This is a genomic window from Paenibacillus pectinilyticus, assembly GCF_001700435.1.
GTDB classification, from domain to species: Bacteria; Bacillota; Bacilli; order Paenibacillales; family NBRC-103111; genus Paenibacillus_E; species Paenibacillus_E pectinilyticus.
The window spans coordinates 1-115,343 of the sequence record NZ_LYPC01000026.1; the positions used below are offsets into that span (position 1 = coordinate 1).

The 115,343-nt window shown below is 45.7% G+C and carries 80 protein-coding genes, 2 tRNA genes and 1 riboswitch (1 of these 83 running past the window's edge); of the genes, 72 read left to right on the plus strand and 10 right to left on the minus strand.

The window, feature by feature from the left end; all coding sequences use genetic code 11:
* Positions 1–95: 95 nt before the first annotated feature.
* Together A8709_RS20700 and A8709_RS20705 are read left to right on the plus strand one after the other, a co-directional pair.
* A tRNA-Glu gene (locus A8709_RS20700) sits at positions 96–170 on the plus strand.
* 11 nt (positions 171–181) lie between these two features.
* Positions 182–256, plus strand: a tRNA-Gln gene (locus tag A8709_RS20705).
* Positions 257–618: 362 nt separating this feature from the next.
* Here the strand turns inward: A8709_RS20705 and A8709_RS20710 are convergent.
* The 4 genes from A8709_RS20710 to A8709_RS20725 form a co-directional block, all read right to left on the minus strand.
* A complete protein-coding gene (locus A8709_RS20710) occupies positions 619–1,548 on the minus strand; it encodes a dihydrodipicolinate synthase family protein (RefSeq protein ID WP_065854699.1) in 930 nt (309 codons plus the stop codon).
* Between the two features lie 62 nt (positions 1,549–1,610).
* Positions 1,611–2,462, minus strand: coding sequence for a carbohydrate ABC transporter permease (locus A8709_RS20715; protein WP_208607719.1), 852 nt, complete (start codon positions 2,460–2,462; stop codon positions 1,611–1,613).
* A gap of 14 nt (positions 2,463–2,476) precedes the next feature.
* Positions 2,477–3,418, minus strand: a complete 942-nt coding sequence (locus A8709_RS20720) for a carbohydrate ABC transporter permease (protein WP_084225226.1) — start codon at positions 3,416–3,418, stop codon at positions 2,477–2,479.
* A 67-nt stretch (positions 3,419–3,485) separates the two neighbouring features.
* Positions 3,486–4,919 carry an ABC transporter substrate-binding protein gene (locus A8709_RS20725; RefSeq protein ID WP_208607720.1) on the minus strand — a complete coding sequence of 478 codons (1,434 nt, stop codon included), beginning with the start codon at positions 4,917–4,919 and terminating at the stop codon, positions 3,486–3,488.
* 207 nt (positions 4,920–5,126) lie between these two features.
* Between A8709_RS20725 and A8709_RS20730 the strand changes: the two genes are divergently transcribed.
* The 3 genes from A8709_RS20730 to A8709_RS20740 are packed head-to-tail and all read left to right on the plus strand — an operon-like array spanning position 5,127 to position 8,941.
* Positions 5,127–6,911 carry a sensor histidine kinase gene (locus tag A8709_RS20730; protein WP_167357138.1) on the plus strand — a complete coding sequence of 595 codons (1,785 nt, stop codon included), beginning with the start codon at positions 5,127–5,129 and terminating at the stop codon, positions 6,909–6,911.
* On the plus strand, positions 6,886–8,523 hold the full coding sequence (locus A8709_RS20735; protein ID WP_065854702.1) for a response regulator: 1,638 nt from the start codon (positions 6,886–6,888) through the stop codon (positions 8,521–8,523). Before A8709_RS20730 ends, A8709_RS20735 begins: the two co-directional genes overlap by 26 nt.
* Before the next feature lie 16 nt (positions 8,524–8,539).
* Positions 8,540–8,941 carry a glycoside hydrolase family protein gene (locus A8709_RS20740; RefSeq protein WP_065854704.1) on the plus strand — a complete coding sequence of 134 codons (402 nt, stop codon included), beginning with the start codon at positions 8,540–8,542 and terminating at the stop codon, positions 8,939–8,941.
* A gap of 26 nt (positions 8,942–8,967) precedes the next feature.
* Here A8709_RS20740 and A8709_RS20745 read toward each other — a convergent pair whose 3' ends face one another.
* The gene (locus A8709_RS20745; RefSeq protein ID WP_065854706.1) at positions 8,968–9,543 is read right to left on the minus strand and encodes a cysteine hydrolase family protein; all 576 of its coding nucleotides are present in this window, start codon (positions 9,541–9,543) and stop codon (positions 8,968–8,970) included.
* 187 nt (positions 9,544–9,730) lie between these two features.
* A riboswitch (guanidine-I (ykkC/yxkD leader) is annotated at positions 9,731–9,831 on the plus strand.
* Between the two features lie 58 nt (positions 9,832–9,889).
* Between A8709_RS20745 and A8709_RS20750 the strand changes: the two genes are divergently transcribed.
* From A8709_RS20750 to A8709_RS20760, 3 genes are all read left to right on the plus strand, one after another.
* Entirely contained in the window at positions 9,890–10,870 is a 981-nt protein-coding gene (locus tag A8709_RS20750) for an ABC transporter substrate-binding protein (protein ID WP_065854708.1), read from the plus strand.
* A gap of 5 nt (positions 10,871–10,875) precedes the next feature.
* Positions 10,876–11,715 carry an MBL fold metallo-hydrolase gene (locus A8709_RS20755; protein WP_065854710.1) on the plus strand — a complete coding sequence of 280 codons (840 nt, stop codon included), beginning with the start codon at positions 10,876–10,878 and terminating at the stop codon, positions 11,713–11,715.
* Positions 11,716–12,378: 663 nt separating this feature from the next.
* Entirely contained in the window at positions 12,379–13,206 is an 828-nt protein-coding gene (locus A8709_RS20760) for a polysaccharide deacetylase family protein (RefSeq protein ID WP_167357140.1), read from the plus strand.
* A 49-nt stretch (positions 13,207–13,255) separates the two neighbouring features.
* Here A8709_RS20760 and A8709_RS20765 read toward each other — a convergent pair whose 3' ends face one another.
* The gene (locus tag A8709_RS20765; protein ID WP_065854714.1) at positions 13,256–15,550 is read right to left on the minus strand and encodes a discoidin domain-containing protein; all 2,295 of its coding nucleotides are present in this window, start codon (positions 15,548–15,550) and stop codon (positions 13,256–13,258) included.
* Positions 15,551–15,793: 243 nt separating this feature from the next.
* On the opposite strand from A8709_RS20765, the gene A8709_RS20770 reads away from it, so the two are divergent.
* The 31 genes from A8709_RS20770 (at position 15,794) to A8709_RS20915 (ending at position 64,517) form a co-directional block, all read left to right on the plus strand.
* Entirely contained in the window at positions 15,794–16,696 is a 903-nt protein-coding gene (locus A8709_RS20770; RefSeq protein ID WP_065854716.1) for a carbohydrate ABC transporter permease, read from the plus strand.
* Positions 16,697–16,702: 6 nt separating this feature from the next.
* The gene (locus tag A8709_RS20775; protein ID WP_065854718.1) at positions 16,703–17,518 is read left to right on the plus strand and encodes a carbohydrate ABC transporter permease; all 816 of its coding nucleotides are present in this window, start codon (positions 16,703–16,705) and stop codon (positions 17,516–17,518) included.
* Between the two features lie 150 nt (positions 17,519–17,668).
* On the plus strand, positions 17,669–19,435 hold the full coding sequence (locus tag A8709_RS20780) for a cache domain-containing sensor histidine kinase (RefSeq protein WP_065854720.1): 1,767 nt from the start codon (positions 17,669–17,671) through the stop codon (positions 19,433–19,435).
* Positions 19,432–21,036 (plus strand): response regulator transcription factor, encoded by a 1,605-nt coding sequence (locus A8709_RS20785; protein ID WP_065854723.1) that lies wholly within the window; start codon positions 19,432–19,434, stop codon positions 21,034–21,036. The genes A8709_RS20780 and A8709_RS20785 overlap by 4 nt, the downstream gene beginning before the upstream one ends.
* A 133-nt stretch (positions 21,037–21,169) precedes the next feature.
* A complete protein-coding gene (locus A8709_RS20790) occupies positions 21,170–22,525 on the plus strand; it encodes an ABC transporter substrate-binding protein (RefSeq protein WP_065854725.1) in 1,356 nt (451 codons plus the stop codon).
* A 75-nt stretch (positions 22,526–22,600) separates the two neighbouring features.
* Positions 22,601–25,756, plus strand: a complete 3,156-nt coding sequence (locus tag A8709_RS20795) for a glycosyl hydrolase (RefSeq protein WP_065854727.1) — start codon at positions 22,601–22,603, stop codon at positions 25,754–25,756.
* A 181-nt stretch (positions 25,757–25,937) separates the two neighbouring features.
* Complete coding sequence (locus A8709_RS20800; RefSeq protein WP_065854729.1) at positions 25,938–28,322, plus strand: hypothetical protein; 2,385 nt, start codon at positions 25,938–25,940, stop codon at positions 28,320–28,322.
* A 513-nt stretch (positions 28,323–28,835) separates the two neighbouring features.
* Positions 28,836–30,401 carry a hypothetical protein gene (locus A8709_RS20805; protein WP_065854731.1) on the plus strand — a complete coding sequence of 522 codons (1,566 nt, stop codon included), beginning with the start codon at positions 28,836–28,838 and terminating at the stop codon, positions 30,399–30,401.
* Positions 30,402–30,493: 92 nt separating this feature from the next.
* The gene (locus tag A8709_RS20810; protein ID WP_065854733.1) at positions 30,494–33,328 is read left to right on the plus strand and encodes an alpha-L-rhamnosidase; all 2,835 of its coding nucleotides are present in this window, start codon (positions 30,494–30,496) and stop codon (positions 33,326–33,328) included.
* 25 nt (positions 33,329–33,353) lie between these two features.
* A complete protein-coding gene (locus tag A8709_RS20815; protein ID WP_065854735.1) occupies positions 33,354–34,631 on the plus strand; it encodes a glycoside hydrolase family 1 protein in 1,278 nt (425 codons plus the stop codon).
* Positions 34,632–34,810: 179 nt separating this feature from the next.
* Complete coding sequence (locus A8709_RS20820; RefSeq protein WP_084225236.1) at positions 34,811–35,776, plus strand: ABC transporter permease; 966 nt, start codon at positions 34,811–34,813, stop codon at positions 35,774–35,776.
* Positions 35,777–35,789: 13 nt separating this feature from the next.
* Positions 35,790–36,677, plus strand: a complete 888-nt coding sequence (locus A8709_RS20825; RefSeq protein ID WP_244163271.1) for a carbohydrate ABC transporter permease — start codon at positions 35,790–35,792, stop codon at positions 36,675–36,677.
* Between the two features lie 119 nt (positions 36,678–36,796).
* Positions 36,797–38,554 carry a sensor histidine kinase gene (locus A8709_RS20830; protein ID WP_065854737.1) on the plus strand — a complete coding sequence of 586 codons (1,758 nt, stop codon included), beginning with the start codon at positions 36,797–36,799 and terminating at the stop codon, positions 38,552–38,554.
* Positions 38,551–40,161, plus strand: coding sequence for a response regulator (locus tag A8709_RS20835; RefSeq protein WP_065854739.1), 1,611 nt, complete (start codon positions 38,551–38,553; stop codon positions 40,159–40,161). Before A8709_RS20830 ends, A8709_RS20835 begins: the two co-directional genes overlap by 4 nt.
* Before the next feature lie 97 nt (positions 40,162–40,258).
* Positions 40,259–41,788: an ABC transporter substrate-binding protein gene (locus A8709_RS20840; RefSeq protein WP_065854741.1), complete on the plus strand. Its 1,530-nt coding sequence runs from the start codon at positions 40,259–40,261 to the stop codon at positions 41,786–41,788.
* Positions 41,789–41,960: 172 nt separating this feature from the next.
* Positions 41,961–44,420: a glycoside hydrolase family 2 TIM barrel-domain containing protein gene (locus A8709_RS20845; RefSeq protein ID WP_065854743.1), complete on the plus strand. Its 2,460-nt coding sequence runs from the start codon at positions 41,961–41,963 to the stop codon at positions 44,418–44,420.
* A 42-nt stretch (positions 44,421–44,462) separates the two neighbouring features.
* Entirely contained in the window at positions 44,463–46,268 is a 1,806-nt protein-coding gene (uidA, locus tag A8709_RS20850; RefSeq protein WP_065854745.1) for a beta-glucuronidase, read from the plus strand.
* Between the two features lie 234 nt (positions 46,269–46,502).
* Positions 46,503–48,320, plus strand: a complete 1,818-nt coding sequence (locus A8709_RS20855; protein ID WP_065854747.1) for a cache domain-containing sensor histidine kinase — start codon at positions 46,503–46,505, stop codon at positions 48,318–48,320.
* 39 nt (positions 48,321–48,359) lie between these two features.
* Complete coding sequence (locus A8709_RS20860; protein WP_065854749.1) at positions 48,360–49,943, plus strand: response regulator transcription factor; 1,584 nt, start codon at positions 48,360–48,362, stop codon at positions 49,941–49,943.
* Between the two features lie 220 nt (positions 49,944–50,163).
* The gene (locus A8709_RS20865) at positions 50,164–51,018 is read left to right on the plus strand and encodes an ABC transporter permease (RefSeq protein WP_141692612.1); all 855 of its coding nucleotides are present in this window, start codon (positions 50,164–50,166) and stop codon (positions 51,016–51,018) included.
* Positions 51,018–51,887 carry a carbohydrate ABC transporter permease gene (locus A8709_RS20870; protein WP_084225237.1) on the plus strand — a complete coding sequence of 290 codons (870 nt, stop codon included), beginning with the start codon at positions 51,018–51,020 and terminating at the stop codon, positions 51,885–51,887. The genes A8709_RS20865 and A8709_RS20870 overlap by 1 nt, the downstream gene beginning before the upstream one ends.
* A gap of 59 nt (positions 51,888–51,946) precedes the next feature.
* Positions 51,947–53,527, plus strand: a complete 1,581-nt coding sequence (locus A8709_RS20875) for a type 2 periplasmic-binding domain-containing protein (RefSeq protein WP_065854755.1) — start codon at positions 51,947–51,949, stop codon at positions 53,525–53,527.
* Positions 53,528–53,661: 134 nt separating this feature from the next.
* Positions 53,662–55,695: a beta-galactosidase gene (locus tag A8709_RS20880; RefSeq protein WP_084225238.1), complete on the plus strand. Its 2,034-nt coding sequence runs from the start codon at positions 53,662–53,664 to the stop codon at positions 55,693–55,695.
* On the plus strand, positions 55,685–57,745 hold the full coding sequence (locus A8709_RS20885; protein WP_065854757.1) for a beta-galactosidase: 2,061 nt from the start codon (positions 55,685–55,687) through the stop codon (positions 57,743–57,745). Before A8709_RS20880 ends, A8709_RS20885 begins: the two co-directional genes overlap by 11 nt.
* Positions 57,746–57,764: 19 nt before the next feature.
* Positions 57,765–59,042, plus strand: coding sequence for a hypothetical protein (locus tag A8709_RS35210; protein ID WP_244163272.1), 1,278 nt, complete (start codon positions 57,765–57,767; stop codon positions 59,040–59,042).
* Positions 59,043–59,102: 60 nt separating this feature from the next.
* Positions 59,103–59,840, plus strand: a complete 738-nt coding sequence (locus A8709_RS35215) for a hypothetical protein (protein WP_244163273.1) — start codon at positions 59,103–59,105, stop codon at positions 59,838–59,840.
* A 249-nt stretch (positions 59,841–60,089) separates the two neighbouring features.
* The gene (locus tag A8709_RS20895; protein WP_065855124.1) at positions 60,090–60,971 is read left to right on the plus strand and encodes an ABC transporter permease; all 882 of its coding nucleotides are present in this window, start codon (positions 60,090–60,092) and stop codon (positions 60,969–60,971) included.
* A 2-nt stretch (positions 60,972–60,973) separates the two neighbouring features.
* Positions 60,974–61,843: a carbohydrate ABC transporter permease gene (locus A8709_RS20900; RefSeq protein WP_065854759.1), complete on the plus strand. Its 870-nt coding sequence runs from the start codon at positions 60,974–60,976 to the stop codon at positions 61,841–61,843.
* Between the two features lie 69 nt (positions 61,844–61,912).
* Positions 61,913–63,514 (plus strand): type 2 periplasmic-binding domain-containing protein, encoded by a 1,602-nt coding sequence (locus A8709_RS20905; RefSeq protein ID WP_065854761.1) that lies wholly within the window; start codon positions 61,913–61,915, stop codon positions 63,512–63,514.
* 204 nt (positions 63,515–63,718) lie between these two features.
* Positions 63,719–64,096 carry a MarR family winged helix-turn-helix transcriptional regulator gene (locus tag A8709_RS20910; RefSeq protein WP_065854763.1) on the plus strand — a complete coding sequence of 126 codons (378 nt, stop codon included), beginning with the start codon at positions 63,719–63,721 and terminating at the stop codon, positions 64,094–64,096.
* 52 nt (positions 64,097–64,148) lie between these two features.
* Positions 64,149–64,517 (plus strand): VOC family protein, encoded by a 369-nt coding sequence (locus A8709_RS20915; protein ID WP_065854765.1) that lies wholly within the window; start codon positions 64,149–64,151, stop codon positions 64,515–64,517.
* A gap of 69 nt (positions 64,518–64,586) precedes the next feature.
* On the opposite strand, the gene A8709_RS35475 is transcribed toward A8709_RS20915, so the two are convergent.
* Entirely contained in the window at positions 64,587–65,297 is a 711-nt protein-coding gene (locus tag A8709_RS35475) for a GntR family transcriptional regulator (protein ID WP_084225241.1), read from the minus strand.
* Positions 65,298–65,644: 347 nt separating this feature from the next.
* Between A8709_RS35475 and A8709_RS20925 the strand changes: the two genes are divergently transcribed.
* The 7 genes from A8709_RS20925 to A8709_RS20955 all read left to right on the plus strand — a co-directional run bounded on the left by A8709_RS20925 (position 65,645) and on the right by A8709_RS20955 (position 73,294).
* Positions 65,645–66,979 carry a hypothetical protein gene (locus A8709_RS20925; protein WP_065854767.1) on the plus strand — a complete coding sequence of 445 codons (1,335 nt, stop codon included), beginning with the start codon at positions 65,645–65,647 and terminating at the stop codon, positions 66,977–66,979.
* A gap of 39 nt (positions 66,980–67,018) precedes the next feature.
* Positions 67,019–68,131, plus strand: coding sequence for an ABC transporter substrate-binding protein (locus A8709_RS20930; RefSeq protein ID WP_065854769.1), 1,113 nt, complete (start codon positions 67,019–67,021; stop codon positions 68,129–68,131).
* A 72-nt stretch (positions 68,132–68,203) separates the two neighbouring features.
* Entirely contained in the window at positions 68,204–69,862 is a 1,659-nt protein-coding gene (locus A8709_RS20935) for an ABC transporter permease (protein ID WP_084225245.1), read from the plus strand.
* Positions 69,863–70,957: an ABC transporter ATP-binding protein gene (locus A8709_RS20940; protein WP_141692604.1), complete on the plus strand. Its 1,095-nt coding sequence runs from the start codon at positions 69,863–69,865 to the stop codon at positions 70,955–70,957.
* A 33-nt stretch (positions 70,958–70,990) separates the two neighbouring features.
* The gene (locus A8709_RS20945; protein WP_065854771.1) at positions 70,991–71,944 is read left to right on the plus strand and encodes a ComEC/Rec2 family competence protein; all 954 of its coding nucleotides are present in this window, start codon (positions 70,991–70,993) and stop codon (positions 71,942–71,944) included.
* A gap of 54 nt (positions 71,945–71,998) precedes the next feature.
* Entirely contained in the window at positions 71,999–72,442 is a 444-nt protein-coding gene (locus tag A8709_RS20950) for a DMT family transporter (RefSeq protein ID WP_065854773.1), read from the plus strand.
* Positions 72,443–72,475: 33 nt separating this feature from the next.
* On the plus strand, positions 72,476–73,294 hold the full coding sequence (locus tag A8709_RS20955) for an inositol monophosphatase family protein (RefSeq protein ID WP_065854775.1): 819 nt from the start codon (positions 72,476–72,478) through the stop codon (positions 73,292–73,294).
* 73 nt (positions 73,295–73,367) lie between these two features.
* Here A8709_RS20955 and A8709_RS20960 read toward each other — a convergent pair whose 3' ends face one another.
* Entirely contained in the window at positions 73,368–74,645 is a 1,278-nt protein-coding gene (locus tag A8709_RS20960; RefSeq protein WP_065854777.1) for an ArsB/NhaD family transporter, read from the minus strand.
* A 987-nt stretch (positions 74,646–75,632) separates the two neighbouring features.
* Here A8709_RS20960 and A8709_RS20965 point away from each other — a divergent pair.
* The 10 genes from A8709_RS20965 to A8709_RS21010 all read left to right on the plus strand — a co-directional run bounded on the left by A8709_RS20965 (position 75,633) and on the right by A8709_RS21010 (position 93,279).
* Entirely contained in the window at positions 75,633–76,715 is a 1,083-nt protein-coding gene (locus A8709_RS20965; protein WP_065854779.1) for a HupE/UreJ family protein, read from the plus strand.
* A gap of 55 nt (positions 76,716–76,770) precedes the next feature.
* Positions 76,771–81,468, plus strand: coding sequence for a LamG-like jellyroll fold domain-containing protein (locus tag A8709_RS20970; protein WP_065854781.1), 4,698 nt, complete (start codon positions 76,771–76,773; stop codon positions 81,466–81,468).
* Between the two features lie 40 nt (positions 81,469–81,508).
* Complete coding sequence (locus tag A8709_RS20975) at positions 81,509–86,656, plus strand: DUF2341 domain-containing protein (protein WP_244163282.1); 5,148 nt, start codon at positions 81,509–81,511, stop codon at positions 86,654–86,656.
* A gap of 192 nt (positions 86,657–86,848) precedes the next feature.
* Positions 86,849–87,619: a DeoR/GlpR family DNA-binding transcription regulator gene (locus A8709_RS20980; protein WP_065854786.1), complete on the plus strand. Its 771-nt coding sequence runs from the start codon at positions 86,849–86,851 to the stop codon at positions 87,617–87,619.
* 160 nt (positions 87,620–87,779) lie between these two features.
* Positions 87,780–88,592, plus strand: a complete 813-nt coding sequence (gene phnX, locus A8709_RS20985) for a phosphonoacetaldehyde hydrolase (RefSeq protein WP_065854788.1) — start codon at positions 87,780–87,782, stop codon at positions 88,590–88,592.
* On the plus strand, positions 88,589–89,728 hold the full coding sequence (locus tag A8709_RS20990) for a phosphonoacetaldehyde reductase (RefSeq protein WP_065854790.1): 1,140 nt from the start codon (positions 88,589–88,591) through the stop codon (positions 89,726–89,728). Before phnX ends, A8709_RS20990 begins: the two co-directional genes overlap by 4 nt.
* Before the next feature lie 39 nt (positions 89,729–89,767).
* On the plus strand, positions 89,768–90,832 hold the full coding sequence (locus tag A8709_RS20995) for a phosphate/phosphite/phosphonate ABC transporter substrate-binding protein (RefSeq protein ID WP_065854792.1): 1,065 nt from the start codon (positions 89,768–89,770) through the stop codon (positions 90,830–90,832).
* A gap of 39 nt (positions 90,833–90,871) precedes the next feature.
* Entirely contained in the window at positions 90,872–91,687 is an 816-nt protein-coding gene (gene phnC / locus A8709_RS21000) for a phosphonate ABC transporter ATP-binding protein (RefSeq protein WP_065854794.1), read from the plus strand.
* Positions 91,677–92,462 carry a PhnE/PtxC family ABC transporter permease gene (locus A8709_RS21005; protein ID WP_065854796.1) on the plus strand — a complete coding sequence of 262 codons (786 nt, stop codon included), beginning with the start codon at positions 91,677–91,679 and terminating at the stop codon, positions 92,460–92,462. Before phnC ends, A8709_RS21005 begins: the two co-directional genes overlap by 11 nt.
* Before the next feature lies 1 nt (position 92,463).
* On the plus strand, positions 92,464–93,279 hold the full coding sequence (locus tag A8709_RS21010) for a PhnE/PtxC family ABC transporter permease (protein ID WP_065854798.1): 816 nt from the start codon (positions 92,464–92,466) through the stop codon (positions 93,277–93,279).
* A gap of 130 nt (positions 93,280–93,409) precedes the next feature.
* Here A8709_RS21010 and A8709_RS21015 read toward each other — a convergent pair whose 3' ends face one another.
* Positions 93,410–94,543, minus strand: coding sequence for a glycoside hydrolase family 88/105 protein (locus A8709_RS21015; protein WP_065854800.1), 1,134 nt, complete (start codon positions 94,541–94,543; stop codon positions 93,410–93,412).
* A 149-nt stretch (positions 94,544–94,692) separates the two neighbouring features.
* Between A8709_RS21015 and A8709_RS21020 the strand changes: the two genes are divergently transcribed.
* Positions 94,693–95,529 (plus strand): AraC family transcriptional regulator, encoded by an 837-nt coding sequence (locus A8709_RS21020; protein ID WP_065854803.1) that lies wholly within the window; start codon positions 94,693–94,695, stop codon positions 95,527–95,529.
* 174 nt (positions 95,530–95,703) lie between these two features.
* Here the strand turns inward: A8709_RS21020 and A8709_RS21025 are convergent, their stop codons facing one another.
* Positions 95,704–96,162, minus strand: coding sequence for an anthrone oxygenase family protein (locus A8709_RS21025; protein WP_167357142.1), 459 nt, complete (start codon positions 96,160–96,162; stop codon positions 95,704–95,706).
* Between the two features lie 110 nt (positions 96,163–96,272).
* Between A8709_RS21025 and A8709_RS21030 the strand changes: the two genes are divergently transcribed.
* The 15 genes from A8709_RS21030 to A8709_RS21095 all read left to right on the plus strand — a co-directional run.
* On the plus strand, positions 96,273–96,857 hold the full coding sequence (locus A8709_RS21030) for a TetR/AcrR family transcriptional regulator (protein ID WP_065854805.1): 585 nt from the start codon (positions 96,273–96,275) through the stop codon (positions 96,855–96,857).
* 114 nt (positions 96,858–96,971) lie between these two features.
* On the plus strand, positions 96,972–98,774 hold the full coding sequence (locus tag A8709_RS21035) for a sensor histidine kinase (RefSeq protein ID WP_065854806.1): 1,803 nt from the start codon (positions 96,972–96,974) through the stop codon (positions 98,772–98,774).
* Between the two features lie 18 nt (positions 98,775–98,792).
* Positions 98,793–100,280 carry a response regulator transcription factor gene (locus A8709_RS21040; RefSeq protein WP_065854808.1) on the plus strand — a complete coding sequence of 496 codons (1,488 nt, stop codon included), beginning with the start codon at positions 98,793–98,795 and terminating at the stop codon, positions 100,278–100,280.
* Positions 100,281–100,375: 95 nt separating this feature from the next.
* Positions 100,376–101,701 carry an ABC transporter substrate-binding protein gene (locus A8709_RS21045; RefSeq protein ID WP_065854810.1) on the plus strand — a complete coding sequence of 442 codons (1,326 nt, stop codon included), beginning with the start codon at positions 100,376–100,378 and terminating at the stop codon, positions 101,699–101,701.
* A 71-nt stretch (positions 101,702–101,772) separates the two neighbouring features.
* A complete protein-coding gene (locus A8709_RS21050; protein ID WP_065854812.1) occupies positions 101,773–102,645 on the plus strand; it encodes a carbohydrate ABC transporter permease in 873 nt (290 codons plus the stop codon).
* A complete protein-coding gene (locus A8709_RS21055; protein WP_065854814.1) occupies positions 102,645–103,472 on the plus strand; it encodes a carbohydrate ABC transporter permease in 828 nt (275 codons plus the stop codon). The genes A8709_RS21050 and A8709_RS21055 overlap by 1 nt, the downstream gene beginning before the upstream one ends.
* Before the next feature lie 237 nt (positions 103,473–103,709).
* Complete coding sequence (locus A8709_RS21060) at positions 103,710–106,193, plus strand: family 43 glycosylhydrolase (RefSeq protein ID WP_065854816.1); 2,484 nt, start codon at positions 103,710–103,712, stop codon at positions 106,191–106,193.
* A 121-nt stretch (positions 106,194–106,314) separates the two neighbouring features.
* Complete coding sequence (locus tag A8709_RS21065; protein WP_065854818.1) at positions 106,315–109,257, plus strand: family 78 glycoside hydrolase catalytic domain; 2,943 nt, start codon at positions 106,315–106,317, stop codon at positions 109,255–109,257.
* Positions 109,258–109,399: 142 nt separating this feature from the next.
* The gene (locus A8709_RS21070; RefSeq protein WP_065854820.1) at positions 109,400–109,675 is read left to right on the plus strand and encodes a hypothetical protein; all 276 of its coding nucleotides are present in this window, start codon (positions 109,400–109,402) and stop codon (positions 109,673–109,675) included.
* A 38-nt stretch (positions 109,676–109,713) separates the two neighbouring features.
* Positions 109,714–109,884 (plus strand): hypothetical protein, encoded by a 171-nt coding sequence (locus A8709_RS34700; protein ID WP_167357143.1) that lies wholly within the window; start codon positions 109,714–109,716, stop codon positions 109,882–109,884.
* A 614-nt stretch (positions 109,885–110,498) separates the two neighbouring features.
* On the plus strand, positions 110,499–111,866 hold the full coding sequence (locus tag A8709_RS21075) for an ABC transporter substrate-binding protein (protein WP_065854822.1): 1,368 nt from the start codon (positions 110,499–110,501) through the stop codon (positions 111,864–111,866).
* A gap of 117 nt (positions 111,867–111,983) precedes the next feature.
* The gene (locus A8709_RS21080) at positions 111,984–112,862 is read left to right on the plus strand and encodes a carbohydrate ABC transporter permease (protein ID WP_065854824.1); all 879 of its coding nucleotides are present in this window, start codon (positions 111,984–111,986) and stop codon (positions 112,860–112,862) included.
* Complete coding sequence (locus A8709_RS21085) at positions 112,859–113,701, plus strand: carbohydrate ABC transporter permease (protein WP_065854826.1); 843 nt, start codon at positions 112,859–112,861, stop codon at positions 113,699–113,701. The genes A8709_RS21080 and A8709_RS21085 overlap by 4 nt, the downstream gene beginning before the upstream one ends.
* 44 nt (positions 113,702–113,745) lie before the next feature.
* Entirely contained in the window at positions 113,746–114,909 is a 1,164-nt protein-coding gene (locus A8709_RS21090; RefSeq protein ID WP_065854828.1) for a glycosyltransferase WbsX family protein, read from the plus strand.
* Positions 114,910–114,998: 89 nt separating this feature from the next.
* Positions 114,999–115,343, plus strand: partial view of an AraC family transcriptional regulator gene (locus A8709_RS21095; protein WP_065854830.1) — the 5' end (the start) only. The gene runs 591 nt beyond the window's last position; the window shows 345 of its 936 coding nt (coding positions 1–345); the start codon lies at positions 114,999–115,001; its stop codon lies beyond the right edge, outside the window.

Genomic DNA, 115,343 nt, shown 5'->3' on the forward strand with positions numbered 1-115,343 from the left:
AGTGGCTATAAGGGGACCCTCTGCTAAGGGGTTAGACTGCGTAAGTGGTGCGAGGGTTCGAATCCCTCTCTCTCCGCCAGTATTTTTTGAAGTTTGGCCCGTTGGTCAAGTGGTTAAGACACCTCCCTTTCACGGAGGTAACAGGGGGTCGAGTCCCCTACGGGTCACCATTTTACATTAATGGGGATTAGCCAAGCGGTAAGGCAACGGACTTTGACTCCGTCATGCCAAGGTTCAAATCCTTGATCCCCAGCCATCTATACCTACGAACAGTTTATATACACTAAATATGGGCCATTAGCTCAGCATGGTGGAGCGCCCAGCTACTTACAACATCGAAAGCCTTGATATAAGGCTTTTTTTTATGCACCCAAATTCTTTTCTTTGTTAAGGGGAATAATTTGTTATCGGTTTCCTTGCAGGATGCTGAGGCACAGAAGCACTCAATGAAGCTAATTTACTTGTGTTAAATGCATAACTGACGAAAAGTATAAAAACATTCGATAAACAAGTTATCGATCATGATTATGTTTGTTTCTACCGCAAATAAACTAGACCGCGTACCAGGAAGGTATGCGGTCTAGTTTGTATATAATTAATTTTATGAAGAATACCTAATTAATCCCTAAACAGAACATTTGCCCTGAAAGTCTCAATAAGATCTTTCGCCGTATCACTTGAGTGATAGACCCCTGCGAATGGACCTGTAGGTGAGCAGTAGCCAACAGGAATGTGGAATATTTGCTCGATCAACAATTTGATACCTGGTAAATTTCCGATTTCAGCCTTGGCATAAGCTTCGGAGACTTCATTGGCGCGATATTGAAGAGCACGTGCTTCTTCATAAAGGCCAGCGCTCATTTTTTCCATCATGACTTTATGGTGATAGCAAGTCACGGCTTGCAATGCTCCGATATTTCCATCGGCTCCCATGAGCTGTGAACAAATAGCCAGTTCGTCAGCCCCTGTAAGAATGTTAAGATCAGGACGATGCTTTTTGAATCTTTCTAAATAATAAAAGTTATTGTCGGTGAATTTAATGCCGCGGAAAGTAGGCACTTCTTTCATAGCCTCGAGAAGCAGCACAGGATCAATGTTCTGTCCGCCTGTTAATGTTTTACCGTTAGCTACCCAGTAAATATAAAAGGGCACGTTCGGAGCGGCAGCGGAAATGCGCTTGAAGTAATCGACATTGTCTTGCAGGGTTGCTTGTTCAGATATACCAACAGACGCTACGGCATACGCGCCATGCTCAGCCGCATGGGCAGCAAGGTCAATAGAATCTTGTAAATTCTCATTGTACCCAACGTGAACGAAAATGGGCAATTTGTTCTGGGCAGCCTTTAGAACCGCTTCGGCCCATTGCTTTCTTTTTTCCACACTTAGATACTGGCCTTCACCTGTCCAACCTAGCATGTACAAGCCATCTGCCTGTTGGTTGACGTACATGTCTATTAAAGCTGGGGCCAGCTCCGTTCTAATATTCCCTTCATGGTCCATCGGTGTAACGAGTGCAGGAAGAACACCTGTCATTAGTTTGTTTTGCATTGTGATCTCTCCAATCTTATATTTGGTTTATATGTTAAAAATTAACATAACAAAGTCAGCACTTACCCTTTAATGGCACCGCTTGTGAGTCCAGTGACAAAATACTTGTTGAGTGCTATGAACACAACTAACATCGGCACGACCGACATAACGGTTCCTGCCATCATCAGATCCCAGGAAGTTACGGATTCTCCGGAGGTCTTCATGGACACAATCCCAACAACGAGAGGCTGTTTGTCGGGGTTTCCCAAGGTAAAGACCATCGGCAACAGGTAATCGTTCCACGAATTCATAAAGGCCAACAAGCCAACTGTCGCAACTAGAGGTTTCGTTAGTGGGAAAATGATGTTGTAAAAGATTCTGAAAAAACTACAGCCATCTACTTTAGCTGCTTCGTCAATCTCTTTCGGAATGCCATCAATGAAACCTTTGGCAAGATAGAGATTCGTCACATTGATGCCAAAAATGTAGATAATGATAACTCCCCATAGCGAGTTGTTTAAATGCAGGATTTTCGCAATATTCAGTTGTGGATAGAGATATAAGCTGCCTGCCGAAATAAACATAGAGAAGGTAATGAGCGCAAGTAAAGGGCGTTTGCCTATAAATCGTCCTCGTGAGAATACATAGCCTGCCGATATGGAAGTGATAATAGTTCCGATAACGATGAACGTACACATATAAATGCTGTTCCACACGTAAACCTTGAAATTGGATAAATTCCAAGCTCTTACATAATTTTTGAGTGTAATCGTCTCGGGAAAAAAGGAGGTGGAAGTTAGTATACTCGCTGTGTTCTTCAATGAACTAATGATGACATAGAAGATCGGGAATATAACTAAAATGGCGAGCAGCACCAGAAAAAAATATAGTGGAATGGCCTCAATGGCTTTTCTAGTTTTCATACTTTTCATACTTCGGTTTCCCCTTAATAATGATCTCCGACATTTTTGGTTAGTCTCATATACAAACCAACCACAAGAGATAGAATAATGGCTGTAATAACGGCCAGAGCTGAAGAATACCCATACTGGCTAACCGTATCTGCCGCACCATATGAGAAGAAAAATTTAAACGTATAAGACATCACAACCTCTGTTGAGCCGCCTGGCTGACCATTGGTTAATACTAGAATCAGATCGGACATCTTGATACTGTTTACGATGAAGAGCATCATGACGACTTTCCCTGTAGAAGAGAGCATAGGTAAGGTAACTTTGGTGAATTTTTGCCATTTGGTTACCCCGTCAATATCCGCACATTCGTAAATGTCCTGAGGAATGTTTTGAAGGCCCATGAGAAAGAAGATCATGTTTACGCCAAAACCTTTCCAGACACTAGCGATAACAATGACAATATCAGCAAGCCATTTGTCTCCAAACCAATTGATGGGGGAAGAGATGATGTTAGCCGATTTAAGCATCTGATTAACAGCCCCTTGAAAAGGCTCAAACATTAAGAAAAAGACGATACCGACAATCGCTGTACTGACGATGGTTGGCGAGAAGAATAGGGTTCGGAAAAAGGAATTCACTTTTTTATTACTGTTCAGCACAACAGCCAGGAACAAGGCTAAGGGAATTTCGAGTACAAATTTAGCGATAACAATAATCCAGGTATTCAATAAGGATTGCCAGTACAGGCTATCCCGCATAAACGCGCGAATATAATTGTCGAACCCAATGAACTTGGCAGATGAAATGCCGTTGTAGTCAAACCAAGACCATTGAATGAGCCATAACATCGGATAAATCGTGAACAACCCAAATCCAATGAGCATCGGCGTCAGCATGAGATAGGCTTGAAAGGTATCTTTGCGATAGGGGTTAAGATACGTTCTGGTTGTATGCTTACGTTGAGAATGATCCATACGTTCGATGCCTTCTTTCTTGAAATTGAAAGTATGGCCTCACCATACTTTCAATTTTTTTACGCTTTTATTTGGACGACTTGATGTTCCAATTTTTGTTGATATACAAATTAAGGTCTAATCCACCTGCAACTGCCTTATCCAGGGCCGTGTTATAACGATTGGTTAAATCGGTAAGCACTTTCGACACATCCGCATTTGCGGGTCCGGCAATTAGGTTAATGATGGTATTTTGATATGGCTGGCCTTCAATTGTAATGACACCGTCAGGCGGGGTTGGAGCGAAATAGGAATTGGACGTATTCCCAAATTCCGCAGTTCCCGCTTTCTTAAAGCTCGAAGGCGCTTGTGCTTGAATATCTTGTCTGGCGATAAAATCGATCTCGTTATTTTGAATCGCTTTCAACACTTCATCGCTGTGGAATAATGCATAGACTTTCATTGCTTTTTCAGGCATATTCTTCGCGCTAGGTCCAATACATAGCACATCTGCAATTTGAGCATAATTTTTATACTTATTCGCTGGATCAAGAACAGGGGTATCGGTTACACCAAGTTCAAATTTGGATCCCGTTTCTTTCCAGAACTTATCAAGTGAGGTGACGTCCCAATTCACGCCGGGCAGCATCCCGATTCGTCCTGCAGCAAATTGAGCCATCAGTGAATCGTTATCCATGCCTTCTCCGCCAGGGAATATACTGCCATCTGCCTTCATTTGAAGTATTTTTTGAATATTATCTTTTAATCCCGTGAAGGCAAACTTACCGTTTGCAAAGTCAAAGCCCATATTACCAACCGAGCTTGCAAATTGGGAAGCAAAATACCATTTACCTGATGAAGCCGAATCTTTCAAGTGTACGCCGTAACCGTAAGCGCTGCCTTTATTGTCTTCTGTAATTTTCTTCGCATAGGCAACGACTTCATCCCAAGTAGCAGGAGGTTTAGTAAATCCGGATTTTTTTAATAAATCTTTGTTGTACATAAACTTCGTCGTCAATACTTTATAAGGAACACTATAGGATTTATCATTGAACGTCGTATATCCTTTAATCAAAATATCCTTATAAGTACTCAGGAATTCTTTACCGCCAGGCAGATCATCTATCGGAAGCATCCAGCCTGATTTGATAAATGGCTCCTTAACGGTGCCGACAAATTTATACAGCTCAGGCGCTTGATTCGCTGCTAAGGCTACTTTCAATACATCATCATAGTTGCTTCCATACACTTTGTACTCGATATTGATCCCATCTTTTAAACCCTGTCCTTTGTTGTAAGTATCAACAATGGGGTCCATAATGGGTTTGTACGACGCATCGTTGGTCCATACACGTACGGTTTCCATTTTTGTATTGGATGCCGTTCCCGAACTGCTGCTTGGGGAGTTGCTGGTGCCACTGCTTGAACTGTTGCTGCAGCCAGCTAAGACGGTCGTCAATATGACGCCACACAAGCCTGCAAGTCTGAGACGGTATTGCGATTTTGAAATGGTTGTTCTCAATTAAAATCCCCCTTTGAATTTTTGTGAAGCGCTTTCGTTATTTATGTTAGCAAGTTTATAAACACAATAAAATATAAAAACTTGAGGGAAAAAGTTAAAAATGTTATGCAGTTGGTCGTGCTGTCTTGTGGCGATTTTAGTATTGTTGGTATACTGAAAGTGGTTAACGATGACTCGGAAAGGGGCTTGCGACAGTGGCAAATACTTATGAATATACGTAATCGATTAGTGTTGTATTTCCTTGCATCGATCCTAGTTCCCTCTGTCATTATTACGGTAATTGTTTACCTGGGTTCAACTGGCATCATTAATAAAAAGATGAGTGAACTGATTGAGAAAAACTTAGATTCTGCTCGGTTAATTGTTCAAGAAAGATTAGCATTTATTAATGAGATGACAACGTTAATTTCTTTAAACCCTATGATTCAAGAAGTATTGGGTGAGAGTCCAACCCAAGATTTGTCGGATAACATCAGACAGATTATTAAGCTGGATCGCGCATTAGACAGTTATTATTTATCAAACTACTATGCTTCCCCCATTTCAGCTATTGTTCCCACAATTTATTTAGTAAATAGGCCGGAATATCAGAAGTATGATATTTCATCCAAAGTTCAAGATATTTCAAAGATAGAAAATGAACCATGGTATGTGAATAGCAAAAGCGGCAATTTTGTCATCGATGCTCGTCCTGATCAAGATCATATCACGGTGGCCAGACGGATATTCAGCTTGAAGAATGCAGATAAATATGAATATGCGGCTCTAGTTAAGATTGAATTGGAAAATAAATCCATTAATAGTGTGCTGGCCAACTACAAACCTTCAGCGGAAAGCAAACTCTGTATTTTAGATCACAATAATCAAGTCATTTTGAGCAGCGACGCTATGACCAAAAGTGAAGAAAGTTTTATCCAGACGTTAAATTTGAACTCCAGTGCTTCACAAATCCTGGACTCAGAGGGAGGGAAAGTCATTGTCTCCTCAAAAATTATGGATAATATCGATTGGCGAATCGTGAACATAACAAACTTGCGTGAAGTGAATTCTGATCAAATTCGTTTGACGCGCATTGTTGTACTTATCCTTATCATTTGTATGACTACGGCGCTTTTAGCTGCTTTCTTTCTCTCCCGTTATATCTCCAGTCCCATTACGAAGCTGGTTGCCTCGATGCGTACAGTCAAAGGGAATAATTTTGATATTAACATTAAATATAATAAAAAAGATGAATTTGGGTATTTAATCAGGCAATACAAGCAAATGATCGGTCAGATCAAAGCGTTAATTGAGAAACTGTACATTAGCGATCTGAAAAAGCAGAATGCTGAACTGCTTGCCAAAGATGCGCAGCTCCGATTCCTGCAAGCTCAAATCAACCCGCACTTTCTGTATAATACCTTAGATTCGATTAATATGTATGCCATCAAATATAACACGCCGGCTATTAGCAATATGATTAAATCACTGGCTAATTTCTATCGCTACTCTCTTAGTAAAGGGCGCGCCATTATTACGCTCGAAGAGGAAATCAATCATACCCATAGCTATCTAGAGATTCAATCGATGCGGTTTGGTTCGAAATTACGCTATGTCATCGATTTGCCAAGTGAATTCAGGAGAAGTAGAATCGTTAAACTCGTAATTCAGCCGTTGGTTGAAAATGCTATCGTTCACGGTTTTCATCATGAGAAGGGTGAACTGGAGATTACGATCTCCGCTAAACAAGTAGATGACCAAATAATTGTTTATATTACAGATAATGGTATAGGTGCCAATGTTGAAGAACTTAACCAGTTACTGCGAGCCGCTGAACAGAAAGATCACTCCTTTGCCATCAGGAATGTCCATCTGCGGCTCCAAAGCATTTTTGGAGAATCGTATGGGATTAGATATTCGCGTAATTGGCCTGAAGGCACTACGGTTGAGGTTATTATTCCTAAGAATTACACTCCGGAGGACAACGATGCTAACAGTAGTTCTGGCAGATGATGATTATATAGTTACGGAAATTTTGAATGACTCCATCCCTTGGCATGATCTGGGGATGCAAGTGGTGGGCATAGCTGATCATGGCCGGAAGGCATTGGAGCTATGTCTAGAACATCAACCGGATATTTTGGTAACGGATATACAAATGCCTTTTTACAACGGTTTAGAAGTGGCCATGCAACTGATGGAGCAAGAAATTCAAACCAAAATCATTCTAATAAGCGGTGTGCAGGATTTTAACTATGCCCGAATTGCATTAAATGTTAAAGCGGCCGGTTACATCCTTAAGCCCATTCAGCTAAAAGAAGTGATATCGGTTCTCAAAAAAGCCCGAGATACGATAGAAATGGAGTTTGGCCGTGAACAGGTTATTCAGCGCCTCACCGCCCAGCTTTCAGCTAACATGTCCTTGATGCGAGACAAGTTTCTAAACAATCTGGTCCTGGATGGGATGCACAGCAGCGATGAGCTCCAAGAGCGGTTAGCGTATTTCAATTTGCCATTTAAAATGACAGAAGATATTACGGTTGCTGTGGCCAAAATTGATGAGTATGAACAGCGGGTGAAAAGCAAAGGCGTTGAGCGTGTACAGTTTTTTAATTTTTCCATTAAAAATATCATTGAACAGACCTTAAATAACTTTCATGCAGGAACATGCTTCACTACGAAAGATAATGAGTTTGTCATTATTTTTAGCGCAGAGTACTGCTATGAAGACAAAATGAATGAAATCTTTGAGGGCATGGAACAACTGCTCATTGATTTCGAGGGAATTTCACTTTCGATTGGTGTTGGCAATTGTGTAAATATCAGAACTGCGAACCTGTCTTATCATTGCGCTTGCAATGCGGTTACCTACAAATTTTATACAGGTAATAATTCGATTATTCATATCAATGATATTATCGACTCCAACACAATTGATAAAATCAGCGATATGAATAGCAATGCCAGGTTGAATGAGCTGCAGAAGCTTTTGTTAGGTGAGATTAAAATGGGTGAAAGTCAAAAAGTCATCAAAATCTTTGAGGAATTTTACGCCCTGCTCTCTAAAGCCAATCAATTCTCCCAAGAATATATACGAGGGCGCTTCCTTGAATTAATTATTGATGCGTACCGTGAAATTTGTGAAACGGAAGGTGAAGTCGAAGAGGTTAACGCCTGCTACATGGTTTCCTTGCAGTCCATCATGAGGTGCGAGTCCATCTCAGAAATTAAACCGCATGTCAGCCATATGCTGCTCTTCATTGCCGACTATTATAGTGTGAAATACAACAAAAAGCATAATACCATCGTGGATCGGATCAAACGGTATGTGAATCAGTATTATAAAGAAAATATTGCACTCGCCGAGATTGCCAGCGAAGTGTTCATGTCTCCCACCTATATTTGTGCTGTATTCAAGCGAGAGACGGGGCAGACAATTAACGAATATATCATAGAAACCAAGATGAATTATGCCAAAAAAATGTTAGAAAACACGAAAATGAAGATCATGGATATTTCCGAAGATTTAGGCTATGAAAACTCGCAGTATTTTAGTTATTCCTTCAAAAAGTATTTGGGCGAAACGCCGCAGCAATATAGGAGCAAGGTGCTTTTGAAATCATAAAATATGCGGTGGAATTATGCGGGAAGGGCAAACGGTTGATTGCTCCTTTCAGTTTGGGTTGAATTTCAGGGGCAGGCTAACCGCTTGGGTGGCATATGAATGGGATATGACGGGCTATGTAATGATCGCTAAAGATATGATTGGCAACATCTGCGGTGAATATCATGGCGGGATCCTCGCAAGGTCGAAGGACGGAGGGAATTGGGAGGCCTCGGAGGGGGAAAAGTCCTATACACGGCGTATCAAATGGGATGATGGTACGGAACAGGTCATGGGGAGTCTGGAGAGGCCGTTTATTTTATTTGAAAATAACGAACCCACGCATATGTTTTTTGCGACAGCTGACGGCCCTGGTGAATTTACCAAGGCTGCGAATACATGGAATATGGTCATTCCCTTGAAGCGGAATGAATCGTAAGCTAATAAAAAAAAGAGCCAGCAAACCTACGCGTTTGCTGGTTTCTTGAGCATTTCGACAATTTCGCCAGCATACACGAGTGATTCTGCCTGAAGGTATTGAATTGCGCTCAGAGAAGCCTCATGAGCTTCGCGCGAAGATCCGCTGACGGCGTCTTGCACGAGCTTCACGTAATAGTCGTGCTGATGCGCGTCCGCACATGTGTAATGGACACAAACGTCGGTCAGAAAACCGCATACGATTAGTGTTTGAACATTCAGCCCTCTAAGCAGCAGATCGAGATCGGTCGCGAAGAAGCAGCTGTATCGGCGTTTGATGATGGAGAACTCACCCTCGATCGGCTGCAGCTCCTCCACGATCTCGACGTCGGAGGTTCCTTCAAGACAATGAATGTCTTCAGAGCCGTCGAGTTCCCGGCCGAAGTCTACGCGTTCTTTACGATGCATCTCTTGGGATTGGATGACTGGAATCCCAGCTTCGCGTGCGGCGGCAAGCAGTGTGCGGATGCGAGAGACGGTGTCTTTGGCGTCAAAAACGGCGGGCATAAAGCCCTTCTGCGCATCAATAATGAGCAGTGCGACGTTCCCATGAATCGAAGTCATAAGCGATCTCCTTTATAAGTAAATTTTAGCAGTATCTTATCACTGTCAAAATTATTATGTCAATAAATATTACATTTAAGATGGTTGTTTTAGTGTTAAAGGCGATATCAACCATGAAATATCTATAAACCTCACATTAAAATAAAATTATATTGATATATCTGATTTTTCATGTAATAATAAGTGACACAATGTTCTCTAGGGTTCCGCTCGCTTCGCGAGGACTGGACCGAGAGAGAACGGTCGATGCGAACATCGGCTACACGGAGGGATAAAAACCCGGGAGAAGGAAGGTCACCCTTCCTCTCCCGGGTTTTTTCTATTTACATTTAAGGAGGCGGATTGAATGAAATGGAGAAAAGGAATGTGGCTTACGGCAATGTCTCTCGTGTTGATTACTGTTACGGCTTGTTCATCTTCGGGGAAGAAAGAGGTTTCGCTTCGCGTCGGGTATAATTTATGGGTGGGTTCGGCTGGCATGTATATCGCAGATAAGAAGGGGTATTTCAAGGATGCCGGTCTTGATGTGAAACTCACCGAGTTTGCCAGCCCGACGGAATCTGCACAAGCGCTGTTAACCGGCAATGTCGATATCTCCAGTACGACGTTTGATACGGCTGTGATGATCAAAAGCAACGAGCAATCCGGGCAAGACCTAAAGTTCTTCCGTATTTCCGACCAATCGAACGGTGCCGATGGCATTGTTACCAAGAGCGGAATCAATTCAATTGCCGATCTGAAAGGAAAAACGGTGGCAGCTACAATCGGTTCGGTTAATCATTTTCTACTGAGCCATGCTCTTCAGCAGGCGGGTCTTACCGATGACGATGTCAAAATAACGAATACATCGCCTGAGCAAACCGGGCCCTTGTTCCTCACAGGTAAAGTGGATGTTGCGGTGACCTGGGAACCTTATCTGTCAGAAGCGAAGGCCAAAGGGGGCAACATTATATATTCCACCAAAGATGCGCCCGATTTGATTATTGACGGAGATATGACTTCCTCCAAGCTGATTGGTGCGCAGCCGGATGCGCTTCGCAAATATGCGGAAGCGATCGAGAGAGGAACGCAGTTTTATTTCAGTAATCCCGACGAAGGCGCGCAAATTGTAGCCGACAAGCTGTCGACATCCAAAGAAGACGTAAAGTCGATGATGGAGGGCGTCAAGCTAGTTACATCAAAAGATGGAAAAGCGTGGTTGACGGATAATCATGACGCTTTAGTGAAGCGTGCGGGAGAGTACTCTACCTTTTTCAAAGCACGCGATTTGATTAAGACGGATGTTGACGGCGCCTCACTGCTCAGCAATTTCCTATATAAGGGGTGATGAAGATGATCAAAGAACTCTATCCAGGCGTCTATGTGCATTCGAGTCATATTCAGAAAATGCAGAGCGTCATCCTTGCAGATGAACGGGCACTGTATGTTTTCGACCCGTGCTACTTCACCAGCGAGATCGAAGAAATCCGCGAATATTCGCGGGGGTTGGAAACGCAGGAGCGGGAGCGCTGGCTCATTCTGACACACTCGGATTGGGATCATATTGCCGGTGTGCATGATTTTGCGGGCTACAAGATTGTAGTCTCGAATTCGTGGGATGAGGCGAATGAGAGCAAGATGATCGACAAAGTCGAAATGTTCGATAGCGAGTTCTACGTGGATCGACCTTGGATTGGCAAAATGCGTCGCGTACCCATTGATTACAGGGTGACCGATGGGGATTCAATCGCAGGGCTAGCCTTCTTCGAGGCAAAGGGTCATACAGGGGATGGACTGGTGTCCATCTATGGCGATATTGCTATTGTTGGGGATTATTTATCTGATGTGGAGTTTCCGTTCATCTTTACCTCATCTCGCGACTATGAACGAACGTTGACCAAATTTCAAGAAATGATAGAAGCCTTCGGAATTCAAACGGTCATTACGCAACATGGGCCCGCCGCTGTCGGCCCGGCTGAAATCCAGAGACGCATCAAGGTGTCCGAAGATTATATCGTTCGGGCAAGGGCGTTTGTGGAGGAAGGCATCCGCAAAGAATGGTCCATCGAACAAATCGTGGAGGCCGGGCGGGACTTTCCTTACGAAGGCAGTCCGGTCGCGATGGGCATACGCCACTTCCACGACGGAAACTTGAGATTGATCTGGAAAGAATTAATGCAAGCGGAGGAGTAAAGTTTTACTTGGTCGAGGTAGCGGTCTATTTCGCAGTTTCGTGGGCAACTTAAGCATTTCCTAATGGGAAGAGGGTGTCCCATGGGTAGAGTTAACTGCTTCTAGAGCAGTTAACTTTTCTTGCGAGCAATACGCACCCGCAGTGGTCTTATCGCATTAATAATCGTGAGAGCTGAAGCAATAGGCACGCTAGGACTGCTTATCAGGCAAGTATCGGCTCAAAATGACACCTCATGCGAGCAATACGCACTTGCTGTGGTCTTATCGCACGAATAACCACGATTACTGAAGCAATAAGCACACTAGGATTCCCTATTCGACTAGCGGCTAGTACTCTCTCAAACGAGGCTGTCTCTAAAGGTCTAACAAGACCTAAGAGATAGCTTTGTTTTTGTTTTACTCTTGTTTCTGCCCTCATTCCGAATTAAAAATTAATGTAACTTTTATGAGCGCTTAATTTTACTATGTTATAGTTGTCATCGACATCCCGAAGTTGATAGGCGGCTGACTAGACGAATGGGACGAGTTGCAACAGATCAAAGGTTATGTGAACGAAGTAATGGCGGATAACGCTAATTTGCATTATATTTATTGATAGTATGTTATAGTCCATAGATAAATAGTATGGGTAGGTAGGAAATGAAACTCTCTCGCAGCTTAGTAATGAGTACGATGATCATGATGTTATTAACAGGGTGTGAGCAGGATTCAACGTTGGAAGTTCCCCACACCTTTGTTACAGAAAGTCCTTCTGTATCCCCTGAACCAACAGCAACAGCTAGTCCAGTTCCATCCCAAAGTGTTCAACCCTCCAGTACGCCTGCCGCTAGCCCAATGAAGGAACCGGCCGGTTTCGAGACAGGGTTGCCGAAGGAAGAGGCAGTGGTTGCAGAATCGAAGAAACAGACGAAGAAGTCAGAGTTAAAGCCTATTTATTCAGTTGGCAAAGGTAAGGTAGCGATAACGATCGATGATGGACCAACGAAATACACTGCAGAGCTTCTCAAAGTTCTGAGGGAGCAGAACACGCACGTTACTTTTTTCTTCCTTGGACAAAACGCTGCCGCTTTCCCACAGTCTGTAACAGAGGCTGTGTATGACGGTCATGAAATCGGTTATCATTCGGATACGCATCCTCAGATGACGCAAATGACCTACGATGCACAGAACCTTGAATTTAACAGCGGTTTAAGTAAACTAGTCAAATTGGATAAGCAGCCAGTCACGTTATTTCGACCGCCTTATGGTGCTTATAACAATGATACTAAGCTAGTAACGGAAGAACATCATATGCAAATGGTGCTGTGGAATGAAGATCCGCAAGATTGGGCGACAAACGATCCTTCCCAAGTCGTGAAGAGTGTGTTAGCTCAAGTGGAATCGGGGAGCATCATCGTGATGCACGATCATCCCTCTACCATCGCGGCTTTACCAGGTATTATTAAAGGGATTCGAAGCAAAGGGTATACCTTAGTCACGGTTACACACTAAAGAAAGGACAGGTCGAATGCTAGCATTCGCCTGTCCTCTTTGCCTAAAATTAATTGAAAATTTGCATTTCCGTCAATTGAAAACGGTATCCAGATTCCTGGGCGACACCATTTAGTTTGGTTGCGTTCACGCGGATATAGCGATAGGTTTGTGGAATAAAGGTGAAGATTTGAGCTTTCCCGGCAACCGCATCCGGATAATTCGTTTCACTTACGATATTCGTGAAGGTGCTGCCATCATTAGAGCCTTGAATTTGAAAATCAATCGGGAATCCCGTACTGGCTGCGTTGCTGATATCGCTTCTCGGAAATAAAACCACTTTGCCAACGGATTGTTGGCTTCCGAGATCTACCGTAGCCCATTGGTTCGTCGCATTGGATGGACTGGAGGTTGAGGACCAACCGTTTCTACCGTTTGTTCCGCCTTGCACATTACCGTCAACCAAATAAGTTGCATCCCAGCCCGCGCCGACGCCATCTGTCGAACTGACGGCAACCGTATGGCCTGCCGCTAAATTGTTCGTAGTGGATGTTGTTTGATAAATCGCAGGCGCTCCCCAATAAGCCCATCCCCAGGCTGCAGGTCCTCCTGTTTGGAAGGAAACCGTTACGGTGCTTCCTGCCCAAGGCGTTACGTCTACCATAACCTCTTGCCATCGATGCCACACATAATCAGTCTCATGCATCTGAATACTGTCGCCGAATAAGGTTGAGCCATTCACGGCTACTTGAAACGTCGGTCCAGGAGAAGCGAATCCCCCAGTACCGTCTTTAATCCCGATGTCTGTTCGGAAATTCAAGCGCTCTCCAGCAGGTACGGAAGGGAGGGCAACGGTATAAGTAATCATTCCCGGAACTTGCGACTGAATCGACTTCTCTTGTGCATTCCCCACGGAGCCATTTGGTTCCAAATGGTTATCCACACCGCTTTTCGTGGCTGCCGCAAAGTTGGCATAGAAATCATAGATCTTGTTGCCCGGATTCCATGGTACAGGCTGCTTATTACGTTGTGTATTGCCGTAGTTCGTCAGGAAACTACTAATGGCGTTACCAAAGGTATCCCCATAATTCGGAGAACCGAAGATCGCGTATTGGTCTTTGGTTGCCAAGTCTTCCCAAGAATTTGGGCAGATGATTTTGTAGCCATCGTTAAACATGGTTACCATCGTATTATAGGCAGTTGTGGCATTCGACGATAGCGGATTTACTTCGAAATTGCCAACGTTATTGCTCCCAGCCCCTCTTAAGCGGTTACTTACTTTCCCCATCGTGGCAGGCACCCAGCCATAGAAAGTGATGCCGCTTCCTCCATTGGCTGCAGTAGCCGTACGAATATCATCTGCAAAGTTATAATAATCAAGCTCTGGTGTTTGATGCCCATAAATGAGGTTGCGATCGATCCCCGAGGCGGTAATCCAGCTCGTCACATCAGCGACATGATGCTCGACCATAACAACTCTCCAGCGTGACCATTCTTCGGAAAAAGCATTTCCTACGGTAACGGAGGTAGGAGGGGTTACCGCTGCCCACGACGCAAAGCTGGTTCCCATAGCCGTATTAAAGGAACCAATGGTCGTGAAAGCAGGTACGCGTCCTTGCCCAAAATAACTGCCGCCTGGCCCATAGATGCCCGTATTTTGCAGCCAATCTTTCCATTCGGCAACGGAATAGGTGCTATAATCCGCATCCCAACCGGTTGTCACCACTGTCTCTGAATCCAAGCTTACCCCGGCAAACAGCGTTGGATGTGCATTCGCCCAGGCGGCTATTGTGCTTGCAGACGACTGGATATTGCGCTTTTTGTAATTGATATAGACGGAATTATACCGTGAGAGTGAGAAATAATTACTACCATAATTGTGTGCATACAAGCTGCCGCCCGTATGATTCGTCATGACGGTATTCGGTGATGCGGCAATATGATCGAGTAAGGCATCGCCCCATCCACCGCTGGAGTTAGGCGTACAGCAATCAGCCCATCGCCCGTCGTTCATATGTACTAAGATGGGTAAGTTGGCGCTAACCGCTAGCCCCAGATTGTAATTTAGTTTAGTAGGATCAAATGTGTAATCACTAGAGGAGCTATTCGTTTCGCGACTTAGCGCCCATGAAGAGAAGGACCACCCTAACTTGGTGTAAGTGCCGCCAGTGCCCAGTCGGGTCTTCATGTTAGTTAGTACCGCGAGATCTGCGGTTGAGCCGTGCGAAGGATCGGAACCCTCCCAAATAGGCAGCACATACGTCGTATTCTCCGAGTTAGTTCCCGCTGCAAGTGCTGAATAATGAATGAATTGCGTAGGCAGGATGAGCAACAAAGCCAGCAAAAGGATTCGAAACCTTTTCATAACTACTTCCTCCTTCAATAATTTTGGTATGAACATGAAACAAAAATGGTAATCGCTTACATACCAATTATAACCAGTTCTACATGCGGCAAGGAGTACACAACTTTCGGAATTCTAGCGTAATATTTGGCAGGCATCCCACAATCCGAAAAGAACGCAAGGAACCCGAAGTTATATCGTTGTTCACCTACTTTAGCGAGGGTACACTGAGGATAACTGAATGAGGAAAATGGAGGTACTTCTATGCAGGGTTCTTTGTCGAAGCGGGTCATGACGAATATGGTTGCTTATCTGATGATATTTCCGGCCATGTTTTTTTTCATCTTATATTTGGTGTATCCGCTGTTTAAATCATTTCATATGAGTTTGTACAATTATTCAGGTGTCGGTCCATTGACGAAATTCGTGGGTATGGACAATTACGCGCAGGTATTCAAAGATGATCATTTTTACCAAGCCATGCAGAACAACTTTGTTTTGATGGCTAGCGAGATTATTGTGTCGATGACCGTTGCCTTTTTACTTGCCTATTTGCTGTATAAGGGCGTATATGGCTGGAAAATATTCAATGTGATCTTATTTCTACCTTATATTATCCCGCTTACGGTTTCTGCGGTGATTTGGTCGTTGATTTATGAGCCGACGATTGGGCTGCTGAATCAGGCATTAGGTGCTGTTGGTCTGCAATCCCTGCAGCGCATTTGGCTGGGTAAACCGGATACAGCTCTATTCTCTATCATCATCGTGTGGATATGGCGTACGATTCCATTTAATATGTTAATTCTTCTAGGCACGATGCTCAAAATCCCAAAGGATTTAATTGAAGCGGCGCGAATTGATGGGGCGCACGGATGGCGCATCGTCTGGCACTTAATTTTGCCACTCGTTATGCCAACGATCTTGCTCTTATGCGTGATTTCCATTGCTAATGATTTCCGCGCTTTTGATATCGTGTGGGTCATGACGCAAGGCGGACCTGCGGATGCGACCGAAATTGCCTCTACACTCGTCTATAAAGTTGGTTTTCAGCAAAATAAGTATGGTTACGCGAATGCGATTGCTTTTGTCGTATTCATTGTTGTGACAGTCTTCGTCGCGATTATTTCTTTGCTGCGCAGTCAATTGATGAAACAGAAAGGAGACTAGCAGGTGATGAAAAGAATTGTACTCACACTCGTAGTTTGTCTATTTGCGCTCACCTCTTTGTACCCGTTGTTTTGGGTCATCCTTCAGTCGCTTAAATCGGATGCGGAGTTCTTCGGAAGCCAGTTTGCACTGCCAAAGGTTATTCATTGGGGGAACTATGTGACGGCTTGGGAAAAAGCCAATTTCGCGCTTTACTATAAAAACACGCTGATTATTACAAGCTTCAGCCTCTTGTTTGGCGTTATTGTTTGTATTTTGGCAGGTTACGCTTTTGCGAAGCTTCGATTTGTCGGGCGCAAGGTCTACATGGCTGCATTTGTAATCGTGTTGTTCGTGCCTTCTCCGGTACTGCTTCTGCCCGTCTTTTTTATCAACCGAGACCTTCATCTGCTTAATACCTATATTGGTATGATAGGGCCTTACATTTGCGGTGCGGTGCCGCTTGGGGTTCTGCTGATGCAGTCCTCGTTCGCCTCACTGCCTAATGAGCTAAGTGAGTCTGCCAGGATAGATGGATGCGGAGAATGGAAAATTTTTTCCAGAATTCTACTGCCCCTGACGATGCCGACGGTAGCGACTCTTTGCATTTTACAGTTCATCAATGTATGGACGGATTATATGTGGCCGCTTATTGCCAATACCGACCCTGCGATGTATACCATTGCTATCGGGATGGCGCAAATGTCAGCGAAGAAGTTCGTATTCGGACTAGGCCCCGTATTCGCCGGCATGATGATTACGACGTCAATCGTTGTCATTACGTACATTTTGCTGCAAAAATATTTCGTGCAAGCGCTATCTGATGGGGCTGTGAAAGGTTGAGAAAACTTTGATCGAAGTCATTCAATGATGAGCGACCGCGTTCAGATGTAAGTTTTATCGCCAATAGGAAAGTAGTTTTCGGTTGCCGAAAATTTAAACTTTCCTATGTGGTAAAATAGAATTAAAAACAACGGGAGTTGGCGTACCGGTATGCTTCGTAGACTTCTGCTAACGTATGTGATCTTGATTGTATTGCCTTTGACGGTGGCGTCGGCATTTGCTTATATCGTGTTTAAGAAGAACATGGAATATCAGGTATCCCAATCCGTTCAACGAACGGTTGAGCTCTTGCATCGTGAGACGCAGTCGTACTTCGATGATATGGTCAATTTAACAACGTCCGTTATGAACGATGATAAAATCACCGGCGGCGACGAAAGTGTCTTTTCTATTTTGCGCAAGCGTGAAAAGGGGAATGGGGATCAACTGGAGGATTATGTTCAGAGGCAGAAGATTGATCTGTATTTGAACAATAACTTCCTGAATCGGTATCGCCAACTGAATGAAGCGGATCTGCTCCTCCAAACGGGGGAGCGCTTTTCAGCTAAACGAACCGCAACCATAGCTTCTATGGAGCAATTGCAACGCTTGCAGCAACAGCTTTTAGCTTCAGGCAAGGAGTGGATTGTAGCCAGCGGTGCGGCACTGAACGCGAATGCAGGGAATGGCGATCGATCCGTATATATTTTACGCCGAATTAATGAGCCGCTTACGCTGCGTTATATCGGCTGTGTAGTGCTTAACCTGAACGTGGAAGAGCTCAACCGGTCTCTCTACAATGCGCTATTGCCAGAACAAGATGTTGTGCTCCTCTGGGATCGTGGGCTGGTCGTACTGGATACGTCCAACCAATGGGAACAAGAGCCGATTGTATTTAAGGACACAGACCGTAAATCGGTTAATAAAATGACGCCGCATGGTGAGGTGCTGGTAAGCTTTTCCTCGCCAGAAGACTCAGAGTGGTCAATCGTGACCTATTTACCCTATTCGGCCCTAAGCAGAGGAATGGATAAGGTGCGAGACTGGATAATTGGCATCTCTTTGGCCTGTATTAGCTTGTCTATGATCGTGGCATTTGCCTGGGTTAAAGGCATCGTCAAGCCGCTGCAATCACTTCGTAATGCCCTGAAACGGATGGAGAAGGGACTTATTAATACCAAAGTGATCGTTCAGGGGAAAGATGAAGTGGCCGATTTGGCGATTGTGTTTAATGGCATGACGGATAAGCTAAGTGAATCCATTGACCAAATGTATCGCGTAGAAATTGCGCATAAGGAAGCGGAGCTCCGTGCACTGCAGGCGCAGATCGATCCGCATTTCCTTTATAACGCCTTAGAATCCATTCGAATGATGGCCGTGATGCAAGGTGCATCTGATGCGGGGGAAATGGCAAGGGCTCTTGGTGTGCTCTTTCGAGCTGCAACTGATTTCCATACTGAAATCCCTTTACAGCAGGAATTACTCTTATTGCGACAGTATGTGCTTATTCAGGAAATGAGGTTTGATGGACACCTCTTCGTTGATTATCATATCTCCCCTGATGCCGAAGATATCTATGTTCCGAAGCTGCTGTTGCAGCCACTGGTGGAAAACTGCTTTAAACACGCTTTCCCACAGGCCTTGATGGAAACACAGAATTGCAGGATCGACATTACGGTATCTGTAAAGGGGAATCAGGCACACATTGTCGTAGCTGATAATGGCATCGGCATGGATGATCATCATATCCAAATGCTTCAAACCAAACTCAGAAGCAGCTACACACAATCTGTTCAAGTCGGCATCATGAATGTGAATGATCGTATTCGCTTAAAATGGGGCGAAGATTACGGCCTTGATCTGCTGAGCGGACAGGATGCTGGGATGACTGTGACTCTCAAGCTGCCAATTAAACTAGGAAAGGAGGAAGCCATGTGAACATCATTATTGTCGATGATGAGAAGCTGATCCGCCAAGGTCTGACTTTCTTAATTGGGCAGATGGGCTCAGGCGACGCTGTGATTGGTCAATGTAAAAATGGCCGAGAAGCGCTGGAGCTTTGCCTACGTGAAGAACTAGCCGTTGATGTAGTGATTACAGACGTAAGAATGCCAGAAATGAATGGATTAGAGCTCATAGCGGAGTTGAAAAAGCGACGCCCTCACATCCAGACACTGGTTATGAGCGGGTATGATGAGTTTGATTACGTGCGAACTGCGTTGCGTGAAGGTGCCCATGATTACTTGCTCAAACCAGTGGATAAGACGGAAGTGCAAACCGTACTTGACCGTATCCAGAAACAGAAATTAGCAACCTTACCTGCTCTTCCTGTTCATACCCAAATCGTTGTACAGGACAGTCTGTTAAATAGTTTAATCGCCAAAGAACCTGGAAAAGTGAATGATGCCAAACGGTATTTCTCTGACAAGTTCGGTGTATCTGATGAGGAAAATGCTTATATTATGGCGGGTATTCAGATTGACGAAACACCGGAGCACCCACTTAAGAACACAGACCGTCAGTTATTTCAGTATTTTATTCGTAAAATGTCCGAAGAACTTCTCTTCGTGGATGCTCCGCAAAGCGGCACGGTTTTCCAAGGAGGAGATGGCACGGTTCATATCCTCTTTTTTCTCGATAAGGGCAGCAAAGGGGCTGCTGCTGTTGGGCAGAGCATGAAAGATTTGCTGACTCTGATTCAGCAGCATATTCACTATCCGGTCACAGTCGGCATATCGCTTGTTCATGAGCAAATATCCGAGATGGCTGAGATGTCCTCGCAGCTGGAGGAAGTGTTCCGAGCTCGTCTTGCGATGGGGACTGGCCAAATCTTAGGCTTTACCCAATTGCAGCAGCTTCATGGGGAAGAGCAGTTGCCCAAAGATCTGATGAAACCCGTCATTCTTGCGGTAGAAGCAGCGGACGAAGAGGCGATGTTAACGGCGATATCCGGCTTTTTTGGCCGTTTGCGTGCCCTTGATTTAAGGCCGGAGCTTACGATGGATATTATTATGCGCATGTTAATGAGGCTCGTTGCGATTCTGCAGGAGCGGGGCATCGATATTGTCAAAGCGGGTTTAACAGACGGGATCAAGATGAGCAGACAGCTTGAGAAGTGCTGCACATGGGAGCTGCTGGTTCGTTATGTGACAGAGACGCTTATGGGACATTTGCAGCAGTTGCAACGGCATGCCATGGAGGCGAAGCCAGCCTATATTTTACATGCCATCGAATATATTCGTATTCACTTCGCCAGTGATATTACGCTGAATGAAGTGGCGGATACCGTTGGTCTCTATCCGACGTATTTAAGCGAGCAGTTTAAACAGCATACGGGTGGTACGTTTATTGACTTTATCACGCAGGTTCGCGTAGAACGAGCGAAGGATCTTCTTCGTAAATCAGCGCTGCCGGCTTTTACAATATGCGAGGAGGTTGGGTATGCAACGCCAGCGCATTTCAGTAAGGTTTTTAAGAAATGGGTGGGCTGCACACCTACGGAATATCGTGAACGATTTCAGCACCAACTGATGCCGTGATGAACGCATGGACAATTGCTCCGATAGATTCCGAAGTTTGAACTAGAAGTCCGAAGGTTGCTACGTGTTCAGGTTGCGGAATCTCTTTTACAATGAGTTCAAGTTAGTCAATCGCATTCAGGAGGGGTTACAAATGACAAAGAAATGGTTGCAAGCATCTCTCGCACTAACACTCGTTACAACATCATTACTTACGGGTTGTTCCAAAAGTACCGATTCAAGTTCAGCAACGTCCAGCTCGTCCAGCAGTCCGCAGGCGACTGCGAAAGAAAGCAGCAGCTCAGATAAAGAGGTTAAATTGAAATTCATCTCTTGGTGGGCTTACATTAAACCGGAACAAATTAAAAAGTTCGAAGATGCGAACCCGGGCATCAAGGTTGACTACGAATATGTGGCGCCAGGTGATCCGTATTTTAATAAACTGAAATCGCTTTCGGCAGCCAATCAGCTTCCAGACGTGTTCGGTATGCAGAATCCACAGCTCAGCCCGTATGTTTCGGCGAATCAAATTATGGATTTGAAAGATGCGTTTAAAACACCAGCGTTTGATAAAAGTACCCCTTGGGGCGAAACAATCAATCCAGTGCTAATCGAGAATATGAATGCAGGGCTGGCGAAGGAAACAGATCCTTCGAATCATGTGTGGGGCGTGCCGTTTGGCGCGATTAGCGTAGCCGTAGTGTACAACAAAACACTCTTTGACAAGGTGGGGATCAAACCGCCAACGACGTGGGAAGAGTTTGAAAGCAATAGTGCGAAGTTGAAGCAGGCTGGCTTGATTCCGATGTCCTATGTGAATAAAGTTGGCTGGGGCGATTGGTGGTTCCGTCTCTTGCTCGATCAAACGGTACGTGATGTGAAGCCGGATGATTTCAATACAGGCAAAGCGAAGATGACAGATCCTGGATTTGTTGATGCTTTGAAAAAAGTGAAGGAAATGTGGGATAACGGCACGTTTGACCCAGCGGGTATGAATAACGGCATCGATGAAACACAGGCGTTGTTTGTACAGCAAAAGCTTGCGCAGTATATGGTTGTTCCTGAGAATTTCGTGAAATATTTGCAAGACAACAAGCCGCAAGGCGCGGAATTGGGCGCGTACCTATTGCCGGCTTGGAAGGGAATTAACCCTAGCCGTACGCTCGGCGGAGCAGCTAATATTGCCGTCGTATCTGCAACTAGCAAGCATAAAGAAGAATCGATTAAGCTGATTAAATTCCTGACATCCGAGACGATGTTCCAAACGCTTTCATCAGAAGATGTGGTGCCTAGCACGAAGGGGTACACGCCGCCTGCTGGGGATCAAATTATGGGTGCCTATGCGAAAGCAGCAGAGAACGGCTTCATCGTGGATCATTTGCCAGCAGGCAACGATGAATTCAATGACAAATTGTTCAAAGATGTCATTCCAAAGGTACTTCTAACCAACAAGAAGCCAGAGGATGGGCTGAAGGAAGCGCAAGACATTTTGGATAAAGCCAAGAAATAACGAAATCTAGTTCAAGAGCTGGTGCCGGTGTTTAGCTGGTGCCAGCTTGTTTAATTAGGAGGGGGGGGAGCTCAAATGAAACCACAGATGGAAATGCCTTTTCACAATCCGCCATCGATGTACAGACCTGCTCCGCTGTGGGTGTGGAACGATGATATGGATAAGCCGCGTATCCGAGAACAACTACTGGCCTTAAAGTCGCAAGGCTTCGGCGGTGCGTTCGTTCATCCTCGTCCAGGTCTAGTAACGGAGTACCTCTCTACGGCCTGGTTCGAGTTATGGCGAGAGGCTTTATCCGTGGCCAAAGAGTTGGAAGTGAAGCTGTATATCTACGACGAAAACTCCTACCCTTCGGGGTTTGCAGGTGGTCATATCCCAGCGCAGCTCCCTGATTGTTTAGCTAATGCAGTCATGCTGCGGCAGTGGGGGATCGAAGAGTGGCGTAAGGCCAGTAATGATACGAGTGCTTTTCTGAATAGACCAGGTCATCCGATTCGCGCTTATACGTTTACAACAGCTCCTGATGGGAAAATTACGCTTACGAAGGATATTACGGATGAGCCCATCGCCCTTTGGGGGAATCACGGTGAGCACTTTATGGTACTCGAGATCGGTTCGCCTGAGACGAACAGTTGGCTTGGCGGGTTTGCCTATACGGACATCCTTCGTCCGGAAGTGACAGAATTGTTCCTGAAGACGACTTATGAGGCTTACTATGCGAGATTTGGCGACGATTTCGGAGGAGCCATTCCCGCTATTTTTACAGATGAGCCCGAGATTTCGCCAGGCAATTTATTTCAGAGCGGAGCCGACTTTTTACCCTTTAGTTATTGGTTGGCTGCTGAGTTTTATAAGCGTAATGGTTACAGTTTACTCGAAGGTTTACCTGCCCTTTTTATGGATGTAGATGGTCTAAACTTGCCTGTAGATCCATTAAAAATTCGGTATGACTATTACGATACGCTGCGTGAATTATGGGTAACTAATTCTGTTAAACCGATCTCCCAGTGGTGTGAAAGCCGCGGAATTGCATACACAGGACACTATCTTGAACATAGTTGGCCGTATCCATGGGGGAGAAGTTCACCTTCGGTCATGTCGCTATATGAATACATGCATTGGCCAGCCATCGATATGCTCATGACTCACTTATTAAAAAATGACGAACCAGAGTCACATCTCATGGTGACCATTCGGGAAGCGCATAGTGCGGCTAATCAAATGTCTCGAGAACGCGTCTTATGTGAAGCCTATGGTGCTGGGGGATGGGATTCGACATTCGAGGATTATAAAAGAATTGGCGATTGGCTCTATGTGCATGGCATCAATTTCATGAATCAGCATCTCACCTTTTCGACGATAACGGGTGCTCGTAAACGAGATCATCCGCAGTCGTTCGACTGGCGGCAGCCTTGGTGGGAGGAGTATCGGTCTCTGAACGATTACTTTGCACGGCTTTCTATGGTGCTGGCTCAGGGGGAAACCCATAATCGGGTGCTTGTCCTCAACCCAACGACTTCGGCCTACTTACAGACGCCCGAACAAGGCAGTCCAGGTCTGATTTCCGATCATAAAGGGGCGTTCCAAGCGGATCTTGCCTTATTTCAGTACTTGTGTGACGAACAATGGGATTATGATTTTGGTGACGAGTTTATCATTGAGAATCACGGCCGTATGCAGGGGAATGAGCTCGTGGTTGGCGCGAGAGCCTATAAAATCGTCATTCTGCCATCCGCGATGGTTCAGATTAGGCAAAGCACGTTGGATCTGTTGCTGCAATATCTACAGATGGGCGGCAAGGTTCTCGCTTTCAATTGCCAGTTGAGCAGAATAGACGGTGTCTACAAGGAAAAGTTGATGGATGAACTGCGATCACATGACAATTGGGTAGATATCAATGACTTGGCATCCTTAAATGTGGCCTTGCAAGCTAGTTTATCGCCAAGATTAGCATGGACGACGACTAGCAGCGAAGCGAATAGAGGCATTGTTCATTTACGCAGGGTGTATAAAGAGGATGACGTGGCGTATTATTTCATAACGAATAGCCGTGCGAGCGCGCAAGAAGGGGTGCTGAAGATTGCAGGCAGCTCAGTCCAACGATACGATTTATGGGAGGGCGAGATGAAGGCAATTCCCTCTACCCTTATGGGTACTCACATTCATATACCAATTAATCTTGCCGCGTCGGGCTCGCTTCTGTTAAAGGTAGATGAGGCGGTATCGTTGGGGTTGCATGGATCGCCTGAACAGGCGCTGCATACAGCATGGAACGAGGTTTCTTTGACCGATTCGAACGTGGAGGTGGAGAGCGCCAACATTTTCCCCATCGATTATTGTTCGCTGGTTGTGGATGGTACAACGTATACCGATATCAGCACGCTCTATGCGGCGGATAAACTGTTTGAACACCGCGGGTTTGCTGCTAATCCTTGGGATAACGGGATTCAATACAAACGAAGGCTACTTGATCGTGATCGTTTCTACGGAGAATCCAGTGGATTCACGGTGGTATATGAGTTCCAAATGGACGGCTCCGCTTGTGTGGGGCTTACATGGTTAGGTATTGAACATGCCGATTGGTATCACGTTTACGTGAATGAACAACTTGTCGATCAAATTGGAACGCCATCTACGTTGGATCACCATATCTTAGAGATGGAGATTACGTCGTTGCTGTTGAGCGGGAAAAACGTTGTTACCTTGATCGCCCATGTTTTTCAGGTCCGGATGGAAATTGAGCCAATGTATCTGCGCGGAGAATTTGGCGTATCGGCTCAGTGTGGTCGATGGCTGCTCGGAAATAAGCAGGAGATGGGTTGGGGATCTTGGTTGGATTACGGCTATCCTTTTTATAACGGAGCTGTTCTCTACTCGCATTCCTTTGAGATTACCCAGATGGCAGAGGAGTTGCTGATTACCTTGCAAAGGTGGGAGGGCACCGTAGTTTCCGTGTATATGGATGGGGCTTTTGTTGGTCTCATCGGAACGGATGCCAGCAACTCGTTGCACGTCGATCACTCCCTTAAGTCAGGCGTTCATTCCATGCAAGTAAGAGTCTGTGGAAGTCAGAAAAACTTGCTGGGCCCGCATCATGATCCTGACCATCCGCGAAATAAGGCATGGCCGGGCTGCTGGAAACAAGCACCTAAAGTAGGGCAGCCTAGGGCAGAGCAATATGACCTTATTTCCTATGGTTTATATGGACCTGTCCAGGTTAACTATCGTTGATTAACATAACGGACTGGAGTTGTACTGTAATCCGGCACCTCCAGTCCGTTTATCTTTGAAAGTGTAAGCGTTTCCGAATTATGGACAAGAGAACAGAAGATCATTGATAGGCAAGGCATAAGCCGTTTCTTATACTGAATTCATGGCGGCATGCCAAATCCCCCCAAAATGAGGTGCAATAATGAAACGCTATTTCCTTGCAGCACTCGCTTTATGCTTGATCGTAGGCAATTTTGTTCTTTCCAAGCCTGTTGCCGCATTTTCACAGCTCGACACCATCAAAAATGTCTTCTACATTACGCCGATCGATGAATATCCGAAGCCTGCGAGCTATGGGTCAACTACGCCGACCAGTTCGGACGCTACTCGAATGCAAGATTTGAAGACAAGGTTGATTCCTAACGGAGATGGACCCTATGTGAAAGTCGGCTGGTCAACGAGTATTTGGTACATGGGTGGTCTTGGTAATTATCCTGCGATGTCAATTGCGGAAACCAAAAATGCAGCAGCAGATTATGCTTGGGATGCCGATGCCCGAACAGCCTATAAGTTGAATTTAACGAAAACGTATAATCTTCCAATTCTTTTCCACATGAACGGTGGACATTGGGGCGGCAGCAGCCCGTTGGTCGATTACTTGAGTTCTGACAACAACCGAGTCGAATGGGATCAGAACAATACGCCCGTTTTTACGAAAGCGGTCGTGGGATCGGGTCCTATTGACGGACAATATTTTAGTTTATCCCGCTTAAATACCGCCTTGTATACATATAAGAAAAGAAATTTACAGCAAGCGATCGCTTATGTTGTCAATTTTGATCAAGCGAACCCAGGGCTCGTGGTCGGAGTCAGCCTCGATTCGGAGACAATTCATGCTTCGGGAAATGGTGATTATAACCCCTTCGTGATTGAAGAATGGCGCCAATGGCTGCAGGGTACTGGCATCTATGGTGCTTCGGGCGCTTATGCGGGACAAGGAAAGAATCCAAGCTACACATCGATTGCTCAATTCAACACGGCAATGGGCACATCCTTCAGTTCATTCGCTGCCATTGACCCTCCGCGCAGCAACAACGGAAGTGTCTTCTGGCAAGAATGGCAGCACTGGCAGAAGCTGCTTGTCGATCATCATACACAGGATATGGCGGACTGGATTCAAGCGGCTGGGATGCCAGCGGAGCGAATCTTCAGTCATGAAATCGCCCCTTCTGGGTTGATTGATTCCTTTCAAGATGATCCAAGTGTGGCCAATTTGACCCCGCAAGGGCTTGGAATCACGACGTATGGTTCCTACGCGACCAACAATTCGATATTTCAGTTAGCCAAGAATACGAATTCATCCTGGGGAATATTCGAAACGAATCCAACCACGCCGGGTAACGTTGCTTCGTACACCGATGATTACAATTCGCTTCAGTATCCATGGGATAACGGAGCGCAGGTCGTGTGCCCTAATGCCTGGGGATGGAGTGATACGGAAACAGGAGGATACAACATTAGAGGAACTAATTATGAGACGGCGATTAAGGATTTCGTTAATGCGAACAAGAACACCTTAAAGCCGTATTTCCCGATGGGCGGGTCTGGGGGATCCGGAGGAACGATCGATCAGAACAACGCCAGCGGCACATTTACGAATTATAACGATATTCGCAGCACGAACCAACGATTGCAGGCATTTACAGTTACCAGCACGACATTGCCCAAGATCGACATCTGGTCGTATAAGAATGGAAATCCTGCTGGCGATTTAGTCGTTAAAGTCTATGCGTTCGACAGTTCAAACAATCCGACCGGCAGCCCGCTGTACACAGGCAACATTGCACCATCTGCGGTATCGGCTACGCCGGGCTGGATTACCGTTAACACGAACCTGACTGGATTAACGCCGGGCGGGAAATATGGTTTCATTCTATCGTCTCCTGGTACGGGAGATGCGGGATTGACGAATACCTATGGCTTTGGCTACAGCGACAGCAATGTGTATCCACAAGGTGCTGAGCGATACTCAAGCAACAGCGGAACGTCGTGGGCGACGGAAGCAAACCGCAGCTTGAAATTTATCACTTACAGCAGTGCATCGGGAGGTACGATCGATCAGAATAACAGTAACGGGACGTTTACGAATTACAATGATTTACGCCAGTCGTACCAAAGATTACAGACGTTTACGATTACCGGCACAACCTTGCCCAAGATCGATATCTGGTCGTATAAGAACGGCAGTCCTGCGGGTAATTTAGTCATTAAGGTGTATGCGTTCGATGGCTCGAACAATCCAACTGGGAGCGCGCTATTCACAGTCAATATCGCTCCGTCTTCCGTATCGGCTACGCCGGGCTGGATAACCCTGAATACGAACCTGACCGGATTAACGGCGGGTGGGAAATATGGATTCATCCTATCGTCCCCAACTACGGGAGATGCAGGATTATCGAACACCTACGGTTTTGGCTATAACGATAGCAATCTATATCCGCAAGGTGTCGAACGTTTCTCGAACAACGGTGGGACATCGTGGTCCACGGAAGCGAGTCGCAGCTTGAAATTCATTTCTTACAAATAGTGTGTAAGTGCTAGAAGCGCAGAAGTGATAGTAAAGGAGCACCCCGAATGGCGCATTCGGGGTGTTTTTGCGTTTACTCTGAAAGATCTTCGATGTGAAGAATCATCAATTAGGGGGGAATACACGCTTCAATTGTTAAGGGAGCTTCGAGTTTTTCGAATGTTGGTTGAACGCGCCCTCTCTCTAAAAAGTCGTCAAAGTTCCATTGAAATAGTCGGCAAACTGTTAGTTGGCTCAGAAGGATTACTCTAAGATGAAAGTAACATAGTAGAAATGTTCAAGAAAAGAGAGATCGTGATGATCTGGATATGCCGCTTGAGTCTCATGACTGGATTCGGTATGTGCCTATATGGATACAAGATAAGGGTCATGTGCGATATGCCATGGTAGAGAATATCGGGGCGTCTGTGGATAAATTCAGAAGTCTCGCTGATGATCTTCATGTCGTAAAGCAATTTATATAAGATTTGGCTCTTGTATAGAACTACATTCAAATAATTAGGAGGCTAGACCATGATGCAAGATGGAATTGGAAGAGTAGATGTAAGCAGTATCGTACTACCAGACGAAGTTAAGAAACTAGATTGTGGGACGTACACGTACTCAGGCAAAGTACTGATTTCGTATAAGACGGAGAAGGATCTTGAAACGACTGATTTTTATAACTTGGCTGTTCTGAACGATGATGGAACGGATTTTCGGGTGATCTTCTCTGGCGTGATACCCAAATTGCCTAAGGCAAACGGTATTCGGTATATGCCTTTTCAGGATAATAACCGTGTGTTGTTAGGAGATTATGTGCTGGAGTGTTCACCCAATATTGATATCTGTACAGATGCCAAACTAATTCCAATCGAATATCCATTAAGCCTGGTCGATAGTCCAAGTATTTCCCATCATTGGTCCGAAATCATCATTGCACCTGACAATAAACATATGAGTTGGACGATCCTCGGTGCAAGCAGCGGTGCTGCAGCGATTGGTGTTCTGACTCGTCATACAGATACGTATGTTCTGGAAAACGTACAGCTGATTAGTACCATTTCGGGATTTGAAAATGACCCGAATAATCCGGGATTTATTAGTCCCAATCCTATGCGTGGAGGAGAAGTGAAACAGTTTGTCCGTGGTGGTAACGCCATATCCACGGTGGCGGGGAAATTGAACAGTACTACCGACTCAATTGTACAGAGTTTGTCGACGGAAGATCTGACACAAATCACACGTACGCCTGGCTATGATGAAACGACCATTTTCTCCCCAGATGAACGGCTAGGCATGGTTATGAGCTCTAGATTTTCACCAAAAACAGATCCGGCTATTTTCGGATTAATGCCTCGGCCCAATGGTCTCAATACGATGGCAGGTATGATGTGGTCCCTGTATATGTATGCGATCGCCGGGGTACGAAGCTTCAGAGAAGGCAATATCGGCCCTGCTTTGATTGACATTGATCGTTCGATGAACGAACCGGGCTATAAAGGCATCCAGCTGACTACAGATGCCAATTGGGTGTATTGCTCACCGATGTCCTGGCATCCGGATGGCAAGCGTGCCGTGTGGCCAGAGATGCTGCGAGGCAGCGGTGGCGCACAAATGCGGCTTCAGATAGTGAAGCTGCTGGATTATGAGCCTCAGGCACCGGTGCCTTATGTAACAACGACCGATGACATCCCGTACGGGATCAAAGATTTATCCGTTTTAGAAGCAGTCAAATCGGATGTAGAAGGCAAAATCGCGGGGAAACATACGGGTTACATCATCTTTACTAGAAATTCCTCCGGTAATGGAGGAACGAATGAATCGCAATATGTAAACTTTAGCGATGACGGCGAGAATTTCTATAACGGATTTGAGAAGACCTATTTTAGTTTTAGTGAGGAAAACCGTTATGAAGCTAACCTTCAATTGACTGGTTCTAAGCAGGGGGATATGAAAATGAAGGCGACATTCTCCGCTGTGTTTGGTGCAACGCCAGTTAAACTGTTGTTTGATAACGATACAGACGGTAAGCCCAAAAGTTATGGATATGCCTCCTATGAGGGGATCAAACTGAATATCGCAGATTTGTTAGAATAGCAGGTACTAGCACCCTGAAAGTATTTTGGGGTGCTTTCTTCTAATATGAAATACATGAGTCCCGCATCCGAATACGGAAAGGAAAGATAGCCATGAAGATTATTCGACTTAAAACAAACCGTATCACGAATCCGCTAGGATTTTCGCTGGATAAGCCGCGATTTTCATATGTTGTCACTGAAACAGAGGCACAACGTCAAAGTGCTGCGCGTTATGAAGTGGCATTAGATATAGCTTTCGAAAGCATCATATATGATAGCGGCAAAAGGGAGGATACCGATAGCCTCGCCTTCGAGCTCCCCATTGAGTTGCAGCCAAGAACACGCTACTACTGGCGGGTCTCGGTTTGGGCGGACAACGGCGATCATGCGGTTAGCGAGAATGCCTGGTTTGAGACAGCGAAATTAGACGAGCCTTGGAATGGTAAATGGATTGTTCCTGAACTGGATAAAGACACGCATCCTGTGCTCAGCCGTTCATTTGAGCTAACTGGAGCGGTTGCTTCGGCGCGTGCTTACGTTTGCGGATTAGGACTGTATGAAATGGAAGTAAACGGTGAAAAAGCCGGTGACGAATATTTTGCACCGTATTTTAATGCTTACCAGAAGTGGTTACAGTATCAAACCTATGATGTGACGGCACTGCTGCGCAATGGCGCGAACCAGGTATCGGTAAGCCTAGGAAACGGACTCTACAAAGGACGGTTTGGTTTTGAAGGTCACGCAGCCGAGTTATATGGGAAAGAATTTGCCCTGCTGTGCGATATTGTTGTGACTTATATCGATGGATCAACGGTTATCATTTCGTCTGACGATTCATGGACGGCTGCCAAAAGCAAAGTCATGAGTGGCAATTTGTATGACGGGGAAGTTTACGACGCTACCTTCGAGTCCACACAATCCTTTCCAGTTCGTGAAGGGGATCTCGGCTATGAGCGGCTGAAAGCGCGTCTTAGCCTGCCAGTTGTTATCAAACAAGAGCTCAAACCTGTAGAGGTTATTCATACCCCGGCAGGAGAGACTGTGCTTGATATGGGGCAGAACATGGTGGGCTGGCTCCAATTTCATACCCATGCGCCTAATGGCACAGTTATCCGACTGCAATATGGCGAAGTGCTGCAAGACGGCAATTTTTATCGTGACAACTATCGTACAGCAAAAGCGGAATATCAATATACGTCTGATGGAACTGGAGCAGTCATACGTCCTTATTTTACCTACTACGGTTTCAGATACGTCAAGGTTGAAGGATGGCCAGGCGAACTGAATTCGGATGACTTTACTGGTTGTGTCCTCTACTCCGATTTGGAGGAAATCGGGCAAATCGAAACGAGCAATCCCCTTGTGAACCGGCTGTTCCAGAATGCGCTGTGGAGCCAGCGAGGCAACTTCCTTGATGTTCCAACGGACTGCCCTCAGCGAGATGAGAAAATGGGATGGACGGGGGATGCACAGGTGTTCTCTGGAACAGCTTGCTTTAATATGGATGCCTATGCCTTCTTCCGTAAATATGGCTATGATATGGGCCAAGAACAAGAGGAGCGGGGAGGTGCAGTTCCGAAGGTCGTACCCGCGATCAATTTGCGGGAAGGCAGTTCCAGCGCATGGGCAGATGCGGCTACGATCATTCCCTGGAACGTTTATCTGCACAGTGGAGATAAGACTATCTTGGATCAACAGTTCGAGAGCATGAAGGGATGGGTCAATTATATCATCCGCGCTGACGAGGAATCTGGCGGTCGTAGATTATGGTCAGTGGGATTCCACTTCGGCGATTGGCTTGCGCTAGACAGCAGCGATCCCGACTCTTCGATGGGCGGAACTGACATTGACTTCATCGCGTCGGCCTATTATCGACATTCCTCACAATTAGTTGCGAAGGCGGCGCGAGTGCTCGGGAATATAGAGCTTGCGGCCTACTATGAGCGGATTTCAGATGAAGTGAAGGCAACGATTGAAAATGAATTCTTTTCCAAAAATGGTCGAATGACCATTAATACGCAAACCGCTTTTACGCTCGCACTATATATGGATCTCGTTCCGGACGCTTTCAAAACTAGAATCGTAGAAGGATTAGGCAATCGGCTTCATATGGACCGTAAACTGATTAAGACCGGCTTTGTAGGTACGCCTTACTTGAGTCGCGTTCTGTCAGATCATGGGTACAGTGACCTTGCTTATACGCTGTTGCTTAACGAGGATTATCCAAGTTGGCTCTATGCGGTGAAGCTTGGCGCTACAACAATCTGGGAGCGTTGGAATTCAATTCTGCCCGACGGCAAAATGAACCCTAAGGGCATGAACTCACTAAACCATTATGCGTATGGTTCGATTGCCGAATGGATGTATCGTTCCATTGCAGGTATTAATCCCACAGAAGATGCGCCAGGTTTCCGTCGGGTAGTTTTGGCACCTCAACCTGATTTGCGTATGAAATGGGCCAAAGCTCACGTTCAATCTGCCGCAGGACTCTACGAGAGCGAATGGCGTATTAGTGATGAAGGTCATCTTATCTTCCGATTCGTAGTTCCGTTCAATACTACTGCAGATGTACGGCTTCCTGATTCGGATATCTCGACTATTGTGATTAATAGTCAGCCTTTGGGGAGTAGCGGAATCTTGGGTGTGCAAGAGGGGGACAAGACGCGCTTGGAGTTGTACAGCGGGACATACGAAATCCATTATTTGCCGACCAAAGACTACATCAAAAGATACAGCACTAGCAGCCCATTAGTTGAGCTTATGCGCAACGAATCGGCCAAGGCGATAATTCAGCCTGTACTTCCACGCCGTATGGATCATAATCCGCAGGACTTCTTGTCTGCTATTGGGGATACGTCACTACGTCAATTGTCTGCTTATTTTCCGATGGATGCGGCAGTGCTCGATCAATTGGATGAGCAGTTAAATGCTTTACCTGTAGCTTAATATTCGCGTTTAAGGAGGAGTAGGGATGACACAACAGTTTCCAGAGGGATTTTTATGGGGGGCGTCAACAGCAGCTCATCAGGTAGAAGGCAATAATACGAAGTCCGATTGCTGGTTGATGGAAAACGTGGAAGGCTCGATGTTTAAGGAGCCATCGGGCAGCGCTGTAGATCATTATCGTCTCTATAAGGAAGATATTGCGCAAATGGCTGCAATGGGACTCAACGGCTATCGCTTCTCCATTGAATGGGCGCGCATCGAGCCGGAAGAAGGTCATTTCGATGCGGCTGAGATTGAGCATTACCGCAACGTTCTGCTCGCTTGCAGACAATGGAAAATTACACCTATCGTGACTATGCATCATTTCAGTTCCCCGCAATGGCTCATTCGAGAAGGCGGTTGGGAGTCGGCGGGCACGCCTGCCCGATTTGCCCGTTATTGCGCGCATGTTATGCGCGAGCTCGGCGACTTAATTCCTTATGTTTGCACGATCAATGAAGCGAACATCTCTCTTGGCATTAAGAAAATTATGAAGCGCCACCAAGCTCAAGCAGCTGCTCCAGGTGCGCAGGTCGGCATGAATACGGACAAAATGGCTCAAATGCAAAAGAACTATGAGGCATTGAGCAAAGCTTTCGGTTCTCCTGCTGCTGGGGTTCAAGCATTTTTAGCTCCTCGCTCGGACAACGGATTGGAAATCATTTTTAAAGCGCATACGGAAGCGAGAGCGGCGATCCGAGAAATTAGCCCGCAAACGCAAGTCGGCGTAACACTATCGCTTTATGACTACCAGAGCGTTGCAGGCGGAGCGGAGCAAGCGGCTCAGGCCTTGCAGGATGAATTCCTTCAATTCCTACCTTATATGAAGGACGATGATTTCTTTGGGTTGCAGAATTATACTCGTGCGGTTTACGGCGCAGATGGCATTCTTCCCGTTCCAGAGAGCGCTGAGAAGACGCAAATGGGGAACGAATATTACCCTGAGGGGCTTGAGGCTGTTGTCCGTTATGCTTGGAAGCATTTAGGAATCCCCATCATGATCACGGAGAATGGCGTAGCCACGGATGATGATACCCGCCGTGTCGCCTTCATTGATCGAGCTTTACAGGGCGTACATGCCTGCATTTCGGACGGCATTCCGGTTAAGGGCTATATGCATTGGTCGTTGATGGATAATTTTGAATGGCAGCTCGGCTTCTCCAGAACTTTCGGACTTATTGAGGTGGACCGTACGACACAGGAGCGAACAGTAAAGCCTAGTGGTCATCATCTAGGGAGTATTGCAACAAAGAACACGATCTAAGCGAGCAAATATCAAAAAGATACAAGAAGGGCTGATCGGGGACATGCCCGATCAGCCCTATTTTCTCTCAAGAAAAGTCGTCAAAACGTTATTGAAAAAGTCGTCATACTGTTAGTTGACCATAGGCATATCTATTATGATGAACTTAAGAAGTATATTACTAAGAGGAAGTGAATTTGATGGAAAAATCCGTATCGGCGACTGTAACGCAGGTGGGTGTGAGAGTAAAGAAAAAAGAAAATCGGTATAGTAAATACGCGCCGCTCCTAATCATGATGGCACCGGGACTGATTTACCTATTGTTTAATAACTATCTCCCGATGGTCGGGATCGCAATCGCGTTCAAAAAAATCAATTTCGCGAAAGGCTTTTTTAACAGTGATTGGGTGGGTTTTAAAAATTTTGAATACTTGTTCAAGACCAGTGACGCTTATATCATTACGCGAAATACGATACTTTATAATCTTGTCTTCATTTTACTTGGCACCATTCTGGCCTTTGCGTGTGCGGTCATGCTCAACGAGATCAAAAATAAAGTATTAGTAAAGTTTTATCAAAGCATCATCACGCTGCCACATCTGATTTCTATGGTTATCGTTAGTTACTTAGTCTATGCCCTATTGAGTGCAGATACAGGCTTCATCAATCATACGGTACTTCCTTGGTTTGGCATGGAGGAAGGCATTTCCTGGTATAGCGAAGATAAGTACTGGCCATGGATACTGACAGTGGTTCATTTCTGGAAAAGTGTCGGTTACTCCAGCATTGTGTTTTTTGCGGCTTTGCTTGGCATTGACGAAGAATACTATGAAGCGGCGAGACTTGATGGAGCGAGTCGATTACAGCAGATCCGTCACATTACTTTACCAATTCTAACACCAGTTATTACGATGATGACATTACTCAGCATCGGACGTATCTTCTACTCCGACTTCGGACTATTCTATCAGGTTCCAATGAACTCGGGGGCACTATTTAACACAACGGCAACGATTGATACGTATGTATTTAAGGGCTTGATGGGCAGCGGCGATCTAGGCATGTCCACTGCAGCAGGCGTTTATCAATCAGTGGTTGGATTCCTGCTCGTTATACTAGCGAACTATACTGTGAGACGTTTCAGCAAAGACAACGCGTTGTTCTAGGGAGGGTATCATCTTGAAAAATGAAAGTAGAGGCTTAACTTGGTTCAGCCATATTATGATGTTGTTGTTCGCTGTCGTCAGTATTATTCCGTTTGTGCTGCTCATCTCGGCATCGTTTACAGATCAAAATGAGATCGTCGCCAATGGCTATTCATTCATCCCCCAAACATTCAGTTTGGCAGCGTATGAGTATCTATACGAAAGAGGGGCGGACATCGCGCGCGCTTACGGCGTAACGGTCTTCGTTACCATTGTGGGGACAGCAATTGGGGTAGCTATGACGGCACTGCTGTCATACCCGTTGTCAAGAAGTGTCACTCCACACCGTAATCTAATTATGTTTATCGTCTTCTTCACCATGTTGTTTAATGGTGGATTGGTTCCTTCTTACTTGGTGTACACACAGATCTTCCATATCAAGAATACCATATGGGCATTAGTTGTGCCTGGGCTCCTGATGAACGGATTTTACGTCATGATGATGCGAACATTCTTCCAAACCACGATACCAAGTGCATTAATTGAATCTGCACAAATAGACGGAGCAGGGGAATACAGAACCTTCTGGTCAATCGTGATTCCTCTGTCGGCTCCAATTCTAGCGACGATTGGCTTGTTTGAATGTATCATGTACTGGAACGACTGGCAGCTTGGAATGATCTATATTACGAACCCAAAACTATTCAGTATTCAGAATTTACTAAATCGTATTATGCAGGACATTCAGTTTATCACCACTAATATGAGTAGTACGAATACGAACGATGCCATGCAGCAAATGCCTACGGATTCGGTGAAAATGGCTATTGCCGTGATCGGCGTTCTGCCGATCCTCGTAGCGTACCCGTTCTTCCAAAAGTATTTTATCAAAGGTATTATGATCGGCGCTGTGAAAGGATAAGAAATAGTCTTCTATATGTGTAACGCCACAACTGTCGTATTATGGTTGTGGCGTTAGCACTTTCTGACAGAGTATGATACAACTAGGATGAAATCCGACCCAAAAGGAGACCAGATGGCATGAATACTCATAAATGGCACTGGCGGCGAACCTCATTGCGATACAAGCTGATCGCTAGCGTTCTACTTATGACTTTGCCGCTGATTGGTATGCTTTTATACAATAATTACTATGCAATTCATGTCGTCCGCGGGCAGGTTGCTGATTCTTACAAGAATATGCTAAAGCTCTATATGAACCAGACGGATGACAGCCTGAATGATATAGATTCTTATATGAGTACAGTGGCAAGTAACGGCTATGATTTGTTGTCACTTAGTCAGGCGGCAACCGATACGGATTATTACAGTGCGAAAATCTATCTGTTCAACAAGTTGAATCGGGATAGTTCGTTGTACAATTCGTTAAGCTCTTTTTTTGTATATACCGAGCACAGGCAAGATTATTTGGACGTTTCCAAAGGTGACCAATCTGCTCTGGAGGAAAAAGATGAAATTGCAACTTTCATCATCGAATGGATTCATTCCCGTCAATATTCGCAAGGGAGCTCAGTACAAAGATGGCAGCATGTCCGAATCGGTCAAGACGATTACCTTCTCGATATCGTTCATTCGGGTGATGCGTACTTGGGTGGTTTGATCAAAACAAGCCTATTATTGGAACCACTCGACGCCCTTCAGATCGGGGAGGGAGGAGAGGTTTTACTTGCGGATAAGCAGGGTAAACAAATAACGGATACAGAAGCAGTAAGCGATTACGGGGTTGAATTGCGAAAGAACATGAACGATTATTATATTTCAGGCACAACCAAAAAATTTCTAGTCGTCGGAGCGCAGTCCGTTAAAGGTGAATTCCAGCTGGTTACCCTAATTCCCGATCAGCATATCTTAGCCAATCTTCCCTATCTCCAATGGGTCGTTTGGTTAATTACAATTGGAGGATTCTTATTTATTCCACTAGGGCTCTATTCGATGAGAATGTCGATCTTAGTTCCCTTATATCGGGTGCTGCGAACCATGAAGAAGGTCCGTGAGGGAGATTGGAGCAGCAGGGTTGAGCTGAGTGATACTTCCGGCGAGTTTCATCTCATCGGGGGCGCATTTAACGCCATGATGACGGATGTCGAAAGGCTCCGCATCAACGTCTATGAGGAACAACTGAATAAGCAAAAGGAGGAATTGCAGCGGCTTCAGCTGCAAGTGAATCCCCATTTTTTCTTGAACACGCTCAATATCGTTTATAACCTCGCGAAGGTCAAGAACTACGAATTGATTCTGGAAATGTCGATGTCATTAATTCATTACTTCCGTTTTATGTTTCGCAGCAATACTTCGTTCGTACAATTGAAGGACGAGATTGAACATACCAAGAATTATTTGCGGATTCAAAGCTTACGGTTCCCAAACCAACTAACATGGAACATCGAGACGCCGGTTTACCTATCGGATGTACCTATTCCACCGTTAGTTATTCAATCGTTCGTCGAGAATTCAATCAAGCATGCCGTTACATTGGACGAGCCAATCCATATTTCCGTACACATTGAATTCATGGATGAGGAGAACGACTCCAGAGTGAAAATAAGTATTAAAGATACGGGATTTGGCTTTAATGATCAGGTCTTGGAAGAACTGCAAGCCGGGAGAAGCGTCGAGAATGAACGTGGTGAGCATACCGGAATCTGGAATGTGGAGCGAAGATTAAAGCTGCTGTATGGTGAAACTGTCTCTATTCAGTATGCTAACGTGAAGGAAAGCGGCGGCGCGGTTGTGGAGATAATTGTTCCCATACATCCAGGAATGGAGGAAAAGAGATGAATTATCAGTTGCTCCTTGTTGATGATGAAGTTCATGCCATTGAAGGCGTGAAGTCTGATCTGGATATGAACAAACTGGGAATAACGGCATTGTTTACTGCTTTCAATATCAGGCAAGCTAAAGACATATTTGAAAAGGAAACGATTGATATTCTACTGTGCGATATTGAAATGCCGCAAGGTAACGGCTTGGAACTACTGACTTGGGTTAGAGAGAATCATCCGAACACGGCGACGATCTTTTTGACAAGCCATGCGGATTTTAAATATGCCAAGGAAGCGTTGCAGCTAGGGAGTCTCGATTATTTATTGAAGCCTGTGCTTGGGACCGATTTGGAGAAAGCCATCCGTAAAGCGCAGCTCCACATTGACCGGAATAGTGAAATCAACCGGAATAGCAAGTCACATCAATTATGGTTGAAACATCATTCCTTTATCATCGAGCGGTTCTGGCTGGATCTCATCAACCATTCGACACCGAGTCTGCCAGCCGCAATCAGCGAGCAGGTAGAGCGTCATCATATCCCGATTACGGACGAATCTGTCTTCCTTCCTATTCTTATTTCTGTCCAAAGATGGAACAAAGGTTTGAACAGAAGAGATGAAAAGATTCTTGAGTATGCGCTTAAAAATACGGCTGAAGAAATCCTAATTACTAACCGTTCCAATGGTATTTGTTTTCAATTGGACCGGGGAATGCTAATGATTATCTTGGTTGCTAACAGGGGTAGAGAATGGGATTATGGTCATCTCACAGAAGCATGTCATCAATATATTGCCTCATGCAACGGTTATTTCTACTGTGACATGAGCTGTTATTTCGGACGTTCTGTCGAAAGCCGTGAGATGGCAGATATGGTAGCGGAGTTGCGGCTTAGGGATCGCAACAATGTTGCCTTTGTCAACCAAGTATTCCTTCATCAAGATAGTGGAAGTGCGCATCAGCCGATTAAGCTGCCAGCTATGAGTGTAGTTTCCTCGCTTTTGAAATCAGGTACTAGGGAAGCCGTCGTTCACGAAGTGGAAGCGATCTTAGATAATCTCGTACGAAATCAAGGAATGGATGCCGAGATTTTGCATCAATTTAATCAGAATTTTATGCAGGTGGTGTTCTCATTCCTGAATTTGAAAGGGATTGAGGCAAATCAATTATTCGGAGATGAAGAATCGAGGCGTATTTCGGAGATAGCTGTGCGATCCATTACGGATATGTTAGCTTGGGTCCATCATATCGTGAGCAAGGCGATGAACCAAGCAGAAGTGGTGAAAGAGACTGATAAAATCGTCCAAACTGTCCTAGCGTATATTGCGCTTAACATGGATCAAGATTTGGCACGGGAAACGCTCGCGGATCAGGTGTTTTTGAATCCAGATTATTTGTCGCGAATATTCAAAAAAGAAACTGGTTATTCCATATCCGACTATATATTGCTGGAAAAAATCAAGCATGCTAAGGAGTTATTATCACAAACAAATGTTCCTATTAGCTCCATTGCCTCCTCGTTGGGGTATACGAATTTCTCCTATTTTACAAAACTATTCAAAAAGTATGCGGGGTTAGGACCAACAGAGTATAGGAGTCAATTCGGAAACGTTATGAAGTCGTGAAAACGCTATTAAAGAAGTCGTCAAAGTGTTAGTCGGTCCTCACGTATAGCGATAAGATGAAGGTGTAAAGAACAACACCTATTGGGGGGATTACGATATGAAAAGAAAATTGAAGCTGACCGCTTTGTCGCTAGTCGCAGTCATGTTAACGGGGACGATGACCGCATGTTCATCATCCGAGAATACAGTAGATAAATCTTCTACTGCAACCCCAGCAGCTAGCGCAAGTACGAGCGCTACGAAAGATCCGTTTGAAATTGTGATGGCTATGCCGGTATTTGGAGCAATCCCAAAGGATATGCAAGCCGTTCAAGATGAAATCAGTAAAATCACGAAAGCAAAAATCAATGCAACGGTGAAAATCCTTCCGATTAGTATAGGCGCTTGGGCGCAACAAGTGAATCTGATGACGTCCAGCGGGGAAAAGCTTGATCTATTCTTTGAGTTCGGGCAAGGATATGGCCCTGATGTGGCTGCCGGCAAAATAATTGCGTTGGATAGCCTATTGGACAAGTACGGTCAAGATACAAAAAAACAATTTGAACCTGAATACTTGAATAGTACGAAGGTTAGTGGCAAAATCTACGGCATTCCTAACATCAAGGATTTCACTACGGCGGAATCTGGTGTTCTAATGAGGAAAGATTTGGTGGACAAGTATAAAATTGATGTCGCTTCTATCAAGAAAATTGATGATTTGGACGCCGTATACAAGACGATTAAAGATAACGAACCCAATCTAGCTGCGTTAGGATCAGGGTTATCTGTACCTTCTGATCAGTATCTTTGGTACGATAAACTAGGTGATAAGTATGGGGTATTGCCTGGATACGACAATGGTTTGAAGGTTGAGAATTTGTATGAAACAAAAGAGTATGAAGACTATCTGAAAAAAATGAGCAGTTGGTTCAAAGCTGGATTTATAAACAAAGACGCTGCTACGAGTCAGGTTCCCACGAATGATCTGATGAAAGCAGGTAAGATATTTTCTTACTTCATAACGAATAAACCAGGTGCACTAGTTGATGAAATCCGCACGTCGGGCAAAGAGTTAGTGTTTGTTCCGCTAATAACAAAAGCATATGCAACAACAAGTGATGTGCTTACGGGATTATGGACGATTTCCACCAATTCCAAGAATCCTGAAAGATCAATGATGTTCATGAATCTCATGTACTCAGATAAGGATATCGCGAATCTTTTATTGTGGGGCGTTGAAGGCAAGCATTATGTGAAAGCATCGGAGAATACGATCGATTATCCGACTGGCATCGATGCGAAGACGGTCGGATATGCCAATCAAGGTTGGTTAACTGGCAATTCACTCCTGGCTTATCTTTATAAAAGTTCACCTTCGGATAAGAATAAGATAATCATTGATAACAATAAAAATGCCATCAAATCGAAAGCGCTTGGCTTCTCCTTTAATTCGGAGCCAGTCAAAAACGAGATTACAGCGCTTAACAATGTGACGGATCAATATAAAAAAGGGTTGGAATCAGGAACGCTTGATCCTGCCGATAAGCTTCAGGAATTTAGAACGAAGCTGAAAGCTGCAGGTATTGATAAAGTTGTTGCTGAGAAACAGAAGCAGTTGGATGCATGGGCAGCTGAGAGTAAAAAATAAGAACGATGCCTGGTTCCATGTATATGGAACCAGGTTTTTTTTGTTCTACGCGACCCGCATAAGAAGTCGTTAAAATGTTATTGAACAAGTCGTGAGAGTGTTAGTGAGCGAAACGGATTGCCTTTATGATACAAATATAGACTTCTAGTTTGGTTATGAGAGGGGAACAACCATGTTTAAAGAAAATATTGACCGATCATGGGAATTTGTAAAGGGCAAACCATCTGTTATTCCGGGCATGAGCCAACCTGGCAAAATTGTTCATCTTCCACACGACTTTACCATCGAAACCGATACGTCTCCTGATGCACCTGGCGGCCAAGGAACGGGCTATTACGGAGGAGGAATCGGAACATATACGAAAGTACTGAATGTATCTGAAGAGCACGCCGGCAAAAGAGTTTTGGTAGAGTTCGACGGCTCTTATATGAACACGACCGTAGTGTTGAACGGACACACCGTGGCCAGACACCATTACGGCTACACACCATTCCATGCAGATCTCACGCCTTATGTAAAAATAGGGCATCCGAATCGGCTGTCAGTAACCGTTAACAACGCGGCGCAGCCGAATGCACGCTGGTACACGGGTTCGGGACTATATCGCCACGTTGATCTGCTTTGCGCCCCAAAGATGCATATAGCCCCTTGGGGAATTTTCGCTCATACATCGCATATTGTAGACGGGACGGCCTTTGTCATCGTGGAAACGACGGTGGAGAATCATACTGCGGATAACACAAATCTATGGGTGGACATCAAGTTTGAGAAGGAGTCCTGCGGTAGCTTAGCCGGTGTAGGAAGAGTCAAAGTTCATGTACCAGCAGGTGAAAAGTCCGTAGGACAAGTGAAGATCGCCGTTGAAAACGCCGACATTTGGGATATTGATTCGCCGAACCTTTACAAAATTACGGCTCAACTGAGCGATACAGAGACGGTTCTAGATAGAGAAAGCACCCAATTTGGTATTAGAACCATTTCCGTGGATACCAAAAACGGCTTTATGCTGAATGGCCGAACCGTAAAGCTCAAAGGCGGCTGCGTGCATCATGACAATGGCATCCTTGGTGCTGCGTCGTTTAAGGACAGCGAGTACCGCAAAATGAAAATACACAAAGACAATGGGTATAATGCCATCCGATTCGCTCACAATCCCATGTCAAGGGATTTGCTGGATGCTTGTGACCGTCTTGGGCTGCTTGTAATTAACGAAGCGTTCGATGTTTGGGTGATTGAGAAAAATACCCATGATTATAGTCAGTATTTTGAAGAGAACTGGAAGGAGGATATGAAAGCCTTCATTCTCCGTGACCGAAATCATCCCAGCGTCATCATGTGGTCTACCGGCAATGAGGTTCCAGAGCGCGGTGGGTTGTCGGATGGAAATAAGTGGTCTGCCAAACTCGCGGCTTACGTGCGTGAACTTGACCCAACCAGATTGATCACACACTCCTTATGCTCCTTTTTCGGCGGCCTTGACGATGATGATTCTGCGAAATTTTACGAGGGATTGTTTAAACAAGCGATGAACGGAGGAGGCTTACAAAATTTAGATACAGAATTTGGTAGGGGGATATGGGGAGATTATACGGAAACCTTTGCCGCTCCGCTAGATGTCGTTGGATATAATTATTTGAATTACCATTATGAAAATGCGCTTGATAATTACCCGAACCGTGTCATCTGTGGGACGGAAAGCAAACCGCTTGAAATGGATAAGTACTGGCATGATGTTGAGCGTCTTTCCCATGTTATCGGTGATTTCAACTGGACAAGTCACGATTACATAGGAGAAGCAGGTCTAGGGAAAGCAGAATATGTGGATCAAGATGAAGTTACCGCTACATCAAGGAGTATTCATATTGCTAATTATCCGTGGCGACTCGCAAGTGATTCTGATTTCGACCTTTGTGGCTTTGAACGACCACAACTTGCCTACCGTAGAATCGTGTGGGGCTCTAATGAAACCTTCATTGCATCGCGAAATCCTAAAAACTATGGTAAGTCAGAAGTTTTAGGCCGATGGGGTTGGCCAGAATGCGAAAATGAATGGAGCTGGGAAGGTCATAAGGGAAAACCAGTAGTTGTTGATGTTTATTCTGCTGCGGAGGAAGTAGAGCTGATCTTGAATGGAATGAGCCTTGGTCGCCAGCCTGCGGGAAGAGAGAACCGATTCACTGCAAAGTTTAATCTCACTTATGAGCCGGGAAAATTGGAAGCTGTAAGTTATACGGCTGGCAAGGAAATTTCGACTAATATCCTGACTTCTGCCGGGAAGCCTGTCGGGGTCCGTATAAAGCCTGATAAAAGAGAGCTTATAGCAGATGGTCAATCCTTATCTTTCGCGGTCGTGGAGGTCGTTGATGCAGAAGGGCGGCATGTTCCTACAGTCGAAATGAAAGCATCGGCCCAAGTAGAAGGGGCAGCTAAGCTCGCAGCTTTCGGAACGGGCAAACCGCAAACGACCGAAAACTATACAACAGGTGAATTTACTTCGTATCAAGGTAGATTGCTTGCGATCGTTCGTGCAGGTTACGAGCCAGGCCTGTCGGTTCTAACAGTTGACGTAGAAGGACTTGGCGCAGTCTCAATAGAGATTCCAGTAGGGAATATATTCAACTACACCACTTAAATAGTTTAACTATAACTTTTAAAATAAAGGAGCTCACCTACAATGTTATATCCTATCGTAACTGAATCACGTAGCGTAATTGATCTAAGCGGCATCTGGAGCTTTAAGCTTGACGCGGGCACAGGCTTTGAACAAGAGTGGCAGAATGCTCCTCTACAGGACACAATCGGGATGTCTGTGCCCTCTTCGTTTAATGATGCTGGAGTTACAGCGGAAATTAGAAATCATGTTGGCTGGGTTTGGTACGAGAGAGAATTCACTGTTCCGAGCTTGCTGTTTGCGGAGCGTAATGTTCTGCGATTCGGTTCGGCAACCCATTTGGCTAAAGTGTATGTCAATGGTAGCCTGGTTATGGAGCACAAAGGCGGTTTCACACCATTTGAAGCTGAGATCAATTCATTTCTACAAGCAGGTAAAAATCGTCTGACAGTCGCCGTCAATAACATCGTTGATGAAACGACGCTTCCGATGGGCAGCTATACAGAGACGGAATTGCCAGGAGGGGGCAAGGTTGTCAAAAACAACCCTTACTTTGACTTTTTCAACTATGCAGGGATTCATCGTCCAGTCAAAATTTATACGACACCAAGAACGTACATTAAGGATGTTGCCGTCGTTACAGCACTGAGTGCAACGACAGGGATCGTCGATTATGAAGTATCTATAGAGGGCAAAGCGGAATTAAAGGCTACTGTTTTCAATCAAGATGGTGAGACAATCGGAGTATCAATCGGTTCCTCAAGTTCCATCCACATCGAGAACGCCAAGCTATGGGAGCCTCTAGCTGCTTACCTGTACACGCTTAAGCTTGAATTGATTCAAGACGGACAAGTGATCGATGTGTATGAACAGCCGTTCGGCGTAAGGACGATTGAAGTGAAAGATGGCAAGTTTCTGATCAACAACAAGCCGTTTTATTTCAAAGGCTTCGGCAAGCATGAGGATACGCCAATTAATGGCCGAGGCATGAATGAAGCTGCTAATGTAATGGACTTCCAATTGATGAAATGGATTGGAGCCAACTCGTTCCGGACTGCGCATTACCCGTATTCGGAAGAAATCATGCGACTAGCGGACCGCGAAGGAATCGTCATCATTGACGAAACGCCAGCTTGCGGCTTGCACCTGAACTTTAACGTCGCCCCGTCAAGGGGGCCGCAGCGTAAAACGTGGGAAGTCCTCCAAACGCAGGAGCACCATGCAGATATCGTTCGTGAGCTGATTGCACGTGATAAGAATCACCCTAGCGTCGTTATGTGGTGTATAGCGAATGAACCGGCATCCGAAGAAGATGGAGCACTGGAGTACTTCCAGCCGCTTGTGGAATTAGCTAGAGAGATTGACCCGCAGAGAAGACCTGTCACTATCGTCAATATTATGATGGCTACGCCTGACAAGGATAAAGTTGCTGAGCTGGTTGATGTATTGTGCCTCAATCGTTATTATGGCTGGTACGCCTTTGGCGGAGAATTTGAAACGGCCAAGAGTATGCTGCGCAGAGAATTCAATGCTTGGACAGAGCGCTGCCCAGGTAAACCGATCATGATGACCGAGTATGGCGCTGATACGATTGCTGGGTTCCACGATGTCGATCCAGTCATGTTTACCGAAGAATATCAGGTGGAATATCTGCGTGCCAACCATGAGGTGTTTGATGAATTCGAGCATTTCATAGGGGAGCAAGTATGGAATTTTGCTGACTTCCAAACGAGCCAAGGTATAATTCGGGTTCAGGGGAATAAGAAAGGTGTCTTTACCCGTGATCGCAAACCGAAAATGGCAGCACACGAACTGCGGAGAAGATGGAAAGCGATACCCGATTTTGGGTATAAGGGGAAGGAGGGTTAGATTAAATAAATCGACGGAGGGGGTTCATCTTTTAGGACCTCCTCTTCAACTATTCATTAATAAAATCCCCAACTTTACCCCAGTAAAAACTTAAAAATGCCCCTTTGAGTTATGAACTTCCACCGCGTATAGTATCTTGTAATCGCATACATGTAGGGCTAAGATACTTCGGTAGCGCTGAGGTAACACGGCATGTACAATGAGAGGTAATGTCGTTAACCGAGGAAGGTTGTCATGGGACATAACAAATGGATCCAGAAAGCAAGTACACAACTTAAAAACATGAAGCTCCAAAGCAAATTTATGGCAGGCTACCTCATCGCGTGTGCGTTTCCTTTACTGGTGGTTAGCAGCATTATCTATAGTCAGTCGGCAGCCGGGTTGGAAGACTCCTCTCAGGAGTTCGCCGCGCTGTACACATCTCAGATCGAGAATTCGTTAAATGAACTGATGAAGGAGTATGATAAAGTAACCAAGTCCATACTCGTTGACAATGACCTTATTTCCAAGCTTGGGGAAGAACATAACATGTCTACGAATGAGTACATTGTACAGAAGTTTACAGTCCAGCGGGCACTGATGCGAGTAGCGTTGCTTAAATCTGAAATGAATAATGTCATGCTGATCAGTCGTGATAATAGCGTCTATCAGTATACGAATACAAGCAGCACGGTGAATGAGAGCGCTTTGTTGACCCAAGAATGGTACAAGAAAGCACGCAGCACTGGCGATACGTTGTTTATCACAGGTTTGCACGATCGATCATACTACGAGGATAAAGGCCAAGGGGCTTTAGTAACGGTAGGCCGGGTACTACTCAGTTCAGAAGGGGCATTTGCAGGCGTGCTTCTCATCGATTTGGATCCGTTTACACTGATGGAGTTAAATCATGAGTTCGTCTTAACGCGAGATAAGTATGGCATGAGTGTGATCATTTCTAAAGCTTCAGGCGAAACCGTCTACCATTCGGATGCCGCGAGCGGTCGAGTGCCCTGGATGCAGGTGCTGGAAGCAGGCAATGATTATACCAAAGACGTGAGCAGCAGTGATCGCATCGTGATTTCGGGAAGTACCCAATTGGGAAATCTGGTGATTAAGACCGAGATTCCCCGTGAGAAACTACTGCAGAAAATCAACAGGATTAAGCTGGTCACGATTATTTTGATCATCCTAGGATTTGTACTTACGGCATTGATTTCCTTTGCATTAAGCTTAAGGATCACCAAGCCAATTAAAGCGCTTCGCCGTAGCATGAAGCATGCGGAAACAGGGCAATATCTGCCCATTGAAAGTATTCAGGCCAATGATGAAATTGGAAGCTTAGTACACAGCTATAACAAGATGATTGTTGTTATTCGAACACTCATTGAAGACGTTTATATTGCGGAAATCAAACAGCGGAAAGCCAAATTCCTAGCCCTGCAGAATCAAATCAATCCGCATATGCTCTACAATACGCTGGAGTCGATCCGAATGAAGGCGCTGGTGAAAGAGGAAGAAGAGATCGCGGGCATGATCAAGATTTTGGCGAGAATGTTCCGATTGACTTTAGGCAAGGACGGCAAACAGCATTCGATCAAGCATGAAATTGATTATACGGTAAATTATTTGCAGCTTCAGAATATACGTTTTGCTGACAGCTTCCAGCTGGATGTTCGAATGCCCGAAGAGATGCAGCAGTGCAGTATCATTCCGCTTGTTTTCCAACCTATTGTGGAGAACAGTATTATTCATGGCTTTCAGGGCTATGAAGGAAGTATGCATATTGTGATTGAAGGTACGTGGACGGCAGATGGCGGAATTTGGATCCGCATTATAGATGACGGAATCGGTATGTCTAGAGAGAAACAGGATGAACTAAGTGCTATTCTAGAGGATGCGGTGTCGGACAAATATAAATTGGAAGAGACGGACAACGCCGAAGGTGGCGGATTAGGTCTGAAAAATATTGCAGAACGCATCACTTTACATTATGGGGACATGTATAAATTAACGGTTCGTTCGGGCGATGATCAAGGAACGACGGTCGAGATTCTCATTCCCAAATACTGAAGATGGCTATTAGACAGAATGGATGGGGAGGTACCTGAGTTGAAAATAGTCGTGGTGGATGACGAGAAGGGCATTGTTGACGGTCTCCAAAAAATGATAGGCCGCTACATTCCGGAATGTGAAATTGTGGGAGTGGCGTACAATGGCATGGAAGGCGCTAAACTCATACAAGAACGACAGCCAGACATTGTCATATCGGATATTCGGATGCCTCAAGCAGACGGTCTTTACATGATTCAGATGCTGAAAGAGCTAGGATGTCAGGCCAAATTTATTCTACTGAGCGGATATGCGGACTTCGAATACGCGAGGCGCGGCATGCAGTTGGGGGTTAAATTCTACCTTAACAAACCCGTGGAAGAAGAGGAACTTCGCGATTGTGTTTGTAAGGTCATGGACGTGATTCGGGAGGAACATGCCAAGCTCCAAGAAGTGGACGAGTTGAAACAAGAAGTGAATAGCCGTTTGATGGAAAGTGCCTTACGGGACATCATTGAAGGCGGCAGCGACCATACGGTACACGCGGAAGAACTGCTCCAAACCGCTCACATTCCAATGGATCGTACGCACTTTGTTTGCGCGCTGTTAGAGTTTGAAAGCAACATGGGTCCCATGATGGAGAGTGGACTAGATCCTGTGTTCCGCCACGTAGACCGCACGCTAGGACAGTATCAAGGCGTATTTCGCTTCCGGTATTTAGGTTCTCAGGTGGCGATGATTGTTACACATGATCGTGCGATTGCGTATGAGGAATTAGTCCGCGACATTCAACGACTCAAAGATGCGCTGTTTCGCGAGTTGAAATTATCCGTGACAATCGGGATCGGTACGGTGATAGAAAAGGCGGCGGGCATCCATATTTCTTTTGAAGAAGCACGTCACTCACTCAGTTACAAAATTGTTAAGGGCTCAGGTGCCGTTATTGCTTATCCGGATATTCTAACCCTGTCAGGCAAGCGGCAAGCCGTTCCGGAAGACATGATTAACAAGCTGGAAGCCTGCCTTGACAATATGGATGAAGAGGCTTGTGTGGGCGCAATCCGCGAGATCTTTCAGTGGTTGGAAGAGGAGCGTGAGCTGAGCCCCGTAGATCTCCAGCTTCAGTGTTTAAACATTCTTCTGTCCAGTGCACGTAAGCTATCCTTGGAGCAATTGCAGCAAAATGACTTTTTGGGGCGTAATCTCCTCATCCTAGATGGTCTTTCCCGGTACCTGACATTAGATCGGATGGAAGCATGGATGAATCAAATGATGAAAGGGATTATCGCATTTAAATTAGAGCATAATATCTCGAAGAAAAAGGATGTTATTGCCGAAATTAAGGACTACGTGTCCAAACATTACGCTGAATCGATCAGCTTGGCTGAATTGTCTGCCCGGTTTTATATCAATCCCTATTATTTGAGCCAGCTCTTTAAGCAAAAAACAGGCGATACCTATCTGACCTTTCTGGCTCAGACAAGGATCAATAAATCCAAAGAATTGCTGGAAAAGACGGATTTAAAGGTGTATGAAATCTGTCAAATGGTCGGCTATTCCGATTCGCAGCATTTTGCCAAGGTGTTCGAGAAACTGACAGGCTGCAAACCTAGTGAATACCGTAAGAATCCCCCCATTCCTTGAAAGTGAGAAGTCCTTTCGCCGTTCCTGAGGTGGAAGGACTTTATTCTTATCTATAAAATGACCTTGTCGAATCTTAAAAACGTCCCTTTGAGCGGCAGTCACGGTGCGTGTACACTTATGGAAGCGAATACAGTGTACACAACAACTAGACGCTGAAAGGAGAGTTAAATTGAGAAGTAGCTATGTTGAACGAATTAAGGTGTTCTGGCCGCTCTATGTGATGGCCATTCCAGGTATCATTTTTCTCGTTATTTTCAAGTACATCCCGTTAGTGGGCTCGGTGATCGCTTTTAAGGATTATTCCGTGTTCAAAGGGTTTATCGATAGTCCTTGGGTAGGCTTCAAGCATTTTGATAAACTGTTCCATTATCCGGATTTCGGTCGCGTGTTTGGAAACACATTAATTTTGGGCTTTTTGAAAATTGTGCTGGTCTTCCCGATTCCGATTCTACTGGCGCTGATGATGAACGAAGTTCGGAAAGCAGCGCTCAAGAAGGGAATTCAAACCGCACTCTATATTCCTCACTTTTTATCGTGGGTCATCGTGTCCGGTATCGTGTTTGATATCTTCTCCTTAAGCGGATTATTCAACATTGTCCTAGGTTGGTTCGGTCATGAGCCACTTTTGGCTATGCAAGACAGCGCTTACTTCCGCCCTGTTTATGTGCTGACTGCCATTTGGCGAGATGCTGGGTGGGGAACTGTCGTCTATATGGCCGCGATCAGCGGCATCGATCCTCAGTTATATGAATCAGCCATGATGGACGGCGCATCGCGCTTCAAACAGATTCGTCATATTACATTCCCGTTGCTTCTGCCAACAGTGCTTGTCCTCTTCCTTTTGGAAATCGGAAATTTCTTGGACTTAGGCTTCGATCAGGTCTTCAATCTCTTGACGCCAATGACTTACAGCGTAGGAGACATTCTCGATACGTATGTGTACCGTACAGGTATTCAGCAAGCGCAGTACAGTTTCGCAACAGCCGTTGGGTTATTCCAGTCGGTTATCGGATTTATTCTGGTATACATGTTTAATCGATTGTCGAAAAAAGTATCAGATGGGGGTCTGTGGTAATGTTTGAATCTAGGGGAGAAAAAGCATTCGTAGCAGGCATCACAGCCCTTCTTCTGCTATTATCGTTCATTGCACTCGTGCCGCTGCTATCCGTCCTCTCCATTTCGTTTAGCTCGAAGGGTGCGGTTGTGCAAAATCTGGTATCCATCTGGCCGAAACAGTTCACCTTGGATTCCTGGAGCTACATTATTGAGCGTCCTGACTTGTGGAAGTCATTCTTCCTCACGCTAGGTTCAACCGTGATTGGTACGGTGTTGGCCCTACTCATTACAGCTTTGCTTGCTTATCCGCTTTCGAAGAAGGAATTTCGCTGGGGTTCAGTGATCATGATTGGGGTGGTCATTGCGATGATTTTCAAAGCACCGATCATTCCTTATTTCCTTACTGTACGCGGTATTGGCTTATATAATAATCCATTGGTCCTAATTGTACCGCATATCTTGAATCCATTTAATCTGATTATTATGAGATCGTTCTTCAAAGAGTTTCCGAAAGAGCTCGAAGAAGCGGCCTTCTTGGAAGGCAGTGGTTACTTCCGGATGCTATTCCAATTCGTCCTTCCGCTGTCCAAAGCCGTCCTTGCAACACTAGCTTTGTTCTACGCGGTGGTTATTTGGAACCAGTTCCAGACGCCATTATTGTTTCTCCAGAACGTGGATTGGTTCCCGCTGCAAATGAAAATCCGCCAGTTCATCACGGATGACAACACAATTCTACCGGGTGCTGCTTCCATGGTTGATTTTAACTTTAACGAACGAACATTACGATCAGCGACGGTTATCTTCGCAATTATTCCGATCATTGCGGTGTATCCGTTCTTGCAAAAGTATTTCGTCAAAGGAGCCATGATCGGCTCTGTCAAAGGATAATTTCTATCGGAATTAAGGCATAATGAGCACAAACAAGACATCAAGGGGGAAACATTCGCATGGTTATCAAAAAAATAGGGGTACTCGCATTAACAGGAGCACTTGCAGCTACCGTTCTTGCGGGCTGCGGCAGCAATACGGATAAAAACGCTGCATCTTCTTCACCAGCTGCAGGACAAAGTGCAAATGCGGAGGGAATCGTTGATCTTGAGGTGTGGGATGGCAACACGGGCTTCAAACCGATTACCAAAGGCAGCAAGCTCTATGACTTTTATAAGGAAAAGCTGGGCGTTGGCGTTATTCAACCGTATGTGGAATGGAACGGCGGCACCAACTATTTGAACCAGCTGAATTTGAAGATTGCAGCGAACGAAATGCCGGACTTGTTCCAACCCGTACAGGGCATCGAAGACAGCTTGGCTAAGAACGGTGCGATCGCTGATTTGACAGATCTTTTGCCGAAGTATGCACCAAATGTCATGGCGGTTATTCCGAAGGAAGTGTGGGACGTGGTGAAAGCCAACGATCCTACGGGACAAGGAAGAATTTATTATATCCCGAGTATCGTGGACTATGGCAGAGAAACTGGCTTGATTCGCAAGGATTGGCTGGATAAGCTGAATCTGCCCATGCCGAAGACGCAAGATGATTATGTGAAGGCGCTTGAGGCATTCCGAGATAAGGATCCGAACGGTAATGGACTCAAGGATGAACTCCCAACTGGTGGCCGCGAACAAGCGGCTTGGATGGATCATTTATTCGCGATGTACGGTGTAGCGATGTTTGAAGGTAAGCCGGATTGGGATGTTTACGACGGCAAGCTGACCTACTCGGCGGTTACTCCGAATATGAAAGCTGCTCTAGAGTTTGTTGCTAAGCTATATAAAGACGGTCTAATGGATAAAGAATCGCTCTTGAACAATAAGGCGAAATGGGAAGGTAAGAATGATTCCAATCTGGTTGGGAATTACTTCCATTGGGAAGAGTCGGTCTTCGAGCGTTTGGAAAATATCAACAAAAACAAAGGGGTAAAAGGCGACTACTCCGTCCTTCCGATCCCAGAGGTACCGGGCTTCAAAGGCTTCTATACGTTAAAGAAGATGGGTCCTCCTGCTTGGGTTGTGAAAAATACCAAAGATCAGACGAAGCTCATGGCATCGTTGAAACTGTTGAACAATATGTATGACAAAAAGAATTGGAATACATTATTCCTCGGCGTTGAAGGTATGCATTACACCATGAAGGATGGCAAAGCGACCAAGCTGCCAGAAGACAAAAGCACACAAGAGAATCTGGCGATTAACCCGTATCTGTATTTCGCTACTGCAGACTTCTCAGCAGATCTATATAAAAGCACAACGTCGGAAGATCGCAAATGGGCCGTGGACCAAGGTATTCGAAATATTACGGAAGCTCAGAAATATGTCAAAACGATTGCTGGTGACGGTATGCCAGCTAGTGTCTACGAAGGCTTCGCTGACATCAACAACCGTACGCTGTATGTGGAATATGCAACCAAGATTATCCTTGGTCAATATCCGATTAGCAAATTTGATGAGTTCGTAGACAAGTGGAACAAATCAGGCGGTGAAGAAGTCACGAAGCGTGCTAATGAGTGGTATGCGAAGGTGAAGAAGTAATTCTATTGTGTGAATGTAGTAGTTAGGAGCAGCCATATTGATAGGGCGGCTCCTTCTCTATATCAGTATCAAACATGCAGAGACAGTTATAAGTAATGGGACGCCACCCAAATAAATATAGAGGTGAATAAATCATGATATACGTAGGAACGAATTACCACCCCCATGACTGGCCACGCGAACGTTGGCCGGAGGATATCCGCTTAATGAAGGAATCAGGATTTAACTTAGTACGTCTCGGACATCTGTGCTGGGACAGCTTCGAGCTTTCGGAAGGCAACTACAACTTCGGTTGGTTCGACGAGGTTATGGACTTGTTCGCAGAGGCAGGGTTCAAAGTCGTTCTCGACATTGCCACCCGTCCAGCCCCGACTTGGCTGCATAAGAAATATCCAGCTATCCAGCTAGCCGACCGGAATCGGAATCCGCTTCTAGCGGTGCACCGTTACATGGAGGATGTGGGTAACCCGACCTTTCAGGAATACGCGTACCGATTCGCTGAGACGCTGACCAAGCGGTATGCGGGGCATCCAGCGTTGCATGCATTTGGTTTGTGTAATGAGGTAGGCAGCGGAATCCCGACATTCTCGCATGAAGCACGTGATCGGTACGTGCAGTGGCTGAGAGCCAAATACGGCAGCGTGGAAGAATTGAATGTGGCCTGGGCCGCACAAAGGTGGTCCCGTAAACTCAATAGCTTCGAAGATGCGGAGTTCCCAGTTGCTGGGGAGATCAACGGAGCGCCAGAACGAATGCTGGATATGCGGAGGTTCTTCTCAGATGAGCAGCTTGGCTATCTATATGGTTTAAGCGAAATCGTACGGAAGAATGCCCCGCAAGCACGTGAAACGACGAATCACTGGGGGGAAAATCCCGTACTCGGCTTCGATTATTTGAAAGGCTATCATCAAATTTTTGATTTGCCAGGGATCGGATTTTACCCGGGTGTCAATCCAGAAGATCGGAATGCGTTGTTCGGCGCGTGCCTTCACATGAACCATCGCATCAGCGAAAAGGATGAGCCGATTTGGTGTCTGGAATTCCAGACGGGGTCCTTCGGTGCCTATGCACCTCCGAAAGGTGTTCTTCGCATGTATGCATATTTATCCTTATTATTCCGCTCGGAAGCGATATGCGCTTGGACATGGCGATCGATGCTAGGGGGAGAGGAGCAGTACCTGTTTGGACTCCTCGATCATGATGGTCTGCCTGGAAGAAAACTAGACGAATTCCGTCAATTCGCTCATGAGATGGAGAAGCTGAAAGCGATTGGCCTGCCGTATCTTCCTAAGCCGGAAGTTGCGCTAGCCTATTCTTTCGAATCGTTCAAAGTGTCCGAGAATCAAAAAGGCTATTATAAAACGACCTATATGAATCAAGTAATGCAGACGTTCCAAGCACTTGGTGAGGATAATGTGGACTGTAATGTGGTAAACCTTCGCCAGATCGAGAAGGATTACAAGCTGTTGTTAGTTCCTGGTCACTGTATCATGGATGAAGCTTCCGCGCAGACGATCAGGGATTTCGTCGCAGCAGGCGGAGCGGTCATTATGACAGCTTATTCAGCCAAAGTGGATGAGCACAATACAGTGTTTGGCACGACGATGCCGGGCAGACTTAGCGATGTTTTCGGAATCCGGGCGAATGCGTTCGAGCGCCCAGTCTACCATTATTCGGATTCGAATGAGGGTGGACTCCAGAAGCAAAAAATGAATATTCGACGTGAAACGCCTCAAGTTAAATTTAACGATAACATCATCGATTTTCCGATTGATTATTATGAAGTTTTGGAGCCATCTACGGCTGAGGTTTTGGCCACATTTACGAATCTAGACACAGAGTTGCCCGCTGTTAGTGTGAATGCCTACGGAAACGGGAAGGCCGTGTATGTGGCTGTTCCAGCTCATATAGAACTTATGCAAGCATTATTGAACCATTTCTACACAGAGCTTGATGTGCAAAAGGGACCAGAAACACCACGAGGTGTAACCGCGCGGCAGGTCGGTGACAGTGTGTTGTATGTAAATACAACGTCTTCTGAACAGCATATACCCCTTACCGTATCGGGACGTGGTAAGTTAACGGGCCGGGTGTACGAGACCATGCTACAGTTGGATCCCTATGGGGTGGAGGTCATTGTTGGGGAGGAAACGAACCATGGCGACTAAAGGGCAAGACTGGCGAACAGAGCAATTCCGACTTGGTGTCTGTTACTATCCAGAGCAGTGGCCAGAGAATTTGTGGGAAGACGATTATCGCCGCATGAAGGAGCTTGGCCTCTCGGTCGTCCGTGTGGCCGAATTCGCGTGGTCCATTTTCGAACCGGAGGAGGGACGCTTCGAGTTTGACTTGTTCGATCGGGCGATTGATCTCGCGCACCAATACGGCTTGCTCGTCATTATGAGCACACCGACCGCGACACCGCCAGCTTGGCTGACAGCCAAGTACCCGGAGGTGTTGAATGCCAAACAGGATGGGACGGTTTACCAACATGGACAACGTCGACATTTCAACTACAACGCGCCGATCTATCATGAGCTGTGTGCACGAGTTGTCACGCAGTTGGCGGAGCATTACAAAAACCATCCGGCCGTGGTAGGCTGGCAGATCGACAATGAGCTGAACTGTGAGGTCAATACCTTTTATTCAAAAGCAGATCATACGGCATTTCGAGTCTGGCTGCAGGAGAAGTACGGTAGTTTAGATGCCTTGAACCAAGCATGGGGCGCGGTGTTCTGGAATCAAACCTATAGCGATTGGTCGCAGGTTCATTTGACCAGACCTACTCCGACCAATTCGCCAAATCCGCATCAAGCGCTCGATGAGAAGCGATTCTTCTCGGATAGCGCGATCTTCTTTGCCAAGCTACAATCAGATATTTTGCGGGAAAAGGCACCGAACCACTGGGTCACGACGAACGGGATGTTCGGTCACTTGGATAGCCATCAGATGATGGATGAATCGTTGGATGTTTTTGCTTATGACTCTTATCCGAACTTCAGCACAATCCTGCCGGATAAAGGCGATCGACCGCTGCTGGACCGCAAGTGGAGTCTGAATCTCAGTGCGGCACGCGACGTTTCGCCGAATTTCATCATCATGGAACAGCAGGCTGGGCCAGGCGGTTGGGTGAATCGGATCGAAATGCCTTCGCCGAAGCCAGGCCAGATGCGGCTTTGGACGTATCAATCCATCGCGCACGGCGCGGATATGGTGCTCTATTTCCGTTGGCGAACGGCGACGAAGGGGACGGAGATTTATTGGCATGGTCTGAATGATTATCATAACCGGCCGAATCGCCGATTAGAAGAAGCGGCTCGCGTTGGCGAGGAGTTGAACCGGATTGGTGCGCAGCTGCTTGGCACAACATATCAAGCGGATGTCGCCATACTGAAAGACTATGACAATGAATGGGACGGAGAGCTGGATGTTTGGCACGGACCTCTGACGGGGAGGAGCATCAGCGGCTGGTTCAAAGCACTGCAGCGTCATCATATCCCGACGGATACTAAGTACATGCGTTCTTCAACAACCTTGGCGGAATTAGCCAAGTATCGCCTGCTCATTTATCCACATCCAGCGATTATGCCAACGTCGACAGCAGCGCTGCTGTCAAAGTACGTCGAAGGCGGCGGGACGCTCGTGCTCGGCTGCAGAAGCGGCTATAAGGATGCGACAGGCCAATGCTATATGCAGCCGTTCCCTGGACCGCTTGCCGAGTTGTGCGGTATCGAGGTGGAGGACTTCACGCTGGTTGGGCCGTTCCAACAGCTGCCTGATATCAGTTGGCAAACCGGGGCCGTCCTCCAAGGCGATGCTTTCGTAGATATTCTGCATGTTACTTCGGACAATGCTGAAATCTTAGCCTCCTATGCTTCTGACTACTATGCGGGGAAACCAGCGCTTGTACGGAATAAGTACGGCATGGGGAACGCCTATTACTACGGCAGTGCTTTTACGGAAGAGGCCGCAGGTGCACTCATCGCTGAGCTGGGACTTGTGTCCCCAGCTGCGAAATGGGCGGAGCTGCCGGAAGACGTAGAGTTGGCGATTCGTGTGCAAGAGGGTACGGATAAACGGTATGCCATTTTGATGAACTATGGGCATGAAGAACGGATGATCACCTTTCTAACACCGAAACGGGATATGCTCACAGACACTGATCTTCATGGCCTAGTGATGATGAAGGCTTTTGATGTGTATGTAATCGAGATTTAATAGAGAAGGGGTGTAATTCTTGCAAACCATTAATCGTGAAGCACTCGTGCGCCGCCACAACCCTGTTGTACGAAGCTTTGATAAGTTTTCCTCGCTAACGGTGGGGAATGGGAATTATGCCTTCACTGTTGATGCGACAGGTCTGCAGACTTTCCCTGAGCTCTATGAGAATGGCGGGGTTGGACTGGGGCACTTGTCGAATTGGGGCTGGCATACGTCTGCTAATCCAATGGGCTATGAGGTGGACAAATTTCCGAAAACCTCCTATCAAACGTTCAGTGGTAGAGAAGTTGAATTTCCATATATGCCACGCGGAGAAAGCAGCGAGGAATATCGTTGGCTGCGTATGAACCCTCATCGTCTGCATTTGGGGGCAGTCAAATTCCTCCTAACGCTTCCCTCTGGTGAGCCGGCCGTGCTAGAGAACTTACAGGAAATCGAACAAACCTTGGACCTCTGGACAGGTGTGATCTCCAGCCAATTCTCTTTATCCGGCGAAACGGCCTCGGTAGTGACCTGCTGTCATCCGGAAGAAGACATGCTTGCCATCCGTGTTAAATCTAATCTCTTGTCGTCAGGGCAGCCGAAATTGGCCGTGCACTTTCCATATGGGTCAGCATCCTTTGGCGGATCAGGCGCGGTATGGGACCGCCCAGAAGCACACCAGACGGAGATCATGGCAGCAACGGATCGCTCTGTACGCTTCAGTCGAACGCTGGATCAGGACAGTTATTTCGTCACAGCCGAATGGTCCAATGGCACACTTACATGCGATTCATCTGACCCTCATCTGTATGCACTTACTTCAGATAGCGATGAAGTAACGTTCGTGATTCGATATTCGAAAGAGGAACTAGCTGCTACGCTTCCTGACTTCGAACAGGTCCTATCACACTCAACGAATCATTGGCTTAACTTTTGGAACAGCGGCGCTGCCGTAGAACTGGCAGAAAGTCAGGACATGCGTGCCCATGAGCTGGAACGTCGCATTGTGCTCTCGCAATATTTGACGGCCGTGCAGTCGTCCGGATCGCTTCCGCCTCAAGAGACGGGACTAACGATGAATAGCTGGGCTGGTAAATTCCATCTGGAGATGCATTGGTGGCATTCCGTGCATTTTGCGTTATGGAATCGACCGGAGCTGCTCTCGAATAACTTGGGCTGGTATCAGGAGATACTCCCCAAGGCGCAGCAATTGGCACAGTCTCAAGGCTACGAAGGAGCCCGCTGGCCAAAGTGTGTCACGGATGAAGGCATCAATGCGCCTTGCTACATCGAGCCTTTTCTGATTTGGTAGCAGCCACATCCCATCTACTTCGCTGAACTGCTTTATTCGGTTGGCAAGGATCGTGAAACCTTGGAACGGTTTAGTGACATCGTCTTCCAGAGCGCAGCGTTCATGGCTTCCTTTGCAGAGTGGGATGACAACGGTAAGCGCTATGTTCTGGGGCCGCCTCTTGCACCCGCACAGGAACTCTTTGATCATGCTGTTACGATGAATCCGACCTTCGAGCTTGCATACTGGGCGTTCGGACTCTCCGTGGCAATCCAATGGCGAGAACGACTTGGATTAGCTCCTGTGGAGAAGTGGAATCACGTTCTAGAACACTTGTCTCCGCTGCCTGTATCGGAGGGTCTGTATGTGGCTGCCGAAACAGTTCTTGATACATTCAGCGGTCGAACAGGCATCGACGACCATCCGACAATGTTAGCGCCCCTAGGTATTTTGCCCGGCCTAATGACAGATACAGAGACGATGCAGCAAACACTTCACGAGGTCATGCGTGTCTGGGAGTGGAAGGACACATGGGGCTGGGATTACCCGATGATGGCCATGACAGCAGCCAGGCTGGGGGAAGGGCATCTTGCCGTTGATCTGCTCCTAATTGACCGGACGAAGAATACGTATTTGCCGAACGGTCATAATTTCCAGACGGACAGATTACCCATTTATCTGCCAGGCAATGGAGGCCTACTGACGGCCGTTGCCATGATGGCAGGCGGTTGGCTGGAAGGTCCTGAGACAGCCGCTCCGGGATTCCCACAGGATGGGACGTGGACAGTTCGTTGTGATGGAATGAATAAAATGCTGTAAGCCATTTCGAAAAACAGTACGATGCCGAGTATGGTCATTGTACTGTTTTTTTTCATTTTTAACTCGAATCTTATCTATAAAATGACCCTGTAGAAACTTAAAAATGCCCCTTTGAGAGGCAGGCCCCTTAGAGAGTACACTTTATGTAAGCGAATACAACAAGTGAATGACTTAGCGAATATACGAGATGTAAGCGAATACAGCAACTAGACATAGAGGGGGACTAACGTGTACAAAGGTAAACTTCAAATGAAAGTATTCTGGCCGCTCTATGTGATGGCCATTCCGGGTCTCATTTTTCTTCTTATTTTCAAGTACATCCCATTACTAGGCTCAGTGATCGCCTTCAAGGATTATTCCGTGTTCAAAGGGTTTATCGATAGTCCTTGGGTAGGCTTCAAGCATTTCGACAAGCTCTTCCATTATCCTGATTTTACCCGTGTGTTCAGTAACACATTAATTCTAGGATTTTTGAGAATTGTACTGGTCTTCCCGATTCCGATTTTACTGGCGCTGATGATGAACGAAGTTCGGAAAGCTGCGCTGAAGAAAGGGATTCAAACCGCGCTGTATATCCCACACTTTTTATCGTGGGTCATCGTGTCCGGTATCGTGTTTGACGTCTTCTCCTTAAGCGGATTGTTCAACATTGTCCTAAGTTGGTTCGGGCATGAGCCCATTTTGGCCATGCAAGACAGCGCTTACTTCCGACCGGTTTATGTTCTGACTTCCATTTGGCGAGATGCTGGTTGGGGAACTGTCGTCTATATGGCCGCCATCAGCGGCATCGATCCACAGTTATACGAATCGGCCATGATGGATGGGGCCTCACGCTTCAAGCAAATTCGTCATATTACGTTTCCACTGCTTCTGCCAACAGTGCTTGTCCTCTTTCTTTTGGAAATTGGAAACTTCTTAGACTTAGGCTTCGATCAAGTGTTCAATCTATTGACACCTATGACGTTCAGCGCAGGAGACATCCTCGATACGTACGTGTACCGAACTGGTATCCAGCAGGCACAATATAGCTTCGCAACAGCGGTTGGTTTGTTCCAATCGGTCATCGGTTTCATTCTGGTGTATATATTCAATCGGCTGTCCAAAAAAGTTTCGGATGGGGGGTTGTGGTAGTTATGTTTGAATCTAGGGGAGAAAAAGCATTCGTAGCAGGCATCACAGCCCTTCTTCTGCTATTATCGTTCATTGCACTCGTGCCGCTGCTATCCGTCCTTTCCATTTCGTTTAGCTCGAAGGGGGCGGTTGTGCAAAATCTGGTATCCATCTGGCCCAAGCAGTTCACATTGGATTCCTGGCGTTACATTATTGAGCGTCCTGACTTGTGGAAGTCTTTCTTCCTCACACTAGGTTCAACGGTGATTGGTACGGTGTTGGCCCTACTCATTACAGCTTTGCTTGCTTATCCGCTTTCGAAGAAGGAATTTCGCTGGGGTTCAGTGGTCATGATTGGCGTGGTCATTGCAATGATCTTCAAAGCACCGATCATTCCTTACTTCCTAACGGTGCGTGGTATTGGCTTATATAATAATCCGTTGGTTTTGATCGTACCGCACATCTTGAACCCATTTAATCTGATTATCATGAGATCCTTCTTCAAAGAGTTCCCGAAAGAGCTCGAAGAAGCGGCCTTCTTGGAAGGCAGCGGTTACTTTCGGATGCTGTTCCAATTCGTCCTTCCGCTCTCGAAAGCCGTACTTGCCACACTAGCTTTGTTCTACGCGGTGGTTATCTGGAACCAGTTCCAGACGCCTTTATTGTTTCTCCAAAACGTGGATTGGTTCCCGCTGCAAATGAAAATCCGCCAGTTCATCACGGATGATAACACGATTCTACCGGGTGCTGCTTCCATGGTTGACTTTAACTTTAACGAACGAACATTACGATCAGCAACGGTTATCTTCGCGATTATTCCGATCATTGCCGTATATCCGTTCTTGCAAAAGTATTTCGTCAAGGGAGCCATGATTGGCTCTGTCAAAGGATAATTCCTATCGGTTTTAAGGCATTCAGCCTAGAACATAGCATGTCGATTTCAAACAAGGGGGAAATAAAGCATGGATATCAAAAAAATTGGGGTATTAGCATTAACAGGAGCTCTTGCAGCTACCGTGATTAGCGGATGTAGTAGTAATAAGGATAATGCGGGTGCTACTGCCTCTCCTGCAGCGCAAAGCGCAGCACCAGGAGTGAGTGCTTCACCTAAAGCAGAGGAAATTGTTGATCTTGAAGTATGGAGTGGCAACACGGGTTTTAAACCTATTACCAAAGGCAGCAAGCTCTATGACTTTTATAAAGAAAAGCTTGGCGTTGGCGTTATCCAGCCGTATGTGGAATGGAATGGCGGCACCAACTATCTGAACCAGCTGAATTTGAAAATTGCGGCGAATGAAATGCCTGACTTGTTCCAACCCGTGCAGGGGATCGAAGACAGTTTGGCTAAAAACGGTGCGATCACTGATTTAACAGATCTACTGCCGAAGTATGCACCGAATGTGATGGCGGTGATTCCGAAAGAAATGTGGGACATTGTGAAAGCAAATGATCCTACCGGAAAAGGAAGAATTTATTATATCCCGGGTATCGTGGACTATGGTAGAGAAACGGGCTTAATTCGTAAGGACTGGCTGGATAAGCTGAGTCTACAAATGCCGAAGACGCAAGATGATTATGTGAAAGTACTTGAGGCTTTCCGAGATAAGGATCCGAACGGCAATGGACAGAAGGATGAGCTTCCAACGGGCGGCCGGGAGCAAGCGGCTTGGATGGATCATTTATTCGCGATGTACGGTATCGCCATGTTTGAAGGCAAGCCGGATTGGGATGTCTACGATGGTAAGTTGACTTACTCTGCAGTTACTCCGAATATGAAAGCTGCTTTGGAGTTCATCGCTAAGCTTTATAAAGACGGTCTAATGGATAAAGAATCCCTTCTGAATAATAAGGCGAAATGGGAAGGCAAGAATGATTCTAACCTTGTAGGAAATTACTTCCATTGGGAAGAGTCGGTCTTTGAGCGCTTAGAGAATATTAATAAAAACAAAGGCGTGAAAGGTGACTACTCCGTCCTGCCGATCCCAGAAGTTTCAGGCTACAAGGGCTTCTATACCATGAAGAAGATGGGTCCTCCTGCTTGGGTTGTGAAGAACACCAAAGATCAAGCGAAGCTGATGGCGTCACTGAAGCTCCTGAACAACATGTATGACAAGAAGAATTGGAGTTCGTTATTCCTTGGCGTTGAAGGTATGCACTACACGATGAAGGACGGCAAAGCTACGAAGCTTCCAGAGGATAAAAGCACACAAGAGAATCTGGCAATTAACCCTTACCTTTATTTTGCTACTGCAGACTTCTCAGCAGAACTATACAAAAGCACGACGTCGGAAGATCGCAAATGGGCTGTCGATCAAGGTATTCGTAACATTACAGAAGCTCAGAAATATGTTAGAGACATTGCAGGTGACGGTATGCCTGCTGGTGTCTATGATGGTTTTGCTGATATTAACAACCGTACGTTGTATGTGGAATATGCAACCAAGATTATTCTTGGTCAGTATCCAATCAGTAAATTCGATGAGTTCGTAGACAAGTGGAACAAATCAGGCGGAGACGAAGTTACGAAGCGTGCTAGAGATTGGTATGCCAAAGTAAAAAAATAAGATGTCGAAAGGGCTCCGATGCAGATCGGACCCTTTTTTATTATTATTAATAGTTGCAATAACACCCTATTTAGCATAAGGTAAAATTAGTTGCAATAACATCCTATCTAGGAGGGGATTTATCTGAGTCAACAATGGAGCCCGAATGACGAAGGTATACGAACAGAATCACATGGTCAATACATCTCAGCAATATACCGCCATATGCAGATCGCGATCACAGCAGAGTTGGCGCCATATCGAATTGGAAGCGGGCAATATATTTTTCTAATGGCAATTGCGTTTCAACAGCCTATTACTCAGAAAGCACTGAGCGAAAAGCTGCTCATTGATAAGACGACAACTGCGAAAGCTATTTCCAAGCTGGAAGCGGAAGGTTATGTGCGGAGGGAAGTGGATACCTCAGACAACCGCTATCAGTTGTTGTATTTGACGGAAGCGGGACATGAGGTGGTACCCAAGGTACAGGAAGCTCTGGCCCGCGTGAAAAATAAAACCAGAAAAGGCATGACCGATGAGGAGTATAACATGATGGTGAACCTCCTAAAGATCGTGCTTCACAATCTGACTGAGCAGGAATAGAAGCAGAATTGCCCGAAAAAACGAGTCCAAAATTTAGAGGAGGATGTTCATAATGAAAGCTATTCCCTTTATCGTAGTGGAAAACTGCAAGGATGAAATCAAGTACTATCAGCGTATTTTTGGTGGCGAGATTACCATTTTACGCAAGCAAGGGGAAGAAGTGCTTAACGCGGATCTACATGTAGAGGGGGCCATCCTTAAGTTTGCGGATACACTGGCGGCAAAGCCAATCATGAAAGGCGATTACGTGAGAGTGTTTGTGACAATTGAAAAGGAGGAAGCGTTCCGAACCATCTATGAAGAGCTTGCGGCGAGCGGGTCTATTAACGTGGAGATGTATGAAGCGCCGTTCAATGGACTGCTTGCGATTGTAACAGATCGAAACGGCGTTTGCTGGGTGATGTCCTATTATCGAACGTAACTAGTAGGGAAAGTATTCCAAAAGCCCGCGAATGAATCATTCGGGGGCTTTTGGCTTTACCTAAAATGTCTACTCACGCTTGATAAACAATTTAAAGACACTATTTTTCAAATAGTCGAGTGAATAGAAAATAGGCCGATCATCCTCGTCGAAATGAAGCTGTTTTAATAAGAGAATTTCCTCATTGCCCAGCACGTTCACAGCATTCTGATCCATTTCCTTGGTGCTGTTTAAGGCGCAGATTTCTGTGATTGCGTAAGCAATGTTGATGCCCATCTTGCCCTTCAGAAAATCGAAGATAGCCCCAGAAAATTCCCCCTCGAAATGACCGGCGACCAGACTTTGCGGGAAAATATTATAATAAAAGGCGACTTTTTTGCCGTCGGCTGTTCGCGAACGCTCCAAAATGACCACTTTTTCATCAATCTGCAGCTGCTTTTTCCAATCATCCTCAGGCTCTCGCGTATAGATTTTGATGTCTAATTCGCTTTCCGTGTAGCCCTCATTTTTGATCATTTGACCCACGCTTTGCAATCTGCTCAGCGGATTAATAATAAAATCGGACCGGTTGTTGACGTAGGTGCCAACCCCGTTTTTACTGATGAGCACTTTCTCACGTTGAAGCATCTTGAGTGCCTCGCGGAGCGTAGGCCGGCTCACCTCGAATTTCTTCGCGAGTTCAGGCTCGGAAGGAAGTTTTTCCCCAGGCTGCAATTCCCCTTTGGATATACTCTTTTCAATCTCTTCTTTGACTCTGAGATACAGCAATTTTTTCTCCAAAATTCAATGATTCCTCTCCGCTATTGATTTCAATTCTAATTTTTCCGATGCTGTCTGACAACAACAGTGTAACACATATCTGCTATTTTAAAAACAAGTAAACACATGTATGGAGGGGGTTTGCATCATTTCACCTACACAATTATTTAACATTGGAATCATTGACTTCAGCGAGTTATCTTCCCTATAATTTGAGATGTCAGACAGCATGATGAGCAGCGGAGAAGGAAGGAGGAAATGCCAAAATGAAGGCGGAATAATTGGCAGCGTGATCGACTGTCAGGATTCGTTTAGTTTACTCCATATTGAATTGAAAATAACTTAATTTCACGGAGGGGCCCTATCTGATGAGGAAAATAGTATTAAGTTTTATGACGGTACTAACTTTGATTATTCCTTTCTTCACAAAAGCGAACACGAGTCATGCTGCAAGTTATTCGGACCTAGCCGCTCACTGGGCACCTCAAATTTATCAAGACGTGAACGCTGATCTTGATGTAAGGGCTGACTTTATTACCAACTTCAACTATGACGGTGATTATCTGGCTTTGAATAACTGGGATAATCTTACGAAATACAATGAGAATGGTTATGTTTACTACAAAGTGGCCGAAACGACGACCCATTATTTCATTGAGTACGATCTATTTCATGCCAGAGACGATGCTTACACACGTCCATTGGATGCACATGAGAATGATCTTGAAGGTTTGTTCCTTGTCATTAAAAAGGATGGATCCACGTATGGAACATTCCAGTTGATGGAAACGATGGCGCATAACCAATGGTACGATTATACGAATGATCCTAGCATTACATCCGGTTCGGACGGCGTGGATGGAGGCGTTCTTTTCAACGGAAGCCATCCTATGGTGTTCTGCCAAGCGAATGGACAGAGTCCAAGCGGCGGGCATGGTGTTAAGGCATATGACGGATCAAGCGCTCCGGGCGGAGATGGTATCGTCTATGATTACACGGGTGTAGCCCAATTCCCAACGAATACTTCAGGCAGTTATACGAACCACTATGGCTACGCATTGATAGAGTGGGGAGATCTGTGGAGTCGCAGAAATGATCCGAATATTTTCGCTTCCTGGGGCACATTTGCAGGCGATAACAACACAGCCAATTCCGCAAATGCACCATGGGGTTGGGATGACAGCGATGACGGTCCAGCTTTGCAAGGGATGAACTGGTCGGATCCAGCTCACCAAGTCGATGTACATCTGAATGGTCTAGGTAATTTCTCGCATACGTATGTATTCAATCCTTATTACTCACATAAAATTGTTCTTCAAAATACTCAGAGTTTGGCAGATCGTGATCCGTTCGGCGGTAAAAGTGACCTGTACATCAAAGCCTATGTAAACGGTCAGGGTCAGACAGACGCAAGATTCTGGAAGAAAAATGATGCGCCTATCAATCAACTATATAATATTGCCTTCGGTGCTAACGATGCGGAGTTTGGAGCTAACTTCTCCGAGAACTACAATACGGTCTATGTAGCGAAACCATCCAATACCAATGTAGAAATCCATGTCTATGATTCAGATGGTACTTCTGGTGATGATGATATGGGTTACGTATCCGCAGTTGTAGCGCCTGGAACAACGCAAACATGGACCAATGCCCTTACAAGTAATGGTCAAGCCAAGGTAACCGCTATCGTTTCTGCGCAATAGGTTCCAAATACAAAAGAGAGATCATCTAGGAGGATGGATATGTTTCAGAAACCAAAAGCACGTACACTAAGTTTGTTATTGACGGCATCTTTTATGTTAACCACCGTGTTAACAGCGTGTGGGACTAGCACCAATACACAAGGTTCCTCATCGACACCTGCACCAACGAGTTCGGCAAGCAGCGAGCCAGTCAAAGCATCAACGGCTCCTGAGTCGAAGAAATTGGTCGTGTACGCGGCGTTAAATGAAGATGATATCGTGCAAATTCAAAAGAAATTTAAAGAAGATACGGGCATTGAGATTGAATACTTGCGTTTAAGCGGTGCGGGTGAAGCTAGTACACGTATTCAAGCCGAAAAGGCTAACCCTAAAGCGGATATTTTCGTGGGTGGATCGGTGGAGTTCTATGAGCCGCTTGCTCAGCAAGGCTTGCTTGAAAAATATACATCCCCTAACGCCAAAGATCTGGAATCACGTTTCAATGATCCGAAAGGCTTCTGGCAAGGATGGTATATGGGCGTACTTGGTATCGTTTTGAACAAAGACAGATTCCAAAAGGAACTTGCGCCGAAAGGCATTAAAGAGCCTACAACATGGGATGACTTGCTTGACCCTGCTTATAAAGGCCTATTTTTGACATCCAATCCTGCGACTGCGGGCGGTGGTTATATCTTCGTTGCTGATCAGTTGTTCCGTTTGGGAGATGAGAAGGGTTGGGACTATTTGAAAAAGCTGAATACGAATGTTCATCACTACACACCTGCTGCAGGCGATGGCATTACACTTACGGCTACAGGCGAGTTCGTAGCAGCTATGTCTTGGGCGCATGATATCGTGAAATCAGCTCAAAAAGGGTATCCAATTAAAGTCATCGTTCCTGACCAAACGGCATTCGAAATCGGCGGTGTTGGTATTGTGAAGGGCGGAGCCAATACGGAAAATGCTAAGAAATTCGAAGACTGGCTGTTAACCAAGCCGATCGGGGAAATGAATACGAAAATGTCCAATCGTTATTCCGTTAGAAAAGATGTAGCACCACCAGAAGGCATGATCAAGATTGAAGATGTCAAACTTGCGAATTACGACAGAGACAAGGCAGCTCAGATGAAAGCAGATGTTGTGAAGAAATTTACGGAAATGACAGGTAAATAAATGCTTTAAAGACTGTTCGATCACCTCCCTTGCTGCGTATTGGCTGGGGAGGTGCATGCATCTAACCGAAAGGTGTGGAAAGAATTGATTTCAACTACTGTCAAGGATACCTGGGCTGAAATGAAGAGGTTAAGGAATGAACCTGTCTTAGCTTTGGGTGTGGCAGCGATTATTCTCATTACGTGTTTGTTTGTCGTTTGGCCCATTATGAAAGTGATCAGCTTCACTCGGTTGGAAGACTATGTAAAGATTTTTACCTACTCGCGATGGTATCATGCCGCTTTGAATAGCTTGTTTATGACGGTGATATCAACCCTATCTTGTACGGTTATTGCTTTTATTTTTGCCTATACGATTGCAAGACTTAAGGTGCCTTTCAAAGGTCTCTTCAAATTTATTACGATTTTACCCATTGTTTCCCCGCCATTTATTGTTGCACTGTCTTATATCCTCCTCTTCGGAAGACAGGGCATCATTTCGAAATATGTGCTGCACGTGAATATCGATGTCTACGGCTGGCATGGCCTATGGTTGGTTCAGACGATGACTTTTTTTCCATATGCGTATGCGGTTATTTATGGCGTACTGAAGTCGATTTCGAACAATTTGGAGTATGCGGCTTATAATCTTGGAGCTACACATTGGCAGGTCTTTAAGAATGTCTTCCTTCCTTTGTGCAGGCCGGGTATTGCAGGCGGAGCGCTGATTACAGCGATGAATGTGTTGGCGGATTTCGGAAATCCCATGATCATAGCCGGGAACTTCACGGTGCTGCCGACAGAGGCTTATATGCAAATGTCAGGCTTGTTCGATTTGAATTCAGCTGCCGTGCTTTCAACAGCACTGTTGATTCCTGCCCTAGGTCTGTTCGTGTGGAACAGAGCTTGGGTTGGCAAGAAATCCTACGTGACCGTTACGGGCAAAGAAACATCCCTAGACCATTTTCCGCTGCCTTCCTTCATCAAATGGGGGTTGTTTACGTTCTGCTTGCTCATCACGCTTATTGTTCTTGCTGTCTATGGCGTGCTGTTTTATGGCGCTTTCACCAAGACGTGGGGGTTCGATTGGTCGTTCACCTTGCAGAACCTTCATTATGTAACGGCTAAGAGTCGAGAGATTTTTAATAGTTTGAAATTTGCTTTGCTCGCTTCGCTGGCTGCTGGATTCTTCTCTTTGCCTTTGGCTTTTATCGTCCAAAGAAGGCAGATAGGCATCAATCGGCTGTTGGATTTCTTGGCGATCTTACCAGGCGCTGTTCCGGGTGTGTTCCTAGGACTTGGTTTTGCGATGGCGTTTAATGAAGGGCCGCTTCTACTTTCGGGAACTTCTCTAATTATGGTTCTTGCTCTTATGTTTTGGAATTTACCAACCTGCTATAGCGCTAACCTTGCAGGCTTACAGCAGATCAGTGGAGCATTGGAAGAAGCTTCGCTTAATCTTGGGGCAGGCCATTTTACGACTTTTAGGAAAATCGTACTTCCACTGCTGAAAGGGCCGTTTATCTCGGGCATTGTCGTGTCTTTTCTGCGATCAGTGACATGTTTAAGCGTCATTATTTTCATTTACTCGGCGAAAACCTCCGTAGGCACGGTATCCATTCTTGGCTTGGTCCAAAACGGAGCATGGGGCAGTGCATCGGCCTTTACAGTTGTGCTCATTTCCATTGCATTCGTCGTACTGGCAGTGGCTGAGTTTTTCTTGAGGAAGCAAGGCAGATCAATAGAACTTTAAATGGAGGAAACGATGAACACGGAGAAACCGATGATTCAGATTTCAAATGTATCCAAAAGCTTCGGCGACTTCGAGGCAATCAAGCAGGTGTCCCTCGACATTCCGGAGGGCAGCTTCACGACACTTTTGGGACCAAGTGGATGCGGTAAAACGACATTGATGCGGCTGATCGCTGGATTCTATGAACCGGATGCGGGTAACATTTATATAGAAGGTAACCAGGTCAATGGACTGCCTGCGTTTAAGCGCAATACACCGCTTGTCTTTCAGGAGTACGCCCTTTTCCCGCATATGACCGTTCATGAGAATATTTCGTATGGATTAAAGCTGCAAAAGCCTTCCCGTCAAGAAGCCAAAGATAAAGTGGATGCGATGCTGAGTATGTTTGGGCTCCAAGGCTTACAGGGCAGGCTTCCTCGAGAGTTAAGCGGCGGACAGCAACAGCGTGTTGCCTTTGCCAGGGCACTCATCATGGGGCAAAAGGTTCTATTAATGGATGAACCCCTAAGTAATTTGGATGCCAAAATGAGAGTTGAAGTGCGAAATGAACTGCGGGAGCTGCAGCAGCGCTTGGGCATCACAGCGATTTTTGTTACCCATGATCAAGATGAGGCGCTGGCGATTTCAGATCGAATTGCTGTATTTAACAATGGGCGTATCGGTCAGGTTGGGACGCCGTGGGACATTTATTTTAAACCTCAAAGTAAATTTGTAGCTGATTTCGTTGGAACTGCTAATTTTATGGAAGGTGAAATTGTGGCTGAAGAGGGGGAGGATCACGTTGTTAAATGCGGCATTCTCACACTGCGGGTACATCGTGGGGACTATCTGTTTCGGTCAGGTGATCGAGTGACGCTTGTGATTAGACCAGAATGCATCACCATCCTGGATAAGTCGACTACTGGTGATAATGTATGGGCCGGTGTTATACAGAAGAGCAGCTTTCTGGGGAGAATGATTCGTTATTGGATCGATGCTTCCCCATTTGAGTGGATTGTTGATGATGCAAGTCCAAGTGTGCGCGGTTACTTACAGGGGATTGTGCATCTAGCTTTGGATAAGCACAAAATCCATCTGCTGCCGCTGGAGAAGTAAGGAAAGAAAGACGAACATAAAGGTGGTAGGCTTATGCCAAGTGCGAACGTTCAATTTCTAAATGTCGGGTGGGGGGATGCTCATCTGATTCAACTGCCTTCTGGCGGTATTTGTTTAATTGACGGGGGAGATGGAACATTCACCGAAGATCAGGATCATCCGCTATCTTGGATGAATCGGAATCGCGTAGATCAATTGGAATGGATGATTCTCACCCATATTCACGAAGATCATATCAATGGACTGTTGGATGTGGCGAAAGCAAAACCGGTTATCAAAGCGGTTCTTCCTTATGAGCCCTTCTTGCTTCCTCCGATAGCATGGACTGACAATCAAGGGGACAGCTTTGCTGAAAGAGTCTATCATATGTTGGCATCGTATGTTGAACTCATACAAGTTCTAAGCGAGCAGGGTACTGCAATCATATGGCGCAGTGCGTATGGATCAAGTGAGGATTCTGTCATTTGGACGGAGGAAGGCATGACCTTGACCCATTTGTATCCTTGGCAGGGTGATCCTCTTCCTGCGTATGAGGTTCTCCAAGACATTCTCTCGTATTCTATGGAATCTGAACATGAGGAAGTCGTGGAGAACTTGACGCGATTCTTTGAATTATCGAATCATGATAGTTCGGTCTATCGACTTCATGCAATGGAAGAAGCGAACACAAGCGTTCTATTCGGCGGGGATCAGTTGGAGCCGGGGTGGGAGCGATTAGCGCAGCGAACGGATATTCGGAGCCGCGTTTGGAAAGTTTCTCATCATGGGATGGAGGATGGCTTCAATGCTCGTATTTTATCGTGGATTGAGCCCGAACACTGTATCATACCGATTAGTTTGCAAAGTTCAGAAGTATTTCAAGAAAACTGGAGCAGGTTGCGATCTTGTACGAACGCTTCCTTCTATATAACTGGAAGTTATACGAGTGAGGAAACGGACCTTATCGTGAATGGCTCGCTTCCCATTCAGCTCGGTTTCGGCTTTTAGCAGACAGACGCCAAACATACGGATTGCGGCTTCATTTCGAAGGGGAACAAGTACATGCTCGGAAATAATATTAGTTTCATACTTGCTTTTTCTGCAGGCGTATTAGGCGTCATGCAAGGGATGATCAACGCGCATATCGGGAAAGATCAGGGGCAGTTGGGGATGATTATTGGCGTTTCCGCTGTGCAGATTACCGTGGCCCTGCTGCTATTATGGCGTGTTAGATCGGCTGCTCCTCTGGATCTGCAAGTCATTCCATGGATGGTGATTGCGGGGGCTATGGGGGTGGCTATTATGTTTGGTACTTCCTATGCCACAGGGAAAGTTGGGACCCTGTCGGTATTTGTCTTGATCATTGTTGGGCAAATGCTAGCATCATCGATTATCGATCACTTTGGCGTATTGGGATTGCCAAAGAATCCTGTGACCCTGCCTAAAATATGCAGCATGCTGCTTATTCTGATAGGCGTATGGTGTTTGATTAAATCATCCCGGTAGTAAAATAGGCTGTTAGATGAGAAGGAGAACATGATGAACGAACAGCTAGCTTACGAAGACGCAATTATGCAGGATGCCATCCGTTATGTGAAGGAAGCAGGCAAACTGATTATGGATCTCATAAATATGCCATTACACATTCAAGAAAAGAAAAATCAATCCGATCTAGTAACCGAAGTGGATGTCCGAAGCGAGCAACTGCTGCGCGGTCAAATCACGCGTGACTATCCGACGCATTGGATTCTTTCCGAAGAAACGGATGGGGGTCGGGAGGATTCCCATCACACTTTACTGGAGCCGCCAGCGGGCTATGGATGGATCATTGATCCCATCGACGGAACCATTAACTTTATTCATAGCTTAGCGCATTTTGCCATCTCTGTAGGGATTGTGAGAGATGGCCTGCCGATCTGCGGAGTCGTCTATAATCCGGTCACCGATGAACTCTACGCAGGCCGCAAGCAGGGTGGTGCCTATGTGAACGGGAAGCCCATTCAAGTAGGGAACGAGCAGGAACTTAGCCAGGCTTTGCTGGCAACCGGATTTCAAGCCATTGACTGGAAGCCGAACTCCGTTGTTGTGGAACAAATCGGCAGAATGACAGGCATTGTCCGAAGCGTACGCATCCTGGGAGCGGCCAGTCTTGATCTATGCCTGGTGGCCTCTGGGCGGTTGACGGGGTTCTGGCACGACGGACTGTACCCTTGGGATGTCGCCGCTGGTCTAGTCATTCTGCAAGAAGCGGGTGGGGCGATCACGAATGCTGCGGGAAGACCTTTTGTATTAAGTGATAATACGTTGATCGCCTCCAATGGGGTTCTTCATCAGTATTTGATTTCAATGTTAAAATGAAAAATGAGTTAAGGAACTCCCTGTTAAGGGGGTTCTTTTTCATTCCACTGTTCCACTCGTCTCTATCGTTGACTTAGTAAAATCGAACATAAATATAAATACTGGATAGCGAAATTGAAATTATCATTAGCGAAAAACCATATTTCATAAACGTCATGAAGGTAATTGGATGTCCTTCTTTGGCAGACATGCCAGCTACAATTAAGTTAGCGCTTGCGCCAATTAAAGTACCGTTACCACCCAGACATGCGCCTAATGCAAGGCTCCACCACAGTGGTTCTATATGCTCTACACCCAAAATTCCCATTTCTTGAATCATAGGAATCATAGTTGCTACAAAGGGGATATTGTCTAAGAACGCAGAGGCGATAGCGCTGAGCCATAGAATCAACATCGATGTTGCAACGGGATTTCCCCCTGTTAGTTCGATAGCCGCAACGGCCAACTTAGAAATTATTCCGGTTTCTACCAAGCCTGAGACCAAGACGAAGAGGCCGATGAAGAAGAAAATGGTGGTCCATTCCACCTTCGTGAAAGCTTTTTCCATGGCATGTTCACCCGTAAGTGACAGTAATACAAATGCCCCTGCTAAAGCGACAGTTGCTGATTCAAGATGCAGCAGTTGGTGAAGAAAGAAACCAACAATCGTAAGTCCTAGCACGCAAAGACTTTTCGTTAGTAATTTGCGATCTGTGATCACTTCTTTCTCATCAATTTGCATCATATTCCTCTTTAACTCAGGTGTTGTCTGTATGTGTTTACGGAATAGGAATACGAAAATGGGAATGGTAATCGCCATTATGATCGCCACGATGGGTGCAAGATTGTTGATGAAGGCCATAAAAGTCAAATATTTAACCGCACTTCCGATCATAATGTTCGGAGGATCACCAATTAATGTCGCAGTGCCGCCAATATTAGAAGCAATAATTTGAGTAATTAGAAAAGGTATTGGATTAACGCGCAGCTGCCGTGTGATGCTGAAGGTAACAGGTACCATAAGCAGTACGGTAGTCACGTTATCCAGAAACGCGGACCCCACCGCGGTGATCAACACGAGCGCTACAAGAATGCGGACGGGATCCCCCTTTGCCTTTTTTGCTGCTAAGAGTGCCATATAGGTGAATAACCCGGTTTCAGCTGTAATATTTACAATTATCATCATGCCTATGAGGAGTCCTAATGTATTGAAATCGATGTGGTGCAGGGCGGACTCCTGATCCACAATACCCAGAACAACCATCAGGATACCACCGATCGTAGCTACGATTGTGCGATGAATTTTTTCGGTGATGATCAAACCGTACGTAAGAAGAAAGATACCCATTGCTAAGATTGCTTGTTGTTCCATAGTTCTTTAGTTCCTCCTAAATATTAATTGTTTTTTATGTTAAAAATTGGAGAAAACTCCTTTCTAGGCATAAAAAAAGAGCCCTACCAAGGACTCCTTTTGCCTAAAATGAACAAAGGGAGCCCTTGGTGACAGGCTCCTCCATAACGCAACTCTATTTAGTTCATTGATAATTATGATCAAGTAAACGGTCGTATACCGTGGTGCTATAAATTTATACTGCTTTTTGATTTATGTCAACCTGAGTTAAATACCAAGAGGGTAGCTGCTATCCTGTTATATGGAATTATTGGAAAAATAAGATGTACGCCCTTTCTTGGCGTTACAAATCGAATGCAGGTCATGCTCTGTAAGGCCTGTTTTGGGCCTTACAGTAGCATCAGCTGCGATAAAAGAGCAGGAAACGCAAGAACCAAAGGATCTGAGCGACACAAAATGATTAGATCCTTTTTCATTCAATTCGACTCGGAAGGTAAAATGTCCAAAAAGCGCAATAGTGTTTTATTTTGCTGTTTTATACTGTTTTTGAGTTCCCCTTTGGCTACTTATAATGGCAGTTTTTCAATGAGAATATTGAGGATTTACGTCAGCAAGCGGGTCTTGTCCTGGGAACATATAGCGCTGATTGGACAAGTGCTAAGTAGCAGGTTCATCTTATTTTTGTTGATAATACGGTTATTTCCAACGTTTATCGAGCTTTTTCCCTATGTTTGACTATCTAGGATCTACATATTTGGAGTTCGTATTTCCGAAGAACTGGAGAAAAATTTATGAGTCATTGATCGGTATAAAAAGCAGGAAATATGTAATGTTATTGTAAACTATATACAGCATAATAAATAAATATATTGTAAAAAACAGCAATATACATTGCTTGATTATGCTTTTTATTTATATACTTGACTAGAAAGATCATGAAATTTATGGGAGGAGAAGACCATTTCTAGTTCAAATGTTATCTGGAACAAGAGGCTGGTAACATGGCTTTTGTTGCTATGGCTGCTAGTCGTCATTTGGCCTGTCAATTCAGCGAGTGCACATATGTCAACAACAGGCTATTCGGATGTTTCTATTGACAATTCCACCATTCGCTATCAGTTATATCTGGAACCAGAAGAGTATGATCAATGGCTTGATAGCAAATCCAACAAGACGACGTATGTGTTCGATCCTTCTGCGCCGCCGAAGTCTGCCTGGGAAACAGAGGATGTGCAGCGTCTCATCACGGAGGGGCTTTTTGTAAATAGTGCAAATGTGAGCGAACCAGCTACCTTGCTAGGTGTATCAATGAAGCAGCGGGAAAATCGTTCCTACATGATGATTGATTTGGAGTACGATTTCCCAGCTACAATCCACGATTATGCGATTAACTATGATTTGTTTTTTGATGGATTGGATCCTCAGCATCAAAATTTCGCAAAAATCAGATACAAGGGCAGCTCTGTAGACATGGTTTTTAACCAAGATCACCGACTCGTGGCAGAAGCAGCTGAGACATCGGGAAGCAGAAGCGTGAAGCTCCCCAGTTGGCTGGTGACGATATTTGAATATATCGGTATTGGCATCCACCACATTTGGACTGGAATTGATCATCTGCTCTTCGTCACCGCACTAATTATCCTTCCGCAACGCAAACGTGACTATTTGAAAACGTTGACTGCGTTTACGATTGGTCACAGCATAACGCTTATTCTAGCTTCTCTCAAAATTGTTAATATTCCGGTATCTGTGGTCGAGCCTTTAATTGCACTAAGCATCGTATATGTTGCTGTAGAAAATATATGGTTAAGGCAAATAAAATGGCGTTGGGCATTGTCTCTCGGTTTTGGACTTATTCATGGATTGGGATTCGCAGAAGTGCTGCGAGATGCTTTTTTGAATCATTTTATGTTATCTCTGTTCTCCTTCAATGTGGGAGTTGAGATCGGACAGATCGGTGTATTGCTCGTATTGCTGCCCATTGTCGTTTTTGCCTCAAAATGGCGCAACTATCGCTATGCTTTAGGTATTGCATCAGGGTTGATTGCGCTGATGGGAGCAATATGGGTCGTAGAGCGGACGCTGCTTTAACTTTATTAATCGCGTGGTAACAGAAGACGAACTATGAACAAGGGAGTGAATATGTATGTGGCATGATGACAATCGAACTATGGTCCGACTCAAGAAGGGAATAGCTCTGCTAAGCACGATGACGATGTTGTTAGCGAGTATCGGCGGGATGACACAGCCTGTTGCGGCAGCAGCTGATTACGAACTTCAACTGAACCTAAATTTTGATAACAGTACAATAGCTGACAGTTCAGGGAAGAACCTTGCTGGCACGTTAAGCGGTACACCTAGCTATGTGGACGGTGTATCTGGCAAAGCTATGTATTTCAAAGGCAATTCCTTTATTGACATGGGCAAACCGCCTGAGCTGCAATTCGGGACCAATACTAATTTCTCCATCGCTTTCTGGATTGACAATAAAGATACTTCGAATACCAACATTGTATCTAACAAAAATTGGTCGAGCGGAGCGAATACGGGGTTTGCGATCACACCATGGTGGAATACGGTCAACACCGATAAAGTGAATTTTACGGCAGCGGGCAAAACAAGGCTGGATTTATATGCAGCTCCTACCTTTGCCAACAAAGGCTGGACGTTCATGGCCTACACCTATGACAGAAACGGTATGCTGACGGTCTATCAGAACAACGTGAAAATCGGTGAACTTAACATCAGTTCCCATAAGGATGCAAGCATTGATTCTTTAAACTTCGTGATTGGTGCTGATGGCAATAAAAATCTAACTTTCTCCTTGAAAGATGCCAAACTTGACGAGTTCCGGGTGTATAAGGGGCTCATTGATCAGGCTGAGAGGGATAAACTGTACATGGATGGTGTCCCGAAATTAACGATTAGCAAAGTGGAAACGGCAATTAGCGATGCAAGAAATAGTGATTTGGTCTATCCGGAAAGTGCTTATGACAAGCTCGGGCAGGATCTTGCTGCTTTCAAAAACGGAATTGATGCAGCAGCATCCACCTCTGAGAAGGTCGCCATGGTAGCTGCGCTTGAGCGATCGTTGGCTGCTTTTCAGGCTACAGGACTTTCCAACGTCGTGTATTTGGATTTTGATGACGAGACAGCGACAGACCGTTCCGGAAAAGGAAATAACGGAGTGTTGAACGGGACTACGACTTTTACGGAAGGTGTCCTCGGGAAAGCCATTTATTTTAAAGGGAATAGTTATATTGATATGGGCAAGCCGGCTGCACTGCAATTTGGCGCTAATATGAACTTCTCCATAGCTTACTGGATCGACAATAAAGATACCTCGAATACGGCTGTTGTATCTAACAAAAATTGGTCAACTGGCGCGAATACCGGGTTTGCGGTCTCAACATGGTGGGAGCAAGCCAATAAGGATAAAGTGAATTTTACAGCAGCAGGCAAAACGAGGATTGATACCTGGGCAACAACCGTAGCCGGCAAAGGCTGGACGTTCATGGTGTATACCTATGACAGAAACGGCATGCTGACGGTGTACCAAGACAACGTTAAAGTTAGTGAGGTTGATATTTCCGGCACAAAGGGTGCATCAATCGACTCGTTAAATTTCGTCATTGGGACTGACGGAGCTAAAAATGTGAGTTTTAACTTGAAGGATGCCAAATTGGACGAGTTCCGTGTATACCGTGGCATTATTAACCAGAATGAGCGGGAAAGGCTGCAGAGAGATGTGTTTGCCAAGCAGCTAGCTGCAAAAGTAGAAAAGGCGATAGCTGATGCAAACGCAAGCGGTATCGTGTTTCCACAATCGGCTTATGATCAGATCGGGCAAGCGCTTGCTCGGTATAAATCTAATTTGGATACAACGTCCGCTGAGAGCACCAAGACGCTAATGGACGAGCTAACCGCTTCACTACAAGCATTCGAGGATTCACCGGGTGTTACCTCAGGTCCAGATTTACTCAATATGGATTTCACACAATCCGTTGGTGGAGATAGCAGTTCTGGTCAGCATTTAGGTAGCGCGGTAGGAATGCCTGTCATATACAATCATCCCCTTTTTGCCAAGCCTGTATTGGCGCTTGATGGAATTGATTCCTATGTCCGCATACCAAATAAGACGGAATTAAGCCCGAAACAAATATCGATGGCTGCCTCTTTCTCACTGGATAGACTCGATCGTGCACAAACGATTATTGGGAAAACGCATGAATCAGATTACTCGCTGACGTTTAATCCAATTTCCAAAAAGCTTGAAGCTATGTTTTATGTGAAAGAGGATGCTGGCACAGAAGGTTATGTTACTGTCGATAGCGGTAAACCGTTAGAGGCAAATAAAATTTATTATGCGTTGGCGACATATGATGGAGCTACCGCAAAACTTTATGTCGATGGCGAAGAAACGATGTCCAGATCCAGAGTAGGTGAGATCGGAGGCGCAACGAAAGTTGATTTGGCGATCGGAGCCAGCGCGAACTTGGTCGGTGCTCAAGAATACATGCAAGGGAAGATCGGTCTGGTGCAACTGTACAGCCAAGCTGTAAATCCGCTTAAAGCCAAATTTTTGTTTAAGCAGTATGTACGCGATTATGCCTCAACGGTCAGGTCCATTCGCTTGGATATTCCCACCAACTGGGTCGTTGGACAATCGGGACAAGCTGTCGTCCAACTGATTGACAATGCGGCCAACGAACTTGAAGCCAATCAGCAAGGTATTGTCTACCAAAGTCAGCATCCAGAAGTAGCGACCGTCAATGCTCAGGGCATCATCGTACCGGTAGCTCCAGGCAAATCTCTGATTACGGCGCAGTTGGGCACATTCAGTGCTTCAGTCGAGATAACAGTGAGAGCCAAAGTGCTGCAGTATCTTCTGCTTGATGGTCCGCAAACGATGCAACCAGGGGATGTTGCCAATCTACAAACTAAATTTATCAATAATGATGGCAGTATAGATTCCGTAACATCGGCAACCTATTCGTCGGATCATCCAAATGTCATCCAAGTAGATGCGAGTGGAACGGTTAGAGCCGTAGCTCCCGGCACGGCACTCGTGCATGTTGAAGCGAACGGATTAACAGCGGACTTGGTTATCGTCGTTGCATTCACGCCACCTGTCGGCGAACCAGGAAAGGCTCAAATGATCTCTCTTCAATTCGTCGGTCCGCACACGCTAAAAGTGGGGGATACAGCTTCAACAGTAATTCAAGCTGTATATGATGACAATTCACTGTCCCCTGTGAACCAGAATGTTAGTTATCGAAGCGACAACCCAAGCGTCGTCCGTATCGATCCTGTAACGGGTGAATTAACGGCTTTAATGGCAGGGGTAGCTCGACTATATGCCACCTACCAAGGATTTGCAGCCAATTATGCTATAGCTGTACTGCCAGAGCAACCGCCTCTTCTGCAGGGGGTCATACTTTATGCACCTGCGAGTATAAAGGTTGGTGAGCAAGTTTCTTTAAAAGCGCAAGCACTTTACGATCATGCAGTGCCAACTGACATTGCTTCTATGGCGAAGTGGAAGGTGGATGATTCTTCCATCATAAGCGTCGATTCGCAAGGCAAGTTGACAGGGTTGAAGCAAGGTGCGACGGTGGTAACTGTTGTTTATCAGCAACAAGCTGCGAAGTCATCTATTCGTGTACTTGAAGTAGATAGTGGAAGTGGCAGTGGTGGAGGAAATACTTCTCCGAATACAGGCAGCTCATCAGGTGTTTCCAATCCTACAGATAAAAAGCCTGGTACTACGCTTGTCAAAGAGGAACAACTCCAAGCGCAGATAGGGAATATCCGCGTTGATATCGCCCCAGATATTACACAAGTTGTGTTCCCGGCTGTGGCAAGCAAATTGTCAGACAACCAAGTGATTACAATTGGGCAAGATGACCTTTCCCTCGACTTGAGCGGAACGTTATTCCAATCGGCAGCTGTTAAAGGTGCGGGCGAAGGCAAGCTTGCCGTATCGTTCCCAGCTTTGTCCGAGCAAGACCAACAGAAAATGAAGGACACGTTGAAACAAGATGCAGGAACGATGTCGCTAGTCTCCCGGATATACGATTTCTCAGCTGGAGTGGAAATGGCTAATGGGAATAAGGTAGCAGCGGAATTGCCGCAAGGTTCTGTGCAAATTGAGTTCGTTGTGCCGAAAGATACGGACAAGGAATTACTTGGCGTATATCAACTATTCCAAGATGGAAGCACGAAATACGTTGGTGGTCATCTGACTGAACGAGGCATTCGTACAAATTTGGATAATAATGGTAAATATGCGGTAATGGCGTATAAAAAAACGTATACCGATGTCCCTGTCGACCATTGGGCATATCGGACCATTCAGGTCATGAGCGCCAATCATACGGTTAAAGGGGTAAGTGATCAATATTTTCAACCTGAACGGAGCATTACAAGAGCGGAATTCGTCGCCCTATTAGTTAACTCGCTAGAACTGAAACCGAGCCAAACTGCGAAGTTCACAGATGTGCCGAGCAGCGCTTGGTATGCGGGATATGTAGAGTCGGCGGCCGAAGCGGGCCTGATAGATGGCAAGGGAGATCGCTTGTTTAAGCCGGAAGTGGAGATCAGCCGAGAAGAAATGGCGGTTCTACTTGTTCGAGCTTATGAGCGTAAATACGGCAAAGTGGAGCTCAAGCAAGATGCAAATTTCCTAGACATGGATCAAACATCAACGTGGGCGCGCGATGCCGTTCAGATCGCAGCACAATTAGGCCTGTTGAATGGTCGAGGTAACGGTGCATTTGTTCCTTCGGATCCTTCCAAACGGGCAGAAGCCGTACAAGTCATGCTGAAATTGCAAGCGAAATAGGTATTCATATCAAAAGATAAAGGAGTGACCAGCTTTGAAAATGGGCTTATGGAAACATCGAATAATGGTCGTACTGCTGCTCGCGCTATTCCTCCAAATCCTACAGCCAGTAGGCGTCTTGCCTGATAACACTGCTACTGCATCGGTTACCGCTAATTGGGCGGATACGGATCGGAATTACCGAATCATGATTAGTTTTGACAATCAGGCAGGTGTGGAAGATTTGCTAGATTTCCCAGTGCCGGTGAAGCTTGATGCTTCCAAAATCAATTACACGGTCACCAATCAAGATGATTTGCATTTCTTCAACGACGATCAATCGATACAATTGCCGTACGAAGTTGAAAAATGGGATCCGCAAGGCGAAAGCATCATATGGGTGAAAGTACCGAAGATTCGCTCGGCTTCCAGTACTGATCATATGTGGCTCTACTACGGCGGAAGTTCGCTCAAGACAAACGATCAGCTACAGGTGTGGAACTCGGATTTCTTGTTAGTCTACCACTTTGGTCAACGGATTGTGGACAATTATGCCAATCCGAGTCAAGTGGAGCAGTTCAAGGATTCGACGGCAAATGCCAATATTGGCTTGCGTCAATCGAAAAGTGCTACAACGAGCGGAACCTCCTATACATTGGAGGGCGCAGACCCTAACTATCATATGGTGGGACGCTATTTTGAGAATAGTTTAGGGACGATTTATCCAGCCAATACAATGAATAACGGGGCAATAGGCAACGGAGAATCCCAAATTACGATCTCCGGTTGGGCCAGGTTAGCTAACGGCAAGGTAGCCGGTAATATGTTAGTACGGGAAAACGCATTCTGGATGAAAGCTGTTGCTGGTAAATGGATGGCGAATGTCTATACGGATTCAACAGATGCCAATCTGAATGGCCAAACAGCAAGCCTGCAATTAAACGGGGGAGCAACCAATTATAATTGGACATACCTTTCGATGACCTATGACAGTACACTTTCAGGAAATAACTTGGTCTTATATCGCGATGGTGTCAAGGTGGCCGAAGGACGACGCTCCGGGAACATCAAAGCGGGTGATCCCCTGACGATTGGAGGCAGTTCCTTCAAAGGGGGGATTGATGAAGCGAGAATTACTCGGATGGCAAGAAGCGCTTCATGGATAAAAGCTGAATATTTGAGTATGACTGACAAGTTTCTCATCTACGGAGAAGCAGAATCCCAGAATACCTCTTTACAAATGACGGTGTTTCAACCCAAAGAAGGCGCCACGTATTATTCGCCAGATCTTTCGTTTAGTGGATTTGTTAGTCAAGCCTCAGGTATTACTTACAAGTTAGACGGGGGGGCGCCAGTTAAGATCAGCTCCCAATCAACAGCATTCCAAACAACGCTATCATCATTAAAAAGCGGTCAGCATACGCTCGCAATTGACGCTGTCGCAACTGCCAACTCACAGTTGGCAGCCAGTAAGCGTATTACTTTTCAGATTGATGGAAGCAAGTTGAAGCCTATTGTCTCCCTGAAAGGTGCTGACGGAGAGATTGTCGATGCCAACGGAAAAGTGACATTGAAAGCTGATGTGACGGATCCTACAGACGATATGATGGATCTCGCATTTTATGAGAAAAATGTACAGTTTGTAAGCGATTTTCAAACCAATCCGTTGACGAATAAAGCTTATGAGTTAGCGAATACCATGGATCCGCCGGCAGCTGATACGATAACAGCGGAACAGCCGTTGCCAGCTAACGCTTTAAAGTCCATCCAGGCTTCGGATAGTTCCTACTATAGTACGCAATCTTTGAAAAATTATCCATATCAGCGGTTCGATATGACCGTTGACGGTGATCTATCTCAGATAGATGAATTGGAAGTAACTTGGGAAGGACATTCCAAGCAGCAAGTGATGATATACGCATGGGATTTCATTGCCAAGAAGTGGCAGCAAGTCGCGGTTAAAGTGGGAAATGCGAACAACAGCGATTTCGAACTGAAAGCCGTTTTAAATACAGCCACGATGGTAGATGCGAACAAGAAAGTGAAGCTGTACGTTGCAGCTACACAGCAGAATACCATGCTCCCAGGGCAGAAGCCGAGCCGCGACCAGTATGATTTCTCGTTCGCTTGGATGACGGATACACAAATTGAAGCGCAGGATTTTCCGGACGTTTACGATAAAATGACCCAGTGGGTCGCTGACAATAAAGATGATAAAAACATCCAATATGTCGTTCATACGGGGGATATAGTCAACGTAGCTACTTCTGAGCCGCAATGGGTGAATGCGGACCGCAGCATGAAAATATTGGATGACGCCAATGTGCGCTATGGGGTACTTGCCGGCAATCACGATGTGAATTCGCCTTATACGAATACAAGCTCAAGTCAGTTGTATTATAAATACTTCGGTGAGGATCGATTCAAGAACAAACCTTATTACGGAGGAGACGATCGTAATAATAAAAACCATTATGATCTCATTTCCGCTGGAGGCATGGATTTTATTATCGTCTATCTAAGCTGGGGCGTTGATCAAGCTTCCATCGACTGGGCGAATGACGTACTGAGCCGGTATAAAGACCGCAAAGCTATCGTTACTACGCATTCGTACTTGTTATATGATACAGGCAGCTACGATACGCAAGACTTTGGCGGGCAAAAAATTATGGAGAAAGTCATTGCACCGAACAGCAATGTATTCATGGTTTTATGCGGACATCGTCAAGCTGCTTTCTATAATGTAAAGCGAATTGACGGCAAAGTCGTCTATGAACTGCTACATGATTATCAGGATACTTCGTTAGGCGGAGCAGCCTATTTGCGAATGCTTTATTTTGATGTCAAAAAACAACTGGTTTATATGGTTCCATACTCGACGATAACGAATGACAACTATGGATTTTTTCAAGAGCAATATGAAACATATACGCTGCCGCTTAACACGGATGTTGGCGATATGGAGCTAGCGACAGGTTATATCGGTCTCAAAGGCAGCAAAATACAGCAGCTTGCAGCTGCCCAGCCTGTCGCGAGTGGCGGCCAATCTGAGTGGGAATGGTCAGGCTTGACTACGAATTCGACCTACTCATGGTTCGCTCAAGCGACGGACTCCTATGGGAATACGACGAAATCGGCGGAAAAGTCGTTTACTTTGAAGGATGCACCCGTGCAGTCGATCCGTTTGAAGGGACTTGCACCAATGAAAATTGGTGAACAGCGAAGCACGGTTGTCGAGGCAACCTATTCTAATGGAGAAGTGGCGGAGACAACAGAGGGTTACTCCTTTACCAGCAGTAATTCGGCGGTTGCTTCCATTACTGGACAAGGCGTGGTCACCGCACATGCCCAAGGTGAGACGATCATCACAGGTACGAATGGGAACGTATCGGGTTCGTATAAGCTGATCGTGCAAGGCGCTTCAGCAGGCAATGTTGTTATGCAATCACTGCAAATTGAAGGCTTGAAGCAGGCGGTGGTGGGGGATCATTTGCAAACCGTTGTGACGGCAGTTTACAGCGACAGCAGCAGCTCGGTGCTGCTCGATTCCAATGTCTCAGCGCCGGCGGGGTTAAATTTATTCATTTCGGATGATACGGTTGCGGCGCTAAATAGAAGCTCAGGAGAGATTACTGCGCTGAAAGCAGGCCAGACGGTAATCACGGCTACGTATCAGCAGTTGAGCACCAACTATACGATTAACGTTCGAGACGATTCAATCTCGACGCCACCAGAGCTGATAAAGCTGGAAATTACGGGGTCAAATCCGTTGCAAGTCGGAGAAAAAGCAAAAGTAAAGGTGCTGGGAACATATAGTGACCAGAAACTGGAGACGATTGCAGAGGATTTGCAGTTTGCCAGCAGTGATGAAGCCATCGCTTCAGTCGATGTCGATGGGCTTGTTACAGCGAAAAAGCAAGGTAGGGTGACGATCACAGTTTTTCATGGTGAGCTTAAGGCTACCTACGAGCTTACTGTAAAGACTGCTGATACTGGCGGCAATACGGGATCACCGAGTGGCAGCTCAGGCGGTCAAAGCAGCATCCCGCCGAGTGATACTCATCTCGTTTCCGAACCATTTGTACAGGTCATTAAAACTGACGATTTAACCTTGAAGGATGGACAGAGCACGGCCACAATTCAAGTGGAAGAAGGGAAATCCCAAGTGGCTATTCCGTATGAAGCTGCTGCGCAGTTTACCGGAGACCATCTTCAGCTTGTGTTTGACTGGGGGATGGCAAGTGTTTCGATGAAAGCCATTCGCGAAGCTGGTGCCAGTCTCAATGACGAGAATAGGAAAAAGAGTTCGCTTGTGTTGACTTACAACTCTATCACTGATGAGTTGCTGGGTGGCATTCAAGCGGATCCCAACCAAAGAACGGTGTTCCTAACCCCGGTTGTCCAAGTGAACTGGCAATTCCCGACGAACGGTGACAGCGGCTTGCAGGAACCAAATAAGAACTCTGAGCCTATTCAACTAAGTATGAAGGTACCTCCGCAAGGAAATGCGAAACGGGCAGGCCTATACAAGGTATATGAGGATGGCACTCTGGCCTATCAAGCGGCTAATACTGCGTGGAATATGCCCGAAGCTGTTTTTAACATATCAGATGGCGGATCTTATGTTGTTCTGGATTACAATGTGAAATATCAAGATATCGGTAGCCATTGGGCAGCAAATGCCATCGGTGACCTAGCGGCCCGACATATTTTTAAAGATATTGTGGTTGAGCCGATTGTGAAAGGGAAAGAATCTAGTCAATTCGAACCGGATAAACGCGTAACACGGGCTGAATTCGCTGCACTTCTTGTTCGTGCGATTGGCTTATCTGGAACCAAAAAAAGTAAATTCAATGATGTTCTAAGCACGGCCTGGTACAGCCAAGATGTTGCTGCTGCTGTAGAGAACGGTGTCGTACAAGGTGTGAGCGACTCCAGTTTCTCGCCTGACGATCTGGTGACCCGTGAGCAGATGGCTGTGATGTTGATGCGTGCGTGGGCCATTATGCCTGAGCATGCATCATTGAATCCGCGGTCTATTCAGTTCCAAGATCAAGACGAGATGTCGCCTTGGGCACAGCAAGCCATCCGCAATGCGGCTTCAATCGGGCTGCTAAACGGGACGCAAGAAGGGCAGTTCTCGCCAAAAGGTCATACGTCTCGAGCAGAAACTGTGCAAGCTTTACACAACTATTTATTTGGAGAGTAAGATCAGAAAAAGTTTATTGGGAACATTCGTTCCTGATAAACTTTTTTTTGTTAAGAAAATATAGGGGGTTACATCCATTAAGAGGGTCACCGTGTGATATTATGTTTAATGTCACATTTACTAGATGGAGCATTTTTGTTAGGATAGATGCATATAACGCAAATTAACGCAATAACACGGAGGAGATACGAAATGCTTGCACCAGAAAGGCATCGATTAATATTATTGGAACTGGAATCCAAGGGGCAAGTCACCGTCGTGGAATTGAAATCGCTGTTGCAAGTTTCCCTTGATACGGTTCGCAGGGACCTGGAACGATTGGAGCAAGAGGATAAGATTCAGCGTGTACATGGAGGAGCTGTTCCCAAAAGAGAAGCGCTCGCTACCAATCAAGCATTCTTTAAGCGTAAAATAACGCAAAACGAAAGAAAACAGGAATTAGCCGCATATGCTGTCGAGCTGGTGAGAGAGTATCAGGCAGTTTCACTCAATGCGGGCACGACGAATATTGAGGTTGCGAAGCGGCTCGCGGCTCGTTTCGAGAAACTCACAGTCATCACGAATTCCCTTCGTATTGCGGATATTTTGGCTCAGAAGAAGGGCTTTACGGTCATTATCCCGGGGGGATACCTGAATCATGAGGAGTTTTCCTTGTACGGCCGGTCGATTGAACAAGAAATTATGAGTTTTAATATAGACGTTGCATTCATTAGTATTAATGCGATTTCCCTTGAAAAAGGGTTGACTGATTTTCGCCAGGGAGAGGCGGAGGTTATCAATGCGATGTTAAAGGGTGCGAAGCGAAAGGTTGTGGTTGCGGATTCGAGTAAATTCGAAACGGTATCCTACCTGAACATCTGCGGATTGGATCAAATTGATACGATTGTAACCGATTCTTATATGGATAGCGGACTCCTGGAGATGTACAAAAAAAATAATATTTCGATCATAAACGCAGGCTAATTGCAGCTTGCGTTTTTATTATGTTTTCCCAGTGTTAAAAACAGCATATAACAGCATATATTTATTAATAATACGTAAATTATAGCATAAACTATTGCGTGTTTGCGTTATATTGATTTATAATTTGAAATATCAAAGCACCTAGAAATGAGGAATCAAGTTGAGTACGAAAGAAAGCATAAAGGCAATTATTTTCGATTGGGCCGGAACTGTGATTGATTACGGTTGCTTCGCACCGATGCATGCATTTCTTCGAACTTTTGAAGAAGCGGGGGTACCGATCACCGATCGTGAAGCAAGAATCCCGATGGGACTCCTGAAATGGGATCATATTCAAGCGATTTTGGAGATGGAAAGAGTAAAAAAAGCATGGATGGATGCGTTCGGTACGCAAGCCGTCAAGGAGGATGTTGATCGTCTTTATGTCCGGTTCGAAGCGATTTTAATGGAATCGTTGAAAACCTATACGGATCCGATTCCGGGAGCTTTAGAAACGGTGGAACAGCTTCGTGATGCAGGGCTTGCTATCGGATCGACAACCGGATATACAGCAAGCATGATGGCGGTTATCGTACCGGAAGCTAAGCGGAAGGGTTACTCACCAGACTGCATGATCGCATCGGATGAAGTAAAGGCTGGTCGGCCGTATCCGTATATGATATTCCAGAACTTAGTGGAACTCGGCGTATACCCTCCGAAAGCCGTCATCAAGGTCGGAGATACGGTGTCAGACATTCTTGAAGGCAGGAATGCTGGCGTATGGACGGTTGCTATCATACTCGGAAGCAGTGAACTCGGTTTAACACAGGCAGAAGTTGAGAGCCTGCACCCCGATGAACTTGCAGAGCGCATGAATCAAACGAGACTTACCTTTGAGCAAGCAGGCGCAGACTATATCATTGGCTCGATCACACAGCTTCCACTCGTCATTGAAGAGCTTGAAAGAAGCGGCTTGGAGCGGGGAATCAGATGAACCACTTTTATAATCCAGTAGCGGTATCCTTAGGAACAGAATCGGCGGAAGCATTCGCTGAGTTGTTTAACGAACGTTATGCAGGCGTCAAGAGAGTGTTGCTGCTGACTAGGGGAGGGGGCGTTGAGAAGAGTGATTGTTTACAGCCTGTTTTGAACGCACTCTCCAAGAAGGAAACTTTATTGATTGAAGTGACCTTGAACAACCCGAATGTGGCAGATATTTGGAAGCTGAAACAGGAGATTGAACCTTTCCAGTATGACCTTATCGTGGCTATTGGCGGAGGCAGTGTCATGGATGCTGCTAAAGTTATGTCGGCTTTGCAGCACAAGACGCTATCTACAGTCGCTGAAGTTCGAGGGGCAATCACAAGTGAGGCGTACCGCAGTGAGCTCTATTTTACCCCGTGGGTTGGGATACCAACGACATCGGGAACAGGCTCTGAAGTAACATGCTGGGCAACGGTCTGGGATGAAGAATGCGGAAGCAAATATTCGGTTTCGGATGAGCGGCTGTATGCGAATGCAGCATTAATTCTGCCGGAATTGACCGTTACGATGCCGCTGCGTTTAAGCGTTGCTACAGCACTAGATGCCCTGTGTCATGCTACTGAAGCTTATTGGTCTATGCATACAAACACTGTGACCCGCGTGTATGCGCTGCAAGCGATTGAACGAATTCGGCTTTCGCTCCCTTTATTAATCGAGCAACCCGATAATCTGGTCTTGAGAGAGCAGCTATCCTTGGGGAGTCTGATGGCTGGACTGGCGTTCAGCAATACGAGAACAACAGCTTGTCATTCGATATCTTATCCGCTTACGATGCTTTTTGGGATCGATCATGGAATCGCCGCCAGCATAACCTTATCTACGGTTTTGAAACATAATTTCGATGCATTAATCGAACCGGATAAATTACTGTGTGCATTTGGAGCAGCGAATGTGGAAGAAGTGGATAGGCTCATTCGAAATATGTATACCATCTATGGGTTGTCAAGCAATCTAAGTTCATATGGTGTTACCGTCGAAGGTATCCGTGAGGTTGTGTCTCTCGCTTATACGAAGGGGAGAATGGATAATAATCCAGTTGAAATCTCGTCGGAAGAGCTTGAACGTATGCTAGTTTCATTATTATAGGATAGCCGCTTTTATTAGAAAATAGGAGGCATTTTAATTATGAAAAAGAAAATGTTAACGCTCATGATTTCTTTATCCTTAGTTGCTGTAACAGCAGGGTGTGGTACGAAAGCTAATGAAGCTAAGGATGGTGCTCAAGCAGCGGTAAAAACGAAAGATACCATCACGATCGCTTGGTACCCGAATGAGTCCGGTGCAGACATGAAAACTTCCCGTGACGAAATAGGCAAAGTGGTTGCAGCTGCGACTGGGAAAAAGGTAGAACAAAAAACGACGACGGACTACACGATTGCTATCGAAGCGATTGCCAGCGGCAGTGCAGATCTTGTTTACATGGGTGCACAAGGTTATGTTGAGGCGAATGCAAAGAATAAGAAAGTTGTGCCACTAGTCGTTCAGAGCGGGGAGTCAGGCACATTGGATGATGCGGTTTACAACAGCTGGTTAAATGTGCGTAAAGGCGATGGCGATGGCTATAAAGTTGGCAGCATCTATTCCATCGAAAATATTGCCGGCAAAAAGTTTTCATTCGTATCCAACTCCTCAACATCCGGCTTTAAAATTCCTTCCGGCCGAATCCTTACCTTCTTTAGCAAAAAAGACAAGTATAAGAACTTGACGGTAGATGATTTGATTTTAGGCGGCAAAGATAAGTTCTTTAGCGATGTACTTTTCGGAGGAACGCATCAAGGTTCCGCTGTTAACTTATTGACAGGTAAGGCCGACGTAGCTGCTTTCTGTGATACTTGCGTAGCAAACTACATCGAGCTCAGCTCAGGAACAGCTAACACACCAGGCGCTGTATACAAAGTAAAACAAGGTGCAGCAGAACCGTTTAATACACTGATTGGTAAAGAATTCGAAGTCATTTCTGTAACGCCAGTATTGAATCAACCATTTGTTATTAACACAGGTACAATCAGCGCAGAGGACACGAAGAAATTAAAGGATGCTTTCACATCCGAAGCCGTAACGAACAACCCGTTGATCTTCCTTCCTAAAGATTCGAAGGATACAGGCATGTTTAAGCAAAAATCAGGCAAAGAAAAGTTCCTTCCCGTGGATGATGCATTCTTCAACCCAATCAGAACGCTCTACAACTAAAATGTATGACAACATGTGAAACCGATTAAGGGAGCAGCCATGACAATGTTACTGGAATTCAAGCAGGTATCCAAGCAATATGGCACGGATACAAAAGCGTTAACAGATGTTAATTTTGCTGTGAAAGAAGGAGAGTTTGTGTCGATTATCGGTCCGTCAGGGGCCGGTAAGTCGACGCTGCTTCGCTGTATGAACCGAATGATTGATGCAAGCAGTGGGAAAATTCTATTTAACGGCTCTGATATTTTAGCTTGTACGAAGCAAGAATTAAAACGGCTAAGAACTCAGATGGGCATGGTATTCCAGCATTATAATTTGGTGAATAGATTGTCTGTTATCGAAAATGTTTTGCACGGGCGACTTGGTTATAAGTCCACATTGGAGGGCGTTCTTGGGCTTTACTCCAAGGAGGAGAGGCATCAAGCCTATACCATTTTGAAAACGCTTGGATTAGAAGAGCAGGTCTACAAGCGGTGTGATCAACTGAGTGGTGGACAAAAGCAGCGGGTTGGGATTGCTAGAGCGCTTGTACAGAACCCCAAAATCCTGCTCTGCGATGAGCCGATCGCTTCCCTAGATCCTAACGCTTCCAAGGTCATCATGGATCATCTGCGTAATATTTCAACCACCATGGGGATCACGGTTATTGTTAACTTGCATCAAGTGGATACTGCACTGAAATACTCAGACCGGGTACTCGGTGTGAACAAGGGAACCATCGTTTACGACGGTAATCCGAGCGGGATCAATCGCGAGCAATTAGCCCGAATTTACGGTTCGGAGATGGATGAACATCAAGAGGAATTGGATGAACTGGAAGAACTGAAAGAGCCGGAGGGCAGTTATGCAAGATAATTTCTTTGCCAGAAAGCGACTGAAAACGTTGTTATACTGCGCTCTTTTGCTTGCCATCACAGTAATCGCCATCGTCATAACGAACTACGATGTGATCAAAGGCTTCACCTCTATTCCTAAAGCAGCCGAATGGGCATTCAACAACTTTTATCCGAACGAAAAAGCATTGAAACGACTTCCCGTCATTATCAGTAATCTCACGGAGACGGTTCTAGTCTCTATTGCAGCAACCGCCTTGGCAGCCTTGTTTGCTTTGATTTTCGCAATTGCAGGCTCCCATACTACCGGGGCTGGTGGCGTGTTCAGTTTTGTAAGCCGATCCATCGCAACCGTATTTCGTAACATTGATGTATCCGCATGGTCGATGATATTGCTCATTTCTTTTGGCCAAAATGTGTTAACTGGATATTTCGCACTATTCTTTGGCTCCTTCGGCTTCTTGACCCGTGCTTTCACGGAGTCGATTGACGAAGTAAGCAGCAGCTCTGTAGAAGCATTAAGGTCTACGGGAGCAGGCTATTTATCCATTATTTCGCAATCTGTCATTCCAGCTTGTGTTCCGCAGTTGATCAGTTGGATTTTGTTTATGATAGAAACGAACATTCGTCAGGCAACATTAATAGGCATTCTGACCGGTACAGGTATTGGTTTTCTTTTCAGCTTATATTACAAAAGTCTTAACTTCAGCGCTGCCTCTTTAATCGTCATCGTTCTCGTTCTTGCTATCTTTCTCATTGAAACGGTTTCTACCTATATCAGGAAGGTGATCTTGTAAAATGGAACCTCACTTGATCGAAATAAAGAAGCCATTCAACAAACAAAAAATGGTGATTCGGCTGACTTTGGTGTCAATCGTCGCATTGACGCTGTTTGCATTCCTAACTTTTGACTATAAGGATATTCAGTTTCTAGATGCTGTCATCTCAACAGCCCAGACGCTGAAAACCATGTTCATTCATCCGCTCTTACACCACATTACCTTTATCGAAGCAGTTAAATTTTTGTTTGTTACCCTAGGATTAGCATTTCTAACGACCTTATTCGGGGCTGTCATTGCCTTGGTGCTCGGATTAATGGCTGCCACTAATCTCTCCAATCCTACACTTTCCATCGCAGTTAAAGGTGTCGTTGCTTTTATCAGGGCGGTGCCAACTGTCTTATGGGTATTGATTTTTGCAGTAGCTGCAGGATTGGGGAGTGTAGCTGCGGTCATTGGGATGACGTTCCATTCTGTCAGTTATCTCGTGAAGACGTATTCGGAATCTTTCGAGGAGTTAGATAAAGGCGTCATCGAGGCTTTAAAGGCAAGCGGTGCGAATTGGGTCCAAATCGTATTTCAAGCCGTTCTGCCTTCGTCGGTCACGTATTTGATTTCATGGACATTTATGCGATTTGAGATCAACTTCTCCGTAGCATTAGCCATGGGTGCAGCAGCAGGTGCAGGAGGAATCGGGTTTGATATGTTTATGGCCAGCTCCTACTATTATGATGTGAGGGAAATCGGAGCTATTACGTATCTCATTTTGATATTTGCCATTCTGTTAGAGCTAGTGGCAGGAAGAATTAAGAAGGTATTACGGGTTCAGAATTAATAGGTATTTAGGAATTGGATTGCTGTTAATAAAATGATGCGTATGACAAGGGCAGCCGAGATGATCTCGGCTGCCCTTTGTCGTCGTGCGCCCCAGAGGCTGATTGCCTAATCTGGCACACGTTTCGGTTTTATATTTTCGCCTGCGCAAGACTCATTTCCACACACATGAGAATAAAGGCCCCAGCGCCATGTAAATCATTCTCGCTTGTCGGGCGAGCGATATAGTGGGCGTAATCGCCGATCCCTGTACCGATGCAAATTTGACCGATAACGACATGGCCATTCTCATCGAACTTCAACGTATCAATGACTCCTTGATACCCTTTCCACGCATAAGGCAAATACATGGCGTCCAAGTAGCCTAAGCGCACGGCTTTGGCAATGGCATGTGCATACAGGGCCGTACATGAATTTTCCAGCCAATTGCCTGGCTGATCTGCTTTGTCTACAACCTGATACCAGAGACCCGTATCCGCATCCTGGTACTTGGTCAGAGAGATGAGTAGATCCTGAAGGATGCTTGTCAGCTTGGCTTTATCTTTATGATTATGGGGAAGATATTCAAACATTTCTAACAAGGCAACAGGGTACCAGCCGATCGCACGCCCCCAGAATTCAGGAGCTAAGCCTGTATCGGGATCTGCCCATGCTGCTGCTTTGGTTTCATCCCAACCATGGTACAGCAAGCCCGTATTCGGGTCTTTGGTATGCTTTTCCATCAGGATCGCCTGATAGGTCATCATGTCAAAAAATTCGCTTTCACCGAATGTCTTACCGAACTGGGCTGCAATAGGTCCAGCCATATATAAGCCGTCCAACCACATTTGATTTGGATAACGGCCCTTGTGCCAGAACCCGCCGGATGGATTGGTTGGCCATGTTTTTAAATGAGAGACAAGCGTATACAGGGCTTTTTTATACCGTTCGTCGCCTGTTTGCTCCAACAGGTTAAAGAGAAGCACACCGGGTTGAATATCATCGAGCTCATCCGTGTTGTATGTTTTGATGCTGCCATCTGCAAGAATCTGGCTGTCTACCCATCTTTTAATATACGTATAGTACGCATCGTTCTTCGTTTCCTGCCAGCATTTCTCCATCCCCGATAGAAAGACACCTTGATGATAGTGGAAGCGGTCCGGTGGCAGCAATTCCGGTTCGAATTTGAACATTAATGCTTCACAGGCTTTCTCCGCCCATTGAATGGGGGTTAGCGCCTCTTCTGATTTATCCTTGATAGGGCTATTGGTTTCTGAAGAATTCATCTTGTTAATTCCTCCTTCTGTATATATGTTTATTTTAGCAGAGGAAAATGTACATTAATTGCGATAAATCCTTATTTCTTCTTATATCTTGCAGGAAATGAGGGGGAGGCGTATAATGATCAGCAAATTAAAGAAGGGCGGGGCATGGAATGGGAGATTTTCATTTCGATAATTATGAAGGCACCTTCTCGGTATCTTATCGGAAGGCGTTAAGCCACAATATGCCGGAGAGCCATTTTCATAGTACATTCGAAATCTTCTATTTGATGTCGGGCAAACGGACATTTTTTATCAAGGACAGAACCATGATTATGAACGAGGGCGATGTCATCATCATTTCTCCGAATATTCTCCATCGAACAACCAATACAGAAATGCCCGAGCATGAGCGGCTCATCGTAAATATACATGAAAGTTATATGGCACAAGTGAATGGAAGCTATCGTGATGTGTTACAACCGATGTTAGAGAACGCATATTTGATCGTAAAATGTCCTCTCCATGATCGGCTGTCTATCGAGGCGATTGGGCAGAGCATCATGCAAGAGATGCAGGAGAAGAAGTCTGGCTTCGAGATGTATGCGCAGACATTGGTGCTGCAATTGCTTATGATTTGCTGTCGCCATGTCAAACAAAACAGTATGACCTCCTTGGAATCCCCCAGTCCCATGCATGAACGAATATCAGAGGTCGTCCGTTATATCAATATTCATTATATGCAGGAACTCTCGCTGCACTTGCTGGCAGAGACATTTTACGTCAGTCCCTATTATTTGAGCCGGTTCTTTAAAGAAGCGACAGGCTTTACATTCGTGGAATATTTGAACAGTGTGAGAGTGAAGGAGGCCAAGAAACTGCTAGAGCAAACCGCTATGAAAGCTAGCTTGATTGCGAAGAAGGTCGGCTTCGGCAGTGTGACGCATTTTGGTCGCGTATTTAAGTCGGTTACGGGGCATGCTCCCTTGTATTATAGAAGGGAAAAGTAGTTTGGCGAGTGGATGGTGAAATCGATACTAACAGAAAATTGTTTCAACCAGAAGATGCACGTTGACGCTGAAAAGATTTTAATACAGGAAATGCCGAGCGGGCCGTCCCCAAAAGTATCTAACTTTAAGGGACGGCCTCTTGCTGTAGGATCTCATTCTGTATTCATCATTCCCCTACACCTGCATCGCCACAGCGATCAAGAAAAACCCAAAAGCCAAAATCGCCGCGGAGGAACGAATGATATCCAACTGCCCCCAGCGATTAATCAGTGCCTGCCAATTGCTTGGCGGTGCGTCGGGCTGCCAAGCGAGTGCTCCCTTGTTGATCGGGAGAGTGCCCAAGATCGTGACCAACATGAGGATGAGCAAGGCGAGCACACCCGCGAGGCGGAAGCCGAAACCAGGCTCCGAGCCCGTGAGAACGAGTACGATAATCCCTAACACGATCGTCGGCAGTAAGATGGCGGGCACCAGTATTCGCAGCTTAAGAATGAGGGCTTGACGGACTCGAATCTGAGAGGGTTCGTCTAGTCCAGCAAGTGACACGTGCACGCCGTAACGAACGACGAACTCCTCCCCAGCTAGGAGACCAGCGAGAAATAAGTGAATGAACGTAAGAACAATATGGGTCACGGGGGTATCCTCCTTCTTTATCTTTAGATCGACTTTACTTGCCGGTCGGTAAGTTGTCAAGTATAATCAGGAACATAATGAAACAGGGAATTGGAAAGGAAGCGAGAATTATGAGTAAGAGTGAACCAGTGAAACGGACTGGAAGCGAGACGAAGGCGGAGGCTCAGCGCGTAGCGCTAGCGCTTTTCACAAGCAAGGGGTTCGAGGCGACATCTCTTCGCGAGATTGCGGAACAGCTGGGGATCAGCAAAGCAGCACTGTACTATCATTTTAAAAGCAAAGATGATATCGTCAAGTCCATGGTGTCTGCCCGTGGTCATGAAGCAACCGAGCTTCTCGCTTGGGCTCGCAGTCAAGAGCCGGGTCCCGAGCTCCTGGAACAGACGATATTGCGCTGGGTGGAGTCGACTTCGGTCGATAAGCTGCGCGGAATCCGCTTCATGATCGCGAACCCCGCCACGATGCGGAACATGAAGAGTGACTCCCGCGAAATTACGAGCGGGCTGGAGGGGCTCGCCCAATTTGTCGCTGGCGAGCATGCTGATGCCAACCGCCAGCTGCTGGTGAGGATGGCGTTCCTGAGCATCAACGCAGCCGTAATGGCGGCGAGCGGGACGCAGCGTACGGACGAGGAAATCGTAGCGGCAGCAAGAGAAATGTCCATCGCCTTGATCCGCGTTCTTCGCGAGTCCTAGAGGGTCCAGGTTTATATGGTTGAGCTGGTTTAGATGGTTTAATGGTTTAAATATCATTCATGTGGAGGCTCAGAACGCAGCGTAGAGCCTCTTCATTTTGGCAGGAGATGTGTGATGAAGCTTTGGAAAGAGTGGGATTTAAAAACGAAGGTGGTTCTCAGCTTTTCTTTCCTGTTTGCGTTGTCGGTTATTTCGAGTGGGATTTTCTATTACCATAGCAGTGTAGGTGAGCTGAAAAAGCAGACTCTGCAGCTGCTCGACACCAACAGCACACAAATTACCCGAACGGAAGAGCTGTACATTGATGACATGGAGAAGCTGTCGCTTTCCGTATTCTATGATTCATTGGTACAGAATGTATTAAGTCATTCAAATGAAACGACCGAAGCCGAGAATGAGAGTCTGAATCAGCAGATTACGTCTCATTTGTTAAATATTTCAGTTTCCTGGCCATCCGTGCAAGGTATTTATTTATATCCGACGGATAATCCGGCGGCTACTTACTATTGGGCCAAACGAAGTCCCTTTGTCGGCAATTCAATTGCTGAGGAGCCTTGGTACCCTTACATATTGACCTATACGCAATCGCCATACCTATTGTGGCCTACGATGACAGAGTATACGATTACGAATTTCCAAGGCGTAAAGGTGTTCTCGTTAATTCGTCAGATCAATCAGATCCCTACGGGTAAAAAGATTGGCTACATGAAATTGGACATGGATGTAAATGTCATGAAAGATCTGGTATCTTACCGAGAATATGGGGAAGAGCAGGATTCTAGCTTGTTTATTTTGACAGATCAAGGGAATGTGATCTATGACAGTCAGGATCAATGGACAGGTAAAGTGATGGATGGCATTCATGTAGCCGATTTGACAGGGAACAAAGCATCAGGGACCTTAACTTGGCAAGGGAAATCGTATTTATACGGCAGTTATCGATCGGAAAGTACTCACTGGACGACGTTGATCTTGAAACCCATGAACTCCATCACGAGTCGGTTAAAAGAAATTCGCAATACCGTTATGATCATTGAGTCACTGATTCTAGTTTTAGTTATTGTGATCGCCTGGTTTATTGCCACTGGCATTACGCGTCCTTTACGGAGAATGATTACGAATATGCGTCATGTGGAACGGGGAGATTTCACGATCAGGGCTCTCCACACCAATAATCGCAATGAAATCGGCCAGCTGGGTAAAGTGTTTAATCAGATGTTGGACAGCTTGCAGGATATGATCTCGCGGGTGTATGTAGCCGAATTGCGAGAAAAAGATGCCCGATTATTAGCGCTGCAAGCTCAAATTAATCCGCACTTTCTTTTTAATACCTTGAGTATTCTCAAGTCCTTGGGAAGAAAGGGGGCCACAACCGATGTTGTGGAGGTGACAGAATCTCTAGCTCATATGTTCCGATACAGCTTATATGATTGGAATGGCACTGTTGCGCTCAGTGAGGAATTGAATTTGATCGAAAGCTATATTAAAATTCAAACTTACCGCTTTCAGGATCGCTTTCGTTACGAGATAGATGTGCCAGAGAAGCTGTTGAAAGCACAGGTTTTACGTCTAACCATTCAACCCCTTGTGGAAAATGCGGTGGTGCATGGACTCGAACAACGCAAATCGGGTGGTTTAATCGCTATCCACGTAAGGGCAAATGAGGGCCTGCTAGAGATTCTGATAGCTGACAATGGGGTAGGAATCAATCTTCAGACGCAAGCGGCGCTGAATCAGAATTTGGCAGATCTCGATATCCATAGCTCGAATACACATACCGAACATATGGGCATTGCACTGTTAAATATTCAAAAACGATTGCATTTAATTTATGGACATCAATATGGTCTATCCTTCTTACCTACACCAGGGGGCGGAACCACGATTCGCCTGGCTTTACCACTTCATTTTGAATAGAAAGGCAGAGGGTTAAAGATGAGAATTTTTCTAATTGAGGATGAAGCACTTGCGATGGATGAATTAATGTTCATCATGAAGCCATATGCCGAACAACATACCCTCGTCTGTTATGAGAATGGCGAAGATGCTTTAGAGGGAGCGCTGCAGGCGGCGCCAGATATTATCATTTCGGATATTAGAATGCCCGGGTTAAGTGGTTTGGAAACGTTGGAAAGGCTTACACATATAAACCCCAAACTGCAAGCCATTATTCTAAGCGGATATAACGATTTCGACTATGCGCGAAAGGCTATTAAATTAGGGGCGAAAGAGTATATTTTAAAGCCGGTTGTCGAAAAGGAATTGTACGAGGTTCTAGATCGGTTGATTGCTTCCGTGATTACCGAAGAGCATAAAATCCAAATCGCCATGGATTGGTCCTTAACACGAATGATGCGTGGCATGAGCCATCAGCAGGAAACGAAAGAGGAAGAGCCGCTTAGCGGGAACTGGTTAGTTGGTGTTATTTTATTAAATAATTGGAACAGTGAACATACATGGGCGCAAAGCCGCTTGTCGATGCATCATTTCTCAGTGTGGCTTCAAACGCAATTTCATCCCGATACAAAATGTTTGGATATGGATGTGCATCTCCGAATTTTTATGATTCCTGTGGTCAAAACAGACAAGGAAAGCAAGCATCGGCTCAAGGTCAATCAGATTCATAACTTTGTCTGCACGTATGAGCAGGTTGTTCATACAGTCTATCATGTGAAAATGGAGCAGGAAGTGTTGGACGCTACGTACCGTATGTGCCTCAGATTAATGGAAGATCAAGTTCGACTAGGCGTATCTACGTTTATGCCGATCCCGCAGTCTCCGCAATTAACACCTGTCTGGGATAGTGTGAGATTAATTGAATTGCACCTGCGCGAGTCCGAATATGCCAAACTCAACATGGAATTACGCCGAATGCTGGAAAGCTTGCAGCGTGCTGCTATTCCTTTAAAACAAATGTCTGTGTTCCTGTCGGATGTCTTCTATGCGCTCAAATATAATTTGCATCTTAGCAAAAATGATTTGGAATCCTTCAGTATGGACTCGCTGTATGAATTTATTAAATCTTGTGACTCGTACAGCGCGCTGCAGGATTGGTTGTTAGGAAAGTTTGGCGGCATGATGACCGGCCCAGCAACGGAGATGAGCAATCCCAAGCAAATCATTCCCCTGCTCATGGAGTATGTGCAGCAGCATTATGGTGAAACGATTCATCTGCAGGATTTTGCGGCGAAATATCATCTGAGTGTGGGGTATTTATCGAAGCTGTTTAAATCGGAAACTGGCAGCAATTTCTCTGAATATATCGTGGAGATTCGGATGAAAAAGGCGCAGGAGCTACTAAATGGCGGATACAAGAAAATATCGGAAATTAGCCAGATGGTGGGGTATGAGGACCCGAAATTTTTCAGTCAAACCTTCAAACGTTGGTCGGGTGTGACGCCTGCCGATTATAAAAAGAGATAAATGAACCTACCTTAAATGGAAAACGACTCTACATTCGAAGGGGAATCTAACGGGTATGATTAGAACTGTAAGATATCAATGAGGGGGTTCATTTCATGACAAGAAGAAATAAAATGACAGCAACGCTCGTTACAGCCGTATCCGTATCCATTGCGTTAGCGGGTTGCAGCAGTAAATCGACAGATACAGCTGCCTCTGCAAAGCCAGCAGAAACGGCAGCAGCGACGAAAGCGGCATCAACAGCTAAGCCCGTCACGTTAAAAATGTTTCACTTTCTTGAATCAGAAGCAGGTCCAACACTGAAGGATATTAACAAACGCTTTCATGAAAAATACCCAAATATTACGATCGAGTATGAAAACGCTCCCACTGATCAATATCAAACGACGATTAAAACGCGTTTCGCTTCAGGGGATGCACCTGATATTGTTGGGGTTTTCCCAGGCACGTGGAAAGATCCGTTTGTTAAAGCCGGTTATTTGATGGATCTATCAGATAGACCATGGGTATCACGCTTACAACAAGGTGCGCTAGATATGGAAAGTAAAGATGGCAAAGTATACGGATTGCCCCTTGATCAGAATGCCATTGGCGTTGTGTATAACAAAAAAATCTTCAAAGATTTGAACTTAACGATTCCGAAGAGCTGGAATGAGTTCCTCAAATTAGCGGACACGATTAAAGCGGCTAATATTACCCCTCTTGCACTCGGCATGAAAGATCTTTGGGTAACGCAAATCATTCCATACGCTATGGCACCTTCGGCTATTTATCGAGATGCCAAAACATTTGATAAAGATATGTATGATGGCAAAGCAACGTTTGCGAATTCACCATGGAAGAAAATGATGGAAGATTACGTCATGATGGATGCCAAAGGTTACTTTAATAAAGGTGCTCTTGGAACAAGTTATGATCAAATGGTTCAATTGATGGCAACTGGTAAAGCGGCTATGGAGATTATGGGCAACTGGGGTCTGCCGCCTATCCTAGCAGCGAATCCGCAAGCGGATCTGGGCATGTTCCCACTTCCATATGCAGAAGAAGGTAAGCCAGTATGGGTACCATCTGCGATCGCTTTGGGACTTGGTGCCAATGCAAAGACTAAATATCCAGATGAAGTCAAATTGTACCTTGATTTCTGGGCAGAAGCAGGGAACAATGCGCAATTGTTAACACAAGCTAAGTCATTCCCAGTATTCAAAGATGTGAATCCAGATCTGGATCAAACGCTGAAAGAATTAGTACCTTATCTCAATGTAGGCACATATAACTTCCTGGATCAAAACTGGCCAGCAGGCGTACAGGATACCATGATGAAAGATATTCAGAACGTGATGGTTGACGGTGGGAAATCCTTCACAATTGACGCGATGTTAAAGGAAATGGATAAAGTGTTCACAGAGAAAAAAGGACAATAAATAATTCAGGGTAATTGAGCGGTCAGGGGAAGCTTTTCTCCTGACTTCTTAATTAAAAAGAGGGAGATTGGATGAGAAAACTGTGGGTACAGGTGCTTTTTATATTGCCAGCCTTACTGATATTTAGCATATTTATTGTTATTCCTATGATGAGCAGCGTGTATTATAGCTTGACGAACTGGAACGGTTTGGATCCAGCGATTAGCTTTATTGGCTTGGATAATTATCGTAAGCTGCTTCATGACTCCGAAGTATGGATTGCATTGAAAAACACCATCGTGTTTGCGGTGTTAGTAACGATTTTCCAAAATGTGCTGTCACTGCTATTAGCGTTACTGGTGGATGGCTCACGGTGGTATTACCGTTATTTAAGAGTGGTGTACCTGATTCCGGCCTTATTGAGTGCTTTAGCTATCGGATATATCTGGAGCTATTTGTATAACCCGGTTTTTGGAATTATTAATACCGTTCTAGAAGATATCGGGTTAGGCCAGCTGGCACAAGATTGGTTGGGAGATCCCAAATGGTCGATGTATAGTATTGTGTTCACGAACATTTGGCAATGGGCTGGCATCACGATGATTATTTATATGGCGGGCCTGCAAGCCATTCCTGCTGACTTATATGAAGCTGCAAATATTGATGGTTCGAATAAATGGCAAACATTTACGCGGATTACTTTCCCCTTAATTGCTCCTGCGTTTACGATCAACATGATGATCTCCATCATTGGCAGCTTTAAAGTGTTTGATATCATCTATGTTATGACCAAAGGTGGCCCAGGTACGACGACAGAATCACTGGCCATTCTCTTGTATAAAAAGGCATTTAATTTTAATGAGATGGGTTATGGGACTTCGATTGCCATCGTGATGTTCTTAATTATTCTCGTTATCTCTATCTTCCAATTATCGTTCCTTCGTAAACGGGAGGTTGAGGCATAATGACGTTAGCATGGGTTAGTAAAGCAAGTAAAATTGTCATTTTGGCAATCTGGGGTTTAATCGTCAGCATTCCGCTTCTTATTCTGGTGTCTGTCACAGTGAAATCGCCGCAAGATCTTTTGTATACGACACTCGGCTTTCCAAAGGTTTTTATGTGGGGAAATTTTGCTGAAGCATGGAAAACCGCGAGTTTAGGCATGGCTTTCGGCAACAGTATTGTCATTACGGGATTAGCCGTTGTAGGTCTTGTTCTAGCAAGCTCGTTTGCTGCGTATCCATTAGCGCGAGTGAAGTCCAAATTTACAAGTACCATGTTTCTCTATTTTATTTCGGGCATTATGGTTCCGTTCCAGCTAAGCATGATTCCGCTGTATAAACTGCTTAAATTCTTGCATTTGATCAACACACATCAAGGCGTTATTCTCATTTTCATCGCGATGTCGATACCCTTTTCCATCTTTCTTTATACAGGTTTTCTAAAAGGAATACCGAAAGAACTGGAAGAATCAGCTTATATGGATGGCTGCGGCCCCTTCCGTACGTTTGCCATTATTATTTTCCCGTTAATGAAACCGGTGACGGCTTCGGTTATTATTACCAACAGTTTATCGATCTGGAATGACTTCTTGGTACCCTTGTTATTTCTGCAAGCGAAGACGAGTCGAACAATTCCTATGGCGATCTTTACGTTCACGGGCCAATACAACAACAGTTGGAATATGATCTTTGCGGCCATTTTACTAGGCACATTACCTCTTGTCATTACCTTCCTTTTCTTGCAAAAGCATTTTATTAAAGGGCTGGTAGGCGGAGCTGTTAAAGGATAAATGTTTGTTTGGAAGAGTTGAATAGCACCTTCTGCGCACGGGAGAAAGCACCTTAATAAACCGATGCCTGTCCAGAAGGTGCTCCAACAAGAACCATCACATGCCAGGCAAGGAACGTAGATTGCGTGTGGAGGTGATGTTAGGGCAAGATACTTGCTGAGAATGATCAGAGTATTGGGCAAGAGGTAAAGGATGATTGCGAAAGAGTTGGTTAGATGAACATGAGGAGGTTAAATGATGTGGAAAATCTCTAAAAAAGTGGTAGCCAGTGTGTGTATCCTATGTGCGCTCGCTCTGCCAGCTACGGGTGCTTTTGCTTATACGAATCCTATGACGCTCCCAAGTGAATTCACGAGTAGTGGGATCGGTGACCCATTCGTCATGAAATACAATGGAACATTCTATCTCTATAGCTCCACAGGACAAAGTGATACGGGGTTTAAAGTGTGGAGTTCAACAGATCTTGCCAATTGGACGTACGCGGGAATCTGTTCCACGGAAGCTATCACGAATGATGGTTATGCGCCTGAAGTCGTGTATTGGAATGGCACATTCTACATGTACACCTCTCCAGGCGGACGAGGGCATTATGTGTTAACTAGCACCAGCCCGACAGGCCCATTTACTGTGGCAACTGGCAATTTGGGGCACAGTATTGATGGCGATGTCTTTATTGATGACAATGGCAGCTGGTATTTCTATAGTGCTGCTGGCGACGGCATCCACGCTGCTCCGATGAGCAGCCCAACATCCATTGGAAGCGATGTGGTCCTTGGCGGCACACAAATGAGCGGTCAGTGGACAGAAGGTCCGACCGTTTTCAAAAGAAATGGGATTTATTATATGACGGAGACGGGCAATCATGTTCTCAGCCCAGGCTATCGGGTGAATGCCTCCTCTAATACGACTGGGCCCCTTCAACCTTTTACACCAAGCAATAGTGGCGCTCCGATTCTTCTAAATACAGAAGGCTCGAATGTGGGCTTAGGGCACAATAGTGTCTTTATCGGACCAGATCTAGATACCTATTATACGGTTTATCATAATTTAGCAGGTGTGTCTCCTGAAGGCTGGCCGATACGTCACGTTAATTTTGATGCGATCGGCTGGAATGGCGACAAAATGACAACGTACGGACCGACCAATTGGTCTATGCCGAATCCTGCACCGCCGAACTTCGAAGACCGATTCCAAAGAGCAAGTGTAGGAACGGGGTACGGCAATCTAAACGGCGGAACATGGGGGATTTCGAACAATTTCCTTTATCAGAATGCGAAGGGCAGCAATGCTTTTTATATCAATTATGAAAATACGCTTACAACCGCAAGCGACTATACCGCTGAATATAACGTGAAGGAAGTATCCAAGGGAACCGTGGCACCGAAACTTGGAGGCGTATACGGGTATGTGGATGCTAGCAATTATGGCGTAGCTATATTAAATGGCAGTGCGAATCGACTAGAGACGACCTTGTTAGTCAATGGGGTATGGGACACGCAAGTGAATACGCCTTTACCTGCAGGCTTTGACACAAGTAAACTACATACCATTCGTGTCGAAAAGTCGGGAACAACGTACAAGTATTTTGTTGACAAAATGCTGTTGGAAACGAAGACAACCACCAGACTTGGTGCTGGTAAAGTTGGGTATTTATCATCGGATGATGAAGCCAATTTTGGCTATCTGGCCGTTAGCAACAAAGTAAATGGAAGCGGTATCTTTGATACCTATAAACCGATCCCAGGCACGATTCAAGCCGTTCATTACAATTCAGGCGGTGAAGGCGTCGGGTATCATGATACAACGAGTGGAAACACAGGCGGCAAATATATCCGAAATGACAATGTGGATATACGTGATAATCCTGAGGGCGGCGAAAACATTGGCTGGAACAGCACAGGTGAATGGTATAAGTATAATGTCAGCGTAAAAGCCAATGGCTCGTACAATTTAGGTTTGCGATATGCAACGACCTATACGGGAACGCAAGTGAGGGTATGGGTAGATTCAACCGATGTGACAGGGGTGGTTACGCTTCCGAGTACAGGAGGTTGGGATAACTGGCAAACGTATTCGATCAAAGGACTGAACCTACCCGCAGGCAATCATACGATCAAAGTTGAAACGGTAACAGGTGAATTCGATTTCTACACGATGCAATTCAAAGAAGCGGATAATTCTTCTTTTACGAAAACGGATAATTTTGCTACTACGTTCGGACCTGATTGGAACTGGAGCGGTGGCAACTGGGCAATTGAAAGCGGAGAAGCTAGCATTGATAATGTTGGCAAAAGAACCATGGGCAGCACGGGTTGGTCGGATTACACTGTGGAGTCCGATATTAAAGGGATCGATGCTTTGAACAGCGGCATCATGGTTCGGGTGCAAAATCCTGCGCAAGGCGGTGCTGGTAATGACGCTGGCCTAGGGACGGATTTCTATCAGGGCTATCTGGCCGTCATTGGGGGCAATGCCGTTTCACTTGGCAAACAGAATTACAATTGGACGACCTTGGCATCGACTGCAGGAACGTATAATACGAATACTTGGTATCATATGAAAGTCGTTGTCAGTGGTAATAATATCAAAGTCTATGTTGGCGATATGACCACGCCTAAGATTGATTATACGGATAACAATAATCCGTTTATTACGGGTAAGGTGGGCATGAGAGCACACTATGCACATACTCACTTTGATAATTTCAGTGTGACACATTAGCATACCGCAAATGATTGGCATTCCCTAATCGGGCGATTGACGCCCCGATTAGGGATATTTGCTACTTACATCATTGTTGTATAAAGAATAATGGTATCTATATCTAGGAGGAAACACGAACATGTCGATAATTGCAAAGCGTACACCTTGGAAAGCTAGCTGGATTTGGGGAGGAACGGCCGAAAGTCCGCGCAATGAATGGCGCTGGTTTAGAACCTCGTTCGTCTGTCCGCAGGATTTGGAAACGATGGCGAGGGCTGTATTATGGATTACCGCAGATTCCCGCTATGAAGTGTACATCAATGGAAAAAGAGTCGGAAGGGGGCCGGTTCGTTATTTTCCGACAGATATTTTCTATGACGGCCATGAAGTTGGGCATCTTCTTCGGCGTGGGGAAATCAACACGATTGCTGTGCAAGTGATGCATTTCGGCGTCTCTAATTTTCAATATTTAAGGGAACGAGGCGGGCTGCTCGCGCAATTAGACGCGTTCTACGGTGACGACGAAGTGACGCTTGTCCAGACGGGAGAAGATTGGCGGACATCCGTTCATGCTGGACAAGATCCAGCCATCTCACGCCTGTCCTGCCAGACTGCCTTTGCAGAACGTATTGATGGTAGGAAGCTGGTGAAAGACTGGACGGCTTCTGCGTATTCCGATACTGAATGGGAGCGGGCGGATGTGATTGGGCCAGTAGGGATGGAGCCGTGGGTGAGACTTCATCCGAGGGACATTCCGTATTTGACAGAGGAGCCTGTGCTGCCTACGCGCGTAATTGCTTTGAATAAAGTTGTACCTTATCAGCTGACAGCGTTTATCGACGCATACCATTTGATGAAGACTCCTGGTGAAGAGAATGCCAATCATATCCGATTCTGCGGCGCATTTGCGACGACCCTTCGCTTGCGAGAAGAAGCGGAAGTTAAGGTCACGTTCCATGTTGGCGGCTTGGGTATCGTTAGGTTAGGAGAGAGGGTATACACGGCAGAGGAACTGCAAGTAGAACCGCCTCTTGCCCACATTAGTACCAAGCTGCCGGCAGGAGATCATGTCTTACTCTATACGGTGCACGGCCCCGAACATGGCCATAGTAACCGGGTGGGTGTTGACGCAGATCAAGAGATCACGTGGATCTCTCCTCTGGAGGCGGAACTTGCCGAGGTTGGTGAGCGGATGTCACCGTTCATACAGATCGGGCCTTCTTTTACTTATTCCAGCATCGATTATATCGATCAGGATGAACTGCTAGCGACATGGGAAGCGGAGCAAATCCGCTTCGCAGATCGAATCGCCCCGTTGTCGAGCATTGAAGAGCTGCGGGCTGCGGGTTACCCGGTTGCGCCTGTTCCTCATCGCGTAGCAAATGGGGAAGATGCGTTCATGCCGCAGTTTGCTAAGCGCGCATCGGAGGCTTACGCCGTTCCTGCTAATCTGCAGCGCATCGCAGTCGCTTCCACAGACCCCGGTGTTGTGCCCGTGTTCGAGGGCGGAGACACCGAATTCATGCTCGATTTCGGCAAGGAGTGGAGCGGGTTCCTTGAATTCGAATTGGAAGCTGAAGCGGGGATTACCATCGATTGGTATGGCATCGAATATCGAAAAGATGCGTATGTTCAGCACACATTCGGTGCCGATAATACACTGCGTTATGTGACGCGCGAAGGTATTCAACGCTACGCGTCGCCGATCCGCAGAGGGTTCCGGTACGTGATTGTTACCGTTCGGGGTGCGAGCAAACCAGTGCTGATCCATGACGTATGGGTCATCCAAAGCAACTACCCGGCTCCTGAAATTGGCCGTTTTCAGAGTTCAGACTACAAGCTCAATCGGATATGGGATATTTCCAAGCATACGACAAAGCTATGCATGGAAGACACGTTCGTCGATTGCCCGACTTACGAGCAAGCCTTCTGGGTAGGAGACAGCCGCAACGAAGCGCTCGTCAATTACTACACTTTTGGCGGGACGGAGATTGTGGAGCGGTGCCTTCGACTTGTTCCAGGATCTGCGTTTCAGACACCGTTATATGGCGACCAAGTACCTAGCGCTTGGACGAGTGTCATTCCGAACTGGACGTTCTTCTGGATCGCGGCTTGTCGGGAATATGCGGAGCATACGGGGAATCGTACGTTTGCAGCGGATATGCTACCGAAGATGCTACTGACGTTGAGCGCTTATCTGGAGCGTTTGAACGCTGATGATCTTTTGGACATGAAAGGCTGGAATTTGCTCGATTGGGCACCGATGGATCAACCGAATGATGGTATTGTTACACACCAGAATGTCATGTTGGTGAAAGCGCTGGAAGAAACGGCCGCTATGGCGGATTTTGCAGGAATGCCAGAACGAGGCAAGGAATGTGCAGCGTTTGCGATCCGAATGAAAGCAGCGATCAATCGGCATCTCTGGAGTGAAGAGCGGGGCGCTTATCTGGATTGTATTCATCCTGGAGGTCGACGCTCGAACATCTTCAGCATGCAAACACAAGTCATGGCGCTGCTTGTAGGTGTTGCGGAAAGGGAGCGCCATGCGCGATTAAATGAATACTTGACCGCCACACCGGAAGGATTCGTTCCGATTGGAAGTCCGTTCATGTCCTTCTTCTATTACGAGACATTGATGAAATCCGGCAACGTCCAATGGATGCTGGACGACATGCGTGATAACTTCGGCTTTATGCTCGATAACGATGCCACGACATGCTGGGAAATGTACGGACACACGACGATGAATCGTGCGAACGAGAATGATTTGACGCGGAGCCATTGCCACGCCTGGTCGGCAGCTCCAGGTTATTTCCTTGGTGCTTACGTGCTAGGCGTGCGCCCTGCCGCTCCGGGGTGGGCAAAAGTGACGATCGCACCGCTAACTGGCGATTTAAGCTGGGCCAGCGGAACGGTACCTTTGCCGCAGGGCGGGTGCATCGATGTGGCTTGGAAAGCCGAGAGTGGCGATATTGCCTCGCTCGTCGTGACAGCCCCAGAAGGCGTAGAGCTCGACATCCGTGTTCCTGCGGCGTGCAGTGTAAAAATTAGCCGGGTGCGAGAGCTTCCGACGGTGTAAATTGGAGATATGTGCTTTTCAGAAAAGACGACTTTTAATTCATATATGTGGATTAGAGAGTCGTCTTTTTTTGGATAAGTGTAGGCGGAAGCGGCCTCGGGGGGGCTGTAAGTCGAGGAAATCGACTTGCGGCCAAGGAAATTTGGCTTCGTGGCTGCTGCAGGTCGAAGAAATCGAATTGCGTCAAGGAAACTGGGCCTCGTGGCAGTTGAAATTCGAAGAAATCGACTTGCGCCAAGGAAATTCGGCCTCGTGGCAGCTGCAAGTCGAAGAAATCGACTTACGCCAAGTAAACTGGGCCTCGTGGCAGCTGCAAGTCGAAGAAATCGACTTGCGTCAAGGAACCTCGTCCTCATGGCAGCTGCAAGTCGAAGAAATCAATCTAGGCCAAGGAAACTTGTCCTCGGGGTTGCTGTAAGTCGAAGGAATCGACCTACGCCAAGAAAACTGGGCCTCGTGGCAGCTGCAAGTAGAAGAAATCGACTTACGCCAAGGAACCTGGGCCTCATGGCAGCTGCAAGTCGAAGAAATCGACATGCGCCAAGGAAGCAGGTCCTCGTGGCTGCTGCAAGTCGAAGGAATCGACCTACGCCAAGTAAACTGGGCCTCGTGGCTGCTCTAAGTTGAAGAAATCGACTTGCGCCATGGAACTTCGGAAAAAAGCCTGGGTTTACTCGAAAAAATCACCTAGCCCCGAGAAGTGAATGGCCCGGAGGTGAGATAGTCGGAAACCCCGACTATCTCACAATCAAAAGTAGCTCCAAGGCCAAAGATAATCGGAAACTCCGACTATCTCCCGCTCAAAAGTAGCTCCAAGGCCGAAGTTAATCGGAATATCCGACTATCTCCCGCTCAATAGTAGCTCCAAGGCCAAAGATAGTCGGAACCCCCGACTATCTCCCAATCAAAAGTAACTCCAAGACAGAAGATAGTCGGAATATCCGACTATCTCCCGCTCAAGAGTAGCTCCAAGGCCGAAGAGAGTCGGAACCCCCGACTATCTCCCGCTCAAAAGTAGCTCCAAGGCCAAAGATAGTCGGAACCCCCGACTATCTCCCAATCAAAAGTAGCTCCATGGCCAAAGGTAATCGGAAACCCCGACTATCTCAAAGCAACAGCCTGCCAGCCATCACACGATCTGAAAAAAGAACAAAAACCCAGATGTATCGAGCAAAGACAGGACAATAAGAAAACGTTTACAATTAGCTTGTAAAACAAATTTATGAGCGGGGGTTTTAGAAATGAAAAAGAATTTAGTAGTTAGTATTACGACATTGATGGCTGTTAGCTTAACATTAGCGGCATGCGGAAACAGTACATCCACGTCGGAAAGCACATCTTCTACGGCTCCGACACAGTCCGCTGCCCCATCGCCGGCAAGCAGCACTGCTGCAAAGGATGCGAATAACGATAACTACACGTTGAAGGTATCCAGCTGGTTTTTAGATGATACTTCTCAAAGCACCAATTTTAAACAAGTGGCAGAAAAGAAGTTTAAAGAAAAATACCCGAACGTGAAGATTCAATGGGATACGCTGGTCGGGGAAAAATATATGGATAAATTGAAAGCGGATCTTACGGCAGGAAGTGCGGCCGATGTGATCTGGAGTCAGAACGTCGCACAGTTCGGGAAAGCCGGATATTTGGCTGATTTGTCTAACGAACCATGGGCGGCTAATGTACTGGATGCAACTAGGCCTTTGGAATCCTTCGACGGCAAGCTTTACGGCGCTGCAGCGACGGTTTCGGTGAACGGGGTATTTTATAACAAGAAAATATTTAGCGATGCCGGTGTGCAGCCACCCAAAACGTGGGATGACTTCATTGCCATTAATGAAAAACTGAAGGCCAAAAAAGTGACACCGATCATTGCCGGATTTAAAGACGCGTGGACGATTGGATTGACGCTCGGTGTAATCGCAGATTCTGCGATCGAAGTAGCTAACCCGAATTATTTATTCGATATATATAACGGCAAAGCTAAGCTTACAGGCCCAGAAATGACAGCGACGACAGATGCCTTCCTACAATTGGCCAAGGGCGGTTACTTTAATAAGGACGCGCTAACACTGGATTGGCCAGGAAGCTTGGCAGCTTTTGAACAAGGTAAAGCGGCCATGATTATTCAAGGTAACTGGGTACCAGGGATGATGGACGGCGATGTGAAGGACAAAGGCATGCCGAAGCAGGATGTTGGTTTCTTTGCAGTACCGAATAAAGATGGGAAATCAGCGCTTTCAGCGGGACCTGACCACAGCATTTCGGTCAATGCCAAGACGCCGCATATGCAAGCGGCTAAAGATTTTGTTGCCATGGTGTTGAGCCAAGACGTTCTATCCGTGCACATCAAAGACGTTGCTTTCCCTGGCATTAAAAACATTAAAGGGGATTTCGCGAATCCAGCGATGTCAGACGTTATGAACGCTATGAACACAAGCGCTTCCGTAATCGGCGTGAACAGCAGCAATTTCCTAGCTAGCTCAGCATGGACAGGAATTCAGAACGGCGTGTTGAAAGTCATCGGCGGCGGTGATTTCGGCGATACGCTCACAGTTGCACAACAAAATTATGATAAAGACAAAGGGACAATCGTCATTCCTAAGCAGTGAAAAAATCTCTATCGATGGCGTTCAAAGATGAGCGACCGCGTTTAGAGTAAGAAAAACTCTATGGATAGCCAGTTGCGGCTTCGGCTGTAGCTGGCTGTCTAAACAGGGGAGAACCGTATGAACAATGAAAGCAAGATGTTTCGCTTTGGGCTGTTGTTAACGTTGCCGGCGACCGCTATTTTTTTACTTTTTAATTATTATCCGTTCATTAGTTCCCTTTACTATTCCTTCACGCAATGGGACGGGATTAATAAGCCCATTTTCATAGGTTTGAAAAATTATACCGACTTATTTCACGATCGGGCGATGCTCCACGGTGCGCTTCATACGCTTTACATCGTTGTCTTCGGCGTCATTATCTCAAATCCGCTTTCTTTGTTTCTGGCGCTGCTTCTAGACAAACCGTTTCGGACGAAATCAATCCTGCGAACAGCTTTTTATTTGCCGGTTATTATTAGCTTGGTCGTCGTGTCGATCGTCTGGAATTTCCTATTGAAATACGATGGTGTCATAAATGCGGTACAAACGGGGCTTGGCTTGGGTTCATACACGCAGGATTGGCTGGGAAGCATCCATTATGCGCTGGGTATGATCATTTTAATATCCGTCTGGCAGGGTACTGGATTTGGCGCTGTCATTTACTTGGCGGGGCTGCAGTCCATTCCGAAGGAGATCTTGGAGGCAGCGGAGATCGATGGCGCCAGGGGATGGAGTAAGGTGGTTTATTTGATTATCCCGCTGATCATGCCGGTGGTTACAATTTGTACCTTTTTCGGACTTGTCGGCTCGTTGAAAATGTTCGATTTGCCCTATGTGCTCACCAACGGCGGCCCGGGTGATGCGACGCTGACCATGGCGCAAGCCATCTATAATTTTGCTTTCGTCAATCAGACGTATGGCTATTCGACAGCAGCAGGTATTGTATTTATGATCATTTGCCTGATCGTGACAACCATACAATTAAGAATTACCCGTAAGATGGAGGTGGAAATGTGAGTCAATCATCCGCCCTTACAACCAAGCGCAAACCTGGGTTTATTGTGCTAGAAGTGATTCTTTTAGCCATGGCTCTGCTATATCTGTTCCCGGTTATTTACTTATTCGGAGCCAGTATGAAGAAGAGTGCGGAATTCTATGAGCCGCTGAAACTTCCGCATTGGTATTTCGGCAACTATGCCAAAGTATTCGAGCAGACGCATCTGTTCCAGGCGCTGGGCAACACGCTCTACATTTGTCTGGTGACACTGATCATTAATATCCTTGTTTCCTCTATGGCTGGTTATATTATTGGAAGAAATCAACATCGTTATTTTCAATTGCTATTTTATGTGTTTCTGAGTGGCATGATTATTCCAGTTCAGACGAGCATGGTTCCCCTATTTAAATTAGAGCAATTCCTCCATATGCAGAGCTCACTCACTTACTTATGTCTGCTGTATGTCGCAGGCGGCATCCCATACGGGACGATGGTGTATACCGGATTTATCAAATCAGTTCCTAGGGAACTGGAAGAATCAGCTTCGATAGATGGAGCAGGACGCTTTCGAACATTTTGGTCCATTATTTTCCCACTGTTGCTGCCGGCAACCGGCACGATTCTTGTAACGACCGTATTTTGGTATTGGAACGATTTCGTGAGTCCATTGCTTTACTTGGATATTAACCATACACCAACTTTGATCACACTGATCTTTAAATTTAAAGTCGACCGTGGTGTTGATTGGGGACCTATTTTCTCCATTTGCGTGTTGGCAACCGTTCCCTTAATCATATTGTTTTTATTTACCCAAAAATACTTAATTAAAGGCTTTATTGCAGGTGCCGTAAAAGGATAACCCGACGAAGCTACCTACATTCATATCGGAGAAGGAGAATTTCCATGAAACAAACTGAAGTAGCTGTATATTATTTCCCAAACTATCACCCGGATCCACTCAACGAACAATGGCATGGTCAAGGATGGACGGAGTGGGAATTGGTGAAGGCGGCAAGGCCGCGATTCCAAGGACATGAGCAGCCCAAGATTCCGATTTGGGGTTATGAGGATGAGTCCGATCCAGCCATTATGGCTAAAAAGATTCAGGCCGCTGCCGACCATGGCATCTCTTCGTTCATCTTCGATTGGTATTGGTATGAGAATGGTCCCTTTCTACATGGTGCATTGGAGCGGGGCTTCCTTAAAGCGCTGAATAGCGAACAACTGAAATTTTCACTCATGTGGGCTAACCACGATTGGTATGATATTCAGCCTGCACCGCGCAATTTCCGCAATAATTTAGCAGCGAGCGGGAAGGTAACGGAGGAGCAGTTCATCAAGGCTACGGATTATATGATATCCCATTATTTCCATCTCCCGAATTATTGGCGAGTGGATGGTGGTTTGTATTTTTCCATCTATGAATTGATGAATTTAATCGAAGGATTGGGCGGAAGTTATACGGAGACTAAACGTATTTTACAAGATTTCCGTACGCGTGTACGAAACGCTGGGCTTGGCGAGCTGCATCTGAACGCCATCGTCTGGGGAGTACAGAACCTGCCTGGTGAGAAGGCCATTGAAGATGTGAATGGCGTACTAGAGGATCTCGGATTTGACAGCATCACCTCTTACGTTTGGATTCATCACAACCCCATCCCGCATTTTCCAATGTCGGACTATAGCATGTATCGGGAGCTGTCAGTAAAGGATTTCGAACGATTCACGAATGAATACGATCTTCCGTATTTTCCAAACGTGTCGATGGGGTGGGATTCAAGCCCGCGTACGATTCAGACGGATGTCTATGATTGTGTCGGATATCCCTATACACCGATCTTGGTGGGCAATACACCCGAACAGTTCGAGAAGGCGCTCTCGGAAGCGAAAACCTTTATGGATAAAGGGTTTACCAAGCCGAGCATTGTAACGATTAATTCATGGAACGAATGGACAGAAGGAAGTTATTTGGAGCCAGATACGCGTTATGGTATGAAATATTTGGAAGCGATTAGAAATGTATTTGGAGTCAAAAGCAAACAGCATTCGCAGTCAGAAGTTGTATAATGCATGTACTTATTCTTCACTAGGAGGCGCGTGTATAATGGTGATAAAGCTAGGTTCATCATCCACAAGCCATTTCAAAGGGAGACCCAATGAGTAACATACGCCAAGTCGATTTCCTGAATCTTGCCCCTTATGTCAGGTACGTTCATGAGTTTGAACATAGGGAGCTTACTGCCGTCAAAGTACCTCCCCGAATCATTTATGATTACGAAATTATTTTCATGGTTGGAGGCTCCGGGAACTACCGAATTAACGATCGTTCCTTTGTGTTGAATGCGGGGGATTTATGTATCATCCCCCCATTTGTGCAGAATTCCTTTCTTTTACCACAAGGACAATATTGCCATTATCTCGCCGTGCACTTTGACTTAGTCTACATGGGACACAATTATGACTTCTCTCCCGAGGATGTCTATGTGAATCTGGATTACCAG

Excerpts from the sequence above, each read along its gene's own strand:
- A8709_RS20710 (WP_065854699.1), bottom strand. The coding sequence starts at position 1,548 with ATGCAAAACAAACTAATGACAGGTGTTCTTCCTGCACTCGTTACACCG.
- A8709_RS20715 (WP_208607719.1), bottom strand. The coding sequence starts at position 2,462 with ATGAAAAGTATGAAAACTAGAAAAGCCATTGAGGCCATTCCACTATAT.
- A8709_RS20720 (WP_084225226.1), bottom strand. The coding sequence starts at position 3,418 with ATGGATCATTCTCAACGTAAGCATACAACCAGAACGTATCTTAACCCC.
- A8709_RS20730 (WP_167357138.1), top strand. The coding sequence starts at position 5,127 with ATGAATATACGTAATCGATTAGTGTTGTATTTCCTTGCATCGATCCTA.
- A8709_RS20735 (WP_065854702.1), top strand. The coding sequence starts at position 6,886 with ATGCTAACAGTAGTTCTGGCAGATGATGATTATATAGTTACGGAAATT.
- A8709_RS20740 (WP_065854704.1), top strand. The coding sequence starts at position 8,540 with ATGCGGGAAGGGCAAACGGTTGATTGCTCCTTTCAGTTTGGGTTGAAT.
- A8709_RS20745 (WP_065854706.1), bottom strand. The coding sequence starts at position 9,543 with ATGACTTCGATTCATGGGAACGTCGCACTGCTCATTATTGATGCGCAG.
- A8709_RS20750 (WP_065854708.1), top strand. The coding sequence starts at position 9,890 with ATGAAATGGAGAAAAGGAATGTGGCTTACGGCAATGTCTCTCGTGTTG.
- A8709_RS20755 (WP_065854710.1), top strand. The coding sequence starts at position 10,876 with ATGATCAAAGAACTCTATCCAGGCGTCTATGTGCATTCGAGTCATATT.
- A8709_RS20760 (WP_167357140.1), top strand. The coding sequence starts at position 12,379 with ATGAGTACGATGATCATGATGTTATTAACAGGGTGTGAGCAGGATTCA.
- A8709_RS20765 (WP_065854714.1), bottom strand. The coding sequence starts at position 15,550 with ATGAAAAGGTTTCGAATCCTTTTGCTGGCTTTGTTGCTCATCCTGCCT.
- A8709_RS20770 (WP_065854716.1), top strand. The coding sequence starts at position 15,794 with ATGCAGGGTTCTTTGTCGAAGCGGGTCATGACGAATATGGTTGCTTAT.
- A8709_RS20775 (WP_065854718.1), top strand. The coding sequence starts at position 16,703 with ATGAAAAGAATTGTACTCACACTCGTAGTTTGTCTATTTGCGCTCACC.
- A8709_RS20780 (WP_065854720.1), top strand. The coding sequence starts at position 17,669 with ATGCTTCGTAGACTTCTGCTAACGTATGTGATCTTGATTGTATTGCCT.
- A8709_RS20790 (WP_065854725.1), top strand. The coding sequence starts at position 21,170 with ATGACAAAGAAATGGTTGCAAGCATCTCTCGCACTAACACTCGTTACA.
- A8709_RS20795 (WP_065854727.1), top strand. The coding sequence starts at position 22,601 with ATGAAACCACAGATGGAAATGCCTTTTCACAATCCGCCATCGATGTAC.
- A8709_RS20800 (WP_065854729.1), top strand. The coding sequence starts at position 25,938 with ATGAAACGCTATTTCCTTGCAGCACTCGCTTTATGCTTGATCGTAGGC.
- A8709_RS20805 (WP_065854731.1), top strand. The coding sequence starts at position 28,836 with ATGATGCAAGATGGAATTGGAAGAGTAGATGTAAGCAGTATCGTACTA.
- A8709_RS20810 (WP_065854733.1), top strand. The coding sequence starts at position 30,494 with ATGAAGATTATTCGACTTAAAACAAACCGTATCACGAATCCGCTAGGA.
- A8709_RS20815 (WP_065854735.1), top strand. The coding sequence starts at position 33,354 with ATGACACAACAGTTTCCAGAGGGATTTTTATGGGGGGCGTCAACAGCA.
- A8709_RS20820 (WP_084225236.1), top strand. The coding sequence starts at position 34,811 with ATGGAAAAATCCGTATCGGCGACTGTAACGCAGGTGGGTGTGAGAGTA.
- A8709_RS20830 (WP_065854737.1), top strand. The coding sequence starts at position 36,797 with ATGAATACTCATAAATGGCACTGGCGGCGAACCTCATTGCGATACAAG.
- A8709_RS20835 (WP_065854739.1), top strand. The coding sequence starts at position 38,551 with ATGAATTATCAGTTGCTCCTTGTTGATGATGAAGTTCATGCCATTGAA.
- A8709_RS20840 (WP_065854741.1), top strand. The coding sequence starts at position 40,259 with ATGAAAAGAAAATTGAAGCTGACCGCTTTGTCGCTAGTCGCAGTCATG.
- A8709_RS20845 (WP_065854743.1), top strand. The coding sequence starts at position 41,961 with ATGTTTAAAGAAAATATTGACCGATCATGGGAATTTGTAAAGGGCAAA.
- uidA (WP_065854745.1), top strand. The coding sequence starts at position 44,463 with ATGTTATATCCTATCGTAACTGAATCACGTAGCGTAATTGATCTAAGC.
- A8709_RS20855 (WP_065854747.1), top strand. The coding sequence starts at position 46,503 with ATGGGACATAACAAATGGATCCAGAAAGCAAGTACACAACTTAAAAAC.
- A8709_RS20865 (WP_141692612.1), top strand. The coding sequence starts at position 50,164 with ATGGCCATTCCAGGTATCATTTTTCTCGTTATTTTCAAGTACATCCCG.
- A8709_RS20870 (WP_084225237.1), top strand. The coding sequence starts at position 51,018 with ATGTTTGAATCTAGGGGAGAAAAAGCATTCGTAGCAGGCATCACAGCC.
- A8709_RS20875 (WP_065854755.1), top strand. The coding sequence starts at position 51,947 with ATGGTTATCAAAAAAATAGGGGTACTCGCATTAACAGGAGCACTTGCA.
- A8709_RS20880 (WP_084225238.1), top strand. The coding sequence starts at position 53,662 with ATGATATACGTAGGAACGAATTACCACCCCCATGACTGGCCACGCGAA.
- A8709_RS20885 (WP_065854757.1), top strand. The coding sequence starts at position 55,685 with ATGGCGACTAAAGGGCAAGACTGGCGAACAGAGCAATTCCGACTTGGT.
- A8709_RS20895 (WP_065855124.1), top strand. The coding sequence starts at position 60,090 with ATGAAAGTATTCTGGCCGCTCTATGTGATGGCCATTCCGGGTCTCATT.
- A8709_RS20900 (WP_065854759.1), top strand. The coding sequence starts at position 60,974 with ATGTTTGAATCTAGGGGAGAAAAAGCATTCGTAGCAGGCATCACAGCC.
- A8709_RS20905 (WP_065854761.1), top strand. The coding sequence starts at position 61,913 with ATGGATATCAAAAAAATTGGGGTATTAGCATTAACAGGAGCTCTTGCA.
- A8709_RS20910 (WP_065854763.1), top strand. The coding sequence starts at position 63,719 with ATGCAGATCGCGATCACAGCAGAGTTGGCGCCATATCGAATTGGAAGC.
- A8709_RS20915 (WP_065854765.1), top strand. The coding sequence starts at position 64,149 with ATGAAAGCTATTCCCTTTATCGTAGTGGAAAACTGCAAGGATGAAATC.
- A8709_RS20925 (WP_065854767.1), top strand. The coding sequence starts at position 65,645 with ATGAGGAAAATAGTATTAAGTTTTATGACGGTACTAACTTTGATTATT.
- A8709_RS20930 (WP_065854769.1), top strand. The coding sequence starts at position 67,019 with ATGTTTCAGAAACCAAAAGCACGTACACTAAGTTTGTTATTGACGGCA.
- A8709_RS20940 (WP_141692604.1), top strand. The coding sequence starts at position 69,863 with ATGGAGGAAACGATGAACACGGAGAAACCGATGATTCAGATTTCAAAT.
- A8709_RS20945 (WP_065854771.1), top strand. The coding sequence starts at position 70,991 with ATGCCAAGTGCGAACGTTCAATTTCTAAATGTCGGGTGGGGGGATGCT.
- A8709_RS20950 (WP_065854773.1), top strand. The coding sequence starts at position 71,999 with ATGCTCGGAAATAATATTAGTTTCATACTTGCTTTTTCTGCAGGCGTA.
- A8709_RS20955 (WP_065854775.1), top strand. The coding sequence starts at position 72,476 with ATGAACGAACAGCTAGCTTACGAAGACGCAATTATGCAGGATGCCATC.
- A8709_RS20960 (WP_065854777.1), bottom strand. The coding sequence starts at position 74,645 with ATGGAACAACAAGCAATCTTAGCAATGGGTATCTTTCTTCTTACGTAC.
- A8709_RS20970 (WP_065854781.1), top strand. The coding sequence starts at position 76,771 with ATGTGGCATGATGACAATCGAACTATGGTCCGACTCAAGAAGGGAATA.
- A8709_RS20975 (WP_244163282.1), top strand. The coding sequence starts at position 81,509 with ATGGGCTTATGGAAACATCGAATAATGGTCGTACTGCTGCTCGCGCTA.
- A8709_RS20980 (WP_065854786.1), top strand. The coding sequence starts at position 86,849 with ATGCTTGCACCAGAAAGGCATCGATTAATATTATTGGAACTGGAATCC.
- A8709_RS20990 (WP_065854790.1), top strand. The coding sequence starts at position 88,589 with ATGAACCACTTTTATAATCCAGTAGCGGTATCCTTAGGAACAGAATCG.
- A8709_RS20995 (WP_065854792.1), top strand. The coding sequence starts at position 89,768 with ATGAAAAAGAAAATGTTAACGCTCATGATTTCTTTATCCTTAGTTGCT.
- phnC (WP_065854794.1), top strand. The coding sequence starts at position 90,872 with ATGACAATGTTACTGGAATTCAAGCAGGTATCCAAGCAATATGGCACG.
- A8709_RS21005 (WP_065854796.1), top strand. The coding sequence starts at position 91,677 with ATGCAAGATAATTTCTTTGCCAGAAAGCGACTGAAAACGTTGTTATAC.
- A8709_RS21010 (WP_065854798.1), top strand. The coding sequence starts at position 92,464 with ATGGAACCTCACTTGATCGAAATAAAGAAGCCATTCAACAAACAAAAA.
- A8709_RS21015 (WP_065854800.1), bottom strand. The coding sequence starts at position 94,543 with ATGAATTCTTCAGAAACCAATAGCCCTATCAAGGATAAATCAGAAGAG.
- A8709_RS21020 (WP_065854803.1), top strand. The coding sequence starts at position 94,693 with ATGGGAGATTTTCATTTCGATAATTATGAAGGCACCTTCTCGGTATCT.
- A8709_RS21030 (WP_065854805.1), top strand. The coding sequence starts at position 96,273 with ATGAGTAAGAGTGAACCAGTGAAACGGACTGGAAGCGAGACGAAGGCG.
- A8709_RS21035 (WP_065854806.1), top strand. The coding sequence starts at position 96,972 with ATGAAGCTTTGGAAAGAGTGGGATTTAAAAACGAAGGTGGTTCTCAGC.
- A8709_RS21040 (WP_065854808.1), top strand. The coding sequence starts at position 98,793 with ATGAGAATTTTTCTAATTGAGGATGAAGCACTTGCGATGGATGAATTA.
- A8709_RS21045 (WP_065854810.1), top strand. The coding sequence starts at position 100,376 with ATGACAAGAAGAAATAAAATGACAGCAACGCTCGTTACAGCCGTATCC.
- A8709_RS21050 (WP_065854812.1), top strand. The coding sequence starts at position 101,773 with ATGAGAAAACTGTGGGTACAGGTGCTTTTTATATTGCCAGCCTTACTG.
- A8709_RS21055 (WP_065854814.1), top strand. The coding sequence starts at position 102,645 with ATGACGTTAGCATGGGTTAGTAAAGCAAGTAAAATTGTCATTTTGGCA.
- A8709_RS21060 (WP_065854816.1), top strand. The coding sequence starts at position 103,710 with ATGTGGAAAATCTCTAAAAAAGTGGTAGCCAGTGTGTGTATCCTATGT.
- A8709_RS21065 (WP_065854818.1), top strand. The coding sequence starts at position 106,315 with ATGTCGATAATTGCAAAGCGTACACCTTGGAAAGCTAGCTGGATTTGG.
- A8709_RS21075 (WP_065854822.1), top strand. The coding sequence starts at position 110,499 with ATGAAAAAGAATTTAGTAGTTAGTATTACGACATTGATGGCTGTTAGC.
- A8709_RS21080 (WP_065854824.1), top strand. The coding sequence starts at position 111,984 with ATGAACAATGAAAGCAAGATGTTTCGCTTTGGGCTGTTGTTAACGTTG.
- A8709_RS21090 (WP_065854828.1), top strand. The coding sequence starts at position 113,746 with ATGAAACAAACTGAAGTAGCTGTATATTATTTCCCAAACTATCACCCG.